Below are 115,343 nucleotides of genomic sequence, written 5' to 3'. Positions count from 1 at the left end.
GCGCGCCTCGCGGATGAGATTCAGCGGCTTGGACAGCTTCGGGACAACCAGATCCTGCAGGCCCGCATTGGCCAGTGGCAGGTGCTGATCCGCGGGGCGGACGGCGTCGACATGCCCGCGGATTGGGGCGAGAAGGCAGACCGGTTCCAGGATCTGTCGGCCCGGGAGCTGGTGATCCGCGCGGAGATCCTCACCGGTGTCCCTTCCCAGGAAGCGGACCAGGCCAGACGGATGGAGATACAGGTTCAGCGCCTCTCCGAAGGACTCGGTGGCGGCAATACCGAAACCCCGGCCGGCGATCAACTGGAATCGCTGATCGCCAGCTGGTGCGTGCAAATCCCCGCCTCGGACCGAAGCGAAGACCTCACCCGGCGGCTGCAAGCAGCCCTGACCGCCAGCATCGACTGACCGCCGGCGTTATTCCCGCTGGTGTTCCAACACATAGCCCCGGGCCTGTACCACCGCGGCCCGGGCCTTCTCCTTCATATCGTCCAGCTCCTGATCCGGCAGATAGAACCGCATGTCAATGGAATGCCGGTAGTAGCGCGTCGGCAGCCGGTTCAACGCCACGCACATCACATCTGCCAGGAAGTCCTGCGAATCATCGGCCTGACAGGTTTCGTCAATGGCTTCGGCCACCAGTCGCTCATAGAAGTTATCGATTGCATCCAGTAACGACATCCTTTTTCCCCTCGCAATAAGCCTTCAACAACCATAGCTGGCCGTCGTAGGCCTGTCATGAGCACTTTCGCCAATCGAAATGGCAGTGCGCGTCATTACCCGCCCCCGGAACGAACGGCTATGGTTACAGGTCACATTAACCTGGACACGAGCAGCCATTGCTGGCTCTGATCGTCCGGAACAACAACACCTCCAATACAACGACACCACCAGAGGAAACACCATGAGCACCGAGGCCTACATCTTCGATGCAGTGCGCACCCCACGAGGTCGGGGCAAGAAAGACGGCGCCCTGCACAGCGTCAAACCCATCTCGCTGATGACCACCGTCCTCAAGGCCTTGCAGGAAAGAAACCGGCTGGATACCGGCCAGGTCGACGACATCGTCATGGGCTGCGTCACCGCCGTCGGTGATCAGGGCGCAGACATTGCCAAGACCGCGGCACTGGCTGCGGATTGGGACGAAGTTGTCGCGGGCGTCACCCTGAACCGGTTCTGTGCCTCCGGCCTGGAAGCGGTCAACCTGGCAGCCATGAAAGTCCGCTCCGGCTGGGAAGACCTGGTGGTTGCCGGCGGTGTCGAAGCCATGTCACGGGTGCCCATGGGCTCCGACGGCGGTGCCTGGGCGATGGACCCGGCCACCAACCTGCATACCGGCTTCATGCCGCAGGGCATTGGCGCCGACCTGATCGCCACCCTTGAGGGCTTCAGCCGGGAGGATGTCGACAATTTCGCGGTCCGCTCCCAGCAAAAAGCCGCCCATGCCTGGGAAAAGGGCTACTTTTCCCGTTCAATCATCCCGGTGACCGACCAGAACGGCGTCACCATCCTGGACCGGGACGAGCACGTCCGCGGTAACACCACCCTCGAATCCCTGGGTCAGCTCAAGCCCTCCTTCCAGATGATGGGTGAAATGGGCTTCGATGGCGTCGCCCGCGAGAAGTACCACTACGTGGAGAAGATCAATCACGTCCACCATGCCGGTAACTCCTCCGGCATCGTCGATGGCGCCACCGCTATGCTGATCGGCAGCGAAGCCAAGGGCAAGGCCCTGGGGCTGACCCCTCGGGCGCGTATTGTGGCCACCGCCGTGACCAGCACCGACCCAACCATCATGCTCACCGGTCCGGCTCCGGCCGCCCGCAAGGCCCTGGACAAGGCCGGCATGAGCGCCGACCAGATCGACCTGTTCGAAGTGAACGAAGCGTTCGCCTCGGTGGTGATGCGGTTCCAGCGGGAGCTGTCGGTGCCTGATGACAAGGTGAACGTCAACGGCGGCTCCATCGCCATGGGACACCCTCTCGGGGCCACCGGCGCCATGATCCTTGGCACCCTGCTCGACGAACTGGAGCGGCGCGACCAGCGCTTTGGACTCGCCACCCTTTGCGTGGGCGGCGGCATGGGTATTGCCACCATCATTGAGCGTTGCTGAGCCGACACCTGATTCTGAGAGGAGAACCGATCATGAGTGCTATTCGTTACGAACTGGGTGCCGACCAGATCCTCACCCTGACCATTGATATGCCGGGACAGTCCGCCAATACCATGAATGCGGCGTTCCGAGATGCGCTGAACGACACCGTTGAAAAAGTAAAGTCCGACCTGGACAACCTCAGCGGTATCATCGTCACTTCCGCCAAGAAGACCTTCTTCGCCGGCGGCGATCTCAATGAACTGCACCAGGTGACCCGGGAGCAGGCCGGGGAGTTCGAGGCCATGGTAAACGGCCTGAAAGCCAGCATGCGGGCCATTGAAACCTGCGGCAAGCCGGTGGTTGCGGCGATCAACGGCAGCGCCCTGGGAGGCGGCCTGGAGATCGCCCTGGCCTGCCACCACCGGGTGGTGCTGGACGACGACAAGATCCAGCTGGGCCTGCCCGAGGTCACCCTGGGCCTGTTGCCCGGCGGTGGCGGCACTCAGCGGCTGCCGCGGATGATTGGCCTGGAGGCCGCCTTCCCCTACCTGATGGAAGGCAAGAAAGTGAACCCTCAAGCGGCCCTGAAGGCCGGCATCGTCGAGGAACTGGCCAGCTCTCCGGACGAGCTGATCAGCAAGGCCAGGGCCTTTATCCAGGCCAACCCGACCAGCCAGCAACCGTGGGACAAGAAAGGCTTCAAGCTGCCCGGCGGTGCCCCCCATCACCCGGCGATGGCCCAGAAGCTGGCCATTGCCCCGGCCATGCTCAAGCAGAAGACCAAGGGCTGCTATCCGGCGCCGGAGCGCATCCTGTCGGCGGCGGTGGAAGGCTGCCAGGTGGACTTCGACAACGGCAGCCTGATCGAAACCCGCTACTTCACCGAGCTGGTGGTGGGCCAGGTGGCCAAGAACATGACCGGCACCTTCTGGTTCCAGCTCAACGCCATCAAGGCCGGCGGCAGCCGTCCCCAGGGCGTGGCCCAGGAAACCTTCAGCAAGGTCGGCGTACTGGGCGCCGGTATGATGGGCGCCGGCATTGCCTATTCCACGGCAACCCGGGGTATCGACGTGGTGCTCAAGGATGTGTCGGTGGAGAATGCCGAGAAAGGCAAGGGCTACTCCGAGAAACTGCTGGCCAAGAAAGTCAGCCGCAGGCGCATGACCGAGGACCAGAAGGCGAGCGTCCTCAACCGCATCAAGGCCACCGACTCCGCCAATGACCTGGAAGGCTGTGACCTGATTATCGAAGCGGTGTTCGAGGACAGCGAGCTGAAGGCAAAGGTGACCCAGGAAGCCGAGCCCAAGCTGGTCGGTAACGGTATCTTTGCCTCCAACACCTCCACCATTCCCATTACCCAGTTGGCGGAAGCCTCCGGTAAGCCGGAGAACTTCATCGGGCTGCATTTCTTCTCGCCGGTGGACAAGATGCAGCTGGTGGAAATCATCGTGGGCCAGAAGACCTCCGATGACACCCTGGCGCGAGCCTTCGACTACGTTTTGCAGATCGGCAAAATCCCCATCGTGGTCAACGACAGCCGCGGCTTCTTTACCTCCCGGGTGTTCGGCACCTTTGTCAACGAAGGCATCGCCATGCTCGCCGAGGGCGTCCACCCCTCCAGCATCGAGAATGCCGGAGTACTGGCCGGCATGCCGGTGGGTCCGTTGGCCATCTCTGACGAAGTCAGCCTCACCCTGATGCAGCACATCCGGGCCCAGAGCAAAAAGGACACCGAGGCCGCCGGCGGCACCTGGGTACCGCATCCCGCGGAGGCTGTGATTGACCGGATGGTTGAGGAGCAGGGTCGCAAGGGCAAGGCGGCCGGTGCCGGCTTCTACGAGTATCCCGACCAGGGCAGGAAGTACCTGTGGCCGGAACTGGAAAAGCTGTTCGTCGATCCGGACAAGGCCCGCCAGGTGAACCTCCAGGACCTGAAGGACCGGATTCTGTTCATCCAGGCCATCGAGACGGTACGCTGCCTCGAGGAGGACGTGCTGCGCTCGATCGAAGACGCCAACATCGGCAGCATCTTCGGCATCGGCTACGCCCCCTGGACCGGCGGCGCCGTCCAGTTCATCAACCAGTACGGCGTCCGCGCGTTTACCGAGCGGGCGAAGGAGCTGGCGCAGCAGTATGGCGATCGCTTCGCGCCACCGGCCCTGCTGCTGGAGAAGGCCGAAGCCAACACACCGTTCTGCTGAGCGGCGTCCAACCTGCGCGGTGCCAGGCACCACGCGGATCAAGGCGGGAGCGACCGGGTCGCTCCCGCCTTGCCCTTCCCCTTGTGATCCGGGCCCCACGCCCCCATTGACAATTACAGGCTTGCCCATATCACACGGCTGCACCTGCCCGGATGATGGACATATTGTCACACAGCGATACCGGCGGACTATGGCAACCGATCAGGCGCTTGCCTACAATGAATGGCAAGGAGTCGCCGAACAGCTCCTCAAGAATCACTGATCTGGCCCTGGCACACCTCCGCGCAGGCAGCCCCGTGCTCCGGTTTTGCAGAAGAGCCCAAGAATCTGACAGGATCTCCGGTACGCATTGACCAGCCAACAGGTCTGCCGGAATCGAAACGAAGAATCAGGTACCAAAGATGACTAAGATGGCGGAACGCTTCAAACTCCGTGGGGATCACTCAAGCCAGGGACGCCTCGGCCAGCTCGGCCGCGCATTGACCGTTGCCTTGCTGATGGCGCCCGTGGCGCTGCCAGCCAGCATTGACCGGGAGGCCGCATACGAGCCAGTGAGCCCAACGGTGGACCAGGCCCGGGCCAATATCCTGATCGCACGTCAGCTGCAGTTCACCCATTTCCGCGATCAGTCCATCGACGACATGCTCTCCAGCGAGGTCTTCGACGCCTACCTGGAGTATCTGGATGGCCAGCGCATCTACCTGACCCAGGAAGACCTGCAGTTCTTCGAACCGGTCCGCTACCGCCTCGGTGCCGCCCTGAAAACCGGCCAGCTGCAACCGGGCTTCGACATCTACAATCTGGTTCAGCAACGCATCATCGAACGGCTGGAATTCGCCCTGTCGGTGGTGGAGTCAGGCATCGACAAGCTGAGTTTCGACACCGACGATTCGCTGCTGCTGGATCGCTCGGAGGCCGACTGGGTGGCCAACCGGTCCGAGCTCGACCGGCTCTGGATCAAACGCATCAAGAATTCGATTCTGGCCCAGCGTCTCAGCGGCAAGGACGATGAGCAAATTGCCGAATCCCTTCAGCGCCGTTATGAGAGCCAACTGAACCGCACCAGCCAGGTCCGCAGCGAGGATGCCTTCCAGGCCTACATGAACGCCTTTACCGGCCTGTGGGACCCGCACACCTCCTACTTCTCTCCCCGCACCTCGGAGAACTTCAACATCAACATGAGCCTGTCCCTGGAAGGTATCGGGGCCGTGTTGCAGTCCGACAATGAATACACCAAGGTGGTAAGGCTGGTGCCCGGCGGCCCGGCGTCCAAACAGGGCCAGCTGCAGCCGGCGGACCGCATCGTCTCGGTGACCCAGGAAGACGAAGACACCCCGGTGAACGTGATCGGCTGGCGCCTCGACGAGGTGGTGGACCTGATCCGCGGCCCCCGGGAGTCGGTGGTCACGCTGGAAGTCATCCCTGCCAATGCCTCTGACGAGACCATGACCCGTTCCATTTCCATCAAGCGGGACAAGGTGAAGCTGGAGGAACAGAGTGCCAGCAGCGAGGTCATCGACCTGCAAAGGGATTCCGGCAACTACCGGATTGGGGTGATTACCATCCCGACCTTCTATGCCGACTTCCGTGCCATGCAGCAGGGCGACCCCAACTACAAGAGCACCACCCGGGATGTCCGTGCCCTGATTGAGTCGCTCGAAGATCAGGATATCGACGGCCTGGTCATTGACCTGCGCAACAATGGCGGCGGCGCCCTGCACGAGGCCAATGACTTGGTCGGCCTGTTCATCGACGAAGGCCCCACCGTGCAGATTCGCAACTCCAACAACGACGTCCAGGTGCTGACCGACCAGGATCCCTCCGTCGCCTACGACGGTCCGCTGGTGGTGATGGTCAACCGCATGAGCGCCTCCGCCTCGGAAATTTTTGCCGGCGCCATCCAGGACTACGGCCGGGGCCTGGTGGTGGGCTCCCAAACCTTTGGCAAAGGTACCGTGCAGGCGGTGCGACCGCTGAACCACGGCCAACTCAAGATCACCCAGTCCAAGTTCTACCGGGTGTCCGGTGGCTCTACCCAGCACAAGGGGGTGATGCCCGATATCGCCATTCCCTCCCGGGTGGACACCACCCGGATTGGCGAGGACGCCCTGGACCACGCCCTGCCCTGGGACCAGATCGAGGCGGTGCCCCATACCCGCTATTTCGATTTCAGCGGCATCATCGACCAGCTTCGAGCCAATCATGCCCAGCGGTTTGCGTCACACCCGGAGTTTCAGCTGCTGCAGCGGGAGATTGACTTCCTGGAGGAGCAGCGCGCCCAGGATTCGGTCAGCCTGAATGCCGAGTTGCGCGCCGTGCAACAGAGTGAAATCGAGCAAACCCGCCTGGCCATTGCCAACGCCCGTCGCAAGATTCGTGGCGAGGAGGCCTTCGCTTCCCTGGAAGAGCTGGAGGACTGGCAGGAACAACAGGCGGCGAACCCGGATCGCCAGGACGAGGAGCTGGACTTCATCGTCCGCGAAGGCGGCCATATCATGGCCGACATGCTGGAGCTGGACCAGCGACTGGCCTCTATTGATTCGTTAAGCACCATGGCCGCCAAGGCAAACTGATAGCCTCATCCCGGAAGGGCCAGAACAGACTCGTAGACAGGGTGTATGTCCAAAGACGACGACAAGCAACGAGCCCGCGCCCTGGAAGGGCTTCTGATGGACGCCATGCACGCCATGGCGTCCATGGAACAGGTAGAACATCTCACCGAGGACCTGAGCGGGGAGCAGAAGGCCTCCGGCAGTAAACGGCGCGAATCCCCCCCACCCAAGGCATCCGCACGGGAGGACGACTCCCTGATGGAGCGGCTCGCCGGTATCACCGGTTCCGCCCTGCGCTTCGCCTCCCGGTCCACCGATACCTCCCTCAAGGTGGGCAAGGCACTGATCAAGTCCCAGGACCAGCTGCGCATGATGCTCGCCGCCGGACAGTCCCTCAGCGACATTCGCCAGGTACTGGGCCTGACCCTCAGTGAGATGAGCGAGGCCCTCAACCTCAAGGACAAGTCCATCCTGGAGGCCATTGAAAATGGCACCGCCACCCTGTCCTTCGAGCTGATCCTGCGACTGGCGGCACTGGTCGCCCGCAACGACCCCATTCCCTTTGTCCTGCGGACCGCCCGCACCTACAACCCGGAGGCCTGGCAGGTCCTCAATGACTGGGGCGTGGGGCGTCTGCCGCTGCAGTTTGAGCGGGAACGGCAGTTCATCAATATCTTCCGCAGCCACGACGACGCCCGCCACCTGTCCGATGAGGGCTTCAAGAAGGTGCTGGAGTTCACCCGCCGCAGCTTCGAGATGTCACTGCACTTTGTGGAAGAGCAGGAGCAACAGGCGGCGGCGCTGAAGGCCCGGTTGGAGGCGGAGTTCCAGCAGAAGACCGAGGCCAGCGCCAGCGACAAGCACAGCCGCCGGTCCAAACGCAACGCCTGAGATCCGCTACCCAAACAAACGCGCCATGCCCTCGCAGTCGGGCCGTTCAATCACCCCACGCTCGGTCACAATGGCATCGATCAGGGTCGCCGGGGTGACGTCGAACACCGGATTGAACACCGCCACCCCCTCCGGCGCCAGGGCTTCACTGCGCACCTGACGCACCTCGGTACCCTCCCGCTCTTCAATGGGGATGGCCTGCCCGCTGTCCAGTGACATATCCACGGTGCTCGAAGGTGCCACCACCATGAAACCTATCCCGTGGTGCCTTGCCAGCACCGCCAGACTGTAGGTACCGATCTTGTTGGCCACATCGCCATTGGCGGTGATCCGGTCGGCCCCCACAATGACCCATTTCACATCGCCCCGAGCCATGATCCAGGCTGCAGCACCGTCGGCGTTCAGCGTGACCGGAATGCCATCCCGCTCCAGCTCCCAGGCCGTCAATCGGCTTCCCTGCAGCCAGGGCCGGGTCTCGTCGGCGTACACCCGATGCAGGCGACCGGTTTCGTGCAATCGGCGAATGACCCCCAGCGCAGTGCCATAGCCTCCGGTGGCCAGCGCCCCGGTGTTGCAGTGGGTTAAGACCGAGAAGGGTGCTTCCTCCGTCATCACGGACAGGGCATGGTCGGCCATCGCCAGGTTGGCCGCCAGGTCTTCCGCATGGATCTGCTCTGCCGCCGTGGCCAGCTGCTGCCGCGCCTGGTCAACGCTGGCGCAACGATCGAGCACCTGTTCCATGCGATTGAGGGCCCAAAACAGATTCACCGCCGTTGGCCGGGAACCCGCCAGCACAGCCATGGCCTCGGCGATGTCCTCGCGCCAGCGATCGATCCCGGCCTGCCGAGCCGCCAGGACCACGCCATAGGCGGCGCTGATGCCGATCGCCGGCGCACCGCGGACCACCATATCCCGGATACTGTCTGCCACCGCTGCGGCACTGTCGAGGGCCAGCCAACGCTCCTCTCCGGGCAGCAGGCGCTGATCCAGCAGCTCCAGGCAATGCCCCTGCCATCGGATCGCGACCGTTCCCAGGGCGCGGTTCGGCTCGGCGGGGCTGGTGGCTTGGGAACTGTCCGGCATGTTGCTACTCCAGATTTGGTTAGAAATACGGGTCGACTGGCAAGGGCGCCAGTATAACCGGTTTTCGCAGCCGGGCAGGTCTCAATTGTCACCAGGCTGGTGACGCCCGGGCGCGGTGGTTATACTTTCTGGCCAGAATTTTACTTTAGCGTGCGCCATTCAGGCCATGGATGGGGGAGCGGAGAGCATGAGGACAAAGGCAACAGAATGATGGCAGAGACGATCGTGGCAGCAGATATTCGCATCAATGCACGCTGGGTCATCCCCATTGAACCGGCAGGCGTGGTGCTGGAACAGCAGGCGCTGATGATTCAGGGCGACCGCATCGCCGCAGTGATCGACCAGGCCGAGGCCGATCAGCGGTACCGGGCCAAGGAAACCATCAACCTGGGTCAGCACGTGCTGCTCCCGGGGCTGATCAACCTGCACGGTCATGCCGCCATGTCCCTGTTCCGGGGACTGGCCGACGACCTGCCGCTGATGACCTGGCTGAACGATCATATCTGGCCGGCGGAAGGCCGTTTCGTGGACGAAGCCTTCATCCGGGACGGCACCCGACTGGCCATCGCCGAAATGCTGCGCACCGGTACCACCAGCTTCTCGGACATGTACTTCTTCCCGGAAGTGGCCGCCGAGGTTGCCCATGACGCTGGCGTCCGCGCGCAACTGTGTTTTCCGTTGCTGGATTTCCCCACCATGTGGGGCTCCGGCCCGGAAGACTACCTGCGCAAGGGGGCGGCACTCATTGAACGGTGGCAAGGGGATGCCTTCATCATGCCCGGCATTGGTCCCCACGCCCCCTACACGGTCTCCGACGGCCCGCTGCGGGAAACCCTGGAGCTGGCGATGTCGCAGCAAGTGCCCATCCAGATCCACCTGCATGAGACCGCCTTCGAGGTGAGCGAGGCCCTGGAGAAAACGGGCCGGCGCCCGACCCAGCGGCTGGCGGAACTGGGGCTGCTGACCCCCAACACCCAATGCGTCCACATGACCCAGATTGACGATGCCGATGTCCGGTTGTTGCAGTCCTCCGGCGCCCACGTTGTGCACTGCCCCGAATCCAACCTCAAGCTGGCCAGCGGCCAGTGCCCGGTGGGCCGGCTGCAGCGGGCCGGGGTCAATGTGGCCATTGGCACCGACGGCGCCGCCAGCAACAATGACCTGGACCTGTTCGGCGAGGTGAAATCCGCCGCCCTGCTGGCCAAGGTCGTCGCCGGTGACGCCGCGACCCTGTCCGCCCACGAGGCCCTGGCCATGGCCACCATTAACGGCGCCCGGGCGCTGGGTCGGGCCGAGGAACTGGGCACCCTGGAAGCCGGCAAACTGGCGGACGTGATCGCGGTGGACCTGAGCGATCCGTTCCTGCAGCCGGTCTATGATCCGGCCTCTCACCTCGTATACAGTAGCCACAGTCGGCAGGTGAGCCACAGCTGGATCAATGGGGTTCCCCAGGTCCAGGACGGTCGGCTGACCCGAATTGACGTACCGGACCTGATGCTGCGAGTGCAGGCCTGGTCCGACCGAATCCGAAACCAACCGGCCGGGTAACGGTGACAGACGCATCCGCAAGCCCGACCGACTGACGCCAAACTGGAAGCAACCATGAGCAACCAAAACGTCGACCGTAACGAAGTGGCCAAGTTCGAAGCCCTGGCCAGCCGCTGGTGGGACCCCACCAGCGAGTTCCGGCCGTTGCACGAAATCAATCCCCTGCGCCTGAACTATATCGACGAACGGGCCTCCCTGGCGGGCAAGACAGTGCTCGATGTCGGCTGCGGCGGCGGCCTGCTGTCGGAAGGCATGGCCCAGCGCGGTGCCCACGTGACCGGCATCGACATGGGCGAGGCGCCGCTGAACGTTGCCAAGCTGCACGGCCTGGAGTCGGGCGTCAAGGTGGACTACCGGCAGACCACGGTAGAGGAGTTGGCCGCAGACCCGGAACAAGCCGGTCGGTACGATGTGGTCACCTGCCTGGAAATGCTGGAGCACGTGCCGGACCCCGCTTCGGTGGTCAACGCCTGTGCCCGGATGCTGAAGCCCGGTGGTCACCTGTTCGTCTCCACCATCAACCGGAATCCCAAGTCGTTCCTGTTCGCCATCGTTGGTGCGGAATACGTGTTGGGGATGCTGCCCAAGGGCACCCACGAATGGCGCAAGTTCATTCGCCCATCGGAAATGTCCAACTACCTCCGTCAAGCCAGGCTCGACATCCGCGATCTCACCGGCATGACCTACAACCCCATCACCAAGGCCTACCGCCTGGGCCGGGATGTGGACGTGAACTACCTGATGCACGCGGTGGACAGCCGCAAGGATGAGAGCGCCTCGTGAGCCCCGCACCGTCCGCCGTGCTGTTCGACCTGGATGGCACGCTGATTGATACTGCCCCGGATTTCATCCGCTGTCTCAATAAGCTTCGAGTGCAACGGGGGCTGGGCGCCCTGCCCCCCGAGCACATCCGTCCTTCCGTCTCGAACGGTGCCCGGGCGATGATCGAGGTGGGGTTCGGGCTGGTGCCGGAAGATCCGGATTACCAGGAATACCACACCGCGTTCCTCGATCTGTACGAAGCCGGGGTCGCCGAGGAAACCCAGCTGTTTCCCGGCATGGCGGAACTGCTGGACTGGCTGGAGGAGACGGCGATTCCCTGGGGCATCGTCACCAACAAGCCAGAGCGCTTCACCACCCCCCTGCTCCACGCCCTGCAACTGGACGAGCGCTGTGCCGCGGTGATCTGCCCGGACCACGTGGCCCAGCGCAAGCCCCACCCGGAGTCGTTGATGCTGGCGTGCAAGCAAATCGGGGTGGACGCGGCTAGCGGTATCTACGTAGGCGATCACCGTCGTGACATCGAAGCCGGCCGCAACGCCGGCATGACCACCATTGCCGTGCGGTACGGCTATATCGAGCATCCCGAGGAGGTCGATTCCTGGCAGGCCGACCTGGTGGCCGACACGGTCAGCGACCTGACAAAGCTGATACAATACCGCTAGTTTATCCGCCCAACCCAGATTGCCGTATCGGAGAGCCACTATGCAGGATTACCAAGCACCGGCCGATTTGCTGAAGGATCGCATCATCCTGGTCACCGGAGCCGGTAGCGGTATCGGTCGCGTTGCCGCCAAGACTTACGCGGCCCACGGTGCCACCGTGATTTTGCTGGGCCGCACCACCTCGAAGCTGGAAGAGGTCTACGATGAGATTGAGGCGGCGGGGCACCCGCAGCCAGCCATCGTGCCCCTGAACCTGGAGGGCGCAGCCGTCAAGGAATACGAAGAGATGGCGATGACCATCGAGGAAACCTTCGGCCGCCTCGATGGCGTACTGCACAATGCCGGTATTCTGGGCACCCGCAGCCCGGTGGAACTGTACGACCCGGAAACCTGGAACAAGGTCATGCAGGTCAATGCCACGGCGCCGTTCCTGCTGACCCGGGCGGTCATTCCGCTGTTACGCCAATCCGACAGCGCCTCAGTGATCTTCACGTCCTCCGGCGTCGGCCGTCGCGCCAAGGCCTACTGGGGCGCCTATGCGGTCTCCAAGTTCGCGCTGGAAGGCCTGAGCCAGCTATTGTCGGAGGAGCTGGACGACGACCGCCACAACATCCGGGTCAACAGCCTCAACCCCGGGGCCACCCGCACCAACATGCGGGCCCACGCCTACCCGGCGGAAAACCCGCAGCAGAACCCCGCCCCCGAGGAGATCATGCCCATTTACCTGTACCTGATGGGCCGTGACAGCGACGGGGTCAACGGTCAGCAGTTGGACGCCCAGCCCAAGTAACCGGACAGCCCGACCTATGGAATTGATCTTCTACACCACCGCCCAGTGCCACCTGTGCGAACTGGCCGAAAACCTGCTGATCAATACCCCGCTTTCCCAGCCGATTCCGGTGGAAGCGGTGGATATTGCCCAGTCGGAAGCACTGGTGGCCACCTACGGCACCCGAATTCCGGTACTGCGCCGCAACGATACCGGCGCCGAGCTGGACTGGCCGTTTGACCGCGATCAATTGCTGGACTTCCTGCGCCCCGGAGCCTGACACCAGCCCAAGTCATCGAATACTTAGAGGATGCGCCCATGCTGATGGTGATTTCACCGGCCAAGACCCTGGACTATGAAAGCCCCCTGGCCACGGAGGCCTACACCCAGCCCGAGTTCCTGGACGACGCCTGTGAACTGGTGGACCAGCTCAAGGCACTGGCCCCGGACCAGATCAGCAATCTGATGAAGATCAGTGACAAGCTCGGCCAGCTCAACGCCGAGCGCTTCCAGGCATGGCAACTGCCGTTTACCCCGGACAACGCCCGCCAGGCCGTGCTGGCCTTCAAGGGCGACGTCTACACCGGCCTGGACGCCGGCAGCTTCGACGAAGGCGACCTCGAGTTCGCCCAGCAGCACCTGCGTATGCTGTCCGGCCTGTACGGTATCCTCAAGCCCCTGGACCTGATGCAGCCCTATCGGCTGGAAATGGGCACCCGATTTGAAAACTCCCGCGGCAAGGACCTCTACGCCTTCTGGGGCAACCGGATCACCGAGGCCCTGAACCGTCTGCTGGCGGAGGATGACGGGGTACTGGTCAACCTGGCGTCCAACGAATACTTCAAGAGCGTGCGCAAGAAAGCACTGAATGCCCGCCTGATCACCCCCCAGTTCAAGGACTGGAAGAACGGCCAGTACAAGATGATCAGTTTCTACGCCAAGAAGGCCCGCGGCCTGATGTGCCGGTACGCCATCCAGAACCGCATCACCCAGGCGGACGACCTCAAGGGGTTCGACCTGGAGGGTTACCGGTTCAGTGACGAGCAGTCCGACCGCGACAACTGGGTGTTCCTGCGTAAAGAATCCTAACCTCCGGAGCAAGCAATGAACGAAGCAGTCTTTTCCCAACTCGCCCTGGCGGTGCTGTTGACCGCCCTCATCGGCTGGATGGGCTTTATCGTCTGGGACCTGGCCAAGAAATCCCAGGCGGGCCGGTTCGGCACCATCGCCCTGTTCACCGTGCTCGGTGCCGGGGTACTCGGCTTTATCATCAAGACCGTACTGGTCGAAATCATGCAGATCTAACGCTTTACGGCCACCCAGGGTGGCCGTATCATCCCGCGCCCTTTTCCGACCACACAATAACGAGGATCCAATCATCATGTGGTTTCGCAACGCCCGTGTATTCCGATTCACCAAGCCCTTCGACATCACCGCCGAGGCGCTCGAAGAGAAACTGCAGGAAGACGCCTTCAAGCCGTGCGGCCCCCAGGAAACCTCACGTCAGGGTTGGGTCCCGCCCCTGGGCAAGCATGGCGAACAACTGGTGCACAGCGCCGGCGGCTACCACCTGATTACCCTGCGCAAGGAGGAAAAGATCCTGCCGGGGCCGGTGGTGAAAGAACTGGTGGAAGAAAAAGTGGAGGCCATCGAAGCCGAGCAGCATCGCAAGGTTCGCCGCAAGGAGAAGGACGAGCTCAAGGAGCAGGTGATGTTGGAGATGCTGCCCAAGGCGTTTTCCAAGAACCGCCGCTGCTACGCCTACCTGGCACCCAAGGACGGTTTCCTGGTGGTCGACGCCGGTTCCGCCAAGCAGGCCGAGGAACTCGCCTCCACCCTGCGCAAGAGCCTGGGATCGTTGCCGGTACGGCCGCCCGCGGTGGAGCAGGCGCCAGCCTTTACCCTCACCGGCTGGCTCAACGAAACCGTCGACCTGCCCGCCACCCTGACCCTGGGCACCGAGTGCGAACTCAAGGACCCATCCGAGGACGGCGGCGTGGTGCGGTGCAAGGGCCTGGACCTTCAGGGGGACGAGATCCGCAACCATCTGGAGGCCGGCATGCAGGCCACCCGGCTGTCGCTGACCTGGGAGGACACCCTGTCCTTCGTGCTGGATGAGGAACTGGGCATCCGCCGCCTCAAGTTCGGCGACACCCTGCAGGAAAAGCTGGATGACGTGGACGCAGACGATGCCGCCGCCCGCTTTGACGCCGCCTTTTCCCTGATGACCCTGGAACTGGCCCGCCTGATTCCGGGGCTACTGGAAGCCCTGGGGGGCGAGGACCGCTCTGCCATCGTGGAAGCCGCCTGATCCCCCTACCCGGTCAGTGGGACGCCGCCCCCAGGCGTTCCCGCTGCCATTCTTTCTCCGGCTCGTTGAGCACCAAACGCAGGTCCATGACCTCTTCCTCCCGGTTGTAGGTCACCTCAAACCCCAGGTGCTCGGCCAGTTGGAGCATCGGACGGTTGTCCGGCAGGACATTGCCCACCATTTCCACGGTGCCGCGGGCACGGCAATAATCGATCATCTTCTGCATCAGGGCGGCCCCCAGCCCCTCCCCCTTCATCTTGTCGTCGACCATCACGGCAAATTCGCAGCGCAGGTTGTCGGCGTCGGTCCAAACCCGCACCGTGCCCAGGGTTTCCTCGCCCTCGCCATCCTCCCGAGGGGCATTGGCAATGAACACCATCTCCCGGTCGTAGTCGATCTGGACCATCTGGGCCACGTCCTCGCGGGAGAAGTGCTTGCGGAACTGGAAGAAACGATAGCGGATGGACTCCGGCGACTGTTTCTGATGGAACACCCGGTGCGCGGGTTCGTCCTCCGCCAGCACCGGCCGGATGATGACCCGGCGCCCGGACTTGGGCAGCATGATCCATTCCTCCAGTTCCCGTGGATAGGGCTGGATAATCGGCCGCCCCGGTTGCTCGGACAGATCGATGGCAACATCGACGGCCACCGTGCCCTGCTCATTGAACAACAGGGGAGAGATCTCCAGCCCCTTGATCTCGGGAATGTCGATCACAATCTGGGACAGGGTCACCAGGGTTTCCGACACCGCCCGGATGTCCTCCTCCGGGCGGAAGCTGTACTCCTGCAGCAGCTTGAACATGTAGGTACGCCGCAACAGCTCCCGCGCCAGCACCATGTTCAGCGGCGGCAACGCAATCTGGCGGTCTGTCGCCACGTTGATCTGGGCACCGGCGGCGCCACAGACCACCAAGGGGCCAAAGTTGGCATCCCGGGTAATGCCCACACTGAAGGCGATGCCGCCAACATGCTGGTAGGCGTGCTGCACCGCAAAGCCGATAAACCCGCTCTCCGGAAAGTGCCGCCGGTACTCCTCCATCAGTGACCGGCAGGCGTCCATGATCGCCGCTTCGCTGTTCAGGTCATGGTCGGTCGCCTTGTACCGGCCCCGGCCAGTCCGCTGCTCCAGGAAAGGGTGACAGGACGCCTCGTGGATCAGGGTGACGTTCACCGGGCGCCGCTCCACCGAAAACACCTCGATCACCTCTTCCATGTCGTCGCAGTAGTGGGTGTCGATGGTGGCCACGCCGTAGTCCCGCAACACCTCCCGGGCCTCGCGGTTGGACAGATGCCGGCGGCCGGCCTTCAGGGCCCGCAGTATCAGTTTGCGGGTTCGGGAATGGTCGGCAAAGTGGTCGGTAAAGGACTCCGGGGTCTCGGTGAGCAGGCGTTGCACCCGCTGGTGATTGATATGCTGCATGAAGGCCTTAACCGCTTTCTCCGGCGCAAAGAACGAGGGGATCCCCGCCCGGTAGAATTCGTCGCGGGCGTCCATCACCGTGCTCTGCCCCAGCCAGCAGGTGAAGACGTTGAGCCGGGTCCCCTTCACCGCTTCCACCACGGCATCGGCAATCTGCAAACTGTCCTCGGTCAGGCTTGGGGCATACATCACCAGCACATTGGAGACTTCCGGGTCCCTGGCCAGGATCTTGATGGCCCTGGCATAAAGCTCCGGGGACGCATCGTAGTTGAGATCGATGGGGTTTCGGCGGGTCCAGTACTGCGGCAGCAACTGCGCCAGTTCCTCGATGGTATCCTGCGACAGGCTGGCGAGCTGACCGCCGGAATGGGCCAGCCGGTCCACCGCCAGGACCCCCGGCCCGACCCCGTTGGCCATTATTGCCAGCGACTCCCGCCGCAAGGGCCGCATCCGGGTAAGGGTTTCGAGGGCGTCGAACATCTGCCCCAAGCCATCCACCCGCAGGACACCGGCCCGCTGCAACACCGCATCAAAAATCGGGTCGGTCCGGTACAACCCCGCAGGCAACTCATAGGGCAGCCATTCGGACTCCGGCACCCGGCCGCTTTTGACGGCAATCACCGGCTTGGTGCGCGAGGCCACCCGCACCGCCGACATGAAGCGCCGGGCATTGGGAATGTGTTCGATGTGCAGCAGGATCGCCCGGGTCTTGCTATCCTGGGCCAGGTAATCGATCAGGTCATCGAGATCGATGTCCATACCATCGCCGAGCGTCAGGAAGTAGGAAAAGCCCACCCCCCGGGCAAAGGCCCAGTCGATCACCGAACTGGCAATGGTGCCGGACTGGCCAATAAACGCCACCTTGCCGGGGATCGCCCCCATATGGGCATACGTGGCGTTGAGGCTGCGGGCGGGCACCATCAGGCCAATGGTGTTGGGCCCCAGAACCCGGATACCCGTTTCCCTGGCCGCCTCCCGCACTGAAAACATCAGTGGCTGACCGGTCTTGCTGTGCTCCCGCGACATGCCCCCGGTCATCACGATGGCGGTGCGTACACCGGCTTCTCCCAACCGCCGGATCATTTTCGGTACCGTGTCCGGTGGCGTACAGACAATTGCCAGGTCGGGAGTAAATGGCATCCGCGACACCTTCTTCACACAGGGCACCCCGTGCACATCGTCGTAGTCGTTCTGGTTTACCACCAGCAGCCGGCCAGGGTAGCCGCCGCCCATCAGGTTGCGCAGCACCATGCCGCCCAGGCTGTCGGCGCGTTCCGAGGCCCCCAGCACAACGATTGAAGTCGGGTTGAACAGGCTTTCCAGATAGCGGGTACCCAAGGTTGGGGCTCCTTGCGAAGGGATCGATCCGGAGCGTATGAGGAGCTCCTTGTTCTCCCTTATCTTAGGCGTTCATTGGTTGATGTAAACCGGGGTATCCCCCTACCTCACGGCCACAGGCGCGGGCATCCCTACGACCAAAGAAAGTCGGCATGCTCCGGACATCCCTGATACCATGAAAAAAAACAGGACCGATCCGGCCCGTCTCGGATAAAGGCCGTCTGCAGAGTCTCGAACCAATCATGACAACAGCGTTTTTCTCACACGACGATTGCGCCAAGCACAACATGGGCCGGGAACACCCGGAATCACCGGAACGGCTGTCCGCCATCATCAGCTACCTGGCCGACACCGAGCTGGCGCAGCGGCTGGACTGGATCAAGCCAGACGAAATCACCCGCGACCAGCTGCTCTCGGTCCATCCAGAGCGGTACCTGCATCAACTCGACGTGATGCAGCCCACCCAGGGCCGCGTCTTTACCGATCCCGACACGGCGCTGATGCCCGGTTCCCTGCGGGCCGCCCGATTGGCGGCCGGAGCGAACCTGCAGGCTGTGGACATGGTACTGAGTAGCCAGGTCACCAACGCCTTTGTCTGCGCCCGTCCGCCGGGACATCATGCCGAACGCGCCAAGTCGATGGGCTTCTGCTTCTACAACAACATTGCCCTGGCGGCCATGCGCGCCCTCAACTTCCACCGGCTCGAGCGTATTGCCATCGTGGATTTCGATGTGCACCAGGGCAATGGCACGGTGGATGTGGTGCAGGGGGATGAGCGCATCCTGATGTGCTCCAGCTTCCAGCACCCCTTCTATCCCCACTCCCACAGCCACAGCATGGCGGACAACATCGTCAACACCCCCATTGCGGCGGGCACCTCCGCGGCGGAATACCGCAAGCGGGTGGAGACCGATTGGCTGCACCGGTTACAGGACTTCAGGCCCCAACTGGTTCTGGTTTCGGCGGGGTTTGATGGCCACCGGCTGGACCCGATGGCAGAGCTGAATCTGGAAGCGGACGACTACCGCTGGCTCACCGACATGCTCACCAGCGTCGCCCACGACCACGCCAATGACCGCCTGGTATCAACGCTGGAGGGCGGCTACCACCTGACCGCACTGGCCCAGAGTGTCACCGCCCATCTGGCGGGGCTGGCCCGCGTCGGCTGACCAGTACCGTACTAGCCGTTGCGGGGCTCACCGCCGTAGCCATTGGCCTGCTGCAGCTCCGGGCGGTCGCCCTGGCGCTGCAGCCGAATGGTGGTGCGGCGGTTGTCCGCCGGTCGGGACGAGGCCGGGTATCGCTCCCCATGCGCCCGCACGGTGAGCATGTCCTCGGGCACCCCCCGCGCCTTCAGATAATCGGCCACCACATTGGCCCGCTCCTCGGACAGCGCCCGGTTGCGGATGCGACTGCCAAGCCGGTCCGAGTGACCATCCACGAACACCCGCTCCACGGTGCTGTCGGCCTGGATGTAGAGTGCGATGTCGTCCAGCAGGGACCGGTCCGCCTCGGACAGGCGGGCACTGTCAACGGCAAAGGGAATCCGCGAACGCTGGATCTGGTCATAATTCACCGGTAACAGGCCGCCCACGCATTGCTGGTAGGCGCTGTATTGGGCCGCGAAGTTAATGTTGGACACCCGCACCCGAACCGGCTCGCTGCCATACCAGGCCGCCCGGGTTACGGTCGGCACCATGCCCTCGAGCAGGCCCCGCACCAGCTGGTGGGTCTGCCTGGGGGGGATGGCAACCGGCCGGCTGCCATCCGCCACGGCCACCGTTCCCACCGGACGGGGTGCCAATCCCGGTCGCCAGGCCGGGGCCTCAATCACCAACTGCCCCCGTCCCGGCTTCATCAGGGGAAGGGACGGCTCCAGGAAGAACCGCAGCGATTCGCCGGCCCGGTGTTGAAAGACGGCCTTGCCGTAGCCGGGGACATCGTGACTCAGGGTGCAGTCGAACACCGACTCCGACAGGTACCACTGGCTGTTTTCGATACCCGCGCCGTAGACGCCGGCCAGGGCAGGCACCGAAACCAGGGACAGGGTTGTAGCGATCGCAAAGTTCTTGAACATGGGCACAGGCCTGAAGCTACCGGGTTACCAACCGGTTAACGGCCTGAACCCGTCAACCTTTAGGGCGCCGCTGACGAAATCCGCCGGTCACCGGCACAGTGCAACCAATCAAATCCCGCATCTGGTATACTCTCGCCGTTCGCGAACCACCTGCAGGAAGGCTCCCATGACCGATACCCTGACCATTACTCGCCCCGACGACTGGCATCTGCACGTCCGTGACGGCGCCATCCTCAAGGATGTCGTGCCGGCGACCGCCCGGTGCTTCGGCAGGGCCATCATCATGCCAAACCTGGTGCCACCGGTGGTGAATACCGAGCAGGCCCTGGCTTATCGGGAGCGCATTCAGGCCGCCATTCCCGAGGGTAACGCCTTTACCCCGCTGGTCACCCTGTACCTGACCGAGGCGACCACCGCGGAGGACATCCGGGAAGCCAAGGCCGCCGGCATTGTGGCGGCCAAGCTGTACCCGGCTGGTGCCACCACCAACTCTGCCTCCGGCGTGACCGACATCCGTCGTATCGACCCGGTACTCGAGGCCATGGCCAAGTGCGGCATGCTGCTCCTGGTTCACGGTGAGGTGACCGACCAGGACATCGATATCTTCGACCGGGAAAAAGTCTTCCTGGAGCGGGTCCTGGCACCAACCCTGGAACGCTTCCCCAACCTGAAGGTGGTGCTGGAACACATCACCACCGCGGATTCCGCGCAGTTCGTCCAGCAACACAACGGCGACAACCTGGCTGCCACCCTCACCCCGCAACACCTGATGTACAATCGCAATCACATGCTGGTGGGGGGCATCCGTCCGCACCTGTACTGTCTGCCCATCCTCAAGCGCAATCGCCACCAGCAGGCGCTGCAGGATGCGGTGGTCAGTGGCAACCCACGCTTCTTCCTGGGCACCGACTCGGCACCCCACGCCCGCGACCGCAAGGAAACTGCCTGTGGCTGTGCCGGCTGCTACTCGGCATACGGTGCCATTGAACTGTATGCGGAAATCTTCGAAGACCTGGGCATTCTCGACAAGCTGGAAGCCTTTGCCAGCTTCAATGGCGCCGATTTCTACGGTCTGCCCCGTCACCAGGACACCATTACGCTGGTCCGCGAAGCCTGGACCATGCCCGACAAGTTGCCACTGGCCGATGGAGAAATCGTGCCGCTGCGTGCCGGCGAACCCCTGCGTTGGCGCCTGGCCTGACCGGCCACCCCGCCCTGTAGGCACATCAAAATCTAGGAGTTTAAGTGACTGACGAAACCCAAGCCCCCCACCCCATGGCAACCCGTTTCCGGGGCTTTCTGCCGGTGGTGGTGGATGTGGAGACCGCTGGCTTCAATCCACGAACCGATGCGTTGCTGGAGGTTGCCGCGGTACTGCTGACCATGGACGAGGATGGCACGCTGCGTCGCACCGAAACACACGTCCAGCACATCGATCCGTTTGAAGGCGCCAACCTGGAGCAATCGGCTCTGGATTTTACCGGCATCGACCCCTGGGACCCGGAGCGGGAAGCCGTGCCGGAACGGGAGGGACTGAGTGAAATTTTCAGCCCGATCCGCAAGGCGGTGAAGGCCCAGGACTGCAAACGGGCGATCCTGGTGGGCCACAACGCCACCTTCGACCATACCTTCCTGTTTGCGGCGGCGGCACGGGCGGACATCAAGCGGAATCCGTTCCACCCCTTCTCCACCTTTGACACCGCCACCCTGGCCGGACTGGCCTATGGCCACACGGTGCTGGCCCAGGCCTGCAAACTGGCCGGCATTCCGTTCAACAACAAGGAAGCCCACTCGGCGGCCTACGATGCCGAGAAAACGGCAGACCTGTTCTGTGGCATCGTGAATCGGTGGCAGGAACTGGGTGGCTATCCGCCCCCGCAGCTGGCTGAGCCGGATTCCGAATCCTGACCGACCGTGCTCCGGCACTTCAGCATAACCCGCCTCATTGACTGAACCGTCCCTGGGTTCCAGACACTAAAAAACCCCGCCGAGGCGGGGTTCTTCAGATCTGAGATCAACGCCTGGCTTACAGGGCTTCGGCGTTCTCGCTCAGGTACTTGGCAACCCCTTCCGGAGAAGCATCCATCCCCTTGTCGCCCTTGTTCCAGCCGGCCGGGCACACTTCGCCGTGCTCTTCGTGGAACTGCAGCGCGTCCACCACACGAACCAGCTCGTCGATGTTGCGGCCCAGCGGCAGGTCGTTCACGATCTGGGAACGGACCACGCCATTCTTGTCGATGACGAAGGCGCCACGGAACGCCATGCCACCCTCGGACTCAACGTCGTACGCCCGGCAGATGTCGTGGTTCATGTCAGCGGCCATGGTGTAGCCCACTTTGCCGATACCACCCTCGTTTTCCGGGGTGTTACGCCACGCGTTGTGGGTGAAGTGAGAGTCGATGGACACACTGATCACTTCCACGCCACGGTCGCGGAACGCGTCCATGCGACGGTTCAGGGCGATCAGCTCAGACGGACATACGAAGGTGAAGTCCAGTGGGTAGAAGAAGATGATGGCCGGCTTGCCCTTGATGGCATCCGCCAGGTTGAAGTCGTCGACGATGGAGCCATCGCCCAGGACGGCGGGAACGGTAAAGTCAGGAGCAGGTTTGCCTACGAGTACGCCCATTGTTCGATCTCCGTTGGGTGTTGGATTGAGGTTAAGGCCCGGCCAGGCGCCGGGCTGAAGAAAACTGGGTATCGGTTGATGTGTGGCTGAATTCGCCTATTTCAACCCGACACCGGGCACTATACACAGCCAGCGATGTCAGCTCCATGTCCGCTTGAGTGAAATTGGCCATTGGTAGCATTGGCCGCAGTATCCCAATAAAAAAGCCTCGCCGGAGAACCGGTGAGGCTTGGAGAAACGGATGGCCCAACAGCGAACTGTCGGGGTCAATGCTTACCAGTAGATGCCGCGCATAATGGCCGCAAAGGCTACCTGTTCGGTGGACACTTTCGGCTTCTCACCGGACCTGGACCCAGCGGCGGCCGCGGAATCCGGGAACATCCGGTAGCCGGTGTTCATCACGATCTCACCCATCTTGGGGGCCAGGGCATGGAGCACCTGGGCAAAGATACCCAGCCGGGTGGCAATGCGCTTGGGACGGTAGACAATGGCATCCGCCACCATCTGGGCCGCCTCGTCCGGGGTCAGCGTGGGTACCGAATCGTAGATCTTGGTGGGGGCGATCATCGGCGTCTTCACCAGCGGCATGTTGATGGTGGTGAAGGTCACGTTACGATCGGACCACTCCGCCGCCGCACAGCGGCTGAAGGCATCCAGTGCCGACTTGGAAGCGACGTAGGACGAGAACCGCGGCGCATTGGTGAGCACCCCGATGGACGAGATATTGACCACATGGCCGCGACGCTGTTCCAGCATGCTTGGGGCGAAGCCCATGATCAGGCGAACCGCACCGAAGTAGTTGAGCTGCATGGTGCGCTCGAAATCGTGGAAACGGTCAAACGACAGGGCCAGTGACCGACGGATGGAGCGGCCGGCGTTGTTCACCAGTACGTCGACGTGGCCATGGTTATCCAGCACGGTCTTCACGAACCGGTCGCAATCCTCCATGTCGGAGAAATCGCACTGGTAAGCATGAATGTTGCCACCCCGCTCTTCCAGCTCGGCGGCCACCTCGTCCAGCTTCTCCTTGGTGCGGGCGCCGATGACCAGAATGGCACCGGCGTCCGCCAGTTTCTGGGCCGTGGCCAGGCCGATGCCGGAGGTCGCCCCGGTCACCACGCACACCTTGCCTTCCACCGTGCCCTTGAGGGTGCGGTCCTTGAACAGGTCCGGGTCCAGGTTGCGTTCCCAGTAGTCCCAGATCACCGGGGCATAATCTTCCAGACGCGGCACCTCGATGCCGGACCCCTTCAACACACGTTCGGTCTCCCGGGCGTCGAAGCGGGTCGGGTAATTCAGGAAGGACATCACCGACGGCGGGATGCCCAGGTCGTCCAGTACCGCGTTGGTCAGCCGCTGCACGGGCGGCAGGTTCTTCAGACTCTGACGCACGAACGGCGGAATGAAACCAAACATGCGGGAGTCGATGCGCATGGCCATACGGGGGGCGTGGCCAGCGTCGGAGAAGATGTTCAGCACCTCGCCAACTTTGTGGGCGTCCGGGTCCACCAGGTGGAAACAGTTACCATCTTCCCCTTTGGTATGGGCGATGTGATCCATGGCATCGACCACGTAATCCACCGGCACAATGTTCAGGCGTCCACCCTCGATGCCGATCGTCGGCACCCACTGGGGCAAGGCGTGACGGATCTTCTGGATCATCTTGAAGAAATAATAAGGGCCATCAACCTTGTCCATTTCCCCGGTCTTGGAATGGCCGATCACCATGCCCGGACGGTAGATACGGAACGGCACCTTGCAGCTTTCCCGTACCACCTTCTCGGACTCGTGCTTGGTAAGCAGATAGGGGTGATCCAGCTTTTCCGCTTCCTCGAACATGTCCTCACGGAACGTGCCCCGGAACAGGCCGGCGGCGGCAATGGACGATACATGATGGAAACAGCCGGCCTGCAGGTCCGAGGCCGCCTTCAGGGCATTGCGGGTACCCTCGATGTTGGCCACTTGCTGGGCCTCCTCGTCGGCGCCCATGTCATAGACCGCGGCCAGGTGAAAAAAGTGATCGATGTTGCCCTTGAGATCCGTGAGCGTGGAACTGTCGATGCCCAGACCGGGTGCGGACAGATCGCCGATGACCGCAACAACACGCTCGTTGTTAGCCCCCCAGCGCTCCCGCAGCCGGTCCAGTTTCTCCTGGGACTGCTCGCGCACCAGCACATATACCGTGCCGCCTCTTGCCAGCAGCTTCTCAACCAGGAAACGTCCTATGAATCCAGTTCCACCCGTCAGAAAGTAGTTCATGTGTTCATCCATCCTGCATTAGTGCTCTGATTATTGTTCCGCGACGTTTCAGGACTGCGCTCAATCGGTACAGCCTGAGGAGTCGCCTCTCCAAAAACGCTTCGCATTGTACTTAATTGCAGCACTCAAGTACCGAACTTTTTTAGAGCTTTTGCTCTTTAACTTATTGTTTTCACTAGAGTAATAACTCTAACCTCCACCTCCAGACCGGACTGTGAGCTGCGTCCGGATTGTTAACACACCCTCTGAGACTAGCACAGCGCGGGCACCCTGCCGGCCGAGACAGGATGGCGCCGAAGTCCCGGACTGACTCCCTTACAATCTCGACATGATTCCACCGGGCAGCAATGACATAATCCGGTAGAATCGCATTCATTCCCGTACCCATTACCGACTATCCGGACTCAATCCCATGGCAAAACAAGATCCCAACGCAGAACGTTACATCTCCATCGCCCGCGCCTGTCTCAAGGCCATCAATGACACCGCGGCCGACTCGGCATCCCGGGAGGAAAAGATCCAGGCGGTATACCAGGCCATCGACGAGGCCTTCCAGGCCGAGTTCACCGACTTTCGCCAGTCCGTGGCCGTGATGGCGTCGGTGCTCGAACGCATCGGCTCCGGCCAGCTCGACGCCAGCGCCGCCGCCGACCTGGCCCGCAAGACCCTGGCCCAGCAACCGGAAAGCACCCGAGACGCCATCATCCACTGAATCATTGAGAACTGTACCCTAATATGCCTCGCGACCCGATTTCTGCGGCCGTTGTCGCCGCTCTCGTCACACTGCTGGCCCTGCTGCCCGCGCTCGGACACGCCGACACTGCCCCTGAGCCAGTCAAGAGCGCCAATGACCACCATGAGTATCGCTTTCTGACCCTGGACAACAACCTGAGGGTGTTGCTGGTGTCGGCGCCGGAATCGGAGAAAGCGGCTGCCTCCCTCAATGTGACTGTTGGCAGCGGCGACGACCCCCGCGGGCGTGAGGGCCTGGCGCACTTTCTGGAACACATGCTGTTCCTGGGCACGGAAAAATACCCCGAGCCAGGCGAGTACCAGCAGTTCATCAAGAGTCACGGCGGCAGCCACAACGCCTTCACCGCCTTTCAGGACACCAACTACTTTTTCGATATCCAGGCCCAGCACCTGGAGCCGGCTTTGGACCGGTTCGCCCAGCAGTTCTCGGCACCGCTGTTTACCGCGGACCTGGTGGAGCGGGAGCGGCGCGCGGTACATTCGGAGTTCTCCTCCAAGATCCAGGAAGATGGCCGCCGCTTCTACGACGCCAAGAAGGCCGCCTTCAACCCGGAGCACCCCTACACCCAATTTGCCGTGGGCAACCTGACCACGCTGGAAGACACCGAGGCCACCCCCCTGCGCCCGGACCTGGTACAGTTCTGGCAGGAACACTACTCGGCCAACCGGATGACCCTGGTGGTGTACGGCCCACAGTCCCTCGACCGTTTGGCCGCCATGGTGCGCCCAAGGTTCTCCGCCATTGACAACCGCGATCTGGCTGACGAACCCATCGCCACCCCGCTGATGACTGACGGACAGTTGCCGCGCCAGATCGAGGTGGCGGCGCTGAGGGACATTCGCAGCCTGAACCTGATGTTCCCCATTCCCTCCCAGCAGCCGCAGTATCGCACCAAGCCTGCCAATTACGTCTCCAACCTGCTGGGTCACGAGGGGCCCGGCAGCCTCTTCGACGTGCTCAAGACGCAAGGCTGGGTGGAGGTACTGTCAGCAGGCACCAATACCGATACCGGTCAGGAGGCGATCCTGGAGATCGCCATGGAACTGACACCCGAGGGCCTGGCCAACCGGGAGCGGATCATCAGGCTGACCTTCGCCTACATCGACAAAATTCGTAACGAGGGCATCAGTCGTGAGCGCTTCCAGGAGATGCGACAGCTGGCCGAGATCGGGTTCCGCTTCCAGGAACAACAGCAGCCGGTGCACAAAGTCATGCGCCTGGCCATGCAAATGTCGCGCGTGGCGCCCGAGGATGTGCTGCGCGCGCCCTGGATGATGGAGGCCTATGATCCCCAGGGATACCGGGCGGTGCTGGACCGGCTCACCCCGGACAACGTCGTGATCGCGGAATTGAGCCAACGCCTGTCGGGCGAAGGCCACCCACGCCGACCTTGGTACGACACCTCCTACCGCATCACCCAGCTGTCCCCCGAGCAGCTCGCAATGGCACCGGAGGCAGCCTTGGCCGGCCAGCTGGCTCTGCCGTCCGCCAACCCCTTTATTCCCGAACAGCTGGAGCTGGTCTCCGGGCCGACCATGGCGAAGCCGGTGCCCCTGGGCACCCAGAATGGGCTGGCCACCTGGTACGCCAGGGACACCCGCTTCGACACCCCCAAGGCCAATATCTACCTGAGCCTGAGATCCCCGGTGGCCCGGGCTACCGCCCGCAATCAGGTGCTGGCCAGCCTGCTGGTGGATACCCTCAAAACCAACGTAAATGCTTATGCCTATCCAGCGCGGCTGGCCGGCCTGAATTACAAGATCTATCCCCACCTGCGCGGCATCACCATTCGCGTGGGCGGCTACAGCGACAAACTCCATGTCCTGTTGACCCGCATCCTGTCCCAGTTCGCCCGGCCAACCCTGACTGAGCAACGGTTCGAGATTGCCCGCAACAATCTGCTCGACAGGCTGCGGAACAAGGCACAGGCCAGACCCGTTGAACAGACCGGTGAGTTTGTCCAGACCACCCTGCTCGAAGGCGCCTGGAGTACCGACGCCAAGATCCAGGCGGCCGAGTCGGTGCAGTTTGAGGATCTACAGCGGTTCGCCAGGGAGTTCCGCGCCCAGCTGGACCCGGTCATGCTCAGTCACGGCAACCTGACGGAAGCCTCGACCCTGAACATTGCCCAGCAGCTCAATGCCTATCTGCTGGACCAGAGCCAGCACGTCTCTGTGCCCCGCAGCGGGGTTCGGGAACTGCCGGCCGGCGAAACCCGGGTACGCCTGGAGGTCCACCACCCGGACACCGGTTACACCCTCTACCTTCAGGGCCGTAATACCGGCTTCGCCGAACGGGCCCGCTACCGGCTGTTGGCGCAACTGATCGGGGCTCCCTTCTACGAGGAGATCCGCACCCGCCGCCAGATGGGTTACATTGTCTACGCCACCTCCTTTGAAATGCTGGAAACCCCCGCCATTGGCCTGGTTGTGCAGTCCCCGGAACAGGGCGGCAGTGACATCGATGCGGCGGTACAGGACTTTGCCGCCGACATGGCCGGGCGACTGGCGGAGTTGAGCGCGACCGAGCTGGAGCGGGAAAAACAGGCGGTGATCAGCCACCTGCTGGAGCAAGACCGGCAACTGAGCGACGCCAGCGAACGCTACTGGCGGGAAATCGACCGCAACAACCCACGGTTTGATTCCCGCGAACGGCTCGCCGACGCGGTTGCCCGGGTCACCCGGGAAAACCTGCTGGACGTGTTTCAGCGGGCTCTGGTGGACCGCTCGCAGGCGTTGCGAGTCACCACCTCGGCAGAGCCCCAGGACAACGAACGGATCGTCAACACACTGAGCGAGCGTCAAGTGGTGCCCAACAGCTGATCAAGCGCCCACGTCCGGAAACTGGCGGAGAAAGCGCTGCCAGTCTTCCGGCTCATCCACGTCCCAGCGGGTTTCCAGCAGGCAACAGCTGACGCCCAACGCCTCAGCACGGCGTCGAGTCTGGGCCAGAACGGCACCACTGCCCCAGGCGATGTCGGCAAGTTGCCCCGGCACCAGTCGCCGGGCGCCCAGCAGCACGTACCCCCCATCGTCTGAAGGCCCCAGGACCAGGTCTGCCCCTTCCAGTACCTGCTGCGCCAGGTGGACGTAGCCCGCATCCACCGAGGGGCAGTCACTGCCAACAATGATCACCTGGGTGTATTCCTCGAGGCCGGCGCTTATCGCGGCCTCCATGCGGGCCCCCAGGTCCCGCCCAGTCTGGTAGCGCTGCTCAACGCCGGCCGCCTCCAGATCCGCCAGAATGGGACCGGCGGCTGGCGGCGGCACCGACATTTCCCGGTCCCAGTAGAACTGCATCGGCAGGCCAGTGGCGGTCAGGTGGGACAACACCCTTCGGGTCAGCAGGATATGCGCCTGCAAGGCCCCCGCCTCCGCCAACAACGGCGACAGCCGGGTCTTCACCCGCCCCAGCTCCGGCCACTTGGCGAACTGGACCAGCAACGTGGAGGGATCACTCTTGGCGTCGGACATCGGCACGGTACTCTCGGGCGAGGGATTCCGGCGATTCGCCGCGCCAGTAACGCCAGCGCAATCGCCACATTAACCAGATGGTGCGCCAGGGGCCGAACTGCTCCCAGCGGCGGCTGTCGGTCACCACCGGGTCTGCCACACAATAGGGCGGGGAAACCGTTTTCAGGCGTTTCGACAGTTCCACATCCTCCATCAACGGGATCGGCCGGTAGCCCTTCAGGGCTTCGAACACCGGGCGACGAACGAACAGGGCCTGATCACCGGTAGCGATGCCCGTCAGGCGGGAGCGCCGGTTCATGAACCAGGCAATTACGCGAAACATGGGGCGCCGGCCGCTCAGCCGAACATCGAAGCGCCCCCACGCCCGCTTGCTGGCCAGGAACGCTCGCAGGTGGTCCATGGCCGCGACCGGCAATCGGGTATCCGCGTGCAGGAACAGCAGGACTTCGCCCCGGGCCACGGCTGCCGCGGCATTCATCTGCACCGCCCGTCCCCGTCCACAGACCAGTACCCGATCGCACCAGGGGGCCGCCAGCCGTGCGGTCGCGTCGTCGCTGCCGCCATCAGCCACCAGCACCTCGCCACCGGCCTGTCGCAGGGGCGCCAGATGTTGCAGGGTCGATTCGATGGTCGCCGCTTCCCGCCACACGGGAACTACGACAGTGACCGGGCAGGAATTGGTCATCGCAGGGAACACACCCGGACCGAAGTCCATAAGCCATTGTTTCGCTGTATTTTAGGGAGAGGGGCACAGCCACGCAAACCCATCGCGGGAAATCGTGGCAGGGGAGCCGGCAAACAGGCTGCGGGTAGAGTCAGGGACGGGAGCCCCCGGGGATGGCCAGAGCGTGGGACTGGTGCGCCGGTAACCGATCATAAAACACATCCGGCACGGTGGTACTCAGGCCAACCCGAGTGGTCACAAGGCACGATGTCCGTTAATCAACAACCTTGTGCAGAAGGAACAACAACCCTGGGCGTCAATCGGCTCAGGCCACTGCCGACACCTGACCGACAACACTCGTGAACAGTTGTTCTTCAATATCCCGCTTCAGGGTATCGACATCGACAGTCCAGGTTTGCTCGTCGGCATGACCGAACAGACGCGCCAGGCTGCGGGACTGACTCTCGGTGCGAACAAATTGCAGCGTCGGGACAAACTGCTCCCGGACTCCGCCAAGCCACCAGGTAACGACCGGGGCGCGAACAGACTGCCCGTCGGGCGCCTTCTGTACCTGCTCAGCACACTCCATCTGCCAGCCGATATGCAGCTCATCAACGCCGGTACGACGGTTCATGTCCTTTTCTTCACTCAAACCAATCAAACGGATGGTAGAAATGCTCATAACAATCTCCTGTATTGTTGGGGAAAGAGCGGAGTACCTCCGACTCTTGTGAACAACTGTACACACACTTTTTGAGAGACTGCTATAGCAGGTTTCCGAAATGTCCCCTAATGACAAGCAAGAGGGTTGATTGTTGCGCCCGCACCAGCCCCTTGCCCACCCCGCCCTCCGGACTGCAGCCCACGAATACGGCGATTAGGCCTGAAAAACCGCCTCAAATGGTGCGGAATCTGGCATAGTACTGAACCCTGGAAAGCATTGAGCCCAATCAGCGTACGTATGCCAAACAAGGACCAAGAAAAAGTCATCCAGATCAATATCCCGGTACTCAAAGAGCGAACCGGCAACGTGATCCGTGGTGTTGGCAACTTCACCACCATGACCATTCGCATCCCCCAGGCCTTCTGGCCCGTCGCCAGGTTGTTGGCCAATAATGAGCACATTACCCGCGAACAGCTGGGGCAGTCGCTGGATCAGCTGTTCGCCTCGCTCTACGAGCATCCGCTCAACGAACAGTCCCGCGCCCTCACCCGGGTGCTGCGCAAGTACAGGCTGATACCCAATGAGGACACCACGGAGAACCTGATCCGGTTCGTGGTGGGCCAGGTGGTCACCCGCAGCCCCATCGAAGTGCCCGAGAGCATCGTCAACGAGTTCTGGGGGTTCTTCCACGAGCTGCTGTCAGCCCCGGAGCTCAAGGGGCTGATCGAGATGAACCTGGAGATCGTCCGGCTGGTGTTGCGGACTTACGAGCCGCTGATTGTCGAGCTGGTGAACCGGCTCAAGGACATCCGCCAGGCCAACCAGGAAGGGCTCAGCGACATGGCCCGCAAGGTCAGCGTCCTGCGTCGGGACCTGGTCATCCTGCGCCGGCAGATCAAGGCCATCCGTTACATCAAGCCGTTCCTGCAGACCGATCCGAAGGATTTCCCCGCCCAGGCCCAGATCGTGGCCAAGATGGTTCGGGAATTCGGCCCCCTGTTCATCAAGATGGCCCAGGTCGCGGCGGCCAATGCCGACTTCCTGCCGGAAGAAATCGCCCGGGAGCTGGAGGTCTTCCAGGAGGACGTCGATCCGATGACGCCGGAGGAGGTCAACGACGCTTTCCTGGACTGCTTCGGCAAGCTGCCCACGGACATTTACTTCCAGTTCAACGTTGAGAAGCCGCTGAAATCCGGCTCCATCGGGTCTGTGTACCTGACCAAGAAAGCGGTGATGGACGAAAATGGCCTGGAGCGTCTGCAACCGGTCATCGTCAAAGTGGCGCGGCACAACCTGGAGCGGGAGTTCCAGATGGGCAACCTGGCCATCGAGCTGATGCTGGTGAGCAGCCAGTTCTGGGCGCCCCACTCCAAGCTGCTGCCGTTCCTCCACGCGCTGTCCGACCAGGTCAAGGAGTTCACCCGTGGCTTCGAGCAGGAGCTGAACTTCGAAGACGAGGCAGCCATCCAGAACCGCTTCGCCCGGCGCGCCGACCAGGCCAAGGTGTGGCATGTGCCGGATGTGTACCTGGCCACCAGCCGTATCCTGGAAATGGAATACGTGGACGACGCCATCTCCATCAAGAAGGCCATCGGCGGCCTGCGGGGCCGCGAACGTCGCCGCTTCCAGCGCACCCTCGGTGAAAACTTCCTGTACACCCTGCTGGAACACATCTTTGTCTACAACGAACTCCACGGCGACCTGCATCCCGGCAACATCATGGTGTCCCCGGACGCCGAGCTGTACCTGATCGACTGGGGCAACGCGGTCAACATGCAGGGCAAGTGGGGGCTGGTGCGGGACTACCTGGTCAGCGTGCTGGTAGCAGACACCGACCGCCTGGCGGACATGCTCATCGCCATGAGCACGCAGCCGGAGCAAAACCGGGAGCGCCGCGAGCTGATTGTGGAACGGCTGCAGGAGACTCTGAAGCGCCGGGAGGTGGCGCCGCTGACCAACGACGTGGTCCAGACCCTGTGGCGGGAGGGCCTCCCCGGCCTGCACCGGCGCATGCAGACCAGCATGCAGCTGATGTCCAACACCTACCAGCTGGGCATTGTCATCCGCAGCGATTACCTGCATCTGTCGCGGTCGTTCGTCGCCATGGCCGGCGCCTACATGAACATCTACGACGGCCTGCCGACCACCATGATGCTGCGTGACACCCTCAAGAGCGTGCTGCTGTTCCCCCTCAACCTGGGCCTGAACCGCCTGGGCAACGGCCTGGACCGGCTGCGCGGCCGCGACCTGGAGTACCTGACCTGAGCCAATCCGGCACCCGGCGTTCCGCCGCCCGGCCCGAGGCAACTTGAGTCTGGCGGTGTCGCTGGCTATCATACCCCGCCATTGCCCCCGTAGCTCATCTGGATAGAGCGATCCCCTCCTAAGGGATAGGTAGCAGGTTCGAGTCCTGCCGGGGGTACCATTTCCTGTGCCCTGCTTGCGCCGCGCCCTCGATGCCGGTACTTTCACGGCGATACCCAGTCGATCAGCCATATCAGCCGTTGCTTCCCGGCCCCGGTCAGTGGTGTCCGTGAAGCCCAGCAAGAGTTCAGCCAAACCATGAAATACCGCCTTATCCCCGTCACCCCCTTCCAGCAAAACTGCACCCTGCTGTGGTGCGAAGACACCAAAAAGGCCGCGGTGGTGGACCCCGGCGGGGACCTGGATCGGATTCGGGCGGCCATTGCCGAGGCAGGGGTGACAGTGGAGAAGATTCTGCTGACCCACGCCCACATCGACCATGCCGGCGGCACCGCGGAGCTGGCCAAGGCGCTGTCCGTACCCATTGAGGGGCCACACCGGGAGGACGATTTCTGGATCCAGGGTTTGCCGATGCAGAGCCAGATGTTTGGCTTCCCGGCGCCGGAGGTCTTCACGCCCGACCGCTGGCTGGACGACGGCGACACCGTGGCGGTCGGCAACCTCAGCTTCCAGGTGATCCATTGTCCCGGCCATACCCCGGGCCATGTGGTGTTCTATCAGCCGGAGGCGGAACTGGCGCTGGTCGGCGACGTGCTGTTCCACGGCTCCATCGGCCGCACCGATTTCCCCAAGGGGGACCACGCCACCCTGATCCGCTCCATTACGGAGAAGCTGTTTCCCCTGGGCGATCAGGTGAAGTTCATTCCCGGCCACGGCCCCATGTCCGACTTCGGCACCGAACGCCAGACCAACCCCTTCGTCGCGGACCGCTGGGGCTGATCCCCTCCTCGCCCCCTCCCAGCGGACAAACGTTTCGGAAAAAAAAAGCCCCAACCGCGGGACGGTGGGGCTTTCGGTCTCACTACGAAATCAGGCTGCGTCAGAGGCCTCGACATCCTGAGCGTGGCGCTCGGCCACCTCAGCGGCAAAGTCCCGGTACTTTGCCATCAGCTCTTCCCGGCGATCCGGATCCCAGTTGATCCGGCTGAGATCGCCCTTGTAGTGCTCAATCACCCGCTTGTCCATCATCTCGAACCACCGGTTCGGCAGGTAGGCCGGCAACAGCATGGACGCATAGCCGGAAGGCAGCTGCGGGGCCTCCTCGAAATGGCGCAGCGCCTGGAAGCTGCGGGTGGGATGGGCATGGTGATCGGAATGGCGCTGGAGCTGGTACAGGAACAGGTTGGTCACGATGTGGTTGCTGTTCCAGCTGTGCTCGGGCTGGGTCCGCTCGTACTTGCCGTTCTCGTCCTGCCGGCGCTTGAGACCGTAGTGCTCCAGGTAGTTGATCACCTCCAGCAGGCTGGCCCCATAGGCCGCCTGGGCCGCCAGAAAGGTCAGGCCGCGGGTTCCGGTGGCCAGGGTGGTGGCCCCGAAGAAGCCGGCGGTCATCGCCCAGCCCTGCAACAGCTCATTGTGCGGCGACCAGAAGCCTTTGCCGCGACGGGCCAGACGGGCTTTCTCAATTTCGATGGCGGACTTGATACTGCCAACGACGGTGCGGGGCAGGAACTTCCAGAAACTCTCGCCCATGCGACTGCTGGCCGGATCTTCCGGCGTCGCCACGTTCTTGTGGTGACCGTAGTTGTGCTCGACCACAAAGTGGGTGTAGCCGGTAGGCGCCAGGGCCGCCATCGCAAACAGCTTGTTCAGCTTGCCGCTCTTGTGGCCCAGTTCATGGGCGGTGTTAATGCCAATGCCGTTAACGGCACCGACCGTCAACGCCAGCCCGATCCGGTCACTCATGGGGGTTTTCTTGCGGCTGGCCAACCAGGCTCCCAGAAAGGTCATGGCGTACTGGGTCGGAATAAACGCCTTAACGATCCGGCTGTAGTACTTGTCGTCCTCCAGCGCCTTGACCGCCGACTCCGGCGGGTTGCTGGCATCGTCACCAATCAATTCGTCCAGCGCAGGGATGATGCCATGAACCAGCGCCGGGCCGGTCCAGGCCAGCGCCCGCAGTTTTTTGGGGGCGATGGCATAGCCTGTCAGCGCCGCCAGACCGATGACCGGCAGTCCCGGCCCCAACAGCCACAGGTAGCGCTTGGGATCTTTCCAGGTGGAGCCAGCCTTGCTGGCTTCCGCCTGCTGTTCAACCGCCTGGCCGGCCAATTCATCAGAAACTTTCACATTCATTGCTTCCTGCCTCCCATGTGAGATGAACCCTCTTGATTATTGTAGGACAATATTACATTACAACAGATGGGCAATGGAGGTACAGGTGATCTTGGGACAATGTCTTGCCCGAGCCGCCGTCGTTGCCGCGATTCCTAAAATCAGGGACCATAACTCGCTGGCCAAACAGCCTTTTCCTCATCGTTTACGAGCACCCAGACCGCAATGATCGATTCCGCCCCTGGCTCACACGCCCCCCGGACCAGCCCCCTTGGCCCGACCTTGATGGCCCTGTCGGCTCTCTATCTAGCCCAGGGCCTGCCCTCTGGGCTGTTTGCCCATGCCTTGCCGGTGTTCTGGCGGGAGGCAGGAGTGGCCCTGGGCTGGATAGGGGCATTGAAACTGCTCGCTCTGCCCTGGGTGCTGAAAGCGCTCTGGGCGCCGAAGATTGACCAAAGCCTCCAGGCCGGCACCGCACCCGGGCGGTGGATCGGCCGGCTGCAGGTGTCCGCCACCTTCCTGTTGCTGGCTCTGGCGCTGATCGGGCTGGTGCCAGCAGGCCTTGGGGTGCTGCTGGTGGTAGGGCTGGTGCTGGCAATCAACCTGCTGATGGCTACCCAGGACATCGTGACCGACGGGCTGACGGTACGTTGGGTTCCCGCCCGCTGGCGGGGCCACGCCAACACCCTCCAGGTGGCGGGTTACAAGGTGGGGATGCTGGTGGGGGGCGCGCTGCTGCTGATGGTGGCCCAGCATCTCCCGTTGCAACTGGCGCTGACCATCCCCGCCGTGCTGCTCCTCGCGCTGTACCTGCTGGTTCGACGCTATCGGCCGATGCTGCAACCACTGGCCGAGGACTCGATCGACGAAGCACATCAACGGGCACACTTTGAGGCGAGCCACAGCCCCTTCAGGGAAGGTCTCGCGGGATTCCTGCGGCAGCCGGGCATAGGCTTCTGGCTGGGCCTACTCGCCTGCTACAAGGTTGCCGACGCCATGGGCTCTGGCATGATCCGTCCGATGTTGACCGACGGCGGCTGGACGTCCGGGGATATCGGCACTTTCACCCTGATTACCACCCTCGCCGGCCTCGTTGGCGCGGCCCTGGGGGGCTGGCTCTACCAGCGGTTGGGCGGCCGACGCAGCCTGATCCTGGCGGGGCTGGCCCAGGCCGTCACCATGGCCGCCTGGGCACTGGTGGCGATCCATGGCGCGGAAGGTCCACGGGTTTATGCCATCGGACTGCTGGAGCAGTTGGCCGACGGCAGTTCCACGGTCGCGCTGTTCGCGGTGATGATGAATCTGTGTCGCAAGGACTGGGCCGGCACCGATTTCACCCTGCAGGCGTCGATCCAGGTCGTCTTCGCCGGGCTGTTTGGGCTTGCCGGAGGTCTGGTGGCCCAGGCCACCGGTTATGCAATCTTACTGGTTGTGGCAGGCGTGCTTGGGGTACTGGTGGTCATCACACTGGCCCTGAAGTCTCGCAAGGGCCATCGACCAATCAGCCGCTGACTGGGCACGCTCCTTGCTTTATCCGGGATGAACGTCGCAAATACGTCGACACCGGAGGAAATTTGCCGTGTCCCTACTCACATCCCTGGCCCGCATGAGCGCCAGCCTGCAACAGGCCACCAGCCAGCAGACACAACCCCAGGCGGCCCCTGCGTCCAACGCCGCCAGCACGGAGGGTCAGGCGAAGGGCGGTCAGGACGACGTGACCCTGTCCGGCGGCAGCCTGCCCAAGGCCGCTTCCCGGTTGGCCATTGGTGAGTACAAATCCCGGGTCGGCCAGGACAGCGCTTTTGTGAAAGAAACCCTGCGGCATAAAATTGCCGAGTATGGCGTCCACCCCGGCACCCGGATGTCCGTGACCAAGGCGGACGACGGCTCGCTGCATCTGCAGGCCGCCATTCCCACCCAGAAGCGCGAGCAAATCGAACAGGACCTGAACCACAACACCGCCTTCCGGGAGGCCTTCAACCGGCTGAGCAACCAGGAACCGACACTGGCGTTCGTGGACACCGCCTTGAAGCTGAACAAGGCCTATGGCACCAGCAATTCGCTGCTGGATTCCCTGGTCAGTGAGAACGAGCAATTCAACGGGTTGAACGACCTGGTGCACCGCTACGACAGCATCCGCCGCACCATCGGTGCAGAACAGGTTGAGGCTGCCGGGACCCAGCGGTCCTACGCCTTCAGCCTCAACGCGCGGGCCTGACCTGGTGGCCGGCTACGGCTGGAATGGCTCAGGATCGCCCTTGCCCACCCGGGTCACTTCCGGCACATCCCCCAACATGTTGACCACGGTGGTGGCCTCCAAGCCACAGAAGCCACCATCGATGATCAGGTCCAGATCGTGCTCCAGGGTCTCGCGGATGTCGTAGGGATCGGTCATGGGCTCCGTTTCCCCCGGCAGGATCAGGGTGCTGCTCATGATTGGCTCCCCAAGTTCGCTGAGCAGCGCCTGGACAATGGCGTTGTCCGGTACCCGCAGGCCGATGGACCGCCGCTTGGGATGCTGCAGTCGTCGCGGCACCTCGCTGGTGGCATCGAGGATAAAGGTGTAGGGGCCCGGGGTGTAAGTCTTCAGCAGGCGGTACTGGGTGTTGTCGACCTTGGCATAGGTGCCGATGTCGGACAGGTCGCTGCACACCAGCGTGAAGTTGTGCTTGTCGTCCAACCGGCGAATGCGCTTGATCCGGTCCGCCGCCTGCTTGTCTCCCAGGTGGCAGCCGATGGCATAGGCCGAATCGGTGGGGTATACGATCACCCCACCCTTGCGCAGGATCTCCACGGCCTGGTTGATCAGGCGTTTCTGGGGCGTCTCCGGATGGACCTGGAAAAACTGACTCATATGAAAGTCCTTATTCCTTGACCGCGGGGTCGTGTTTGGAGCCCCCCATGCAGTTGGGCGAGGCCGGAGTCTCCTGTCCTTGGGCCTGCCATTCGGCGGGGGTGTACAGATGCAACGCCAGGGCGTGAACACCGGCCGCCAGTTCCTCCGACAGCGCCTGGTAGATGGCCTGGTGACGCTTGACCTTACCCTGCCCCTCGAAGGCACCGGAGACCAGGGTCACCTTGAAATGGGTTTCGGAGTTGGGCGGCACACTGTGCATGTGGCTTTCGTTTTCCACAGCCAGATACTCCACGGCGAACCCGTCTGTGAGTTTCTGTTCGATGGTCTGTTGAACCGACATAGACCGTTTTGCTCCTGATTCACGGAATGGATAGTCCCATACAGTCTACTATACGGCGGCCCTGCCGGCTTGACAGTTTGCCGGCAAACCGCCATCTTCCCACTCCCCCGACACCCAGCAGATTTGTCCGCTTGCCATGCGTCTATTCATTGCCGAAAAACCCAGCCTGGGCCGCGCCATTGCCGAGGCCCTGCCCGGCCCCGTGCAAAAGGGCCCGGGCTGGCTCAAGGTCGGCGCCGGCGAGCAAACGGTCTATGTGAGCTGGTGCATCGGCCACCTGCTGGAGCCGGCAGAGCCGGTCCGTTACCATCCGCGCTGGCAGAAGTGGCGCCTGGACGACCTGCCCCTCTTCCCCGATCAATGGCAGCTCACCCCCAAGGAGAGTGTCCGCAAGCAGCTGCAGGCGCTGGAGTCGCTGATTCGCAAGGCGGACGTGGTGGTTCACGCCGGCGACCCCGACCGCGAGGGCCAACTGCTGGTGGACGAGGTGTTGCGTTATTTCCAGGCGAGCTGTCCGGTGGAACGGGTGCTGATCAATGACCTGACACCGTCCGCCGTCGCCAGGGCCATCGCCGCGCCCCGGGATAACCGGGAGTTCCGGCGGCTGTCACACTCGGCCCTGGCGCGGCAGCGGGCCGACTGGCTCTATGGCTTGAACCTGACCCGCCTGTACACCCTAAGCTACCGCCAGCAGGGGGAGCAGGGGGTGTATTCTGTGGGCCGAGTCCAAACCCCAGTGCTGGGCCTGGTAGTGGAACGGGACAGGACCATTGCCGAGTTCGAGCCCAAGCCCTATTTCCGGCTGTTGGCCCACACCCGAGGCCTGGACACCGAGCCAGGCAGCACCACCTTCGCCGCACGCTGGCTGCCGGACGAGGCGTACCGGGATCACCTCGATGAAGAAGACCGGCTGCTGAACCGGGAAGTGGCTCAACAGATCGCCTCGGACGTCGAGGGACGCCCGGGGCGCATCACCGAGTCCCGGTTTCGGGACCGCAAGGAAGCGCCGCCCCTGCCACTGTCGCTGTCCGCCCTACAGATCGAGGCGGGCCGGCTGTTCCGGATGGGCGCCAAGGACGTGCTGGATACGGCTCAGACCCTGTACGAGCGTCACCAATTGATCACCTATCCCCGTTCCGATTGCCGTTACCTGCCGGAGGAGCATTACGGTCAGCGCAAGGCAGTGCTGCAGGCGATTGCCCGAACCGCCAGCGACCTGGCCCCGGCGGTGGAACAGGCGGACCCGGCGCGACGTACGGCGGCCTGGAACGACGACCGGGTGGACGCCCACCACGCCATCATCCCCACCAGCCGGGTCGCCAATCCGTCCCGGCTGTCCGCGACAGAGCTCAATGTGTACCAGTTGATCAGCCGGTACTACCTGATGCAGTTCTATCCGGACGCCATCCATCAGGAAGGCCGGCTGACCCTGGCCATCGGCGACCACCGTTTCCGCGCCACCGAGACCGCCGTGGCCAGCCCGGGCTGGAAGACACTGGAAATACGCCAACGGGAAGCGGCCACCGACAAGCCCACAAAACCGCTGCCTCGCATGCAGCAGGGCGACGACGTAATGTGTGACCAGGCGGAAATCAAGGAGCGCAAGACCCAGCCGCCGCAACACTTTACCGATGCCACCCTGCTGTCGGCGATGACCAACATCGCCCGCTTTGTCAGCGACGCTGAGCTGCGCAAGACCCTCCGGGAGACCGATGGCCTGGGCACCGAAGCGACCCGGGCCTCGATCATCGAGACCCTGTTCCGCCGCGACTACCTGTACCGGGACAAGCGGTTCATCAAGGCCACCGACAAAGGGTGCGGCCTCATTGCCGCCCTGCCCGATGCGATCACCCAACCGGACATGACCGCGGTCTGGGAGGCCAGCCTGGAGGAGATCCGGCGTGGCGAGGGAGACCCCCGGGCGTTCCTGGAAGCCCTGAAAACCCAGATCCGCGGGTACATCGAGACGCCGCTGTCGCCGGCGTCGGAGGAAACCCAGGAGGAGAGCTCGCAGGCGCACTGCCCCAAGTGCCGGGCACCGATGCGCATCCGCGAAGGCAAGTTCGGCCGTTTCCACGCCTGCACCCGCTTCCCCCGATGCAAGGGCACCCGCCCCATCGAGGAGGTCGCCCCACAGGACGGCACGGGGCAGAAACCGGTACCCTGTCCCCACTGCTACTCGCCCTTGGTGCGACGCAAAGGACCCAAAGGCTGGTTCTGGGGCTGCAGTAATTTCCCGGCCTGCCGACAAACGGTTAACGACGTGGATGGCCGGCCCGGACTCTAGAAGCTCGCTTGGTCAAAAAATCCTCGGCAAAGACCGTTGAGCCTGGCCCCGTTTACGCAAATCTACACTTTGACACTGACCGCGACACCCCGTTTTGGCAGAATAGACCGCAGCCCGGCGCACTGGTGCCGCCGACACCGAACCTACTGCGTGTCGTTTGGATTTTGAACAGGAGAATCTGGATGCGAATTGCTCTGCTGGAAGACGAGCAGGAACAGGCCCAGCACATCAAGGCCGTGCTGACTGAACGGGGCTATCACTGCGACGACTACCCCGACGGCCAGTCGTTCCTGAGCTCGGTACTGCATCGCAGCTACGACCTGCTGATTCTCGACTGGCAGATACCCGACATGACGGGTATTGATGTGCTGAAGAATGTCCGGTCCCAGATGAACTGGCGAATTCCAGTGCTGTTCCTGACCCAGCGGGACAGCGAGCAGGACATCGTTAGCGCCCTGGACGCCGGGGCCGATGACTATCTGTCCAAACCCGCAAGGCCGGCCGAGCTGGTGGCCCGTATCAAGGCGCTGGCCCGCCGTAGCGCCCCGGAAGCGGACAAGGAAATCCTCGAGTTTGGTCCGTTTGTGGTCAATACCCAGTTGCGGACCATCTCCCTGCATGGCGAGCAGCTGACCCTGACCGACAAGGATTTTGACCTCACCCTGTTTCTGTTCCAGAACCAGGGCCGCCTGCTGACCCGGGAAATGCTGCTGGAACGGGTCTGGGGCCTGACCCGTGACATCAATACCCGGACCGTGGACACCCACATGAGCCGCCTGCGCCGCCGACTGGGGCTCAACCCGGACAACGGTTTCAGAATCAAGACCATCTACCAGCGCGGCTACCGCCTGGAGACCATCAACGCTGGCGCACCGGATGAACAGCCGGACCCGGTAGGGCACGCCTGACATGCGGAAACGGGCAAGGCCTCCCAGGATTATGGCGATATTTCGCATCAGCCTTCTCAGTGCCGCCCTGGTAACACTGTGCAGCTCGGCAAGCGCCGAACTGCCGGTGACCCACGGCTCCCAGCCCAGTGCCGCCCCCCAGTCCGCGAACGCCGCGTCCCCCTACTGGCTGTACACCCTGCAAGCCAACGAGTCCGTGGAGACCGTGGCCCGCGAGCTGTTGTCCGGCCAGCACACAGCGGCCCACCTGCTGGCTTTCAACCAACACAACCCCGCCTCCTCTTTCCAGGCCGGCGACTCGCTTCGCCTGCCCCTGGCGTGGCTGAAACGTCAACCGGAGCCGGCCAAGGCCACCTCGGTGTCGGGACAAGTGCGGCTGATTTCCGGAGCTGATGGTCGTCAGCGCCCGCTGACCGATCACACCCTGATTCGCGTCGGCGATGAGATTGTCAGCCGCGGCGGCAATGCCACCATTGAACTGGCCGACGGCTCCATCATCCGGGTTGGTCCGGACTCCCGGCTGGTCTTCAACAAGCTCACCCAATACGGCAAATCCGGCATGACCGACACACGGATTCGGCTGACTCATGGGGAACTCGAAACCCGGGTGATGCCGTTGATGGATGGCGGGGCCCGATTTGAAGTGGAGACGCCCTCGGCCGTTGCTGCAGTGCGGGGGACAACCTTCGCCCTGCAAGCCCGTCCCGGTACCACCACGCTCCAGGTTACCGAGGGCCTGGTCAGTTTTGGCCCGAGGGGGCGTAGCCGCAACATCCCGGCGGGCTACAGCGCATCGGTCGACAACCGTACACCCAATCCGGTCACCATCTACAAGCTGCCGCCCGCTCCGGAGCCCCTGCCTCTGCCCTCCGCGCTCCAGCGTCTGCCGGCTACCCTGGATTGGGTTCCCGATGGCGCCAGCGGCCACCAAGTGGACATCTTCGAAGCCGATAGCGGACGCTGGGTAAAGAGCGAGACCGTCAGCGGTCAGGGTTACCAGCTTGATTACCTGGACAATGGCCGTTACGACATCCGGCTCGCCACCCTCAACGCCCGGGGCATTGCCGGCATGCCGGCGACCGTGTCGGTTGATGTGGAGTTGCAGGCGCAGCCGGCAAAGCTGGATGTTCCAGCAGCCGATGCCAGCGTCAACGATGATATGCCGGAGTTCCGCTGGCAGTACCAGGGAGAGAACGAAGTGGCACGGGTGGAAATTGCCGCCACCGACCAGTTCAGCGACTTGATCGCAACCAGCGAATGGGCACCGGATAACAGCGCCCTTCCCAATCGACCCCTGAGTCCTGGCCAGTATTACTGGCGCGTGGTGACCGAGGCGGGCGGCAATTCCGTCGCCACCAGCGAAACCCGCTCGCTGGTGGTGAACGGAACACTGCCCCCGGTGCAAATCATCAGCATCAATTACATTGATAACCAGGTTCGGGTATTCTGGGAAGCCACCGACACCGCCACCGGCTACCTGATGCAGCTTGCAGAAGAGCCCAAGTTTCAGAACGTTATAAAGGAAGCGACGGTAAAAGATACCACGGCAGCCTTGCGCCTTATTCCCGGAAGACGGTATTTTGTGCGCCTGAAAGCTCTATCTGATGGCCCACTGGCTAGCCGTTGGGGACCCGGGAGGGAGCTATTTATTGAGTAAGCGGATAAAATAAACGAAAAGATCATATCCTTCATGAGTCGAGACAGGTTTCTGACTACCAATGCTTTCTGGACCCTTGGCCTGTCTCTCATTGCGATACTCCTGGTCGCCCAGTTTAGCGGTATCCCCCAAAGGGCCAACCTCTGGCTCTATGATTCCCTGATCACCTCCGTCCCGGCCCCGCTCAGTGACGACGTGGCGGTGATTGCCATCGACGAATACAGCCTGGATCAATTGGGGCAATGGCCCTGGCCGCGGTCGACCCACGCCGAACTGATCCGTCGACTGGACGAGGCGGGGGTCAAAACCATTGTCTTCGATGTACTGTTTCCGGAGCCTTCCGACGACGACCGGGAACTGGCAATGGCCATGCGAGACCATGGTCAGGTCGTGTTGCCGGTGCACCTGTCCGTGCCGTCCACCGACCAACCCATGACCGAGCAACTACCCGCACCGCCCCTGCGACAAGCCGCCGCCGGCTTTGGCCACGCCCACGTGGAGCTGGACAGCGATGGCCTGGCCCGGGGCATGTACCTGTTTAACGGCCTGGCAACCCGGCTATGGCCAAGCCTTGCCAAGGCGGCCGCCGATCCGGATACGCCCCCCGTCCAGGATGTTGTCGAGGGCGCACCGGCAGCCTATGTGAACGTGCGCCGGGACTATGTCGCGGTGCCGCTGGCCGGACGCCCGGGAACGCTCCCCACGGTATCCTATGCCCAGGCCCTGCAATCGGCGGCGTCATTGAACCAGCTTGCCGGCAAAACCGTCTTCATTGGCGCGACCGCGGTTGGCTTCGGCGATATCCTGCCCACACCGTTCTCCAGCCTGGCTTGGCCCATGTCCGGTGTGGAATTCCACGCCAACGCCTATTCCGCGCTGGTTTCCGAACGGCTGATCAAACCGGCGGCACCGGGCCTGTCCCTGCTGCTGACCGCCCTGGTGCTGCTCTTGATCGCCGATGCCCTGCCCCGCCTCAGGCCCAATGAAACGCTGGTGCTGTGCAGCGGCGTACTGGGCCTGTTACTGGCCCTGTTCACCACCCTCCTGCTGGCCTACCGGGTCTGGTTGCCGGTGACCCTGCCGCTGCTCATCCCCATCGCCGCCTACCCGTTATGGAGCGCTCATCGCCTGGCGATGACCAACCGCTTCCTCAACCGGCAGTTGGACGAACTGGGCAAAGGCCAGCAACTGACACTGCCCGACCCGGTGGAGCGGCAGCCCGCCCAGCTGCTGGACCACCTGATTGCCCTGTTCAAGCCCACCGGCTGGTACCTGTCGGTGGATGGTGCCCCAATCCACCAGCAGAACCTGGACGCCGACCAACGCCCCAAACTCACGGCACCGGGGCTGTGGGCACATCGGGATAACCAGAGCTGGATTCAGCTCAAGCGGGGAGAACGGGTGTTCGAACTCGGCCTGGCCTTCCCCTCAACCCTTAGCCGGGACGCCAATCAGCGCTACCTGAGACGCCTTGTGCTGGACCCCTACCAGAAACCGGATCAGCGTGACGGGCCACGGGAGCATGTCTCGGCTCGCATCGAGCGGGTCCGACAGGCCACCGAACGGCTGAACCAGATGCAATTGTTCATCCGCAAAAGCTTCGAACACATGCCCGATGGCATCATCGTTACCGATGAACTGGGCGTGATTCAGTTTGCCAATGGCCACATCGAAGAGTGGTTTGGCGAACCCCGCCCCAGCCTGGCGGGCACCCCGCTCACCCGGTTACTGCAGGGCCATGATCCGCGGGATAATCCCCCCTGGCAGGAAACCGTGTCCGAGACCCTGACGCTCAACCAGAGCCGAACAGTGGACCTGCGCATCCGGGACATGGACTTCCTCATCCATTTTGCCCCCTTCAAGCTGTCCGACGGTCCGCCCAACAGCATTATTGCCAATATCTCCAACATCTCGGAGCTGCGGGCGCAACAGCGCCAGCACCGTGAGGCCATCGACTTCATCTCCCACGACGTCCGCTCGCCGCTGGTTTCACAGTTGGCGTTGATCGAACAACTGAAACGCAATCCCAGCGACATCGAGCCGGAACAGCTGGAACAGCTTGGCCGCCTCGCTCGCCGAAGCTACCAGTTGGCCGAGGAATTTGTGCAACTGGCGCGCGCCGAGCAGCTCACTGAAACGCGCTTCTACGACTGTGAGCTGCTGGCCATCGTCGAGAACGCCCGGGACAGCGTGGTTGAGCAGGCGGTGGAGAAGAACATCCAGTTGATGCTGCAAGGCAGCGAAGACTTGTGGCTGCAGGGCAATGCAGAGCTTCTGGAGCGGGCCATCATCAATCTGCTGACCAATGCCGTGCAGTACAGTGACAATGGTTCGACGGTAACCATTCAGGTCTTCCAGGCGGGTCACGAGGCGTGCCTGACGGTTAGTGACGAAGGCAGCGGGATTGCACCGGAGGAAATCCCTTTCCTGTTTGACCGGTACCGGCGACAGCGAAGCAGTGAGCTGTCTGGAAATCGAGGCGCCGGGCTGGGCCTGTCATTCGTGAATGTGGTGGTTCAGAAACACCGGGGCGACATCAGCGTCAATTCGGTACTCGGGGAAGGCTCCTCCTTCACCATCAAACTGCCCATCGCCGATCCCCTGCCCTAGGCTTCAGATGGTCTTGCTGACCACCTGGGACGGCGCACTCACCAGACCGTTCACATCCACCACCTGGATGGTGAAGTACCAGTCACCCTGGGACAGACCGCCAACGGTGTAGTCCATGACATCGGCGTTGGTGATCTCAACCCGCCGGGACAGGTTATTCGCATCCTGACCATAATTGATCAGGTACCCCTGCAGCTCCCCCATGGCCAGGCCATCGCCGTTCTCCCGGGTTGCCGGAGCGCTCCAGCTCAAGGTTGCGGAACGCTGCGGATCAAACACCTGGGAACCGTTACCCTGGGCGGAGACCAAATCGCCACCATCGGAAGAGCCGCCACCCCCGACGCAACCGACCAACACCGCGCTCAACAAAGCGGCCGCGAGACACTTAGAAGACATTCTAATGACGCGAATAGACATAATTTCAGCCCAATTAATCGTCGAATTTGTGAAATTGTATAAAACGTGGCCGATTATCAATGCGGATCGCGTCGTTCTTCCAGTTAACAAAATGTCAATTTTTCGACAGGATTTGGTAAGAAAAGGAAGCAGGCTATTGATTTTTTTGATCAAAAAACGAACTTAAAGATTGTTTTTTAGACAATCCGGGAGTTAAAAAAGCGAGACTGGCCCATTCAGACAAGACAGATTTGTGATCGACTCGGTGTCTTTTTGCGGCTTAACGGATTCGCCCTGGAAAAGGTACGTAGCCGGCAGGGAGATGTTGCGTCAAAGAATCGTAGTTGTTGGGAGGCTGTTGCGGCTGCCGGCTCGACAGACTATCGGGTATCGAAGCGTGGCAGGGATGGAGCAGAAAGAGGCTGGCTCAAGAGCCCCCGTAGAAAACAAGAAGGCCAGTCAATTGACTGGCCTTCTTCAACGGTGGTAGCGGGGAGCAGAAGCGACCAGCTTCTGCGGCAGCAACCTTGCCGCGCGCAGCGCCTATAAAAGGCGCTGACTAAAAAGCCCCCGGTTAAAACAAGAAAAGCCGGTCAGAGACCGGCTTTTCTTAATATGGTAGCGGGGGCTGGATTCGAACCAACGACCTTCGGGTTATGAGCCCGACGAGCTACCAGACTGCTCCACCCCGCATCAAAACTGTGTTGTCGTCTGCTTACTTTATGAGCCCGCCGATGGGTCGGCCTCATTACCCGAAGGTCGACGACTCCCTTCGGCTATTCTGAGGATGGGGAGCCCGACGAGCTACCAGACTGCTCCACCCCGCATCAAACTGTCTGCCGGGTACTGCATTCCCCAGCGAGGCTGCGCATAATACGGCGCGCAGCCTCACAAGTCAAAGGGGAACCGCAGTTTTTTTGGCTTAGCGCTCCAGGATCGCGGTGACGCCCTGGCCGCCGGCGGCGCAGATGGAGATCAGGCCGCGGCCAGTGCCCTTTTGCTCCAGCAGTTTGGCCAGGGTGGCCACGATCCGACCGCCGGTCGCCGCGAAGGGGTGGCCTGTCGCGAGGCTGCTACCCTTGACGTTCATCTTGCTGCGGTCGATGCTGCCCAGCGGCTTGTCCAGGCCCAGACGCTCCTTGCAGAATGCGGGGTCTTCCCACGCCTTGAGGGTGGACAGTACCTGGGCAGCAAAGGCTTCGTGGATTTCATAAAAATCGAAGTCCTGCAGGGTCAGGCCAGCCTTCTCCAGCATGCGCGGAACGGCATAGGCCGGCGCCATCAGCAACCCTTCCTTCTTCTCGACAAAATCAACGGCGGCCACTTCGGAGAAGGTCAGGTAGGCCTGAACCTCGTAGCCGTTTTCCTTGGCCCACTCCTCGCTCGCCAGCAGCACACAGGAGGCGCCATCGGTCAGGGCGGTACTGTTGGCCGCGGTCATGGTACCGTTTTCACGGTCGAAGCAGGGCTTCAGGGTGGCCAGTTTCTCCAGGGTGGTGTCCGGACGCAGGATATTGTCTACTTCCAGGCCCGCTAGCGGGGTCACCAGGTCCTCGAAGAAGCCTTCCCCGTAGGCGGCCGCCAGCTTCTGGTGGCTCTCGTAGGCCAGTTGATCCTGCTCATCGCGGGGGATGGCCCACTCGTGGGCGGTCACCTGGCAGTGATCCCCCATGGACATACCGGTACGGGGCTCGCCGTTCTCCGGAATGGTGGGCACCAGGTGGCTGGGACGGAAGCGACCCAGAATCTTCAGGCGCTCGCCGTTGGTCTTGGCCCGGTTGAGGTCCAGCAGGATTTCCCGCAAGCCTTCGCCCACGCCAATCGGAGCGTCGGAGGTGGTGTCGGTGCCACCGGCGATGCCGCACTCGATCTGACCCAGGGCAATCTTGTTGGCCACCAGAATGGCGGCTTCAAGCCCGGTGCCACACGCCTGCTGGATGTCGTAGGCAGACGTTTCCGGCGCCAGGCCGCAACTCAGCACTGACTCACGGGTCAGGTTGAAATCCCGGGAATGCTTGATCACAGCACCGGCCACCACTTCACCCATCTGCTTGCCCTGCAGGTCAAAGCGGTCTACCAGGCCACGCAGGGCAGCGGTGAGCAGCTCCTGATTACTCAATTTGCTGTAGGCCGTGTTGGAGCGGGCGAACGGTACCCGGTTACCGCCGATGATGGCTACCCGGCGAATCTGGCCAGCCTTGCTGGTGTTCTTGCTTTTTGCCTGAGTGGTGCCTTTACTCTGTGCCATATTACTTTCCTAGTGTCAGTGTGGTTCTGCAACCCAGTGTCTGTGTGGTTAGTCATCGCTGTGTTGCTTCGCAGTCTAACGCCAAGCCCCTACGGCTCATTGGCAGGCCTGACAACCGGCTATTTGCGTTGAGTCAATTCAAATACTTGCTGATTCCTTAACCTTAGGGGCCTCAAAGAAGCATTATCGCATCATTTCGAAACACGAGACCGGCGTCAATCGCGCCGACCAAGAGGAACGTCCCATGTCAGACCTTTACCTGAGATTCGTCAACACACCGGTCGGCAAATCCGCCGCCCAATCCCTGGGCTTGCCCGCCCCGGTGCCCCTCAAGCGCTGGCAGCGTGCCGATCAGCCCTTCATCGAGGGCGACGTTCTGGTGGGGGCAGCCAAGGGCGGCAAGGCCATTGCTGGCGTTGGCAGCATCCTCAGCGCCAGCCCGGCCAATGTGTTCCACGCCAGCGGCGCAGACACCATCGCCGATTCCGCCAAAGCCGGCGACAAGACCACGGCGCTGGATCTGGGTGGCGACATCGAGCAGAAGTTTTCCGCACTGGTATTCGATGCTACCGGCCTGACCGGCCCCAGCGAACTGCGGGCCCTGTACGACTTCTTCCACCCAATCATTCGCAAGCTGGCCAGCAACGGCCGGGTACTGATCATCGGTCAGGACCCCACCCACAGCCGAAAGCCGGCACAAGCCGCCGCCCAGCGGGCGCTGGAAGGCTTCACCCGCAGCATCGGTAAAGAGGTGGGCAAGAAGGGGGCGACAGCCAACCTGCTGCTGATCGCTTCCGGCGCTGAGAAGCAGATTGAATCCAGTGTCCGCTTCTTCCTGTCGCCGCGGTCGGCCTATGTGTCCGGTCAGGTCGCCCGTATTGCCAAATCTGCCCAGGCCGCCACCGCCACCAACCCGGTTGCGCCGCTGTCCGGCAAGGTCGCGCTAGTCACCGGCGCCTCGCGTGGTATCGGTGAATCCATTGCGGAAACCCTGGCCCGCGACGGCGCGACTGTGATCGGCCTGGACATTCCCCCGGCCATGGACGATCTGCAAAAGGTGACCGATCGCATCAAGGGCAAGGCCCTGGCCTGCGACATCACCGACAGCCAGGCCCCCAAACAGATTGCTGATTTCGTGAAGGAACACTTCGATGGCATCGATCTGGTGGTCCACAACGCCGGCATCACCCGGGACAAGACGCTGGGCAACATGCCGGAGCACTTCTGGGACATGGCCATTGCCGTCAACCTGACTGCCGAAGAGCTGATCGATGAAGAACTGCTGAGCCAGGAACTGCTGCGGGAGAACGGCCGCATCGTGTGCGTCTCGTCCATCAGCGGCATCGCCGGCAACTTCGGCCAGACCAACTACTCCTGCGCCAAATCCGGCGTGATCGGTTACGTCGAAGCGATGGCCAAGCAGCTGAAGAATGGCATTACCATCAATGCCGTCGCGCCCGGCTTTATCGAGACCCAGATGACCGCGGCCATGCCCCTGACCATCCGCGAGGCGGGCCGTCGTATGAACAGTCTGTCCCAGGGCGGTCAGCCGGTGGACGTGGCAGAAGCCATTGCCTGGTACTGCAACCCGGCCTCCGTCGGCGTCAACGGCAACGTGGTTCGGGTTTGCGGTCAGTCACTGATCGGCAAGTAAACCGCACCACCACTTAGGGGCAGGCCCCAGGTCTGCCCCTGACGCTCCCGAAAGCTTGCCTCGCACTCCCTACAGCCAGCCGCTCCCCGCACAATCTTGCTTAGAAAAACACCAAGCCCGCACGCGGAGACGATTTACAGGCACGCAAAAAACCACCCGTCCGGCTTGATGGCCAGAAGATGATTGCATTGCGACGAAATACAGACGGACAAAAAAGGGAATGGTGGGTGGTACTGGGATCGAACCAGTGACCCTCGCCTTGTAAGGGCGATGCTCTCCCAGCTGAGCTAACCACCCAGGGAAAGAAATGGCGGAGCGGACGGGACTCGAACCCGCGACCCCCGGCGTGACAGGCCGGTATTCTAACCAGCTGAACTACCGCTCCGCATTGACTCGCGAACCTCATTCGATTCGGAATCGATGACCGGATGGGGTGATCCGGTCAAGCTGAAAAATGGTGGGTGGTACTGGGATCGAACCAGTGACCCTCGCCTTGTAAGGGCGATGCTCTCCCAGCTGAGCTAACCACCCACTTTCCAGCACTGGCCAAGTCAGCGTTGCTGTCTCAACCAATTGAGACGCGCATTTTAAGGATTTCCCCGACGCTGTCAAACCTTTTCCGGCAATTTTCTTAAAAATTTTCAAACTGCCCAAAAACGAACAAAATTCAATCACTTTCGCGCCAGAACCCATCCGCGAGCCTAGCCCCGGGGCGCCGAATGGCGGGATGCCCGAACCACCTTCATTGCCTTGCGCTTCTGACTGGCCACGGCCGCCTTTTTCTCCAGAAGCAGGTTCCTGACCCGCTCCCGCCGGGACTCCGGCAACGCTTTGCTGGCGAGCGAACAGTTGATCTCGTCAATACGCTCCCTGAGCCGCTCAACCCGCTCATCCAATGCCGCCTTGACACCGGGCACGACGTCCTCAGACATGTGCCGCACCTTCGACAGGACCGCTTCCTTTAGTGACATACTCCTTTTCCTCGACAATGAATTGCACCCTCAGTCTAGTTACGAAGTCGAGGGTTAACAATTGCAGCTCGAGCGAAGGCCAGCGTTATTTTGGCCAAACTTTCCGTGACAAACCTCACAAACCTGAGACTCAGAAGATCCACCAGCCATCGCCGGCCTGCTCGTCGGCCCGATCACGCTCCCGCTGCAACAGGGCATAGGCATTTTCCCGTTCGCGGATTTTCCGGTCCGATTCCAGGGGAACGGAGGGACCACCACCAAAAGGCCAGTACCAGGCGGGCTCCCTGTAGCGACCCTGTTCCCTCAGCGAGGCGATTTCCTCTTCCCTCTCCTGCGCCAGTATCGCCATGTCCCGCTCGTAGGCGGCATCTTCGTTGTCCCGGACGATAGACGTTGCGGCATGGTTGGGCGCCAGCAGGTCGCTGTTGAGGAATTGCGTCGAAACGAGTTCGTCCGCCTTCATGGCCTCGTCCCGCGTGACAAGCCTGAGATCACTGGTGGCCAGGGGGTGCTCCGGATCCAGGGAGGGGTGAACCGTTTCCGGCGCAGTGAGTTCGTTGTAGCGCAGGTAGTAGATCCTGCCCGGCTCCACCGTCAAGGCGGCGTCCACGATCAGGCTCAGGCTGAAGCCCCCCATGCCCTCCAATCCCAACAGCGGGCGCCGCATGGCGATGTGACGCTCACCCGGGCTCACCTCCAGCCAGGTAAAGCTGTTGTTGCGGATATTGAAGTAGTGCTTGTCGTCCACATAGACGCTGGGCGCCTCGATTTCATCGGCCGCCCACTGGGAATCGGTCCGGTAAAAGTAGATCAGGGCATGTCGCTGATCCCATTCATCATTGCCGATATGAACGAAATCGTGCCCCGAGACAGGGTGCAGGAAGGCCCCCGTGCTCTTGCCAATAGACTGGTAGACATGGCAGCCGGACAAGAGTGCCAGGGTAAGGGCCAGGGCGGCCCCGCTCAGCAATGGCTTAGTCATTGTTATCGATCTCTTGGGCCAGTATGGGACCATGATCTTAGCAACTACCGCCCAACCGAACTGAGAGCTGCCTCAAGAGATCGCTACAAAACGTTACCATCGACCACTAGCGAGCCATCATCTGTTGCCGCAGGTCGGCTATCTCGTCCGACAACCTCACCAAACGGGCCGTGAACTGGGAACGGGAAGAGTCGATCGAGTTAACCGTCTGCTCCAGTTCCCGCAGGCGTTCTTGCGCCTGCGCCAGCTCGCTGGCCGTGGCCTGGCGCCCTGTCTGGCGCTCGAGCGCCTGCAAGCGCGTACGGATTTCCTGATCCGCCAGGCTGCGCTCCTGAGCAAACCGCTGCAGGCGCCGCTCGACCACATCGTCCACACCCCCGACCTGCTCGGCCAGCTCGTCGAGCCTGGTCGAAATCCGGCCACCCTGTTCGTCCACACGCTCCCCCATCGCTGCCAAATCAGCGTTGAACCGCTCACCCAAAGCTGCTACCTCGGATTGCAGGGCCGTCAGGGTGTCCCGTTGGCCGGCGATTGCCGTTTCCAGTTCCTCAATCCGGGACTTCTGCTCGTCCAACTGATGTCGATTTCGCTCGTTGGCCAGCGCCCACAGTTTGCGAACTTCCTCATCGACCGAGTCCAGACGTCCGGCCTGAGCTTCCAGCCGTTCTTCCATGGACGCGCCGGTCTGCTCCAGGCTTTCACCGGTTTCGCTCAGCGCCCCCTCGAACCGCGCCAGCGCCAGCTTGCTTTGCCTCGCCCAGTAGTCGGCCTCTTCCAGTTGCGACTCCAGCACCTCGATGCGCTGGCGCTGCTCATACCCGCCATACCCTACGAGGGCAACCCCCGCCAGTAGCAGCAGCCCCAACAGCCAGACCGCCACCCCGGATTTGGCGCCATCGCCGACCTTTGGTTTACCGCGCCCGGTTTCAGCGCGGGGCGGCTTGGGTTTGCCGGCTCGCTTTTGCGGGGTCTTGGGGGAAAGCTTGTCTCGCAACTCATCGTCATCAGGACGAATCGGTTCCATACTGGCCTCAGTTCACTATCAGACAGTTGTAAAATAAGGCCCTGATAATACCGTCCCGTGGGCGCCCGACCAAATAACGCCTTGGTGCCGTGCCATTTGCATGCGCTCGCGGCAGTACATACAATGGCCGGCTTTCTTGACAATCTTCGGGACTGCTATTTATGCAACCGCTGGTAGGACTCATCATGGGTTCCAAGTCGGATTGGCCGACCATGGAACACGCCGCTGAAATGTTGGATAAACTGGGCGTACCCTACGAAACCCGCGTGGTTTCGGCACACCGGACGCCGGACCTGCTGTTCGACTATGCCAAGACGGCGGCCGAACGCGGACTCAAGGTCATTATTGCCGGCGCCGGCGGCGCGGCCCACCTGCCGGGCATGGTGGCCTCGCAGACATCCCTGCCGGTGCTGGGAGTTCCCGTGCAGTCCAAGGCATTGAACGGCCTCGATTCGTTGCTGTCAATTGTCCAGATGCCTGGAGGAATTGCCGTCGGCACACTCGCCATTGGCAAGGCAGGCGCCACCAATGCCGGCCTGATGGCAGCCCAGATCATCGGTACCTTTGACGACCAGGTGCGACAGGCGGTGGATAGTTTCCGGGCCAGCCAGACCCAGACCGTTCTGGACAACCCGGATCCACGCGCGTCCTGAGCCTCTGCGGGCACGACCGTTACCAACTGACTGTTGCTACCTATTGAATTTCGGGAGATCCCCATGCGAATTGGTGTTCTAGGCGCCGGACAACTGGGCAGGATGCTGGCACTGGCCGGTTTCCCACTGGCAAAAAAATTCGTTTTCTACGACATGTCCGGCAGCCCCAGTGTCGGACTCGGCGAAGTGATTGTCGACCGCGACGGACAGTACCTGGACGACTTCCTGAACCGGGTCGACCGGGTCACCTACGAGTTTGAACACCTCCCGGTTCAGATTGCCGAGCGTATCGCTGCCGAAAAACCGGTGTATCCTTCACCACGGGCCCTCCAGGTGTGCCAGAACCGGGAAGCGGAAAAGACCCTGTTTGGCGAACTGGGCATCCCGACCCCCCAGTGGCGCATCGCCGACAGCGCCGAGAGCCTAAAGCAGGCGGCCGAAGCCCTGGGTTGCCCGGTGGTGGCCAAATCCAACACCGAGGGGTACGACGGCAAAGGCCAGGCGGTACTGAGGTCCCCGGAAGAGGCAGAAGCCGCCTGGCAGAGTATTGGTCATCCACGCCTGATCGTGGAAAAGTTTGTCGAGTTCAGCCGCGAGGTCTCCGTCATCGCTGCCCGCGCCGAAGATGGTGACATTGCGTTCTACCCGATGGCTGAAAACACGCACCACGAAGGCATCCTGCGCTACTCCATCGCGCCAGCGCCGAAGCTGTCTGAAGACACGCGAATGGAAGCGGAACGCTACATCCGCGCCCTGTTGAGCGAACTCAAGTACGTGGGCGTGTTAACCCTTGAGCTGTTTGAAACCCCCAATGGCCTGGTTGCCAACGAGATGGCCCCCAGGGTTCATAATTCCGGTCACTGGACCATTGAAGGCGCCGTGACCAGCCAGTTCGAAAACCACATCCGTGCGATCAGCGGGCACCCTCTGGGTGACACCGCGCCCCGGGGGGTCAGTTGCATGATCAACATCATCGGCGAACACGGCGACATCGACAGCATCCTCAAACTTCCGTACGCCCACGTCCATCTTTACGACAAAGGCGAGCGTCCCGGGCGCAAGCTGGGGCACATAAACATACTGGCCGACAGTTATGAGGAGCTGGTCTGGCGAGTGCGCAACTGCGTGGAGTTCTTGCCGGGCGCACCGGACTTTGCCTGCTCATTAACCGCCAAAGGCTGAGCGCCCCCGCCATTGCACACAGCTCGCTGTCCAGAGCCCGCAAAGGGTTGAAACTGCCGATGCTGGCCCCGATAGTAATGAGTTGCATGGCCTTCGCTGCAAAGGGGAAGGCCATCAGACAGCCGCCGGCTGTAGATCTTGCGAACTAGGATACACTTCAATGGGCAACCCCGCCCATTGCAACACTGAGAGAAACCAGGGAGAACGACCTCATGGCATTTGAACTTCCCGCACTGCCCTATGAAAAGAACGCACTGGAACCGCACATTTCCGAAGAAACTCTCGAGTACCATTACGGCAAGCACCACGCGACCTACGTCACCAAGCTGAACGGCCTGGTAGAGGGTACCGACGATGCCAACAAGTCGCTGGAAGACATTATCAAGAGCGCCAGCGGCCCGCTGTTCAACAACGCCGCCCAAGTCTGGAACCACACGTTCTACTGGAACTGCCTGAGCCCCAACGGTGGCGGCGCTCCGACCGGTGCTGCTGCGGAAGCCATCAACCAGGCGTTCGGTTCTTTCGAAAACTTCCAGAAAGAGTTCAACGACAAGGCCGCCAACAACTTCGGTTCTGGCTGGACCTGGCTGGTTAAGAAGGCTGACGGCAGCGTTGCCATCGTCAACACCAGCAATGCCGAGACGCCGCTGACCACCGCCGACAAGCCGGTGCTGACCTGCGACGTCTGGGAGCACGCCTACTACATCGATTACCGCAACTCTCGTCCGAACTATCTGGAAGCCTTCTGGAAGCTGGTGAACTGGGACTTCGTCAACGAAAACCTGGCGTAAGCTGCCGTTTTCGCCAAGGCAGCCCGCGCTGCCAGCAGAAAAACGCCCGCAATTGCGGGCGTTTTTTTTAATTTCTTACAATTCAGCGTGGGTTTCGGGTCCATAATTGATAAGAATAGGGGGTCTGGATTGTCCTGGCAGTCGACTGTGACCCATACTGCACTTTAAGACCTGGAAACAGTGGCAGGCGAAGATTGGCAAACATCATGACGGCACACAGACCAGAGCCAACCATAACAACAATGCACGGTCTTTGATGAAAACATCATTCAAGATAGAACATCGCCTGGGTTACCGTATCCTGCGCTGGGTCCTGTCCATCGCCCTGGTGTCCGGGGTGGTGCTCAGTGCCAGCCAGATTGTGATCGACGCCCAGCGGGTGTCCAAGGACCTTGACCGCCAGGCCCAGCAGACCATGGCATTGGTGCGGGATGCCGCCACCCAGGCGGTTTTCAGCATTGATGAAGAACTGGCCCAGCAGGTTGTGGACGGCCTGTTCGAACAGCAATCCGTCCGCCAGGCCCGCATCAGCCACCCCGATGGTCAACCACTGGGGGAGCGCGAGCGACCGCTTCGCCAGGCCGCCTACCGTCCACTGACCGACTCCATCTTTCAGGCGCAACGGGTCTACCGCATTGACCTGTCGCGACAACAAGAGCCGCAAATGGTCTACGGCTACCTGGAAGTGCACTACGACACCGGCCCCACGGCCGAAAGCTGGCTGGAGCGTGCCACACTCACCTTCGGCTCGGGCCTGGCCCGGGCGGTCATCCTGGCCCTGGTGCTGTTCATGGTCTACCACCTGCTGCTCACCAAACCGTTGCTGAAGATCATCGCTTCCCTGACCAAAGTGGACCCGGACCACCCCGACACCCGCCTGATTACCCCCGTCAGAGGGCACACCCGGGATGAACTGGGTCTTTGGGTCAATGCCACCAACAACCTGCTGGTCGCCATTTCCGACAGTCAGAAGAAGCACCAGGAAGCGGAGGAGCGTGTAACCCGCTTGTCCCGAATCGACAAACTGACCGGATTACCCAACCGTGAGTATCTGCTCGGGCAGCTGAAAACCGCGATGGAAGAAACCCGCAGCCAGAAAAAGGTGCTGGCCGTATTCTGCTGCGGCATCGACGATTTCAAGAGCATCAACGAACAGTTCGGCTATGAGAACGGTGACCTGATCCTGCAGAACATTGCGGATCGGCTCGACTCCGAGCTCAGGGACAGCGATTTTCTAAAGGCGCGGCTGGGCAGCGATCAGTTTGTCGTGGTGGAAAAGCAGTTAAGCGATGGCTACCAGGCAGCCACCACCGCGGAGAAGCTGCTGCAGCTGTTCAGCCAGCCGGTGCCGGCCCACGATCGCACCATTGCCCTGACCTCGACCATTGGCGTGGCGCTGTTCCCGGATGACGCCGACCAGCTCGACAGGCTGCTTCAGTACGCCGAGCAGACCATGACCCTGGCCAAGGGTAGCGGACGCAACAGCTATCAGTTCTATGTCGCCAGCGTCGACCAGGAAATGCGGGACCGAAAGCGGCTTGAGAAGGACCTGTCCCGGGCACTGGCCGACAACCAGTTTCACCTGGTCTACCAGCCCCAGGTCAGCCTCGACACAGGGCGGATTATCGGTGCCGAAGCCCTGCTTCGCTGGCAGCACCCGGAACGAGGGTTGATTCCACCGGACCACTTCATTCCCCTGGCGGAGCTGAACGGTCAGATCGTCGACATTGGCGCCTGGGTGCTCGACCAGGCCTGTCGGCAGGCCGCGCAGTGGGCGGCGCAGAATCTGCCGCTGCGCATTGCGGTGAACCTGTCCGCCGTCCAGCTTCGGCATGACACCATCCTGGACACCATCCTGGACACCCTGAAGCGACACCGCATTCCTCCCGGCCGCCTGGAACTCGAGGTCACCGAAACCAGCGTGATGACCAATCTCGAGGATGCCATCGACAAACTCCAGGCCCTGAAACGCGAGGGGATACAGCTTGCCGTGGACGACTTCGGCACCGGCTATTCCTCGCTGACCTACCTCAAGCGCATGCCGGTCCAGCACCTGAAAATCGACAAACAATTTGTACGGGATCTGCTGATCAACGAAGACGACACCCGAATCGCCAATACCATTATCGACCTGGGCAAGAGCCTGAACCTGTCGGTCATTGCCGAAGGCGTCGAGACCGCCGAGCAGGAATACTACCTGCGGCAACGGGGTTGCCAGCTCGCCCAGGGCTACTACTTCTCCAAGCCCTTGCCACCACAGGAGTTTGAGTCGTTTGTCGTGGAATTTCACGGTAAGATGGCCGAAAATAACGCCTAGTGTCACGAGCAAGGAGCTTCCATGACCACGACCCTGATTGGACTCGGCGTCATCGCCGTTGTCGTCTTTTATCTGGCCTTTATCTACAACCGCCTGGTATCGCTGCGCAACCAGTTCAAGAATGGCTTTGCCCAGATTGATGTCCAACTGCAACGCCGCCACGACCTGATCCCCAACCTGGTGGAATCCGCCAAGGCCTATCTGAGCCATGAGAAATCCACCCTGACCCAGGTCATGGAAGCCCGTAACGGTGCCGTTGCCGCCCAGAAGAACGCCGCCCGGGACCCTGCCGACAGCAAGAGCATTCAACAGCTGGGCTCGGCGGAGAACCTGCTGACCAAGGCACTTGCCAACTTCTACGCGGTGGCGGAAAACTACCCGGAGTTGAAGGCCAACGAGACCATTCAGCAGTTGATGGAAGAACTCTCCAGCACCGAGAACCGGGTATCATTTGCCCGCCAGGCCTACAACGACGGCGTCATGACCTACAACATATTCCGCGAGCAGTTCCCCAACAACATCATTGCCGGTATGTTCGCCTTCAAGCCGACCGCCCAGCTGGAGCTGGAGTCCCCTGAAGCCCGACAAGCCCCCAAAGTCGCCTTCTGACTCAGACCACCATGCCCAGTCCCGGATTCTTCCAGCGCCAGGCCAACGCCCGGCGCAACACCGCCTTGCTGGTCGTTCTGTTCCTGCTGGCGGTCCTCATCATCAGTTTGGCTGTTTGCCTGGTGGGTTACCTGGTGACCCGCAGCGACACCACCTCGCTCCGGTTCGTTGACTGGCTGCTCAGCAGCCACGGTCTGATCACCGCCGGCGCCGTGATCACGCTGATCCTGCTGGGCTCGCTCGTGCGCTGGATCGACCTGGCCGGCGGCGGTGAACGGGTTGCCCGCATGGTTGGCGCCAGGCTGGTGGATCCATCCACCCGGGACCCTGACGAGCGAAAGTTCCGCAATATTGTCGAAGAAATGTCCATCGCCAGTGGCGTCCCAGTGCCCGAGCTTTACGTGATGGACCGGGAAACCGGCATCAATGCGTTTGTCGCTGGTTACACGCCCGGCGAAGCCGTGATGGTAGTCACCCACGGCGCCCTCACCCAGCTCAACCGGGATGAACTTCAGGGCGTGGTGGGACATGAGTTTAGCCATATCCTCAACGGTGATATGCGGCTCAATGTAAGACTGATCGCGGTATTGGCGGGCATCCTGATGATCGGCCAGGTTGGCGGTTTCCTGTTACACAGCTCCAGCCCCAGGCGCTACTCCTCCCGGCGCAGCAAGGACCAGGGTGCCGTGGTCCTCCTCGGGCTGGCGCTGATGATCATTGGCTATGTCGGCGTGTTCTTCGGCCGGCTGATACAGTCGGCGGTGTCGCGGCAACGGGAAATGCTGGCCGATGCCTCATCGGTTCAATTCACCCGCAATCCCGAGGGCATCGCTTCGGCACTGTTCAAGATCGGCAACCTGGGCGGCTACCTGGAGTCCACCAGCCATGCCTCAGACATGAATCACATGTGTTTTGGTGAAAGCGCCCGAATGAAACTCGCCGGTTTGTTGGCCTCACACCCCCCCATAGACGAGCGCATCAACGCCATTCAGCCCGGCCTGCTAACCCGTCTGCAAAGCCGGCTACGGGATACCCGGCCGGCCACACAGATACGCGGGGGCCAGAGCACGGCTGTCGAGGCATCCACCGGATTTGCCAGCACGGCAAGCGGAACGGTGGAAGCATCCCCCCGTGAGCTGCCCCCGCTCGAGTATTCCCCCGCCAAAGGGTTTTCCAGTTCGGTTGGCCAGGTTGACCGGGGCAACGAACGGTACGCCGCCGATCTCCTGGCGCAGTTGCCCGCCACCTTCCGGGAACTGCTCTACACCCGGTCCGGCGCGGTTCAGCTTTGTTACGCACTACTCACGGACCAGCTCGAGCCGGACCGGGCAGAGCAGGTACTGTCACTGCTGGAACACCACCCACTACTCAGCCCGCAGCCGGCCCTGATCGGGAAGCTGCGGCCCACCCTGAAAACGCTGGGACCACGGTGCCGGTTCCCTGCCCTGGAACTTGCCATGCCGGCCCTGCGCAAGCTCGATCCGGACGAGCGCCACCAACTGATCAACCGCGCCAACCGGCTGATCAGGGCCGATGGCCGAATCTCACTGTTTGAATTTGCCCTGGTCAGCTTCCTGCAACGCCACCTCACTCACGATGCAAGCCGGGTGGTGAAAACGAAATACCGAAGTTATGGTGCCGTTCAGGACGCCCTCCATCGGCTGTTCAGCCTGATGGCCAGAGCAGGTAGCCATTCGGCCAATGACGCCCGCCAGCTGTATGATGAAGCCATGGCCGGGTTTGCCGCCAAAGACGGCGCCCGGCCAATCGCTGAGCGGGTTACCATCCAGGAGCTGCGCCAAGCGCTGGTACAGTTAAATGGCCTGTCCCCGCTGCTCAAGCCGGCGATTATCGACGCCTGCGGACACTGCGTGAGTCACGACGGCAAGGTGACCGTGACCGAATACGAAATCCTGCGGCTGGTGGCGGATCAGCTGGACTGCCCCATGCCGCCTGTCGCCATCAACTCCTGAGCCGCCCCCGCAGCACGGCTGTGGGTAAAGCAAGCCACCTCCCCCCGCGTCTCACCGGCTGATGAGGCTGGGCCAGGATCACCCGGGTTCAACGATAATTCTTGCCTGGGCGTGACCGGATAGCCAATAAAAAACCGCGCCGAAAGGACGCGGTTTTTTTGTGCGGCCCAGCCTCAGGGCCGCAATGCCGGATCAAACAGCGCCTCGACAGCGGGGCGCTCAGCGGGGTCAGCCGGCCGAGGCATGCCCAGTTTCTCACGAATTCCCAGATCCACCTCCCACAGGCTGTTGAACTTGTCGTCGGTGATGGCGATGGCTTCTTCCTTGTCGAGCATGATGGTCGGCCGCAGGAACACCAGCAGGTTGCGCTTGACCCGACGTTCGGACTGGGATGAGAACAGGCGTCCGAGATACGGGATATCCCCCAGGAAAGGCACCTTACTTTCATTGACCATGTAGTCGTCCCGGATCAGGCCGCCCAGCACCACCGTCTCGCCGTCATCGGCCAATACCGTGGTCTTGATCTCCCGCTTGTTGGTGACGATGTCCGAAGCGTCTTCGATGCTGTCGGCGATGTTCTCGGTGGTCTGTTCAACCACCAGCCGCACCAGACCACCGCTGCTGATGGTGGGCGTAACCTTGAGGGTCAGGCCGACATCGCGCCGCTCAATGGTGGTAAACGGGTTGGTGGTGCCATCACCGGTGACCGTGGATTCGCCGGTCCGGAAAGGCACGTTCTGACCCACGATGATTTCGGACTCCTGGTTATCCAGGGTGATGATGCTGGGCGTCGACAGCAGGTTGGCCGCGGCCGAGGTGGACAGGGCCTGCAGCAGCACGCCCCAGGTGATGCCGTTCTCATCGCGCTGGCCACCCCCGATGGTGATGCCGCCCGGTGCCGGCCCAATCACCGTATCGCTGACAATGGCGCCAAGGACGTCGGTCAGGCTGCGGCCCACGTTATTGAAGTTGGTGCCGGCCACCGGCGTCGACTCGCCGGATTCGTCACCGACGGCAAACTGCAGGCCGAGATCCTCACCCAGTTCGTCGCTGATCTCGACAATGGCGGCCTCGATCAGCACCTGAGCACGACGCACATCCAGCTGTGAAATGATCAGCTCCGCTTCCTGCATCAGGGAGGGTTCACCACGGATCACCAGGGCGTTGAGGCCTTCGTCTGCGAAAATGGAGAAGTTGGTCTTGGGACTCCCGCCGGAACCACCACCGGATGCGGACGCCCCGGGCGCTTCGCTGGCCAGGTTGCCCATCACCCCCTTGAGGATTTCCACCAGGCTCTTGGCATCGGCGTGGTTCAGCCGGATAACCTTGGTGGTTCCACCAGTGGCCGAGGGCTGATCCAGTTGCTGGATCAGACCGCGAATCTTGTCCCGAAAGGCCTCATCGCCCCTTAGGATCAGACGGTTGCTGCGTTCGTCAGCGGTGACACTGTACTTGCGGGCGGCATCCTGTGCGCCTGCCGATCCCAGCTCCTGGGGCGCCAGTTCCTGCAGCAGGGTTACCATGTCGCCCACCCAGGCCTCCTGCAGCTGAATCACCTCCACCTCGTACTTGGAGGGGCTGTCCAGCTCTCTCACGATCTGCTGGATGCGGGCAATGTTGGCTTGGTGGTCGCTGACGATCAGGGCATTGGCGGCCGCTACGGCGGCAAGGTGGCCATATTTGGCAACCAGCGGCCGGAGGATGGGAACCAACTCCAGCGCGTTGGCGTTATCCACCTGGATCACCTGGGTCACCAGCTGTTCTGAGGGGATCTCCTCGAACCCTTCCAGGTTTTCCGCCAGTTGTTTGGCGTCGACCTGTTGCACAACCTTGATGACCTCATCCCCCGGGATCGCGGTAAAGCCGTGGACATGCAGCACGGCCAGGAAGAGGTCGTAGATCTCGTTCTTGTTCATCGGCGCGCTGGAGAGCACCGTGACCTTGCCCTTGACCCTGGGGTCGACCACGAAACTGTAGCCGGTAATATCGGCCACCTGGGTCACAAAGGCCCGGATATCCGCATCTTTGAGGTTGAGACGCCAGGTGCCTTCCTGACCGTGGGCCACGGACATCAAAGGGACCAGCACAATCAACGCAAGAGCCCGGAAGATGGAGGTTTTGTGGTTATTCATGCAACGATCGCATCCTGTATCGATGAAACCCGTTCGCCGGGTAGTTTGGTTCTGGCGTGAGCGGGGCTATTGTAGCCACTCTTCCGGCAGTGCATAACTCACGGAAAAGCGGGCACCATTACGCTCGATTTCAATGTCGATCTGGGACTGGGAACGCCAGGATTCCAGCAGGGCCCGATCCTGTTCAATATCGCCCAGAGATTGGCCATTGATCGCGGTAATCACGTCACCGGCCTTCAGGTTAACCGCTCGCAACATCGCGTTGGAGCCGTCATAGACATAGCCGGAGGCGCTCCCATCCTGTACCGGCCTCAAACCAAATGCAACCAGTGCCTCGGCGCCCTGGGCTTCGAGCCTGGCCTGCACATCGTCAACGAATCCCTGCGGCGATGTCATATCAACAGGCTCAGCCTCCGCCACGAGGTCTTCCGAGGGGCCGTCTTCGAACGTCAGTGTCTCGTACAGCCCGTTGCGCAGGATCAGGATCCGGCCGGGTTCGACTTCAACCAGCTCGGCGTTGCCGGGCAAGGTATCGCCTACCCGGTAGTGCTCGGTGGTGCCGTCCGTTCCTGCAACTATAGCACCGGACTCCTCGGGCCGCTCAGCCACCAGCACCCCTTCCAGCCGCAGTCGAAGCCGGGTTTCCGGTGCCGACCTGCGCACCGATTCCGCCACCTGGGTGGTTGTGGATTCCGTTCGCCCAAACAGATCGAAGGCCGCCAGCGGCTGGTTCAACAGGCGCCGTGCCGCTTGGTCGCCGGACGGTGTTGCGGTGGCCGTCCGAGCAGCGGGCTCATCCTGCCACAGCACCATCCAGGTCACCCGGGCCAGGGTGATGCCCAGGTAAACCACCAGCACCACCAGTAACAGATTGGCACCAAGCCGCCCCATTCGGTCCCAACGCCCCATCGCCTGTGTCGACATCAGAACCGTCCCCCGGGTAACAGGGGCTGACGTACCCGGAACACCACATCCCCGGGACTGGCCGATCCCGACCAGGGCTGACCGGCCAGGTCGATCAGGCGTTTGTAGACACGGACTTCCAGCATGCCGTCACGCAGGATGTCCGCCTCGGCCGCCGGCGCCTGTTGGCCCTGTTCGGATATGGCCAGGGTCACGCCTCCACTCGACTGCGCCAGATCGGCCGACATCGCTGGAAAACGGGCACTTTGCATTCGGTCCCCCACCGGCCAGGTGACATTACCACCGGGCCAATGACCGTTTCCCCTGGCGTCGGCCAGCCGGTTATCGGCCCAGCGCAACTGGAGATGGTCGATCATCACGTCTCCCTCCAGCAGAGCGCCGTTACTTTGCCGTATCAGGTCTTCAAACTCGGGCACATGAATCCGTCCCGTGGCCAGAAGGGCCGCTTCCCCGGGCCAGGCCAGAGAAAGATCGCCGTCGAGTCGTGAAGCGGCCGTTTGCAGACTCAGGGCTACAGGCAGCCGCAATTCCGTCAGGGAGGGCCAGCCCAATGCCCAGTCCACGCTCAGGTCCCGGTTATGGACGCGCAACCCGGCAGCCCCATCCCACAGGGAGCCACTCACCTGTTGAATCTCCACCTGGGGCGGCAGGCGCACCTGCCCTGACAGCTGCTGCCAAAGCCAGCCCGCGGGGATCAGCCAGGCCAGGGCACACAGGTAGACGATCAACCCTGCGATCACGAGCAGAACGAGTTTGCCTGGGCGGAGGAAGACGGAGCTAGTGGGTTCGGTCATACCGGTTTATCTGGTTAAACCTGATGGGACACCAGGCCTTTCAATGGTCCCCGAGTCTAACAAAGACTGTGGGTAAGTCCATGGCGAAACAAACAAAAAAACCCCGCTAAAAGCGGGGTTTTTGAGCGGGGTGTCGAGCCCGCCACGAGGCCGGGCTCGGCAGGCGCTGATTTACATCATGCCGCCCATGCCACCCATGCCGCCCATGCCGCCCATGTCCGGCATGCCGCCACCGGCTTTCTCCTCTTCCGGCTCGTCAGTCACCATCGCTTCGGTGGTGATCATCAGACCGGCAACGGAAGCGGCTGCCTGCAGCGCGGAACGGGTGACCTTGGCCGGGTCCAGGATACCCATCTCCAGCATGTCGCCGTAGGTTTCCTTGGCGGCGTTGAAGCCGTAGGAACCCTCGCCCTCGCGGATCTTGGCCACAACCACGGAGGCTTCGCCACCGGCGTTGGTTACGATCTGGCGCAGCGGAGCTTCCATGGCGCGACGCAGGATGTTGACGCCGGCCTTCTGCTCTTCGTTTTCCACGTCCAGGTCTTCCAGAGCGGCCAGGGCGCGAACCAGGGTCACGCCGCCACCGGCCACGATGCCTTCTTCAACGGCGGCGCGGGTGGAGTGCAGCGCGTCCTCGACACGGGCCTTCTTCTCTTTCATTTCCACTTCGGAACCGGCGCCAACCTTGATGACGGCCACACCGCCGGCCAGCTTGGCAACACGCTCCTGCAGCTTCTCCTTGTCGTAGTCGGAGGAGCTTTCTTCGATCTGCTTGCGGATCTGCTCGACGCGGGCCTCGATGTCGCTCTCAGCACCGGCACCATCGATGATGGTGGTGTTTTCCTTGGTGATGTTGACCCGCTTGGCGGTGCCCAGATCGTCCAGGGTGGTGTTTTCCAGGGTCAGACCCACTTCTTCGGAAATCACGGTACCGCCGGTCAGGATGGCGATATCCTGCAGCATTTCCTTACGACGGTCGCCGAAGCCCGGCGCTTTCACGGCGGCAACCTTGACGATGCCACGCATGTTGTTGACCACCAGAGTGGCCAGTGCTTCGCCTTCGATGTCCTCGGCGATGATCATCAGCGGCTTGCCGGCCTTGGCAACGGCTTCCAGGGTCGGCAGCAGCTCGCGAATGTTGGAGATCTTCTTGTCAACCAGCAGGATGAACGGGTCTTCCAGCTCGGCAGACATGTTGTCCTGGTTGTTGATGAAGTACGGGGACAGGTAGCCACGGTCAAACTGCATACCTTCGACCACGTCCAGCTCGTCTTCCAGGCCGCGGCCTTCCTCGACGGTGATGACGCCTTCCTTGCCAACACGCTCCATGGCGTCGGCGATGATCTTGCCGATGCTCTCGTCACCGTTGGCGGAGATGGTACCAACCTGGGCGATGTTGCGGCTGTCGTCGCAGGGCTTGGACATGTCACGGATGGCCTGGACAGCGGCGTGAGTCGCCTTGTCGATGCCACGCTTCAGATCCATCGGGTTCATACCGGCAGTGACGGCCTTGATACCTTCGTTGACGATGGACTGAGCGAGAACGGTTGCGGTGGTGGTACCGTCACCAGCGGTGTCGTTGGTCTGGGAAGCGACCTCTTTCACCATCTGTGCGCCCATGTTCTCGAACTTGTCTTTCAGCTCGATTTCCTTGGCGACGGACACACCGTCCTTGGTGACGGTGGGTGCACCGAAGGACTTGTCCAGTACCACGTTGCGGCCTTTCGGGCCCAGTGTCACTTTGACGGCGTCAGCCAGGATGTTGACACCAGCTACCATGCGCTTGCGAGCGCTATCACCGAATTTAACGTCTTTAGCTGCCATAGTTCTTTGTTCCTGTTCGTTAAACCCAATTCTTTGGTTCAGGCCAGCTTAATCAGCCGGCCGTTCGAATAGTCGCTCCGATCACTCGAGAACGCCGAAAATATCGCTTTCGCTCATGATCAGCAGGTCTTCACCGTCGATCTTCACGGTATTACCGGCATACTGACCGAATACCACGGTGTCCCCCACCTTGACGGCCAGCGCTCGGGTTTCGCCATTATCGAGAAGACGACCATCGCCCACGGCAATTACTTCACCCTGGGAAGGCTTCTCTTTTGCGTTACCCGGCAGCACGATGCCACCCGCAGTTTTCTCTTCTTCTTCCTTACGGCGCACGACGACACGATCGTGTAGCGGACGAATTTTCATTGCTCGGTATCTCCAATAGTCAGGTTGTCTTTGGCAATGACATTTGCGTGTAAAGCCGGAGTGATTAACCAACTGTTTTTACAGCGGGATTAATCACCCTCAGCGAACTTGTGCACTTTATCTGGGGGCCTGGAGACGGTTTTCAATACCCCGGAGTAAAAAAAATTTACTGTTTATCGAGGCGGTCATGGTCCCGCTCGGTTTCATCGGTGTACTCCCCTTCGATGACGTCGTCATCCCGACCAGGACGACGACCAGAACGATACGGGTCGCCGCTTCGCATGGTGAACTCAAAGCCCTGGCTCCGACTGCTCACCACCAGCTTCTTCAGGGCCTGGGCGGCCAACCAGTGGCGAGAGCCCGGTAGCAGGCAGAGGAAACCCACTGCGTCGGTCACGAAACCGGGCGTCAGCAACAATGCGCCGCCCACGGCCAGTATCAGCCCTTCTGCCACCTCTTTGGCGGGCAGTTCCCCGCTGTTCAACCGTTCGTTTGCCCGGAGCAACGTGGCAAACCCCTGCTGCCTGAGCAGGGCTGCGCCGATAACTGCCGTCAGCAGCACCAGCCCGATCGTGTTCAGGGCGCCAATCACGGTGCCCACCTTGATCAGGATTGCCATCTCGACAATCGGCAGGATGATAAAAAGTAGCAGGAACATGCCCATTCAGTGGCCTTTGATCTGGTCGTGGGGGGATGGGGCTCGGTATACTCGCCCAACCATGGAAATCGTTGCAGAGTATGCGGGTCTTCCACAAAGCCCTGCGCTTGGGTCAGCCTGGATACTCCCTCACTTCATCAGTTAGGGCTAATTATGAAACTTCAAGATTCCGTGATCGCAATTACCGGTGGCGGCCAGGGGCTTGGCCGGGCCATGGCCGAATTCTTTGCCGCCAAGGGTGCCAGGCTGGCACTGATCGACCTGATGCCGGAGAAACTGGAAGAAGCCGTCGCCGCCTGCAAACAAGCCGGTGGTGACGCCCGGTCCTACGTCTGCAATGTGGCCAAGGAAGAAGAGGTTGAGCGGACCTTTGCCGCCATCCACGCCGATTTCGGCCAGCTCAACGGGTTGATCAACAACGCCGGCATTCTCCGGGATGGCCTGATGGTAAAGGTGAAAGACGGCGAAATCGTCAAGCGCATGAGCCTGGCCGAGTGGCAGGCGGTGATCGACGTCAACCTGACCGGCGTGTTCCTGTGCGGCCGTGAAGCCGCCACCCAGATGATCAAGAACGGCGACCAGGGTGCCATCATCAACATTTCCTCCATCTCCCGCGCCGGCAACATGGGTCAGAGCAACTATTCTTCCGCCAAGGCGGGTGTCGCGGCGCTGGTTCCGGTATGGGCGAAAGAGCTGGCCCGCTATAACATCCGGGTGATGGGCATTGCCCCCGGTTTCATCGAGACGGAGATGACTGCCTCCATGAAACCGGAAGCCCTGGAAAAGATGACCGCCGGCATCCCGCTCAAGCGGATGGGCAAACCGGAGGACATCGCCTCCGCCGCTGCCTTCATCTTCGAGAACGAGTATGTGTCCGGGCGGATGATCGAGGTGGATGGCGGGCTTCGCCTCTAACGCCCTCTCCCCCTGTGGGGACAGATTTCCAATCTGTCCCCAGCCACGGATCGGTGACCAACCTTGAACGACACCCCCGCCCCCTCACGTGAACAACGCATCTGGCAAGTGGTGAGCGCCATCCCGCCAGGCAAGGTGGTGAGCTACGGCCAGGTGGCCGAAATGGCTGGACTTGGTCGGCAGGCCCGGTTCGTAGGCCGGGCCCTGGGCAGACTGCCGGCCGGCCACAATCTGCCCTGGTTCCGGGTGATTCGCAGCAACGGCCAGATTGCCTTTCCGCAAGACTCGGAGGCGTTCCGCCGCCAGGTGGCCTTGCTCGCCAGGGAGGGCATTGAGGTGGTCAACGGCAGAGTCTCCATGGCTCGCTTCCGCTGGAACCCATAGCGCGCCTGCTCCACAGGTTTAGCCCGCGCCCGGCGAGGCGGCCTCCTCCCGTTTGGGCACGCCATTGTGCTCACTGTGATTCTTCGGTGCCAAGGCATCCAGGGTGGCGCCATGGCGAATCATGTACACCGCCAGCACAATGGCCGGTACGCCCATCAGCCCGGCCACCAGGAAGAACTCGGCGTAGCCAAACCCTGCCACCACCATGCCGGAGAAGCCGCCGATGAACTTGCCCGGCAGGGTCATCAGAGAACTGAACAGGGCATATTGCGTGGCGGTGAACGAGGCATTGGTCATGCTGGACAACCAGGCGATCAGGGCCACGTTGGCAATGCCACCGCTGAGATTGTCCGCGCTGACCACCACCGCCAGGGTATAGATGTTGGGCGGGTACTGAGCCAGCAGCACAAACAGCAGGTTGGTGGCCGCGGTCATCACCGCTCCCAGCAGCAGAATCCTTCGCACCCCATGGCGCACCACCATCACGCCGCCGATCATGGAACCGGCAATGGTCATGAAAAAACCAAAGATTTTGGTCACGTCCGCCACCTGGGTCTTGGAGAAGCCCATGAAGTCCAGGTAGAAGGGATTGGCCATCACCCCCATGGCGATGTCAGAGATGCGATAAACCGCCACGGTGATCAGGATGAACAGGGCAAACTGCCGGTAACGGCGGAAGAAATCCAGGAAAGGTCCCGCCACGGCGGCGGAGGACCAGCCCGCAAGCCGGGCCAGACGTGGTCCCAGGTGAGCACGCTTATGCGCCTCCCGGGCGACGCGATCGGCAATGTCCTGGGCGGCGGCAAAATGGTTCACCTTCGGCTCGCGAACACACAGGACCGTCACCACACCCACGCCCACCAGCAGGGCCATCACCTCGTAGGACACCTGCCAGGACCAGTATTCCGCCAGGTAGAGGGCACCGGCACCCGCCACCAGCAGGGCCAGCCGATAACCGAAGATGTAGGTGGCGGCCAGTGCCGCCTGTAACCGCTCGTCAGCAATTTCGATCCGGTAGGCATCGATAGCCACGTCCTGGGTGGCGGAGGAAAAGGCGACCAGCAGACCGCACAGCGCCATCACCTCCGGTGCCGACACGGCGTTGACCTGAGCCATCAGGTACAGGCCCGCCGCAATGCCCGCCTGGGCCAGCAGCATCCAGCTCCGGCGCTTACCGAGCAGCCGATCCAGCAGGGGCAAACGCAGACGGTCCACCACCGGCGCCCAGAACACCTTGATGGAGTAAGTAATGCCAAGCCAACTGAAGAAGCCGATGGTGGCGGTTTCCACCCCAACGTCCGCCAGCCGGGCGTTGAGGGTTGAGAACACCAGCAGGAAGGGCAAGCCCGCGGAAAACCCCAGGAACAGCAGCGCAATCACCTGCCATCGGGTATAGATTCGAATCAGGGCCAGCAACGCCGGCCCGCGGGCCTGTGAACGGATGGCGGGATCCCCCAATCAGTCGCGGAAGTTGTTGAACTGAAGCGGCAGCTCCAGCTCGGCCTCCTTCAGCAGGGCGATGGCCGACTGCAGGTCGTCCCGTTTCTTCCCGGTGACCCGCACTTTGTCGCCCTGAATGCTGGACTGCACCTTGAGCTTGGCATCCTTGATCATCTTGACGATTTTCTTGGCCATGTCGGTCTCGATGCCCTGCTTCAGGGTGAAATGCTTCTTGACCAGCTTGCCGGCCTTGCTGTCGCCGTCTTCGGCCAGGGCGCGGCTGTCGATGTTGCGCTTGGCGAAGGTCATGCGCAGGATGTCCTGCAGCTGCTCGAGCTGGAAATCCTGCTCCGCGCTCAGGGTGATGCCCTTGTCGTCCTGTTCGATGTCGGCCTCAACATTCTTGAAGTCCCATCGGTTACCCAGCTCGCGCTTGGCCTGGTCGACGGCGTTGGTCACTTCGTGCAGATCAACTTCGGAAACAATGTCAAAAGATGGCATGATGAAAACTCCCAAATTGCGGAGGCCGTCACGTCAGGAGAAATCAGTGGCCGTCGAGTCCGCATGTTTAACAATTTCAAGGCGTTTGGCCAGCGCCCTATGGCTATAATGGCCTCTCCTGCAACTTCCGCCGGGTATCGTCGGAAGGCCTGCGTTCCAAGGTGCCAAAGAATAACAAGTCAGGGCCCACACCGCATCTGACAATGGACGGGCGAGTAGTAGAGAATGCCAAACCTAGACCTTTCGATTCTGGTGGTGGATGACGCCAAATTCAGCAGTATGGTAGTCAGCCGCGCCCTACGCAACGCCGGCTACCGGGATGTCCGCGTGGCCAATGACGCACCCGCCGCACTGCAGCTGATGGAAGAGCGCCCTGTCAGCATATTGATTGCCGACTGGCTGATGCCGGAAATGGACGGTCTCGAGCTCACCGATCGGGTTCGCCAACAGGATGAACAGAACAACCACTACACCTATACCATCCTGCTGACCGCCAAGGAAAGCGTCGAGGCCCTCGCCGAGGCCTTTGACCGGGGTGTGGATGACTTTGTCTACAAATCCGACATGAGCAAGCAACTCATCCCCCGGGTGTTCGCCGCCGACCGCATCGCCGACCGGCAAAATGCCCTGCTGCGAGCCAACTCCCTGCTCATGGAAAACAACCGGGAACTGGAAGCCAGCAACATCATCGACCTGGAGACCGGTCTGTGCAACAACCGCTATGCCCGCGAACGCCTGGGCAAGTGTCTGTGCCAGACCGAATCCCGCGGCGGTGCCAGCGCCTACCTGTTGTGCGGCATCCGCAACTGGCAGGATCTGAAACGGCAGCATACCCGAGCCATCATGGGTGAACTGGCGGTGGGTATCGCACGCCGCCTCAGCCACCTTATTCGCCCCATGGACGCCCTGTGCCGGGTGGGCGACAACCAGTACGCCATCATTGCCCACTTCCCCAACGGCGACCAGTGCACCACCGCCGCCTATCGGCGCATCTTCGACGGCATCAACCACAAGGCCCTGAAAACCACGGCCGGCTACATTTCGGTTGAGGCAGGCATGGTACTGTGCAAATCCGACGCCCAGCTGGGTACCCCATCGGTCCAGGAGATCGAACGGGCAGCGGTCCAGGGGCTGATGGACGCCTACGACACCCGACGATTCACCGAGACCCGGCCGGAAATCGCAGAGTCCGCCTGAGACCGACGCAAACACACTCTGTAACACCACGACACACTTCATGCACAGACAGGACAGCGGCCAAACCGTATTCTGACACCGTGGATTTAAGCAGTATCCCCCATGGCGAAGGAGTTAAGTCGTCTCGTTTCGGAGTCAAGCATTACCGTTACGAAGTTAAGCAGTCCCTTCGCCGGTTTATGGGCCTTCCACAGAACACAGGTTTTTCAGGCACTACTGTTCTTTCCTTTTCAAAGGCCAGCCATTGCGCTGGCCTTCTTGTTTCCAGCGCCGCTGCAGACATCGACCACGCCCTTGCACACCCGCTTGCCCCCCCCTTCTCTTCCCCAAGGGGACTCTGCGCAGCTTAAACCAAAAAACGGGGACCGCCGTCATGGCGGTCCCCGTTTTTTGGTTCAGCGTGGCCAGGCGGAGCCCGGCGCCCCGCAATGACTCAGAGCTTGCGGCCCTTACCGGCGGCAATCCGCAACCGCAGGGCGTTCAGCTTGATAAAGCCTTCCGCATCCTTCTGGTCGTAAGCACCCTGATCTTCCTCGAAAGTGGCGATCTTCTCGTCGAACAGCGAATCGTCGGACTTGCGGCCGACCACCTCGACATTGCCCTTGTACAGCTTCAGGCGAACGGTGCCGTTGACGTAGCCCTGGGTCTGGTCAATCAGCGCCTGCAACGCCTCACGTTCCGGTGACCACCAATAGCCGTTGTAGATCACTTCGGCGTAGCGCGGCATGATGCTGTCCTTCAGGTGCGCCACCTCCCGGTCCAGGGTGATGGACTCGATGGCCCGGTGTGCGCGCAGCATGATGGTGCCACCCGGAGTTTCGTAGCAACCGCGGGACTTCATGCCCACGTAGCGGTTCTCAACGATGTCGATACGGCCGATGCCGTTCTCGCCACCGACCTTGTTCAGGTGCGCCAGCACTTCGTGGGCTTTCATCGCCTGACCGTCGATGGCCACGATGTCACCCTTCTCATAGGTCAGCTCGATGTAGGTTGGCTGGTCCGGTGCTTTCTCCGGCGACACGCTCCAGCGCCACATGTCTTCTTCCGCCTCGGCCCACGGATCCTCCAGCACCATGCCCTCGTAGGAGATGTGCAGCAGGTTGGCGTCCATGGAGTACGGCGACTTGCCCTTCTTCTTCTCGACCGGGATGTTGCGCTCGTCGCAGTAGGCCAGCAGTTTCTCACGGGAGTTCAGGTCCCATTCCCGCCAGGGGGCAATCACGTGAACCCCCGGCTTCAGCGCGTACGCGCCCAGCTCGAAGCGCACCTGGTCGTTACCCTTGCCGGTGGCGCCGTGGGAGATGGCATCGGCGCCGGTTTCGTTGGCAATTTCCACCAGGCGCTTGGCAATCAGCGGGCGGGCGATGGAGGTACCCAACAGGTATTCGCCTTCATAGATGGTGTTTGCGCGGAACATCGGGAACACGTAGTCACGGACGAACTCTTCCCGCAGGTCCTCGATGTAGATTTCCTTCACACCCAGCGCTTCGGCCTTGGCACGGGCGGGCTCGACTTCCTCGCCCTGCCCCAGGTCGGCCGTAAAGGTGACCACTTCGCAGTTGTAGGTGTCCTGTAACCAGCGAACGATCACTGAGGTATCCAGGCCACCGGAATAGGCCAACACCACCTTTTTAATATCAGACATGCCCTTGCTCCAGACTGAACAGGATGGATTCGGGAGCCTCTGGATAACACCTGGGGCCCACGGCGAGGCCGAAAACGGGTCAGGGGTTTTTCAGAGGCTCCTGCAAATAAGGGGCGTTATTGTACGGCAGTCAACGGCCGGGGGCCAGATGGACGAAAGGAGGGAAGAAAAAGATACGGCCGGAAAGTCGGACAATCGGCGATTGGCGGGCAAAAACGCGAAGGGGACAGAATTCAGTTCTGTCCCCTATCCTCCAGTAACTGAAGGGTTAAACCGCCTGCTGGTGCTGCACCACTTCCTCGCGGATGCCGTCCCAGCCTTCCTTGACCTGGCGCAGTAGGTTGGCCACTTCGTCCAGTTTTTCGGCGTCGTTCTTGGCGCTGGCTTCGAAGAGGGTGCGCTCCATGTAATCGTAAAGCGCTTCGAGTCGCTCGGCCAGCTCGCCACCCTGCTCAAGGTCCAGAAAGCTCTTCAGGCCGCCAATGATTTCGATCGCCTTGTTGATCAACTGCCCCTTCCCGGCATAGTCTTTCGCCTGCATCCGCGACTGAGCCATGTTGATGCGCTCCAGAGCCCCATTGTAAAGAAGCTGGATCAGCTTGTGGGGATCGGCATCGGTGATGCTGGTCTGGGTGTTGATGCGTTGATATTGTTGTAAACCGTTCATGAGTTACCCCCCTTTAAAACCTTTCACGAACCCTGGCTGGGTTGCGGAGCCAATGCGGCCAGTTGCTGAGCGACAAAGTTTTGTGTGCTTTGTAATTGCGCAATTAACGCATCAGCCGCGGAGAATTGGGACACCAATCGCTCCCTCAGCGATTCCATGCGAAGATCCAGAGCTTCACGGTCGTCCTGGATTCGATCCAATGTCTCGTTAAGCCCGTCCGTGCGAGTGGAAATAATGCCATCACTTTCAAGGAAGCCGGCCACCAGATCCACCGCTTGGTCGGCGACGCCCGCAACCCCGTCCTGTTCGGCAAACAGCGCGGCAACCTCATCCGGTACTTCCTGAAGCTTGTCTTTGAACGTGGCGCTGTCGAACTCCAGTTTCCCTGAGGTTGGATCGGTGGTAATGCCCACATCCGCCAGAATCCGAACCGACGCATTTTCAAGCCCCGGCACCACCGAGGTCAGCAAGCCCCTCAGGTCATTCTGAATATTGCGGATGGTGGAGTCGCCGCTGAGGATGGCCCCTTGGCCGGATTCCGCGTTGAAGCCCGAAACGCTCTTCACCACGTCCTGCAGGGCATTGAACTTGTCCACGAACTCCTGCACCCGGCCAGCCACCGCGTCCGCGTCCTCGCCGATCGTCACGTTGGTGGAACCGACCGAGGAAAGCTCGAAGGTGACGCCTGCCACCACATCTTCAACGGTGTTCGTGGAACGGGAGACCGAGATACCGTTTATGTCCAGCAAGGCATCCTTGGCCTGCACCGTTTCCTCCAGGTTGGAGGTGGTACCGTCAAAGGCGAACTGGGACAACCCAGACGTATCTGTGTTGTTGCCGTCGTCATCGGTTACCGTGATCTGTGCCGCATTGGCGGTGCCAGACTCGTCCGAGGAAATCACCAGCCGAAACCCGGAGCCGGTATCAACAATGCCCGCGGACACGCCGGCATCCGAGCTGTTGATGGCATCGGCCACACCCTGCAAGGTGTTGTTACTGCTATCGATGGTTATGTCCGTAGCGACCCCGTCCACCGAGATGGACAAGGTGCCGGTACCAACGGTTGTCGTGTCTTTGTCCGCAAAGGCTGCTGTGGCCAGGGATTGCGCCTGCGCAAGCTGGGTGACCTCAACGCTGTAGTTACCCGCACTGGCCAGGGTATCGTCCACGCTAACGGCCACATTTTCATTGGAAGCCGTGGCGGTAAAAGCTTTCAGGCCCTCACTGGAACTCAGCTGTTCCAACGGCTCGTTCAGGGCCTCCAGTGCACTGCGGAGTTTGCCATAGGCCGAAATCATCGTCTCAGTACGAGACCGCTCGAGGCTGAGGCGCTCAAGGGCTGGCTGCCGTTCGGCATTCACCAGCTGATCTACCAGATCAGCGCTGAACAACCCCGATCCCGCGCCTAATGATGATATGGATGCCATGACTACCCCCTGATAGTCTCTCTTGGTTCTGATTCAGTTATCGGCGGGAGGCGGCAAAACTTTGCCCCCACAGTGGCCAATTTTGTTACCGACTGTATCTTTCACCACCCATTGAAACACAGCCCGCGACGCAAAACACCGCCGGACCCCAAGGGGTGCGGCGGTGCTGAAAGGCCGTTATTCAACGAGAATGGCGCAACGACGCCACTAAACTTCGATATTGAACAACGTCAGCGGTTCGTCCTGCTGCAACTTTTCTGCCAACCTCACCGCAACTTCATCCGGAATCTGTCGAATAACTTCCTGGGTTTCCTGGTCCACCACTTTCACGATGGTTTCACCCAACTCATTATCAACTTCAAACTGAAGATCTCGCTGGACGTTCTGAACAAAGTCATTCAGCTTGGACACCGCATTATCCAGGCTCTCCTTATCAGAGTCTGAAACCGCCTCTGCGGCCTCACCTCTGTTTGCATCAAGGATACCTGCACTTTGTGCCCGATTTGGACCAGCGACCATTGCGGTCTGATCGGAGGCGTTCCTGCCTTCGGCCTGAGGTGACGCAGTGTCCCGACCCGGAGCCGGCTTGCTGGCACTAACCAGCTTGAGCCCCGGATTATTCAGGTTTACGTCAGTCATAGCTCACCTCGCTATCCTCTCACGGCGAAAGCCGGCCTCAACGTGAGGCCGGCCAACCCGTCATCGTCCCTGTTACTGAAGGAGAGACAGAACCTGCTGCGGCCGTGCGTTGGCCTGGGCCAGTACCGAGATGCCAGCCTGCTGCAGCACCTGAGCCTTGGACAGCTTGGCGGTTTCTGCCGCGAAGTCCGCATCAAGAATCCGGCTCTGGGACGCACTCTGGTTCTCGATGTTGGTCTGCAGGTTGGCAATGGTGCTTTCAAAACGGTTCTGGATCGCACCCAGATCAGACCGGAAGGAGTTCACAGAACTCAGGGCACCGTCGATGGCACTGATGGCTGCCGTGGCAGCAGACGCGGCACTGACACTGATGGAAGAAACGTTCAGGCCAGCGGCACCGGCGGTCATGGTGTTGTCAAACGCAACATCGATGGTCTGACCGGCGTTGGCGCCCACCTGGAAGGAAACCGCAGAGCCCAGGGTGCCATCGAGCACCGCCTGACCGTTGAACTCGGTTTGGGTACCAATGCGAGTCACCTCGGCGATGCGCTGGTCAACTTCCGCCTGAAGCAGCAGACGGTCTTCATCGGAGTTGGAACCGTTAGCCGCCTGAACCGCCAACTCGCGGATACGCTGCAGGTTGTTAACCGTCTCGTTCAGGCCACCTTCCGCGGTCTGAACCATGGAGATACCGTCGTTGGCATTACGAGATGCGACTTGCAGACCACGAATCTGGGTATCAAAGCGTGTAGAAATTGCCAGCCCGGCGGCATCATCCTTGGCAGAGTTAATGCGCAGACCAGAGGACAGGCGCTCCAGGGCCTGGTTGGAAACGTCCTGGGACTTGTTCAGTTGGTTCTGGGCCATGATTGAGGCAACGTTGGTGTTGATACCGAGAGCCATACTACTTCTCCTACAAATCGTTTGCTTTATTTGAAAGAGGTCTGGCGCCCGTTCTCAATTTTTTGTGGGTGCGCCGCCCCGCTGTAATGCTTAACGGCGCTAACCAGAAATCCTTTAGAAAAATTCTCACCAACTTTGTTATGAATTGTAAACCCTTTGTAGCCAAGGCGTTACATAGCACTAAATACGCTAAAGGGTGGGTTCATCATCGGTCAGGCGTGCCCGCAGCCAGGGATCGGTATCCACAGCCCGGGCCTGCATCGCCACACGCTCGAAATGATCCGGCAAGCGGTCGAGAAACTTCCCAAACGCCTGCTTCCAGTGCTCCATGAACCCGTCCAGCTCTGACTCCTCACAGGCCAGGCCGTGGCAAAGACCCACCTGAAGGAAGTGGTAGACTGTTCCCTTGAGCAACTGCCAACACATCATTTGCACCGACACGTCCGTGCGCCGTCCGCTGAATACCCCGACACGGTTGAGGGAATCGCGAACCCCATTGGCAATAGCCACCAGGTCCCGGCGGGAGCGATGCGAGGTCAAATCCAGTGCCTTGCGGCAAGCGACCACGGTATCGGACATTTCCATTTGGAGGTTGGCCAGTTTCTTATCCAGCTCCTCCGCGGGAAGCGGGCAACGTTCATGGCCCAGCAGTGCCCGGGCCTCTTTCCGGCCCTGACTGTCGTAACCAGCTACGGCCTCCAGGAATGCCGACCGGGATAACCAGTCGGCCTCCTCAATGACCGCGCCGTCGGAACAGTTATAAGCCTGGAACGTTTCATCCATTACCTTGAGATCGTGTATAAACCGCTCTGCGGCCCTTTTGGCTGTGTAGTAATCCGTCCGGGTCAGTACCTCACCACCGTCCACCCCGGCAACCGGGAAGCTCCGCTGATCTTCGTTCAAGCCCTTGCGCTCGGCCCGGAATGACTTGGAAAAGTCCGTTTCCGCCTGGGCCCCGTAAACGGAATAGGCGGAATGGTGGCTGGACGTATCCTTGTAGCCGTAATCGGTGCCGAACATGAAAATGCTGCGGAACCCCAAGGCATAGCCCACCGATAACGCCGCGTTGGTGCAGGTCGGGCTGCATTGGTCCAGCGCGTCCCTGCCCACGCCCAGCCAGCCGGGAATCGCATTACGGCTCTTGAAGAAGAAGGTTACCTCGTCGAAAAGGTCCGTCACCAAGGGGTTGACGTCGATTGCCGCGAGCAGGGGAATGGCACGCAAGGCTTTCGGATCAAGATCGGAAAGGATTTCATGGATGGCGTAATCGGCATCCAGTTCCAAATGAAAGTCCGGCTGAATGCCATTGGCGAGCAACCCCCGCAGCCCGGTACCGGCACTGACGATGGCCACCTTGTCGCGGATCTTGCGGATGTCCTCGAACCGGCCATCGATGGATGGACCGCTGCCAATGACCAACAACGGTCGCTGCGAGTGGGCCGTCGGATCCGGCTTCAAATAGCGCCCGCCGGAACGGAGATTATGGAGGATATTGTTGAAGGCCCGGATCTCGAAATCGTAGCTGCCCCAGTTGGCTGCCAGAATCGGAATGTCCTTCTCCAGGTCCTTGGCGATCCGGAACAGTTCGACGTTGGCAAGATGGTTGTAGTACGTGGTGAAGTAAGGATACAGGGGCACCATTTCAGCCAGCTTGCCCCCCAGAACCCGACGGATGTTCTCTTCGCTGTCGGTTACAGCGATGCAGAACGACAACGAACAGCCCCGCTTGCGGAAACGGACACTGATGGCTTCCCAGTCGACGGTGAACAGGCTCAGGGCGAATCGCTCTGCATCCGGCTCGAATATCACCGCATCAATAATGTCGGCCTGTTCAGACATTTTCTCAATGTGGTAGCCCAACCCACAGCCCAGAAAAACCACCGATGGAAAGAAATCGCCGCGCCTATAGCCCTGAAATTGCTCCGGCGTTACTGGCGAAGCATCCAGGGCTTCCTTAACCAGCCTCATGCCGAAACGGGGAGTGGCGAAAGAGCCTGCCCAGGGGGGCGCCAGGGTCAGCGACCGCTGCTCAGGCGGATTTTCTTCCAGAAAACGGTCCACCTCCGAGTAGGAATAAGCCCGGGCATGGTGTCGATAAACAGACCGTCCCCGGTCGACCAGATCCACATCCGGGTTTCCCGGCGTCACCACCAACTCGCAGTGATCGAGCTGGAGGGAGCCAAAATACTGGTGCAACTCCGGGCGATACTTCTTGAAGTACGCCAGATTCTTTTCCTTGCGCTCCAGATACTGAAGCGCAACATCCTGATCTGATTCAGACATAGGCACTGCGTTCCGCCGTGATAATTGTGTAATACAGTTAGCGCTCTTGCATCAGGCTCTGACAAATGGTGAGGTCCAGCGCTTCATCCACATCAACCGAGCGCTCTCTGGGCATGATGCTCGCCAGTATCCGGTCAGTAAACAGCGAACCCGACGCCACGAACCCCGCGACGTCCACCACGTATACCGCTCCGTTGAGCCGGTAGTCTGGTTCGTAGTCCTGGGAGCGCTGCGCCGACTGAAGATCAATACCTAGCAAGGCGCCGTTGGCATCAACTTTACCGCACCAGGCCAGGGGGTGCTCGACGGGCGATACGGAGACCACACTTTCTCCGCCCCCCTGACAAAACTGATTGAGCGCGTTGGCAATGTCCTCCCCAATCCGCAGGGGCGACGTTGGCTGCAACAACACCAGGGTGTCGGGTGCACGCCCAGCCTTCGTTTCTTCGGTAACGGCATGCCTCAGGACATCCGCCGTGGTGGCCTGGTCGGTCGCCAGTTCGGCTGGCCGCTGCAGACTCCGCACCCCCTCCCAGGTCTCGGCAATCGCCAGTACCTCGGGATCGTCACTGGTCACCAGTATACGCCCCGCCAAGCCAGCATCCAGTGCGGCCCTGATGGACCAGGACACCATCGGTTGCCCCCCGAGGCTGGCGGTGTTTTTGCGGGGTAGCCGCTTGCTACCCGCCCTGGCCGGGATAACAGCCAGTATGCGGCCAGGCTCGGTCACGAAACCTCTCCCGCGTACTCATCCTGAGCCCTCTGGAAGTCGTTCATGCGTCCTACATCCAACCAGTACTCGTGCACCGGAAACATGGTGACCTTGTCGCCCCGGGCCATCGCGTTCTCAAGGAGGGTGGGCATGTCCACGCGCTGGTGTTCCTTCACCGAAGCCGCAAGTTCCGGCGAGACCACATAGATGCCGGCATTGATAAAATATTTCTGGATGGGCTTCTCCGTCATCCCTTCGACAAAATCCCCCTTGCACTGCACCACCCCATACGGCACCTGGTACTCGAACTCCCGCACGCACATGGTCGCGACACTGGGATTCTGATCATGAAAATCCAGCAGGCTTCGGTAATCCAGAGTGGTCAAAAGGTCACCGTTCATCATGACAATTGGAAGATCCAGCTCCGATTTCGGCAGCAGCCCCAAGGCACCGCCAGTTCCCAGCGGCTCGTCCTCATGGACGTACTGGATGGACACCCCCCAGCGTTGGCCATCGCCGAAGTAATCACGAATCTGGTCCGGCAGGTAGTGGGTCGAGATAAAAAACCGGTGGAAGCCCGACGCGACAAAGCTTTCGAGGATCAGTTCGAGGATCGGCTTTTCCCCCACCTTCAGCATGGGTTTCGGACATTCGTAGGTCAGCGGTCTCAGTCGGGTTCCGAAGCCTCCGGCCATGAGAAACACCGGATTATTGATGGTGTTCCGTTCCAACAGGCCATGCAGGGTTTCCAGACCGACCAGGCAGCCATTTTCGTCCACCACCGGTAGCTGGAGCAGCTCGGAGCGCTCCATCACCGACAGGATTCGGTCCCTTGTCCATTCACTCCTCGCCACCTGGGGCTGGTCACACATCACCTCCGCAACGGGCTTGTCCAGGGAGGCCTTCGCCATCAAGGCCCGACGCACATCGCCATCGGTGAGGGTACCCAGGAGTTTGTTCTGCTTGTCCACCACCAGCACGATTCTCAACGCCCCCTTGTCCAGGGTCGCTATCGCCTCGTTCAGGGACGTATTGGGGGATACGAGTACGGAATGCCAATCTTTCATCACGAACCTCGAGTGACCGTTTCGCCTACGGGGCGCCGCTGTCCCGAATGGTGGACCCGCCCTCCCGCAACATCTTTAAGAACCACTGAGCCGGCGCCAATAACCGCGCCGGCACCAATCCTGACACCTTGAATAACGGTGGCCCCGGCACCTACGAAGGCCCCCTCCTTCACCGTCACTTCGCCGCACAGGGTGACTCCTGGCGCGACATGGCAATGGGCCCCGACCTGGCAATCGTGATCGACCGACGCGGACGTGTTCACAATCGTGTTGCGGCCAATCACCGCACAGGTCTGCACCACGCTCCCCCTCATTACCTGGGCGCCGGGCGATATCCGGGCACCGTCGGATACCGAAGCCGCGGGGTGAATTAACGCCGGAAACTCATAGCCTTGATCGGTCAGGGTTTGGAACAGCCGTTGCCGGAGATCGGCACCCGGCATCATGCCAATCCCGTTCGCCAAGTAAACCTCGTCGGGTGAGACCGAGCACAGCGCGCTGTCATCCCCCAGTACATCGATGCCCATCCACCACTCTGCCGACTGCGCTGCCAGTGCCGGATCGCAAACACCGTTCACCGTGGCTCCCAGGCACTGAAGAAGCTCCAGCACCACCCGGGCGTGACCGCCACCGCCAAGCATGACGAACGGCCGATCAAACACCGCTGGGCCCTCCAGCCACCGTGATGACATCGCCCGGCTTGTAGTTGCTGTCCGCACTCAGCCCCACCAGGTCCCAGAGATGCATTGGCGAAAGCCCCTGCCCTGCCCGGGCGGTGGTCAGGTCCTCCCGTGACAGCCGTTGCCCTTGCCGAATGGCGCGTGCAGCGACAATCTGCTGACGAGCCGCCTGCCGGGTATTCCATTCCGTCGGCTGCACCCGCTTCAGGCCGGAGCCCAACGCAGCCTCCACGGTACGGATCTGACGCACCATGTCCGCCAGCTCTTCGGGCTCCAGGGAGGCGCGATGGTCCGGGCCCGGCAGTGAACGATCGAGGGTGAAATGCTTTTCGATAACCCTGGCTCCCCTGGCAACCGCCGCCACCGGCACGGCGGTCCCGAGGGTATGGTCGGAGTATCCCACTGGAAGACCGAAGGCATGGGCCAGGGTATCCATCGCGGCCAGATTCACCTCTTCGAGGGCGGCTGGATACTGAGACGTGCAATGCAACAGGGTCACCTTCCCCTGCAACATGTCCGCTGTGGAGGGCCGGCTCCAATGCTGCCAGATGTCCGCCGCGGATTTGGGCTCACTCTCATTCTCATATCCGTGTGCGATGACCGCCAGCGCCTGCTCGACCTCGCCGAGGGAAGCCATCCCCGTCGACACGATCAGCGGCACCCCGCTGTTGGCGAATGCCCACAGTAACGGTGCATTGGTCAGCTCGCCCGAGGGCACCTTGTAAACCGGCAGGTCCAGGGTCCGGAGAAACTGGAAACTGGGCAGGTCAAAGGCGGTGGACAGGAATTCTATCCCCTTGCTCCTGGCGTAGCGCTGTAACTCAACGTGCCAGCTCTCCGGCAGTTCCAGCCTGGCCAGCATCTCCTGCTGGCTCTCCCCTTGCGCTCCGTTTGACTGCTGATAGTCCGCCTTGGGCGCACCGCCGGCCAGGCGCTGGGCACTGAACGTCTGGAACTTAACGGCTGAAGCACCACTGGCGGCAGCGACATCCACCAGGGCAAACGCGGCATCACGGTCGCCGTTGTGGTTGACCCCCGCCTCGGCAATGATCTGTACCTTATTATTGTCGTTCATGAACTCTTCACCCTGTCATCCTGCCATGCGCTCAGGTCACGGCGGGTAAATCGTAAAACGTCTTCGGCCCACCTGGGATCCCCTCGATCAGCCGCTTCACAATCCTGTCACTGGTATAGCCATCACCATAGGGATTGACCATCCCCTCCAAGGTATGACGAAACTCCGGTGTGAGGGCCTTCCGGATCGCAGCCAGGATACCGTCCCGGCTTGGATCGCAATGAAGCACGGAAGCCGCCGCGAGCCTTCCTTTCTGGCGCCGCCCAATATTGACCGTAGGCACCCCCAGGGAGGGGATTTCAATAATGCCGCTGGAGGAGTTGCCCAACACGGCCTGAGCGCCGGCAGCAACCGATAGGTAACGCGGCATCCCCAGGGACTTGACGGCCAGACAGCGATTACGGGTCTCGGCGGTGAACCTGTCGATCAGCCGGATCACCTTGCGCCCCCCCTCATCGGCATTGGGGTAGGTGAATACAATGCCGTGTTCCGGGTACTCCCGTAGCGCCGAGAGTATGGCGTTGAAGCTGGCCTCCGCCGGTTCATCGCCCTGCGTCACTGGGTGGTAGGTAACCAGAAAGTAGGGGTGGCTGAAGTCAAATCCCAGGTCGTCGGTCAACGATCGGGCTGACAGTCGCGGTGAGCGTCGAATGTTTTCCAGTCCCAAGGCACCCACGTTGATGACTCTCGACGGGATTTCACCGAGTTGGATCACCCGCAATCGGCTCTCCTCTGTGGCAACAAAATGCAGGTGGGCCATCTTGGTGATCGCGTGGCGAATGGGGTCGTCATAGGCCCCTTCGGTGATCTCGCCACCATGCAGATGCAATAACGGTATCCGGTGCAGCAGGGCGGCCTGACTGAACGCCAGCGCTTCATAGCGGTCGCCCAGTACCACAGCCGCATCCGGAGCGAGACGTTGCAGCGCCTCCGCAAATCCCATCAGACCAACGCCCATGGACTTGATGACGCCGACCGGCGTGTCCGACGACAGCAACATCTCCACTTCCGCGTCGATCTCAAACCCTTCGGCCTTGATCTCATCCACCGTGTGACCAAATTCCGGCGAAAGGTGCGAGCCGCTGACGATCAGCTGCAGCGACAGTGGCGGCGTTGACTGGATCGCCTTCAGCAGCCAGTACAGCAGGCCGTACTCAGCCCGGGTTCCGGTAAAAACGGCAATCTTCGTCATGGGGCTGGCAACCTGACACTGCTGGGCAAGTTCACCAGTCGGTCGACAACATCTCTCGCCACCGTCAGGTCATCTCGCAGACAGTCGGCGTAAATTCTGAGATCGCACATCAGCCGCCAGGCAGGACGCGTCATCACCCCCTCATCGTTGGTGCTCGCCAACAGCTCATCGCGGGCCCTCCGGGAAGGACAGAGCACAGCGTTAAGCCAATAATTGCTGCGGCAGCCTTCCGGCTCGGCTACAAAGGTCAGTTCGGTATCGGACAAGAGCGCCTGGTATTCCGATGCGAGTTGCCGTTTTTCAGCGATAAAGGCTTCAAGCTGTTCCATCTGGGCAACCCCCAGGGCGGCGTTGAGGTTCGGCATCCGGTAGTTGAAGCCGACTTCATCGTGAACGTACTCGTAGGGATGGGCCACCTTTGCCGTGGTGGTCAGGTGCCTGGCCCGGTCAGCAAAATCGGAATCTGCCAGGATCATCCCGCCGCCTCCGGTTGTGATGATCTTGTTGCCGTTAAAACTCAGAGCGCCCAGTAAACCGAAAGTTCCGGTATGACGGCCACGGTAGAAGCTTCCGAGGGATTCGGCGGCATCTTCCACCATCGCCAGGTTCCACCGTTCACTGACCTGAGCCAGGCCGTCAAGGTCGGCGGGATGGCCAAAGGTGTGCATGGGCACGCAGGCCGCCACACGCCGCCCGCTCTCCGAATGACGAATCACGCCGGCCTGGTCTGTGTGGCAGTGGCACTCCAGCCAACGCTCTACCGCGGCTGGGGAGAGCCCCAGGTTACCGGCATCAATATCAACGAACACCGGGTCTGCACCGCAATAGTGGATGGCGTTACAGGTTGCGACAAACGTCATTGGCTGGGTAATCACCAAGTCACCAGAACCAACACCGGCCATGACCAGGGCCACCTGCAGGGCAGCGGTGCCATTTACCGTGGCGACGGCTCCGGGACTGCCGGTATAGTCGGCCACCCTATCCTCGAAGTCGCTAACAAAATGGCCAACACTCGAAACAAACGTGGAGTCGATGGTTTCGGACACATACTGCTTTTCCCTGCCAGCGAACACCGGTGCGTGCAGCGGAATAAACTCATCCGTTCGGTAATGGTCCCGAACAAAGCCGATCAATCGCCTGCTTGAAGCACCAGACCTCGACGAGTTAGACATTGTACAGCCCGGTCTTGTACTGCTTCAGGTTCTGCGGATCGGAAAACCAGGCGATGGTTTTTTGCAGCCCCTCCTCAATGGAGTGTCCCGGCGTGTAGCCTGTCAATTTCCGGAGTTTCTGGTTATCGCCCCATAACCTGAAGACCTCGGAGCCCGCCGGCCGCAGCCGCTGCTCATCGGTGATGAACTCGACATCCGATGCCATGAGTTTGCGAATCAACGCCAGGGTATCGGCGATGGAGATCTCATAATTGGAGGCAATATTGACTGTTTCTCCTACAGCCGCGTCCGCCTTGGCGAGGGCCAGGAACCCCTGGCAAGTATCCTCCACGTAGTTGAAATCCCGGGTGGGTGATGTGTCTCCCAGTTTTATGGAAGTCTCGCCGGCGGCAATCTGGCCGATGATGGTGGGTATGACCGCCCTCGCGGACTGTCTTGGACCATAGGTATTAAACGGGCGGGCAATGGTCACCGGCAGTTCGAAGGCGTTGTAGAAACTCATCGCCATGGCGTCGGCGGCAATTTTTGAAGCGCTGTAGGGGGACTGAGGCTGCAGGGGGTGCGCCTCATCAATAGGCACATACTCGGCGGTGCCATACACTTCGCTGGTGGAGGTGTGGATGAAGCGCGAAACACCATTCTCCAACGCCGCCTGGCACATGTTCAGGGTCCCGCGAACGTTGGTATCAACGTAGGAATCCGGGGCTGTGTAGGAATAGGGAATCGCGATCAAGGCGGCCAGGTGAAACACCTGATCAACGGACTGGGTAATATGCTTGCAATAGTGAGGGTCGCGAACGTCCCCGGTCACCACCTCTATCTGGTCCAGGCAGTCGACCGATTCCAGCCATCCCCAGTTGTTAAAGGAGTTGTATTGGCTCAGCGCCCGGACCTGGAACCCCGCCTTGACCAGCTGCTCAACCAGGTGGGAGCCGATGAAACCATCCGCTCCCGTGACCAGCACCCGTTCTGGTGTTTTCATTGTTACCGAGCCTGCCTTTGAAAAAAGTGTTACAGCGTATGGAGAGTCTAGCGCAACTCTCCGTTTTTTCTCGTTAAATCCTGTTTCCAATCTAACAGGCTGCGACGATCCGGGAAATAGGCCCGCCCGGAAATATGGCAGAGCGGAGTTCCCATTCCCAGGCGGCAATTATCCGCCGCACCTTCGCACAACGTTCCCATCCCAGCCAGGAACCACCATATATTTTACTGTCATTTCAGCAAGTTAAGAAAAACCACGGATTCTGGCACAGCTTTCGCTTGACTCCCTGCAATTGACTTGAACCAGAAACAGTTTGCCGCCACGGCGTCCTCATTCGACCAGGAATGGGGTTACCGGCATCTCTGAACGGGGAGAAATGATATGCCTCAGATCATCAATACCAACATCGCATCACTGAATGCCCAACGTAACCTCAATGCCACTCAGCGGGATGCCGATACTGCACTGCAACGCCTGTCTTCGGGCCTGCGGATCAACTCCGCCAAGGATGATGCGGCCGGTCTTGCAATCTCGGAGCGTTTCCAGTCCCAGATCACCGGCCTGAACATGGCACAGCGCAATGCCAACGACGGCATCTCTCTGGCCCAAACCACGGAGGGCGCCCTGGACGAGATCACCGCCAACCTGCAACGAATTCGGGAACTGGCCGTTCAGGCTGCCAATGCCTCAAACAGTCCCTCCGACCGACAGGCCCTGAATGCCGAGGTTCAGCAACGGATCGCGGAAGTGAACCGCATCGCCGGCCAGACCTCCTTCAACGGCTTGCAGGTACTCGACGGAAGTCTGCCGACGCAAACCTTCCAGGTCGGCGCGAACACCGGTGAAACCATCAGCGTCGACGGACTGGACGCCCGCGGCAGCCAACTCGGCTCGGTCATTGGTCAAACCACCGACCTGCTCCAGGAAACCGATGGCACCGATACACTAGAGACCATCTTCAATAGCGGCGGTACCGCAGACTTCACCATTGACCTCACTGGTCCGGATGGCACCGTCACCACCGTGAACGTCACCGATGCCTCCTCGCTTCAGGACATCCTCGGCCAGGTCAATGCCCAAACGCCCACCACCAGCATCGCCGTTAACCTGAATCGCACCAATGACGAGCTGATCTTCTCCTCACAGTTCGGCAACGACTATTCGGTTGATGTCACCGTGGACGGCGGGACCACCCAAACCGTTGACCCGGACCCGGCAACGGACACCGTAACGGTCAACGACACCGACATTTCGACCCAGGACGGGGCGGATCTGGCGATGATCTCCATCGATTACGCCATCGAGTCGATCAACGGGCTGCGCGCCGAACTCGGGGCAGTCCAGAATCGCTTCGAATCCACCATAGCCAACCTGGCCACAACCTCTGAAAACCTGTCCGCCTCCAACAGCCGGATCAGGGACGCGGACTTCGCTGCCGAATCCGCCGAACTGGCCCGCACACAGGTTCTTCAGAGCGCGGGCCTGTCCGTTCTGTCACAGGCCAATGCCCGGCCCCAGCAGGTGCTGCAGCTTCTTCAGGGCTAGGTTCTGGATCCGGGAGAGCCGCCCGGGCAGTCAGCGCTCACCGAAGCCAGCGGGGTCCCCCAGCTGGCTTTTCTTTTTTCTGCACCCCCCAATCAACCGAGCGTGCCTTTGAGCTCGGCGCGGTAATGATTAACCAGCTCGGTATCGCCAGTGAGCGATTCCACCACGGACAGGTAATTTTCTTCCAGCACCTCTTCGAAGCCGCCATCCAGGGAAAAACCGCGGAAATCCGGTGGTACCGGTGCAAACTGCGCCCATTCCGAGATTTGAGCCAGCTCCTCGTCGCCGGCGTGTTCGACAAATCGGCGGTGGAGCCAGCCCGCGTAACCGGGACCGACGTCGACCAGTCTTTCCTGCTCCGGTCCGGTGTAGGTTTGACTCTTCTCCAGCACGCTACACATATGGCTGCTCAAACCATTCAGGCAGGACAGAAGATACAGGCGTTGGCTGGAGAGAGAGGGATTCATTGTGAGCGCATCGCCATCCGGAACGGGCATATCGAACATGTCGGAGAGTGATGCCCAAAACTCCGGCGCCCCTTTTACCAGATACTCATAGGGCACCACACGCACGTTGTTAAAATAGCGGCGATAACACGACACCAGATGCCCCAGGTCCAGGCATTGGAGCAGGAACTCGGAACGGGCTTCCACGAAGGCCGTGGCGCTGCCGCTGCCTCCCTCGTTCAGAAACTGCGCGTGCATCGACCGAATCCAGGGACGCGGGCTGCGTACCGTGATCAGAATGTTCTGCGTATGCGCAGCCAGGTTCCCCACCATCCGACTGGCATTGTCCTGATAGGCGCGAAGCCAATCCGGCGTGCCACCTCCCAACTGTCCGCAGGATAGCCCCTCATTGGAGAGAATCAGGTACTGCCCGGCCCTAAATGGCTGGTCCAAATCGATGTCGAGGTTCCTGTGCACATCGAACTCACCGCTGGCGGTCGAATCCCGGATGTACTGAACCACCGGATCAAGCCCCCGGCTCGACAACGCTATGCGGTCATCCTGTTGCCAAACGCCCTGCATGTAGGTGGTTGCTGTTTTCATTAGACCAACGTGAATAAAACCGATGTCCATGCGCCCTCCTCTAAGACAATCAACACGTTATAGGAAAAACGCGAGATCCCGGCAACACCCTCCCACAAAGTTGTGCGTAACGCTGGCTCCCGGCGAAAGCTGGCACAGCTTTCGCTAATTAGGGAATAACACAGGAAAACAACCGGAAAACTGCAGACCCTTGCCGCTCCCCATTGCCGCGGTCCCAAACACGAGGTGTAGACATGCACGCACAGCATCATTCCCAGACATCGGCCATCAACCAGGCAGACATCGCCAGGAACCTGCTGCAGGCCAACGAAGCCTACCGGGAGTCCAACAGCCCCAACCGGTCACACCGGGACCGGCTGGCTGCCCGCCAGGAATGCCGCCAGATGCTGGAGTCGATCCTGCGGGTGGCACCGGAGCAAGCGGTCGCCATCGGTCTTCTGGGCCGCCTGGCGATGGATGATGGCGATCTGGAGCGGGCTCATACCCTGTTCTGGCAAAGCCTGGACATCGACGACCAGCAGCCGCAGCAGTACACCAACCTGGGTTACTGGGCGCTGGCCACCGAGCGACCGGTCTTGGCGGAGCAGTATTTTCTCGAGGCCCTGGAACTGGACCGGCAATCCGCCGCCGCTTTCTGTGGCGTTGCCCATGCCAAGCGGGGACAGGGCAAGTTCGACAGCGCCTACCTGCATTATCGCAAGCTGCTGCAGCTGGGCCTGAACTGGCCTTCGGTGTTCAGCGGCATGCTGGCCTGCGCCGAAAACCTGGCCGTGGACAAGGCCAATCATGAGCTGGCCGTGGATGCCATTGCCCTGCTGAATCGGGACGAGCTGCCCCACCAGCAGATCGGACGCTTTGTCGGCGCCATCGTGCATGCCCAGTACGATCTCGACAACCCTCAGGCAGAGGTCTTTCTCGATGCCGCCTGCGAAGACGAGCTCCTGCTGCTGGCGCTGGAGAAAACGCTGATGCCCCATGCCGCGGTGGAGGAACTGGTGACCCTGCTTCGTCGAGGCATCCTCGCGGAAGTTGCGCAGACCTCACAACTGCGGGACGAACTGCATCGGCTCACCCTGGCAATTGCCCGTTACAGCGACCGGACCGGCTATGCCCTCACCGCCGGAGACGACGAAGAACGCCTGATCACCGCCATCAACGACAGCATCAGCGCCCAGCTGACGATGAATGAGCCGCTGGACGACCTACTCGGCTCGCTGATGGTCAGCGCCATGTACGGTGCCCTCTTCCACCAGCGTTTCGCGTTCCAGTTGGGCCAATGGAGCCTGGTGGACTGGCCTATGGCCATCCAACCCCTGATGGCGGCCAGCTACTACGACCGTGCCACCGAGGAGGCCATCAAGCAGAACTTCGACGAGAAAGCCGAGGAGCTGTGTCTGGACAAGGCCGACGTCCCCCAGGCCTGGCCCAGTTGGTCGAAGCTCGCCTACCGCGCCCAGAGCAGCCTGAAAACCCTGATGGCCGCCGAGCTTGGACTGGACACCAGCGACCTGCCGGAAACCCTGCGCATCCTGATCTGCGGTGCGGAGTCCGGCCAGCGGGCCCTGGAGCTGGCGCACTACCTGGACGACGTGGAAGTGATTGCGGTGGACGAATCCTTGCCCAACATCGCCAAGGCGACCCGCCGGGCGGAAGAGCTCGGCCTGGGCAATATCGTATTCTGGCCCTGGTCAGTGGCGCAGCGGTTTGTGGCCGACAACCAGACCGTGCACTGGATCGAGGTTGGCCGGCTCCCCTCCGCCGCCATGACCCAGGTTTCCCTGGCCGCCCTGATCAATTCGGCGACCGCCAACGGCAGCGTGGTTCACATGCATACCCACAACGAGGACCAGACCCGGGGTGACCGCCAGATCCGCAAGTTGATCGATGAACACAATCTGCTCCCCACCCGCGGCAATCTGCGGCGGCTCCGGCGAATGGTGCTGAACAACCCGCAGGACCCGATGTGGCGGGAGCTGCTGGGCTCAGAGGATTTCTATGGACTCGGTGGCTGCCAGGACCGCTGGTTCCGGCCACAGGATCCCCGGCAGCTCAAGTCATTAATGGGACTGGTCAGCAACGAAGTAGACTGGAAACTGCTCAAGGCCCGGGACACCGACGGCCACACCCTGGCCACCGCCCCGGTGCAGCGGCAATTGCAGGCGGAGGCCCTGGGCAATGAAGTACTGAGTCTGATGGGGCAGGCGCTGAGCCTGTACTTCGTTAAACGGCGTTGATGTCCGTTGGCGGCGGAAAGCCCAGGAAGGGGGACTGGCTTAAGTCTGTTCCCCTTCCATAACATCAGTAGTACGGAATCAACGACTCGCCATACAGGTGCAGCTCCTCCAGCACATGCTGCTTGGCCGGCGTCAGATTCGGGTCCGCCGCCAACTGCTGCAAGGTCTGGAAGTAACTCTCCATGGACCGCCAGCCCGCCTTGGGCTGCATCAGCCGCTGTTGCCGGAACGCCTCCCAGCGCTCCTGTTCCTCGGCAATCAGCGTGTCCGGATAGTTGCGGGCACGGTAGCGGAACAGCAGCTCTGAAAGACGGTCATCCTCAAAACGAACGTCCAGCTCTCCCAGGCTCTCCACCGGCTGCTGCAACACCCAGTTCAGATTCTCCCGGTCGATCTTGCTGATAAAGCCACCGGCATAGAGCTGTTCATCCGGGTCAGTCAGGTCGGACTCGTGGGGCTGGTCGAAGGCCGCGGCAATCCGGGCCGGCAGGTCGCCGGCCTGGCGCAGCTTGGCCAGGTTGGCCCGTAGCGTATCCCCCTCCAGTTCCAGCGCCGCCAGGCGTTCCGGGGACAGGGTCTTGAGCATGGTGGCCGGCGCCAGTACCGGGCACTTGTTCAACTGAATCCCCTTGAGGGGAAAGCGCGACCGGTTCTCCCCCAGCTCGGCCTGGGAGGTGAACACCCGCTCCCGGATTTCCTCCGCTGAGGCGTTAATCAGCTCACTCGGGTCCTCCCGCAGGTCGTAGGCGATCACCAGGTTCTTGTTACTGGGGTGCTCCGCCACCGGCGCCACCATCGCGCAGCACCCGCGGCTGGCGGGGTACTTGGAAGAGATGTGGAACACCGGCTTCATGGCCTGGGTATCCAACAGCGCCCGCGCCGAGTGTTTGTCCTTGTTGTTGAGCACGAAGTCGAACAGCTTGGGCTGTTTGTCCTTGATCAGCTTGGCCACGGCAATGGTGGCCTCCACATCGGACATGGCGTCGTGGGCACTTTCATGGCTGATGCCATTGGCCACGGTCAGTTCCTCCAGCCGGAAGCTGGGACTGCCGTCCTCCTTGCGGGGCCATTCGATGCCCTCCGGGCGGAGGGCGTAGGTCAGGCGCACCATGTCGATGATGTCCCAGCGGGAATTGCCGTTCTGCCACTCCCGGGCGTAAGGGTCCCGCAGGTTACGGTAGAGGGTATGGCGGGTCACCTCGTCGTCAAACCGCAGGCTGTTGTACCCCACCACACAGGTACCCGGCTGGCTGAACGCCTCGTTGATCTGGGCGATAAACTCCGCCTCGGGATAGCCCTCGGCCATCGCCTTCTGCGGGGTGATGCCGGTAATCAGGCACGCTTCCGGCGACGGCAGGTAATCGTCGGTGGGCTTGCAGTAGATGACCAGGGGATCTTCGACGATATTCAGGTTTTCATCGGTGCGGACTCCGGCAAACTGGGCCGGGTGGTCGTGAACCGGGTCCACGCCAAACGTCTCATAGTCGTGCCAGTAAAACGAGCGGATCACTGTTAGCTCCTGCGCCTGCCCATGGAAGGTGGAATCGGCGCAGTCTAGCAGAAAGGAAAAACGGGCGCTGTCGGGGCGAGATCAAAACACCCCGAGTCCGCGGTCGATGTATTCGGTACGCGCCCTGGGGATGCCATCCTGCAGGGTCTGCAGGTCGAGAGTCATCGAGGTGGGCAGGTTCATGTGAACCCCCGGCGCCGCATTGATGACCTGGCTGCCATCGAGATTCTGCCAGTCCACGGCCTGCTCCTGGAACGCCAGGAAGAAATCCTCGGCATAACCCACGGTACCGTCCCCATTATCCACCCCAACATCCAGCGTCTTCAGGTTGGTGAGCGGCACGCACTGAACCCCGCCGGCGCAATCCGTGGCGGCATCCGCCAGCCCGATGTGGGTGGCCCGGTAGTTGGTGGCATTGGTACTGGCATCGTACAGCGTGGCGGCCGACACATTGCCGCTGCCATCGTCCAGCCTCAGCCCCAGATTGCCGGAGAAACTGGTAATGTCCCCCGACAGGGTACCCCGGGCCTGGCCGAAGCCCAGCCGAAAGCCCACCACCTCACCATCGACTTCCGCCAGTTCGAAGTAGGGATTGGCCGCCTCAAAGGGCACAATCTCATCCACCGCGTAGGTCTGCCCGTCGAGCTGTACCCGGGTGTCGTCCTGAGAGATATGGCCGAGGGACAACTGATCCACCGCCAGGTCCGAACCCGAGGCCGTTTCACCCAGGGCCACCGCATTCACGTTGGTCTGGACCTCGACGTCCATCCCCATGGTAACGCGGGTGAACCGCTGACCGGCACCCACCAACTGATCTACCGCAATCATCGCCTGCCCCTGAACCTCGCCCAGCTCCCGATCGGAAATGGGTTGCAGTTCGGCCCGGACATCCTGTGTTCCAGCCAGGCACAAGGTGACAAGGACCGCGCTTCCTATCGCATTCCTGGTCATGGTGTTGATGTGTCTCTGATCGATTCGGTTTTACCAGTGCGCCGAACATCCGTCCCCGCTACGCGGGCTGTTCGCAAACACCGATGTCTCTGATGGCCGGCTGCAGACTCGCCTGGTCTGCGTTATGGATTTTTGGGTTAACCGGCGGCGGCAGTTTGTGATGTTTCACTTTGTAATCTTTTGTTGCCGCAGTGGCACTATACCCAGATCGCTGCGACCCATAGAGTGAGTCGTGTCACATCGGGCCATTACCAAAGTGTTAAGGCGGGCCGTTTATGATGCAGGTCTCATTCCGTTTGTGAACAGGGCAGAAACGCCCGGCTCGCGGTACGACTGCTATACTCCTACCCGGAACCACCCGAACCCTGGGTTTACCAGGGCAGCAATTTTGAGTGAGTGCCCGACGCTATGACCCTCCGAGTCCTGATCTGTGATGACTCCGCCATGGCCAGGAAACAGATGGCCCGCGCCCTGCCTGATAACTGGACACCCCGTCTTGCCTTTGCCGAACATGGCCGGCAGGCGGTGGAAATGCTCCGAAACGGCGCCTGGGACCTACTGTTCCTGGATCTCAACATGCCGGAGCTGGATGGCTATGGGGTGCTTGAGGTCATTACCCGCGAGGACCTGCCGGTGATGACCGTTGTAGTCTCCGGTGACATCCAACCCCGGGCCAGGGAGCGGGTGCTGAGGCTGGGGGCGCTGGGGTTTATCCGAAAACCCATCCAGCCGGACGAGGTGGCCACCCTGTTGCGGGAGTACGGCATCTGGGCCGACGAAAGCGAAGACGTCGCAGGTGCGGACGCGGCGTCCTCCGAGGTGCCGCCAGCGGGCCAGGTGGATCTGCAGGGATTCCTGCAGGAAATTGCCAACGTGGCCATGGGCCAGGCATCGGATCTGATGGCCCGCTTGCTGAACGCCTTTATCAAGCTGCCCGTGCCCCGGGTGGCCAGGCTGGCACGGTCGGAACTCTATATGGCGATTTCCGCCGCCGACAACCGGGACACCTACTCCGCGGTCTGCCAGGGTTTTACCGGAGCCGGCGTGGCCGGAGAGGCCCTGCTGCTGTTCACCGACGCCCAGGCCCGGGATATGGCCACCTTGCTGGGGTATGGCGACGAGGGCTCCGGTGACGCCGCGGTGGAAACATTGATGGAGCTGTCGAGCATACTGTTTGGCGCCTTCATCAAGAGCCTGGGCGATCAGCTGAACCTGAGGCTGTCCCTGAGCCACCCCTCCATCCTCGGGCAGCATCAGCCGGTTTCGGCCCTACTGGAACACCATGGTGATCGGCAGGCGGAGCTGCAGTGCATCGAGATCCGTTATGAGATCGAAGAACATCAGACCCAGTGTGACCTGCTGGTGGTGCTGACGGAGGACTCACTCCCCTACCTCGAACAGCAGCGCCAGTATCTTGTGGAGTAGGCCCATGAGCTCAAAAGACACAGACTTTCAGGCCTTCCACTGGCTGGCGGACATGGTGGAATCGGTGGAGGTGGGGTTGGTGGTGCTGGATCTCGACTTCCGGGTTCAGGCCTGGAATGGCTTCATGGAAAACCACAGCGGGCTGACCGCCAGCCGGGTACACCATCGCAACCTGTTCGAGCTGTTCCCGGAAATCCCCAGGCACTGGTTAACCCGCAAGATCAACACGGTGGTCACCCTGAAGACCCGCACCTTCACCTCCTGGGAGCAACGGCCCTGGGTGTTCCGCTTCCGCAATACCCGGCCGGTCACCGGCGTCGAAGAGTTCATGTTCCAGAACCTCACCATCAGTCCGCTGACCGCGGTCGACGGCTCGGTGGAGAAGGTCTGCCTCACCGTATACGACGTCACCGACATGGCCACCAGCAAACGGGCCCTGGAAAAGGCCAACGACGAACTCCAGCGGTTGAGTGTCATGGACCGGGCCACCGGGCTGTTCAATCGCATCGCCTGGGAAAACCTGCTGGACGCCGAATACGAGCGCCATTTCCGTTACGGCCACGACGCCGCCGTTGCCCTGCTGGATATCGATCACTTCAAGTCCATCAACGACAGCCATGGCCACTTGTATGGTGATGAGGTGATACGGCAAACCGCCCAGATCATCCGGGAAAACCTCCGCCAGGCGGACCGTCCCGGGCGATTCGGTGGTGACGAGTTTGGCATCCTCCTCCCGGAGACCGATGCCGAAGGCGCCCGCTGCATCTGTAACCGCATTCGGGACAGCCTGGCCCAGTGCCCGGTGGCCTCGGCCAACGGGCCCATTCGCTTTACCGTCAGCATCGGTGTGGCGTCGCTCAGTGAAAGCCCGCAAAACAGCCAGCAGTGGCTCAAACAGGCGGATGCGGCACTGTACCAGGCCAAGGAGGCCGGCCGGAACCAGGTGGTCGTGCTGAGCTGAACGCACAAAGGTCAACAGCCGCCCGGACATAATAGCGAATGTTATGTTATAACAGTCCCTGTCGACACTTTCTGGACAGGTCAAACTTCGTGAAGCAGCCCATCCCCACCAACCTCATTCTCGGTTTCCTCGGCGTCGGCAAGACCACCGCCATCCTCCACCTGCTCAAGCACAAGCCCGCCGACGAAACCTGGGCGGTGCTGGTCAATGAGTTTGGCGAAGTCGGCATTGACGGCACCTTGCTGGCCGATCAGGGCGCGGTGGTCCGGGAGGTGCCCGGCGGCTGTATGTGCTGTGTCGCCGGGCTGCCCATGCAGATCGGGCTCAACCGGCTGATCCACCAGGCCCAACCGGATCGCCTGCTGATCGAACCCACCGGGCTGGGTCATCCCACCCAGATCATCGAAACCCTGACCCACGAACACTATCGTGAGGTGCTGGCCCTGGGCCCGGTGATTGGCCTGGTGGATCCCCGCCGTCTCACCGACCCACGGGTGCTGGAGAACGAACAGTTCCAGGACCAGGCCGCCGCGGCCGATGTGCTGGTGGCCAACAAGACCGACCTGTGTTCGGCTGAGGAACTCGAGCGCTTTACCGCCTGGGCCCAAGCCTTCTCCCCCGCCAAGACGGCAATCCATCGCACTCGGCACGGGCAACTGGCGCCGGACTGGCTGCAGGGCCAGCCTGCCAGCACCCTGCCCTCCGCACCCCAGAGCCACCGCCATGACCATCATCATGACGATCCGCCCGAGTCTCCCGCGTCCATCGAGGAACAACCCTGGCAACGGGTCAACAACCAGGGCCTGGATCATTTCAGCCTGGGCTGGCGGCTCCATCCGAGTTTTCGCTTCCCGGAAAGAGAGCTGATGGCGCTGGTCCAGGGTGCGGGGTTTCTCCGCGTCAAGGGAGTCGTCCATACCCAGGCGGGCTGGCGTGCCATCAACCTGTCAGACGGGGTCCTGTCGGTCACCCCGGTCGAGGACCGGGATGCCTCACGCCTTGAGATCATCAGCCCGGAACCGTTAGCCGCGGACACGCTGGATCAGCAGCTGCGACAGTTGGCGCACTGGCCGGACTAAGCCAACAGCGCCTCCAACAAGCGACGATAGTGCCCCTCAAGCCGGGATAACCGCCAGGCTTCCGGTATAGCGGGAGACTCGTTGCCGATCAGCAACTCCTTCAGGGTTGCGGCCGCACCTTCAGCCTCTCGCTCGACATCGTCCTCAACGCTGGCATACCGCTGTGTTCCCGGTATGTATTCGGGATAGGCCAAACGGTCCGGGGCCAGCGCCAGGCAGCCGGCGGCCATGGCCTCCAGCATCGACAGGCCCTGGAAGTCATGGGCGGCGGTGGAGACCACCACATCCGCCCGCCGCAACAGGTCGTCGTAGCCATCACGGCTGCGCAGAAATCCCCAGTGCTCGATGTGATCCGCATACTCCGCACGGATGGTGTCAAACTCCGGCGGCCGCTGACGGAACTGCTCCCCCACCACACTGAGCCGGAACGGCTGGCGCATCACCCGCAGTTGCCGGAGCAGGGCCAGCAGCCGCTCCGGGCCCTTGTCGTATTCCCAGCGGTGGTTCCACAGCAGATGCGGCTCGGTTCGGTTCAGTAAACGCCGTCGGGGCAGGAACAGGCGGTCCTCAATGGGCACTGGCACCACCGAGGACTTGGCCTGCAGTGTCTCCACCACACCCGGAGGCACCGCATCCGGCAGTTTCTTCAACAGGGCCGCAACCGCCTGCAGAAAGCTCCGCCGGTTCCAGTCGCTGTTGAAGGCCAGGTGATCCGCGGCGATGGCGCTGTACAGGTTGACCAACTGCGGATCGATGCTGTCGTGCTGCCGGCCGGATTTCGGGTAGGCAAACTGGTTTTCATGCATGTACAGCAGGGTCGGCACCGCCGCCAGCCGTGGCTGACAGCCCTTGAGCGTCGACAGGTCCACCATCGAGGTGGCCACCAGCAGGTCCCAGTGCTGCTGTAGCTCCGGAGCATTCAGCCAGCTCAGGGCATTGCCACGGATGCGCCAACGGAAGTAGCGTGGCGGCAGGCTCAACACCTGCCAGTCGAACTGGGGCTGGCTGGCCACCAACTGTTCCCGCCAGCGCCGGTGACTGCCAACGTCGTAGGCGGAGAGGATCAGGATACGGGGACGGCGGTTGGCTTGAGAGGAAGCGCTCATGGAGCGCTATCCTCCATCATTCCCTATTGGAAAGCCAGACGCTCTGATAGGGCTTCAGGGTCAGTTCCCCGGCTAGGTCCTCGATACGCTCGCCGGAAATCAGGTCGATCCACTGATCGGTCCCGATCAGGTTGATGTCGCTGAGCGCCACCTGCTTCAGTTCGTCGCTGATGTTGTAGATGCAGAAAATGGACTGGTCCCGCCGCATGCTCTGACGCCAGAACCCGAACACCTGCAGCCCCAGGTGCAGGGTAAACTGGGTGGCATTGGGGTGAAACGCCGCCTGCCGACGCCGGAGGGCAATCAGTCGCTTCAGCTCGCGGAACACCTGGCAGTGGTGGGTCAGCGGATCGGCCAGCAGGGCATCCAGTCGGTCCACATCCCACTGGGCCCGGTTGATGGATCGCAGACGGCCCGTGTGCTCCATCCGTTCCCGGTCATTCTCAGTGCCCAGCAAACTGTGAATGTAGAACGCCGGAATACCTTCCAGGGCCAGCATGATGGCGTGTGCGCAGATGAAGCGTTGGAGCTGCCACTGGTCCGGACCACGATCCGTGGTGCCCTTCAGGGCATCGTATAGGGCAATGTTGATTTCGTAGGGCTGCTGTTCCCCCGTGGGGGTCTGCCGGTAGGACACCCGGCCGCCGAAGGCTTCCATGGTCCGGATCAGCTGCTGCTTTTCCTCGTCGGTGAGCAGGCCATCGGTGGGACGCATGCCCACGCCGTCATGGGAGGCGACGAAGTTCAGGTAGGTGGTGCCCACCTGCGCCGGAGGCATGCTCATCAGCCAGGTTTTGAGGTGACGGCAGTTACCGGTGACCAGGGTGTGGAGCAGCAGCGGCGGTAGGGAGAAGTTGTAGATGACATGGGCTTCGTTGGCGTTGCCGAAATAGGTCAGGTTCTCCCGATTGGGCACGTTGGTCTCGGTGATAACAACCGCCTCCGGCGTGTGATGCTCAATCAGCATCCGCAGGATCTTGATCAGCTCGTGGGTCTGTTGCAGGTGGATGCAGGGAGTACCGGCCTCCTTCCACAGAAAGGCCACCGCGTCCAGACGGAACCACAGCACCCCGCGTTCCAGGTAGTAGCGAATAATGCGCACAAACTCCAGCAGCACCGTGGGGTTGCGGAAGTTGAGGTCCACCTGGTCCTCACCGAAAGTGCACCAGACATATCGCTCACCGTCGTCGGTCTGCACCGCATTGACCAACGGCGAAGTCCGCGGCCGCACCACCTGACTCAGGTTCGCCTGCGGGTCCACCTCCACGAAGTAGTTCCTGCCCGGGTCCTTGCGACGGCGGAAATTCTCAAACCAGCGGCTGCGGGCGGACATATGGTTGATCACCAGGTCCGCCATCAACCGGAACTCCCGCCCGATGGCCTCCACATCGGCCCAGCCACCGTGGGACTCGTTGACCGACAGGTAATCCATCACCGCGAAGCCGTCGTCGGAACTGTAGGGAAAGAACGGCAGGATATGCACCGCCGGGACTGTATCGGCCAGCTTTTCGTGCAGGAACCGCCGCAGGGTGACCAGAGGTTTCTCCCCGGTGGCCTGAACCGAATCGGCGTAGGTGATCAACAGGATGTCGGACTCGCTCCAGTTGTTGTGATGGGCGGGCGGTGCCGGGGCTTCGGCCTCCAGCCCCATGGCCTCCATCAGTTCGCCCGCCAGGTAGTCACAGTCCAGATCCGGATACACCACTTCCAACATGGCGGCCAGTCGGGATTGCAGCGCATTTGCCATTGGCGTCTCTCCCAAGTTGGGAACGGGGGTTAATCCGAGGATGCCCCGCGGTATTCCTGGTTGTCCTGCTCGATGGCCTCCGCCATCTCCGTCATGATGGTGGGCAGCGCACTGGTTACCCGGCTCCAGCTGGGAATGAAGGGGGTGTCCATGGGGTTCTCCAGGAAGTAGGCGCCGGCCTTGACGATGTTCTGGGCAAACAGCTCCACCGCCTTCTCTTCCTTGTGCCGGTCCAGGGTCAGGCCATTGATGACGGCGTCGTTCTGATAGGTTTCGATGAAGTCCAGGGCGATGCGGTAATAGGTGGCCTTGATGGTGCGGAACTTCTCCTGGGAAAAGATCTCGCCGTTGGTGGCCAGCTTGCGGAACACCGCCTTGCTGATGTCGGTACTCATCTTGGACAGCCCGCGGCTGGAATCGTGTTCCGACAGGTCCTGGTGCTTGTGGTCGTAGACATCGGCAATGTCCACCTGGCACAGGCGGTTGGTGGAATAATTGCGTTTCATCTCCGACAGCACCCCCACTTCCAGGCCCCAGTCGCTGGGGATGCGCAGGTCGTTGATGACGTCCGTGCGCAGGGAGAACTCCCCGGCCAGTGGGTACCGGTAACTGTCGAGGTAATCCAGGAAGTCGCTCGGGCCACAAACTTTTTTCAGGGCACGGATCAGCGGCGTCACCAGCAGACGGCTGACCCGACCGTTCATCTTGCCGTCCGCCACCCGGGCGTAATAGCCCTTGCAGAACATGTAGTTGAAGTTGGGATTGGCCACCGGATAGATGAGCCGGGCCACCAGATCCCGGGAATAGGTCAGGATGTCGCAGTCGTGCAGCGCCACCGACTGCGCCCTGTTGGACGCCAACACGTAGCCAAAGCAGTACCAGACATTGCGCCCCTTTCCCATCTCCGTGGGCGCCAGCCCCTGCTCCCGCAGCTTCAGGTCGATCTGGCGCAGACGGGGGCCGTCGTTCCACAGCACCTGGAAGTGCTGGGGCAGCTCCGAGAAGTACTCCAGGGCGTATCGATACTGCGCCTCCGTGGCGCGGTCCAGGCCGATGACGATCTGCGCCAGGTACGGCACCTTGGTCAGCTCCTGGACGATGTTCTTCAGCGCCGGCCCCTCCAGTTCCGAATACAGGCACGGCAACACCAGGGCCATCGGCCGGGCCTTGCTGTACGTGAGCAGCTCCCGCTCCAGCTCGTCTACCGGCCGGCGGCACAGGTTGTGGAGCGTCGTGACGATACCGTTCTGGTAGAAATCACCCATTTATCACCTCCTTTAACGGACACAGCGAAGCAAGGCTCCTCAGTAACCAAACTCCATCAACAGGTTCAGCATGCATTCGTTCCAGCCCGCCGGCCCTTCTTTCAGGGATCGCATCACATGTCGGTCCGACGGCAGGCTCAGCGAGTCCGAGCGTGGCCCCCGGATGATCACCGGCACATCCACCGCCTCCAGCATGGCCTGGTCGTTGGGACTGTCTCCCAGCGCCACGGTGACCACCCGCTCGCCGGGATACTGGCTGCGGAAAGCCCGGGCGATGTAGCGCACCCCGTCCGCCTTGTCGAACCGACCCATCACATGGAGAAAGCGCCCACCCGCCAACAGGCGCAGGTTGCAATCCATCAGTGCCTCTTCAAACTCTTCCAGCGCCGCGTCCGAACCCTGCCAAAGCAACGGCTCGGTGCCCGCCCGCTGTTTGGCCCGCACCGCCGCGTCCGGGTCCAGGCCGGTCAACTCCGTCAGCTCCGCCGTGGTCATGTCCTGAAAACTGCGAAACCGGAAACCGCGCTGGCGCAAGCCCGCCAACACCCTGAGGATCCGGGGATGGTCGGCGCCGAAGAGCTCGACCTGTTCCGGGGCAGCCATGAAATAATCCCTGGGGATCACCAGGGCCGCGCCGTTCTCGGCGATAAAGGGGGCGCTGTTGGACAGCTCCTCCCGGATAGCGCGAATCTCGGGAATGGTCTTGCTGGAGTTCAACACCACGGGGATTCCCGCGCCGGACAGCCTCTCCAGCGCCGGTGTGGCCGCGGACCAGCTGTAGGTAGTGTGGTCCAGCAAGGTGCCGTCCAGGTCAGAAATCACGATTAGCCGCATTCGGCTCACAGCAGGCCCTCCCCGTCAGTCAGATTCAATTCATGGTGCTCGTTGACCGCGATGACCAGATCGGCACGCTGCGGCATTTCAGCCAGGCAGCCACGGGTGATGCGTTCGTAATGCATGATGAAACGGGCGACCTCGGCATCGCTCATGATGCGCAGTGGCTGGCTCCTTTCCGCCAACAAACCGCCCTCATCGGGTGCATCCGCACTGCGATGGGCAAGCTTATGCTCCTGCAGGGTGCGCCAGCGCAGCACGCATTCCATGGATGGCGCTCTTAGCATGATCAGCCTGTCCAACTGCCTGAAAAACCGGGCGTAATCCGTTTCAAGCCGGTGATTGACGTAGGTCCGCCAAACGCCGCCCGGGTCTTCGAGACGTTCCAGTTCGTTCAGTGGCGAGCTCAGGTGAGGGCCTTCTGGCTCGGGCCGCGCACCAAGACACCACCCCTCTAGCAGGATGATCTCGGCCCGTCCCTGGAACTTGGGCCATTGCGACTCCGGCGCACGGTCGTCCCGGGCCTTATCGAAGGCGGGAATGGCCACCTGGGTGTCGGCCGGGGCGTGGGCGAGCTGATCGATCACCCGCTGGCCCAGTGTCAGATCATGGGTGCCCGGCACGCCACGGGTCAGCAACAGGGGGTGAACCGCCTCCGCCAGTTGCTGCCGCTCGGCCCGGGTGAGGTAGATGTCGTCCATTGAGAAGCGGGCGCAGGGACAGTCAAGGTGGTCATTGAGCAGGGTCTGCAGGAACAGCGTGAGCGTGGATTTGCCAGTCCCCTGGGCGCCGTTGATGCCCACCACCAGCGTCCGCCCGGCCTCGCGTTGTAAGCCCTGGAGCCTGGCCGCGAGCGGCTGGATGATGGCTGTTACGGTGTCACGATACCTCTCGGGCAGCTGCTCCTGGGCGAGCAGGCGGTCGATGATGGCGGCGAGTTCCCGCTGCGGCACGTCAATCTCTCCTGATTCGGGGGGCCGTAAGAGTCATTACAGCAGATTCCGTACCACTTTGAAGAAGCGGCGATGAAAAAGGCGTCTGCAGAATTTGTGCCGCCTCAACGCGTTTGAGAAACTGGGAACTCACCCACTCTCCGCATCGCCGGTGCCAAGGTCTTACTTACCTTCTATGCCACACGATTCCGTCCGTATTGAACATCGTTACCTGGAGTTGCCGGACAGCTTCTATACCAGAGTAAACCCCACCCCCTTACGCGACGGCAAGCTGGTCTGCTTCAATCACGACCTGGCCCGGACCATGGGGTTTCACACCGACACCCCGGAAGACTGGACGGCTGTTGGCGAAGGCCGGGAACTTCTGGAGGGCATGGACCCGGTGGCCATGAAATACACCGGTCATCAATTCGGGGTCTATAACCCGGATCTGGGAGACGGCCGCGGCCTGTTACTCTGGGAGACCATAGGTCCGGACGGCCAACGCTGGGACTGGCACCTGAAAGGCGCCGGCACCACACCCTATTCCCGCTTTGGCGACGGCCGGGCGGTGCTGCGCTCCACCATCCGCGAGTACCTGTGCAGCGAGGCCATGCACGCGCTGGGGATTCCCACCACCCGGGCCCTGTTCATGATCAGTGCCAAGGACCCGGTGCTGCGGGAAACCATTGAAACCGCCGCCACCCTGGTTCGCGTCGCCCAGACCCACATCCGCTTTGGCCACTTCGAGTTCGCAGCCTACCACGAGGGCGAAGACGCCCTGCGAACCCTGATTGACCACACTATCACCCTGCACTTCCCGGAGCTGCTTTCCACCCCGGAGGAGGACCGTTACCGGCTGTGGCTCGAAGAGGTGGTGGCCCGCACCGCCCGGCTGATTGCCCAGTGGCAGGCCGTCGGGTTCTGTCACGGGGTGATGAACAGCGACAACATGTCGATCATCGGCGACACCTTCGATTACGGCCCCTACGCCTTCCTGGACGATTTCGACGCCGGCTTCATCTGCAACCACACCGACCAGGGCGGCCGCTACGCCTACAACCAGCAACCCCAGATTGGCTTCATCAACTGCCAGTACCTGGCCCGGGCCCTGGCACCGGTGATGGATGAGGACGATTTGCGCCGGGCCCTGCGGCGCTACGAGACCGTCTACAACGAGAGTTTCCTGGCCCTTATGCGTGCCAAGCTGGGTCTGGCCCAGGCAGAGGAGAACGACATCGACCTGATCATGGAGACCTTCAACCTGCTCCATGAATTCCGCATCGACTTCACCCGCTTCTTCCGCGGCCTGTCCACCCTGCCCTCCAGGGGGCCGGCAGCGGTACGGGACCTGTTTGTCGACCGCGACATCGCCGACGCCTGGCTGGCCCGCTACCAGACCCGCCTGGACCGGGAAACCCGACCAGACACGGAACGAGAAGCAGCGATGTCCCGGGTGAACCCGAAGTACGTTTTACGCAATTACCTTGCGCAACAGGTGATCCAGGAGGCGCAGAACGGCGACTATGAGCCGATGAAGGAACTGCTGGACGTGCTGAAGCGGCCGTTCGATGAGCAGCCGGAGAATGAGGAATACGCGGCGTTACCGCCGGATTGGGGAAAGCATCTGAATATCAGTTGTTCGTCATAACAAAAAGGGGTCAGAACTGAAGTTCTGACCCCTTTTTGTTATTGGGGACAGATTTGAAATCTGTCCCCGCAGCATGCATGAGCCTTAAACCGCCTTGGCAGCGATGATCTTCTCCTGCCATTCCTGCGGACCGGTCTGGTGCACGGAGGAACCGTTGGAGTCCACCGCGACGGTCACCGGCATGTCTTCCACCTCGAACTCGTAGATGGCTTCCATCCCCAGTTCCGGGAAGGCGACCACTTCGGCGTTCTTGATGGCCTTGGACACCAAATAGGCGGAACCGCCCACGGCCATCAGGTAGACCGCGCCGAATTCCCTGATGGCGTCGATGGCCACCTGGCCGCGCTCGGCCTTGCCGATCATGCCGGTGAGGCCGGTTTTTTCCAGCATGGTGTGGGTGAACTTGTCCATGCGGGTCGCGGTGGTGGGGCCAGCCGGGCCTACCACTTCCTCGCGCACCGGGTCCACCGGGCCCACGTAGTAGATGAAGCGGCCCTTCAGGTCCACCGGCAGCTCTTCGCCGTTGGCGATCATGTCCACCATCTTCTTGTGGGCGGCGTCGCGGCCGGTGAGCATCTTGCCGGACAGCAGCACGGTTTCCCCCGGCTGCCACTCTTTGACGTCTTCCGGAGTGACCGTGTCCAGGTTGACGCGACGGACGTTGTCACCCACTTCCCAGGTGATTTCCGGCCAGTCTTCCAGGCTCGGCGGGGTTTGCAGGGACGGGCCGGAGCCGTCCAGCACGAAGTGCGCGTGACGGGTGGCGGCACAGTTCGGGATGATGGCCACCGGCTTGTTGGCGGCGTGGGTGGGATAGTCCTTCACCTTCACGTCCAGCACCGTGGTCAGGCCACCCAGGCCCTGGGCACCGATACCCAGGTCATTGACCTTGTCGAACAGCTCCAGGCGCAGCTCTTCGGCGCGGTTGGACGCACCACGTTCCTTCAGGACCTGGATGTCGATCGGGTCCAGCAGGGCTTCCTTCGCCAGCTCCATCGCCTTCTCGGCGGTGCCGCCGATACCAATGCCCAGCATACCCGGCGGACACCAGCCGGCGCCCATCTGCGGCACCATCTTCAGCACCCAGTCGACGATGGAGTCGGACGGGTTCAGCATGGCGAACTTGGACTTGGCCTCGGAACCACCACCCTTGGCGGCCACGTGAACCTCCACCTTGTCACCCGGTACCAGCTTGTAGTGGATGATGGCCGGAGTGTTGTCCTTGGTGTTCGCACGGGCACCGTCCGGGTCCGCCAGCACGGAGGCCCGCAGTACGTTGTCCGGATGGGTGTAGGCACGACGGACGCCTTCGTTGATCACGTCGTCCAGCGGCATGTCGCATTCCCACTGCACGTCCATGCCCACATTCACGAATACGGTGACAATACCGGTGTCCTGGCAGATCGGACGGTGGCCCATGGCACACATGCGGGAGTTGATCAGGATCTGCGCCATGGCATCCTTGGCCGCCTGGGACTCTTCCTTCTTGTAGGCCTCGTGAACGGCCTCAATAAAATCTTTAGGATGGTAGTAAGAGATGTATTGCAGCGCGTCCGCTACGCTCTCAATCAAGTCGTCCTGGCGGATTACGGTCGTCATAGGCGTCTCATCAGATTGCATGATTAGAGTAGGAGAAGAGAGGACTCGCGCCATCTTTGGCGCCGGTCCGGGAAAATCGGGCAACAAGTTTACCAGCCAGCCGCTGCTTTATACAGATGTACGAATGGCGAAGGACGGAATAGCGATTAGCCAGCTATCAATTTTGCATTCAAACGCCCGATTGAGGTTAAATCCGGGAGAATTATTCAGAGGCCCCGGCCTCACCTTCAGCAGGAGAACCACCCGTGACCGACCTCGTGCTCACCGAACAACAAGACCAGGTGCTGGTCGTACGCATCAACCGACTGGACCGCAAGAATGCCCTCACCCACGACATGTACACCGCCCTGGGTGACGCGCTGACCACCGCCGAGCAGGACAAAACCGTCCGCTGCGTGCTGTTCACCGGCAGCAGCGACTGCTTCACCGCCGGCAATGACCTCAGCGATTTTGCCAAGGGCCTGCCCGGGGCTTTCGAGCACACACCGGTGGGCCGCTTCCTGCTAATGCTCGCCACTGCCACCAAACCGGTGGTAGCCGCGGTCAACGGGCCGGCCGTGGGCATCGGCACCACCATGCTGCTGCACTGCGATTTCGTGTTCGCCGGCAGCAATGCCCGCTTCCAGATGCCCTTCGTCAATCTGGGCCTGTGCCCGGAGGGGGGCTCCAGCCTGCTGCTGCCCAGCTGGGTCGGTCGCGCCCGGGCGGCGGAGCTGCTGATGCTGGGTGGCGCCTTCAGCGCCGAGGACGCCGACCGGCTGGGGCTGATCAACCGTATCTGCGATCCGGAGCAGACCGAGCCCACCGCCCTGGACACCTGCCACCGCCTCGCCGCCCAGGCCCCGGCGGCCGTCCGGGCCACCAAGCAACTGCTGAACCGCCCGGTTCAGGACACCCTGATCGATACCCTCAAAACCGAGGGGGCACTGTTCAGCGAGCGGCTGAAATCCCCGGAAGCCGCGGAAGCGTTCAAGGCGTTCATGGAAAAGCGGCAACCCGATTTCTCCGGTTTCGACTGAGCCGGTTGCAATCAATTGTCATGACCAGCCTGCAAGTCATACCTGCAGGCTCGACAAACCCCCGCCCGCCAACTATTTTTTCCTGAACACGAGGGAGTGATTGACGGCTTCCTCAATCCGCTCCGCGGATCTGACAGAATCACACTTTAGAGCGATCAACAGTATCCGCCCACTTTCGATATAGTCAGGCTGAACGAAAGTGGCAGGAAGTGCCCGATAATCAGACAAAACCGACAGCTGGCACTGGGCTTACCGGTTCTCACCGGCCCCGCCAGTTGCCGACTATAACGACACAACAACAGGAAAAGGTTCCACCCATGTTCAAGAAAACCCTTCTAAGTCTTGCCGTGGCCTCTACCGTTGGGCTGACCGGCTGTTTCGGCGATGCCAAATCCGGGGCCAATGCGGACCCGGACTACAAGATCAACAACCCAGCCATCGACGGCAAGACCTGGCCGATCTTCAACCCGATCACCAGTAAACTGCCGATTCCGAATGACCTGATCTTTGACTCTGAACAGGGTGACGGAACCTTTGGTGTGCGTGACAGTTCACCGCCTGTAACCACCGCCCTCAACGAACTCAGTGGCGCCTCCACCGTGGCACCGGCGGTGATCCAGTTTAATGGCCAGGTGGATCCGGCCACCGTTGTTGCCGGCGAAACCGTCTTCCTGTTGGAGCTGGACTACGCCAGCGGGGACCCTGTGCAGGGCCTGGCCAATGGCGAGCCCCCCACTGTTGGCGGCTTGCCTTCCGTGCGTGCCGACGTGGAAACCCTGGATGGCACCTCAGCCATTCGCCTGCTGCCGCTGGAGCCACTGAACCCGCGTAAACGTTACATTGTCGTGGTCACCACCGACGTTACCGACATCAACGGCGAGGCGATCATCCAGTCCCCAACCTACGCAGGCCTGACTGATGAAGAGCAGCCCCTGGCCAGCTCTGCGCTTGCGCCGGTTCGCACTATCATCAACGACTTGTGGGAAGCCGTCGCTGGTGCGGCCCTCGGCCTGACCGACGACAAGATTGCCATCAGCTACAGCTTCACAACCTCTAATGATGAGAAGGTGTTGCAGTATATTGCCGAGCCCGCGGCTTGGTTCCAGGATCAGCTTGAGACTTTCGTCAAGGTTTCAGCAGCCGCGCAGGCAGTCGAAGATGGCGCCGCCACCTTCGATGCGGTTAATACCGTCGTGACTGGGGCCTTTAACGCTTTCCCGGCGATTCCCATTGATGATGAAGGGACTCTGGGCACCGAAGCCCTGGCAAGCCTCTATGGTTCAGGCGCCCCCTGTGAGGGGCTGAACGGCACGTCCACCCCAACAGCCTATCAGTGTGGCGGCGTTGCCCTGGCAACCAGCTTTGACGCCCTGCTGCCAAACCAGACCGACCGCGACGAGACTGACATTACGCTGGACCCGGCTTCTGTGGTCCCGGTTCCGCTCGTATCCGCTCCGACCAGCCAGGTCCTGGATGCAGTTGGTGCGGGCTCATCTGACGTGTTAGCGGCCCAGGGAACCATCACCCTGCCGTATTACCTTGGCAACAGCTCCAGCAATCTGCTCACAGACTCGTGGGAGGCGGACGACGGTCTGGCGACAGCCCTGAACGCTGCTTTTGCAGGGGCGGGACTCTCCATCCCGCAAGCTGATCCGAGCGTTTCCACCGCAGTGAACTATGTCTTCCCCTTTCCGAAGGAGCAATCTCAGGAAACGGTACCACTGCTGGCTCTGTACCCAGCTTCGGGAACCATTAATGGCGTAGTGATCTACCAACACGGTATCACCACTGACCGCAGTGCCATGCTGACATTCGGTACCGCGCTCGCTGCCAACGGTTATGCCGTTTTCGGTATCGACCTGACCCTGCACGGCGTCGCCGCCTTTACCGATGAAGAGCAGGCCGCTCTCGCCGATCAGTTGCTCGCTGCAGCGGAACTGGAAGTGAATGACACCAATCGAGCTGCACTGATTGGTGGCCAGCTGTCTCTGGGTTTCCTTCAGCAATTGATCGACGCAGGCTGTGCGGGTCTTGACGCCGACCCGGAAGTGGCAATCCAGCAAGTGTTGGGCGGAGCATGCGACGGCACCCTGGCCACCGCTTCCGAAGACATGGCCGGTCTTGTCTCCATCGAGAACACTGTCGCCAATGCAGGCAGCACCGTGCCCGGTCTCGCGCCGCAGGTTGATAATGAACGCCACTTTGGCTTCTACGCCCCGGTCTCTGGAACTGTCGCCCCGATCGATTACGACGCCGGCGAAGGCGATTCCGGCAGCCTGTTCATTAACCTGACCAGCTTCCTCACTTCCCGGGACAACTTCCGCCAGAGCTCTGTGGACCTGATGAACCTCCGAGCGAGCCTGCCCAATCTGGCCCTCACCGCCCCCGGTGGTGGCGCTCTGGTGACCATTGACCCGTCTGATCCGGTCTACTTCGTAGGACACTCTTTCGGGACCATTACAGGCACTCCATTCCTCTCAGCGGTTAATGCTAACCAGATACCTGGAGCGATTGATCCGACTGTTACGGACAATGACATCAACGCAGCCAGCCTGCTGACCCCGGGCGGCAATATTGCCGGCATGGCCCAGAATTCGCCGGCCTTCGCACCGGCCATCTTCCTCGGCCTGCAGCAGGCGGCCGGCCTGGAACAGGGCGATGCGGCCCTGGAGACCTACTTCAACGTGTTCCAGGCAGCGCTGGATACTGGCGACCCCATTAACTTCGTGGACAACCTGAGCGGCCAGAGCGATCAGATCCTGCTTTCCCAGATCAACGGAGATGCTGTGCTGCCCAACGCAGCCGACCAGGATACCTGGGGCACACCGGCGCTGTCTGGCGTCTTCAACGCCGAAGTTGGAGGCCAGGTAGTCCCGGTTTCCATCGACAGCTTCAATGCACCGTTGGCAGGTACACAACCGCTGACCCTGGGTCTGACCAACATCACTGAGTACGCCGACGGCGACCATGGCACACCGGTGTCGGCCGATCCGGCGGCGACCTTCGGTCAGATGGTGACCGAGACAGTTACGCTGTTTATGACTAACCCCTAAGGCTCCCGAAACCACAAAAAACCCCGGCCTGGCCGGGGTTTTTTGTTGGGAGCTTGGGACTACAGAACGCTACTCACCCAATACCTCCTTGTTATCGGCTCCCAACGTCCGCCCAATAAAGCCACTCTCACAAGCCGTCTTCTCAAACTTGATCGGAAAGCCAATCTGCCGCTGGGTCCGCCCATCCGGCTTAGCCACCTCGATGACCATGTCCCGCGCCTTCAGCTGCGGGTGTTCCGCCGCTTCGGAAATGGTGAGCACCGGTTCCACACAGGCATCCTGCTCCGCAAAAATGGCTTGCCATTCTTCCAAGGGCTTCTGGCCAATCGCCTCTCGCAACGCGGTCTTCAGGGCCTGCTGGTGCTCCGGGTTCTGGCTCAGGCCGTAGCTCTTCAGCTCCGGTCGCTCGATCACGTCACACAGCCGGGCCAGGAACTGGGGCTCCAGGCTGCCCACCGAGAGCCAACGGCCATCCTGGGTCTGGTAGTAATCGTAGAAGCTGCCGCCATTGAGCAGCGCACCCTCGGGCTTCTGCTCCACGCCACCGGCCAGGCAGGCGGCGCCGGCCATGGCGTTGAGGGCGAAGGCGGCGTCGGTCATGCTGATGTCGACAAACTGCCCTTCCCCGGTCTGCTGGCGATGGATCACCGCTGCCAGGATGCCCATCACCGCATGGTGGGAGCCGCCAGCCACGTCGGCCACCTGGATACCCAAGGGCGGAGGCCCGCTGTCCTGTCGGCCACAATGACTGCTGACACCGGCCAGGGACAGGTAGTTGATGTCGTGGCCGGCCCGGTCCCTGTAGGGGCCGGTCTGGCCATAGCCGGTGATGGCGCAGTAGATCAAACGGGGGTTGATGGCCTTCAGGGCTTCATAGCCGATACCCAGCCGGTCCATGACCCCGGGCCGGAACTGCTCGATGACCACGTCGTACTCCGCCACCAGCTCCTTGATGAGTTCGGCGCTGCCTTCTTCCTTCAGGTTCAGGCCTAGGGAGCGCTTGCCCCGGTTTAGATAAGTATGGGCGGTGCTGACGCCGTCGTCGTGGGGCGGCATCACCCGGGTCAGGTCCATGCGATCCGGCGCTTCCACACGCAGGACGTCGGCGCCCATATCCGCCAGCATCATGGTGGCGTAGGGGCCAGGCAGCAGGGTGCTGAAATCGAGGACTTTGAGTGATTGCAGGGGGCCAGGCATAGATTCTCCTCACATGATTCTGGAATGGTCGATCTGCCTCAAGATGCTGCCGGGTTTTCCCTTCCGGGCCAACGGTGGCTTCGGTCATTCCAATTAGCCATTTCTGCCAGTGTGGATGGTTGCATTGTGATGGTGCCGCCTTATGATGAGTTTCGTCACTCACAACGGACCCCGTGATGTCAGAGCTTACCGTATCCCGACACTTCGTCCAGGCTGCCCTGTCCGGTGCCAAACGGGACGGGTACGATACCGACTTTATGCTGCGCAAGGCAGGTATCTCACCGGATCTTTTGCGCATTGAGAAGGCCCGGGTCAACAGCACCCAGTATAGCCGCCTGATGCAGGTGATCTGGAACGACATGGAAGACGAGTTCATGGGCATGGGCCCCCGCCGCTGCCGGCCGGGCACCTTCGCCACCATGTGCGCCCTGGTGATCGACTGCCCCACCCTGGAAGCGGTCTATGAGCGGGCTTTCCAGTTTTCCCGGTTGTTTGAGCCGACCGTGTGCATGCGGCTGGATACGTCCGGAAACCAGGCCCGGCTGGTGGAGGTGATCGAAGGCGAGATTGACGACCCGATGTACTTCCTGCGGGAAAGCCTGCTGGTCATCTGGCATCGGTTGGGCTGCTGGCTGGTTGGACAGCCGGTGGAGCTGGAACAGGCATCGTTCAACTACCCGCGACCAGAGCATGGCGACGAGTACCGGCACATCTTCCACTGCCCGCTGACCTTCGAGGCCGACGAAACCAGCCTGAGCTTCGACAAGCGCTTCCTGTCCGCGCCGGTCATTCGCGACAGGGCGGAGATGGTGCAGTTCCTGAAAACCTCACCGGCCGATCTGTTGTCCCGCCCGGACGAGAGCAACACCTACACCGGAAGGATCCGGACGCTGATTGGCCGGGATTTCTCCAGGCCACTGCCGGATTTCGAGTGGATTGCGGCGGAATTGCATACCAGCCCGCAGACCCTGCGGCGGCGGCTGAAACAGGAGAATACCTCCTTCCAGGAAATCAAGGACCTGCTGCGCCGGGACCTGGCAATTTACCTGCTCAGCCGCCAGGACCTGCCGATCAACGATATCGCCCACCGGGTCGGTTTTACCGAACCCTCCACCTTTCATCGGGCCTTCAAGAAATGGACCGGGGTAACGCCGGGGGCCTACCGGGAAGGCGACCGGGGTTGAGGAACCGGCGTCCTGCCAGGCCAGCGAGCTGACCTGACGGACCATTACTCCGGATTCTGCAGGGTCTTGATCAGCCGGCCAAATGTGCGGGCCGCATCCCGGGTTTTTCCGCGATTGTGACCTAACTGGAACAGACGGGAGCCGTCCCGGGGATCATAGATCCAGCAAGTCTGCGTGGCGGACTCGCAGTCCCACTGCACCGCCGGATTTACCCCATAGACCGGCATCACCTCGGTCGACACCCGCCTGGGACCACCGGAGGTGGTGATCTGGGCCTGCTGGATTCGGACCTCACCATTACCGGCACTCACCTTGTATTGAATGTCCGGCGGTGTGCCATCCAGTACCGCCCCGCGATCCTTCCGCCAGCCATTCAACTCCAGCAGGCTGTTCATATGGATGGTCAGCGCGCCGGCATCCGAGTCCGCCAGGTACAGGCGCCTCAGGCTCTGGACCGATTCGTCGCCAGCGGGCTCGATCACCGCCACCGGTTCACCGCTGGCCGATGCATCGGTGCCGTTGGCAACCGCACGCTGGGCCTTCTCCACTTCGGTAATCAACCGCAGGGCCGAATCGTAGTGACGGCCTTCCCGGCCACCGGCCGCAATGTACTGCTCGAGGGCGGAGCGGGCTTCGTTGTAGTGACCGGCTTCCTGCATCACCCGCCCCCGGTAATAGAGGTAGTCCGCCGGCTTCTCGGCTTCCAGGGCCTGAAGGCGGTTCAGGTATTCCCCGGCTTCGCCCCATCGGGACTCCGCCACGGCGGCTTCGGTGGCCAGCATCAGCCGCCGTACCTCGTGCTCGGGCGGCAGCGCCGACACGCTGGAAGCCAAAAGCACGGAAGCCAGTACCGATCCCTGGAAGAATGTCCGGGCTGTCAATTTTGTCACCGACATACTGCTTCCCCCACTGAGATGTTCGGATTATTTCTCTTCGACGGCTTCAGGCTGCGAGGTTGTCTGTTCCAGCCCCTCCGGACCAAATTCGTCCTGCCGGGGCTCATGGTCATCCCCGGCGTCCACCTCCGCCTGGTCAAGAATGGACTTCGGTAATTCTTTTTTAACACGAACCCCCAACTCCACAAAGCGATTGGCCTGGGACACCAGGTTGCCACGGCCACGGGTAAGGGTGTTCATGGCGCCGTCGTAAGTTCCCTGCACGGTGTGCAGCTGACTGCCCAACTTCTCCATTGCCTCCACGAAGACCCGCAGCTTGTCGTACACCGCCCCGGCCCGCTCGGCAATTCGACGGGCATTCTGGCTCTGGCGCTCGTAACGCCAGATGTTTTCGATGGTGCGCAGCGTCGCCAACAAGGTGGTGGGGGTAACCACAATAATCTTTCGCTCAAAGGCTTCTGCGAACAGGTTCTCGTCCTGCTGGAATGCCGCCACAAACGCGGGTTCAATCGGCATGAACAGCAGCACGAAATCCGGTGAGTGCAGGCCATTGAGCTGGCTGTAGTCCTTCTCGCTCAAGGCGCGAATGTGGGACCGTACCGCCTCGACATGGGCCTTGAGCGCCTCTGACCGGGCACTCTCCTCCTCTTCGGTCACCCACTGCTGGTAGGCCACCAGCGACACCTTGGAGTCGACGATCAGGTTGCGACTGTCTGGCAGGTGAACGATGACATCCGGGCGCAGCAGGTTGCCGTCGTTGTCCCGGTAGCTGCCCTGGGTCTCGTACTCCACGCCCTTGCGCAATCCGGAACGTTCGAGCACGCGCTCCAGGATCAGCTCGCCCCAGTTACCCTGAATCTTCTTGTCCCCCTTGAGGGCCTTGGTCAGGTTGGCGGCCTCCTCGGTAATCTGCCGGTTCAATTCCTGCAACGACTTGATTTCGGAGCGTAAGGCCTGCCGGTCCTTGGTTTCGGTGGTGTAGACATCCTCCACCCGCTTGCGGAAATCCTGGAGCTGGTCCCGGAACGGATTCAGCAGAGTATCCAGGCTGGAACGGGTTTGTTGGCTGAATCGCTCATTCTTCTGCTCGAAAATCTTGTTGGCGAGATTTTCAAACTCCTGTTTCAGGGCATCGCGATTCCGCTCCAGCAATTCCAGCTTTTCATTGGCCGCCCGCTGCTCCTTTTCCAGCACTACCTGATTTTCCCGCAACTGGCCGCGGACCTCGTGCAAGTCCTCGCCAAGCTGATCCACCTTGCGCTGCAGCTCGGCACGCTCTGTCTCCAGGTGCTGGATCCGCTCTGACCGGGCCCGCCCCTCGGCCTCCAGCGCCGCATTGCGATTCTCCAGACCGCCAAGTTGATCCAGGATGCCCCCGCGCTCCCGCTCCATCTCCGTCAGCCGGGCCTTGAGCTCATCGCGCTCGCGGGCAACCTGCTCGGCCTGTTGGTCCCTCAATGCCAGCTCATAGTCCTGGCTGCGCAGCGCATCGTGGTTCTCGGCCAGTTCCGGCTCCAACCGCGCGATCTTCCGGCCACGCTGCCAACAGAGAATGGCCAGCAGAATCAAGCCAACCGAGAGAATAACAAACACCGCCACCACCAGGGTGGGGTCGGACACAAGCCGTTGAATCACATCAGGCACTCAGCACTCCTCAAAACCTGGGTGGGGATCATCCATGGGCCACAGTCTAACGTATCTTGCCAGCACGGGGGACAGTGGAATCCGGTGACCATTCGGTCCGTCACCCCCAAGGCGACGCCCAATTGCGACTGGACTCACCTGTTCGTATGGGCTAGAAAGTGAATAATGTTCGGCCACCTGGCCCAGTGAGCCCTAGACAGGCGCGCGGCCAGGGACAGGCTATCGGAAACGACAGGACATCGAGATGCTGAAAGAACTCTGGCGGAAAACCGTGGGCCACGCCGGTCAAACCGCCCGAAACGAAGCGCAGAATCGTCAGATTCGTTTGCTTCCCCACATCACACACACTGGCGAGTACCATCTCGACCGCCTGACCCGACTGTTGACCAATCGCTACGGCATGGCCCTTGAAGCCAACGGCGATGATGCCATTCTCCAATTGATCCGCAATGCCGCCCGGGTTCAGGATAAGGACGTACAACGGGAGTTGCTGCTGTTCTATCTGAATTGCTCGCCAATCATCCAGGACTATCTCCGCTCAGGGGAGGTTGTTGGCGATGACCATTTCCTGAGCCGGCGTTAACCCCGCAAAATTGCCGGGAAGCTCACTTCCTTAACCTTCCGTAAAGCATCCCCCAGGCCGAGTGTTGTATAATCCGGCGCATTATTGTGCGCGCCAGGGAACCGCCTCGCAAAACAGGTGCCTGCA

Annotated in this window: 96 protein-coding genes and 5 tRNA genes (1 of these 101 only partly in view); 47 read left to right on the top strand and 54 right to left on the bottom strand. The window is 61.5% G+C overall.

From position 1 onward, the window contains the following. Positions 1–408, top strand: the 3' end of a protein-coding gene (locus R3175_RS01770; RefSeq protein ID WP_318941903.1) for a DUF349 domain-containing protein. The gene continues 2,019 nt to the left of window position 1, outside the view; 408 of the gene's 2,427 nt are visible here — the last part of the coding sequence; the start codon falls outside the window, past its left edge; it ends in the stop codon at positions 406–408. A gap of 9 nt (positions 409–417) precedes the next feature. Here R3175_RS01770 and R3175_RS01765 read toward each other — a convergent pair whose 3' ends face one another. After that, the gene (locus R3175_RS01765) at positions 418–681 is read right to left on the bottom strand and encodes a late competence development ComFB family protein (protein WP_318941901.1); all 264 of its coding nucleotides are present in this window, start codon (positions 679–681) and stop codon (positions 418–420) included. A 223-nt stretch (positions 682–904) separates the two neighbouring features. On the opposite strand from R3175_RS01765, the gene R3175_RS01760 reads away from it, so the two are divergent. The 4 genes from R3175_RS01760 (at position 905) to R3175_RS01745 (ending at position 7,739) form a co-directional block, all read left to right on the top strand. Beyond that, positions 905–2,113, top strand: a complete 1,209-nt coding sequence (locus R3175_RS01760; RefSeq protein WP_318941900.1) for an acetyl-CoA C-acetyltransferase — start codon at positions 905–907, stop codon at positions 2,111–2,113. A 32-nt stretch (positions 2,114–2,145) separates the two neighbouring features. Next, positions 2,146–4,296 (top strand): 3-hydroxyacyl-CoA dehydrogenase NAD-binding domain-containing protein, encoded by a 2,151-nt coding sequence (locus tag R3175_RS01755; RefSeq protein WP_318941898.1) that lies wholly within the window; start codon positions 2,146–2,148, stop codon positions 4,294–4,296. Between the two features lie 401 nt (positions 4,297–4,697). Further along, the gene (locus tag R3175_RS01750; RefSeq protein WP_413231701.1) at positions 4,698–6,869 is read left to right on the top strand and encodes a carboxy terminal-processing peptidase; all 2,172 of its coding nucleotides are present in this window, start codon (positions 4,698–4,700) and stop codon (positions 6,867–6,869) included. A gap of 45 nt (positions 6,870–6,914) precedes the next feature. Beyond that, entirely contained in the window at positions 6,915–7,739 is an 825-nt protein-coding gene (locus R3175_RS01745; protein WP_318941897.1) for an XRE family transcriptional regulator, read from the top strand. Between the two features lie 6 nt (positions 7,740–7,745). On the opposite strand, the gene mtnA is transcribed toward R3175_RS01745, so the two are convergent. Then, positions 7,746–8,822 (bottom strand): S-methyl-5-thioribose-1-phosphate isomerase, encoded by a 1,077-nt coding sequence (gene mtnA, locus R3175_RS01740; RefSeq protein WP_318941895.1) that lies wholly within the window; start codon positions 8,820–8,822, stop codon positions 7,746–7,748. A gap of 207 nt (positions 8,823–9,029) precedes the next feature. Between mtnA and R3175_RS01735 the strand changes: the two genes are divergently transcribed. The 8 genes from R3175_RS01735 to rdgC all read left to right on the top strand — a co-directional run bounded on the left by R3175_RS01735 (position 9,030) and on the right by rdgC (position 14,895). Continuing rightward, positions 9,030–10,370 carry a TRZ/ATZ family hydrolase gene (locus tag R3175_RS01735; RefSeq protein WP_318941894.1) on the top strand — a complete coding sequence of 447 codons (1,341 nt, stop codon included), beginning with the start codon at positions 9,030–9,032 and terminating at the stop codon, positions 10,368–10,370. Between the two features lie 54 nt (positions 10,371–10,424). Continuing rightward, positions 10,425–11,153, top strand: a complete 729-nt coding sequence (gene ubiG, locus R3175_RS01730) for a bifunctional 2-polyprenyl-6-hydroxyphenol methylase/3-demethylubiquinol 3-O-methyltransferase UbiG (RefSeq protein ID WP_318941892.1) — start codon at positions 10,425–10,427, stop codon at positions 11,151–11,153. Next, positions 11,150–11,815, top strand: a complete 666-nt coding sequence (gene gph, locus R3175_RS01725; protein ID WP_318941891.1) for a phosphoglycolate phosphatase — start codon at positions 11,150–11,152, stop codon at positions 11,813–11,815. The genes ubiG and gph overlap by 4 nt, the downstream gene beginning before the upstream one ends. A gap of 40 nt (positions 11,816–11,855) precedes the next feature. Beyond that, complete coding sequence (locus R3175_RS01720) at positions 11,856–12,605, top strand: YciK family oxidoreductase (protein ID WP_318941889.1); 750 nt, start codon at positions 11,856–11,858, stop codon at positions 12,603–12,605. Positions 12,606–12,621: 16 nt separating this feature from the next. Beyond that, complete coding sequence (locus R3175_RS01715) at positions 12,622–12,864, top strand: glutaredoxin family protein (protein WP_318941887.1); 243 nt, start codon at positions 12,622–12,624, stop codon at positions 12,862–12,864. 38 nt (positions 12,865–12,902) lie between these two features. Further along, positions 12,903–13,673, top strand: coding sequence for a peroxide stress protein YaaA (yaaA, locus tag R3175_RS01710; protein WP_318941885.1), 771 nt, complete (start codon positions 12,903–12,905; stop codon positions 13,671–13,673). A 15-nt stretch (positions 13,674–13,688) separates the two neighbouring features. Continuing rightward, entirely contained in the window at positions 13,689–13,889 is a 201-nt protein-coding gene (locus R3175_RS01705) for a DUF2788 domain-containing protein (RefSeq protein ID WP_318941884.1), read from the top strand. Positions 13,890–13,965: 76 nt separating this feature from the next. After that, positions 13,966–14,895, top strand: a complete 930-nt coding sequence (gene rdgC, locus R3175_RS01700; RefSeq protein ID WP_318941882.1) for a recombination-associated protein RdgC — start codon at positions 13,966–13,968, stop codon at positions 14,893–14,895. 13 nt (positions 14,896–14,908) lie between these two features. Here the strand turns inward: rdgC and R3175_RS01695 are convergent, their stop codons facing one another. Further along, complete coding sequence (locus R3175_RS01695; protein ID WP_318941880.1) at positions 14,909–17,653, bottom strand: GNAT family N-acetyltransferase; 2,745 nt, start codon at positions 17,651–17,653, stop codon at positions 14,909–14,911. 242 nt (positions 17,654–17,895) lie between these two features. Here R3175_RS01695 and R3175_RS01690 point away from each other — a divergent pair, with 242 nt between their 5' ends. Continuing rightward, entirely contained in the window at positions 17,896–18,822 is a 927-nt protein-coding gene (locus R3175_RS01690; RefSeq protein WP_318941878.1) for a histone deacetylase family protein, read from the top strand. Positions 18,823–18,833: 11 nt separating this feature from the next. On the opposite strand, the gene R3175_RS01685 is transcribed toward R3175_RS01690, so the two are convergent. Then, on the bottom strand, positions 18,834–19,730 hold the full coding sequence (locus R3175_RS01685; protein ID WP_318941876.1) for a flagellar protein MotY: 897 nt from the start codon (positions 19,728–19,730) through the stop codon (positions 18,834–18,836). Positions 19,731–19,896: 166 nt separating this feature from the next. On the opposite strand from R3175_RS01685, the gene pyrC reads away from it, so the two are divergent. Both pyrC and rnt read left to right on the top strand, forming a co-directional pair. Further along, positions 19,897–20,931, top strand: coding sequence for a dihydroorotase (pyrC, locus tag R3175_RS01680; protein WP_318941873.1), 1,035 nt, complete (start codon positions 19,897–19,899; stop codon positions 20,929–20,931). 74 nt (positions 20,932–21,005) lie between these two features. After that, positions 21,006–21,638 carry a ribonuclease T gene (rnt, locus tag R3175_RS01675; protein ID WP_413231707.1) on the top strand — a complete coding sequence of 211 codons (633 nt, stop codon included), beginning with the start codon at positions 21,006–21,008 and terminating at the stop codon, positions 21,636–21,638. 118 nt (positions 21,639–21,756) lie between these two features. Here the strand turns inward: rnt and R3175_RS01670 are convergent, their stop codons facing one another. Continuing rightward, positions 21,757–22,359 carry a peroxiredoxin gene (locus tag R3175_RS01670; RefSeq protein WP_318941869.1) on the bottom strand — a complete coding sequence of 201 codons (603 nt, stop codon included), beginning with the start codon at positions 22,357–22,359 and terminating at the stop codon, positions 21,757–21,759. 273 nt (positions 22,360–22,632) lie between these two features. Further along, positions 22,633–24,618, bottom strand: coding sequence for an SDR family oxidoreductase (locus tag R3175_RS01665; protein WP_318941868.1), 1,986 nt, complete (start codon positions 24,616–24,618; stop codon positions 22,633–22,635). A gap of 412 nt (positions 24,619–25,030) precedes the next feature. Between R3175_RS01665 and R3175_RS01660 the strand changes: the two genes are divergently transcribed. Further along, positions 25,031–25,330: a hypothetical protein gene (locus tag R3175_RS01660; protein WP_318941866.1), complete on the top strand. Its 300-nt coding sequence runs from the start codon at positions 25,031–25,033 to the stop codon at positions 25,328–25,330. Positions 25,331–25,353: 23 nt separating this feature from the next. Beyond that, on the top strand, positions 25,354–28,194 hold the full coding sequence (locus R3175_RS01655) for an insulinase family protein (RefSeq protein ID WP_318941864.1): 2,841 nt from the start codon (positions 25,354–25,356) through the stop codon (positions 28,192–28,194). On the opposite strand, the gene R3175_RS01650 is transcribed toward R3175_RS01655, so the two are convergent. The 3 genes from R3175_RS01650 to R3175_RS01640 form a co-directional block, all read right to left on the bottom strand. Continuing rightward, a complete protein-coding gene (locus tag R3175_RS01650; RefSeq protein ID WP_318941862.1) occupies positions 28,195–28,845 on the bottom strand; it encodes a TIGR04282 family arsenosugar biosynthesis glycosyltransferase in 651 nt (216 codons plus the stop codon). It abuts the gene before it with no gap. After that, complete coding sequence (locus tag R3175_RS01645; RefSeq protein WP_318941860.1) at positions 28,826–29,530, bottom strand: TIGR04283 family arsenosugar biosynthesis glycosyltransferase; 705 nt, start codon at positions 29,528–29,530, stop codon at positions 28,826–28,828. The genes R3175_RS01650 and R3175_RS01645 overlap by 20 nt, the downstream gene beginning before the upstream one ends. 304 nt (positions 29,531–29,834) lie before the next feature. Next, positions 29,835–30,191, bottom strand: a complete 357-nt coding sequence (locus tag R3175_RS01640) for a hypothetical protein (protein WP_318941858.1) — start codon at positions 30,189–30,191, stop codon at positions 29,835–29,837. A 279-nt stretch (positions 30,192–30,470) separates the two neighbouring features. Here R3175_RS01640 and R3175_RS01635 point away from each other — a divergent pair, with 279 nt between their 5' ends. From R3175_RS01635 to R3175_RS01625, 3 genes are all read left to right on the top strand, one after another. Then, positions 30,471–32,438, top strand: a complete 1,968-nt coding sequence (locus tag R3175_RS01635; protein WP_318941857.1) for an AarF/UbiB family protein — start codon at positions 30,471–30,473, stop codon at positions 32,436–32,438. Between the two features lie 83 nt (positions 32,439–32,521). Further along, positions 32,522–32,598, top strand: a tRNA-Arg gene (locus R3175_RS01630). 137 nt (positions 32,599–32,735) lie between these two features. Then, positions 32,736–33,377, top strand: coding sequence for an MBL fold metallo-hydrolase (locus tag R3175_RS01625; protein ID WP_318941855.1), 642 nt, complete (start codon positions 32,736–32,738; stop codon positions 33,375–33,377). 90 nt (positions 33,378–33,467) lie between these two features. Here R3175_RS01625 and R3175_RS01620 read toward each other — a convergent pair whose 3' ends face one another. Further along, on the bottom strand, positions 33,468–34,733 hold the full coding sequence (locus tag R3175_RS01620) for an alkane 1-monooxygenase (RefSeq protein ID WP_413231700.1): 1,266 nt from the start codon (positions 34,731–34,733) through the stop codon (positions 33,468–33,470). A gap of 264 nt (positions 34,734–34,997) precedes the next feature. On the opposite strand from R3175_RS01620, the gene R3175_RS01615 reads away from it, so the two are divergent. Then, entirely contained in the window at positions 34,998–36,224 is a 1,227-nt protein-coding gene (locus R3175_RS01615; RefSeq protein WP_318941852.1) for an MFS transporter, read from the top strand. Positions 36,225–36,291: 67 nt separating this feature from the next. Then, positions 36,292–36,930, top strand: coding sequence for a hypothetical protein (locus tag R3175_RS01610; RefSeq protein WP_318941850.1), 639 nt, complete (start codon positions 36,292–36,294; stop codon positions 36,928–36,930). 12 nt (positions 36,931–36,942) lie between these two features. Here R3175_RS01610 and R3175_RS01605 read toward each other — a convergent pair whose 3' ends face one another. Together R3175_RS01605 and R3175_RS01600 are read right to left on the bottom strand one after the other, a co-directional pair. Next, positions 36,943–37,566: an L-threonylcarbamoyladenylate synthase gene (locus tag R3175_RS01605; RefSeq protein ID WP_318941848.1), complete on the bottom strand. Its 624-nt coding sequence runs from the start codon at positions 37,564–37,566 to the stop codon at positions 36,943–36,945. A 10-nt stretch (positions 37,567–37,576) separates the two neighbouring features. After that, complete coding sequence (locus R3175_RS01600; protein WP_318941846.1) at positions 37,577–37,909, bottom strand: BolA family protein; 333 nt, start codon at positions 37,907–37,909, stop codon at positions 37,577–37,579. A gap of 136 nt (positions 37,910–38,045) precedes the next feature. On the opposite strand from R3175_RS01600, the gene R3175_RS01595 reads away from it, so the two are divergent. The 4 genes from R3175_RS01595 (at position 38,046) to R3175_RS01580 (ending at position 45,371) form a co-directional block, all read left to right on the top strand. Then, positions 38,046–40,196 (top strand): DNA topoisomerase III, encoded by a 2,151-nt coding sequence (locus R3175_RS01595; RefSeq protein ID WP_318941844.1) that lies wholly within the window; start codon positions 38,046–38,048, stop codon positions 40,194–40,196. Positions 40,197–40,378: 182 nt separating this feature from the next. Next, positions 40,379–41,104, top strand: coding sequence for a response regulator transcription factor (locus tag R3175_RS01590; RefSeq protein ID WP_318941842.1), 726 nt, complete (start codon positions 40,379–40,381; stop codon positions 41,102–41,104). Positions 41,105–41,135: 31 nt separating this feature from the next. Then, positions 41,136–42,761: a FecR family protein gene (locus R3175_RS01585; protein WP_318941840.1), complete on the top strand. Its 1,626-nt coding sequence runs from the start codon at positions 41,136–41,138 to the stop codon at positions 42,759–42,761. 33 nt (positions 42,762–42,794) lie between these two features. Next, positions 42,795–45,371: a CHASE2 domain-containing protein gene (locus R3175_RS01580; RefSeq protein ID WP_318941839.1), complete on the top strand. Its 2,577-nt coding sequence runs from the start codon at positions 42,795–42,797 to the stop codon at positions 45,369–45,371. 3 nt (positions 45,372–45,374) lie between these two features. On the opposite strand, the gene R3175_RS01575 is transcribed toward R3175_RS01580, so the two are convergent. From R3175_RS01575 to R3175_RS01565, 3 genes are all read right to left on the bottom strand, one after another. Beyond that, positions 45,375–45,767, bottom strand: a complete 393-nt coding sequence (locus tag R3175_RS01575; protein ID WP_318941837.1) for a fibronectin type III domain-containing protein — start codon at positions 45,765–45,767, stop codon at positions 45,375–45,377. Between the two features lie 616 nt (positions 45,768–46,383). Next, positions 46,384–46,460: transfer RNA gene (locus R3175_RS01570), tRNA-Met, on the bottom strand. Positions 46,461–46,689: 229 nt separating this feature from the next. Next, on the bottom strand, positions 46,690–48,015 hold the full coding sequence (locus tag R3175_RS01565; protein WP_318941834.1) for an acetyl-CoA C-acetyltransferase: 1,326 nt from the start codon (positions 48,013–48,015) through the stop codon (positions 46,690–46,692). 244 nt (positions 48,016–48,259) lie between these two features. On the opposite strand from R3175_RS01565, the gene R3175_RS01560 reads away from it, so the two are divergent. Then, complete coding sequence (locus tag R3175_RS01560) at positions 48,260–49,669, top strand: 3-oxoacyl-ACP reductase (RefSeq protein ID WP_318941832.1); 1,410 nt, start codon at positions 48,260–48,262, stop codon at positions 49,667–49,669. Positions 49,670–49,890: 221 nt separating this feature from the next. On the opposite strand, the gene R3175_RS01555 is transcribed toward R3175_RS01560, so the two are convergent. The 6 genes from R3175_RS01555 to R3175_RS01530 all read right to left on the bottom strand — a co-directional run bounded on the left by R3175_RS01555 (position 49,891) and on the right by R3175_RS01530 (position 52,646). Beyond that, a tRNA-Val gene (locus R3175_RS01555) sits at positions 49,891–49,966 on the bottom strand. An 11-nt stretch (positions 49,967–49,977) separates the two neighbouring features. Further along, a tRNA-Asp gene (locus R3175_RS01550) sits at positions 49,978–50,054 on the bottom strand. 70 nt (positions 50,055–50,124) lie between these two features. Beyond that, a tRNA-Val gene (locus tag R3175_RS01545) sits at positions 50,125–50,200 on the bottom strand. 170 nt (positions 50,201–50,370) lie between these two features. Continuing rightward, positions 50,371–50,640 carry a hypothetical protein gene (locus R3175_RS01540; RefSeq protein ID WP_318941830.1) on the bottom strand — a complete coding sequence of 90 codons (270 nt, stop codon included), beginning with the start codon at positions 50,638–50,640 and terminating at the stop codon, positions 50,371–50,373. Positions 50,641–50,770: 130 nt separating this feature from the next. Further along, the gene (locus R3175_RS01535) at positions 50,771–51,622 is read right to left on the bottom strand and encodes a DUF2846 domain-containing protein (RefSeq protein WP_318941829.1); all 852 of its coding nucleotides are present in this window, start codon (positions 51,620–51,622) and stop codon (positions 50,771–50,773) included. Positions 51,623–51,728: 106 nt separating this feature from the next. Continuing rightward, positions 51,729–52,646: a hypothetical protein gene (locus tag R3175_RS01530; protein WP_318941827.1), complete on the bottom strand. Its 918-nt coding sequence runs from the start codon at positions 52,644–52,646 to the stop codon at positions 51,729–51,731. A gap of 161 nt (positions 52,647–52,807) precedes the next feature. Here R3175_RS01530 and purE point away from each other — a divergent pair, with 161 nt between their 5' ends. The 6 genes from purE (at position 52,808) to R3175_RS01500 (ending at position 60,171) form a co-directional block, all read left to right on the top strand. Further along, the gene (gene purE, locus R3175_RS01525; RefSeq protein WP_318941826.1) at positions 52,808–53,299 is read left to right on the top strand and encodes a 5-(carboxyamino)imidazole ribonucleotide mutase; all 492 of its coding nucleotides are present in this window, start codon (positions 52,808–52,810) and stop codon (positions 53,297–53,299) included. Between the two features lie 63 nt (positions 53,300–53,362). Beyond that, on the top strand, positions 53,363–54,481 hold the full coding sequence (locus R3175_RS01520) for a 5-(carboxyamino)imidazole ribonucleotide synthase (protein ID WP_318941825.1): 1,119 nt from the start codon (positions 53,363–53,365) through the stop codon (positions 54,479–54,481). 212 nt (positions 54,482–54,693) lie between these two features. Beyond that, entirely contained in the window at positions 54,694–55,272 is a 579-nt protein-coding gene (locus R3175_RS01515) for a Fe-Mn family superoxide dismutase (protein WP_318941824.1), read from the top strand. 256 nt (positions 55,273–55,528) lie between these two features. Then, positions 55,529–57,589 (top strand): putative bifunctional diguanylate cyclase/phosphodiesterase, encoded by a 2,061-nt coding sequence (locus tag R3175_RS01510; RefSeq protein WP_318941823.1) that lies wholly within the window; start codon positions 55,529–55,531, stop codon positions 57,587–57,589. 21 nt (positions 57,590–57,610) lie between these two features. Further along, a complete protein-coding gene (locus R3175_RS01505; protein ID WP_318941822.1) occupies positions 57,611–58,198 on the top strand; it encodes a LemA family protein in 588 nt (195 codons plus the stop codon). Positions 58,199–58,209: 11 nt separating this feature from the next. Next, complete coding sequence (locus tag R3175_RS01500) at positions 58,210–60,171, top strand: M48 family metallopeptidase (protein ID WP_318941821.1); 1,962 nt, start codon at positions 58,210–58,212, stop codon at positions 60,169–60,171. A gap of 173 nt (positions 60,172–60,344) precedes the next feature. On the opposite strand, the gene gspD is transcribed toward R3175_RS01500, so the two are convergent. The 6 genes from gspD to R3175_RS01470 form a co-directional block, all read right to left on the bottom strand. Further along, positions 60,345–62,303 (bottom strand): type II secretion system secretin GspD, encoded by a 1,959-nt coding sequence (gene gspD / locus R3175_RS01495; RefSeq protein ID WP_318941820.1) that lies wholly within the window; start codon positions 62,301–62,303, stop codon positions 60,345–60,347. Positions 62,304–62,369: 66 nt separating this feature from the next. Continuing rightward, positions 62,370–63,227 (bottom strand): type II secretion system protein N, encoded by an 858-nt coding sequence (locus R3175_RS01490; protein ID WP_318941819.1) that lies wholly within the window; start codon positions 63,225–63,227, stop codon positions 62,370–62,372. Then, positions 63,227–64,021 carry a type II secretion system protein N gene (gene gspN / locus R3175_RS01485; protein WP_318941818.1) on the bottom strand — a complete coding sequence of 265 codons (795 nt, stop codon included), beginning with the start codon at positions 64,019–64,021 and terminating at the stop codon, positions 63,227–63,229. Before gspN ends, R3175_RS01490 begins: the two co-directional genes overlap by 1 nt. Positions 64,022–64,192: 171 nt before the next feature. Next, positions 64,193–65,845, bottom strand: a complete 1,653-nt coding sequence (gene groL / locus R3175_RS01480) for a chaperonin GroEL (protein ID WP_318941816.1) — start codon at positions 65,843–65,845, stop codon at positions 64,193–64,195. Positions 65,846–65,926: 81 nt separating this feature from the next. Next, entirely contained in the window at positions 65,927–66,214 is a 288-nt protein-coding gene (gene groES / locus R3175_RS01475; protein WP_318941814.1) for a co-chaperone GroES, read from the bottom strand. A gap of 166 nt (positions 66,215–66,380) precedes the next feature. Then, complete coding sequence (locus tag R3175_RS01470; RefSeq protein WP_318941812.1) at positions 66,381–66,878, bottom strand: FxsA family protein; 498 nt, start codon at positions 66,876–66,878, stop codon at positions 66,381–66,383. Between the two features lie 147 nt (positions 66,879–67,025). Here R3175_RS01470 and R3175_RS01465 point away from each other — a divergent pair, with 147 nt between their 5' ends. Beyond that, the gene (locus R3175_RS01465) at positions 67,026–67,787 is read left to right on the top strand and encodes an SDR family oxidoreductase (protein ID WP_318941810.1); all 762 of its coding nucleotides are present in this window, start codon (positions 67,026–67,028) and stop codon (positions 67,785–67,787) included. 63 nt (positions 67,788–67,850) lie between these two features. Then, positions 67,851–68,171 (top strand): MGMT family protein, encoded by a 321-nt coding sequence (locus R3175_RS01460; protein WP_318941808.1) that lies wholly within the window; start codon positions 67,851–67,853, stop codon positions 68,169–68,171. An 18-nt stretch (positions 68,172–68,189) separates the two neighbouring features. Here the strand turns inward: R3175_RS01460 and R3175_RS01455 are convergent, their stop codons facing one another. After that, positions 68,190–69,629, bottom strand: a complete 1,440-nt coding sequence (locus R3175_RS01455) for an AmpG family muropeptide MFS transporter (RefSeq protein ID WP_413231699.1) — start codon at positions 69,627–69,629, stop codon at positions 68,190–68,192. Continuing rightward, complete coding sequence (locus tag R3175_RS01450) at positions 69,630–70,112, bottom strand: YajQ family cyclic di-GMP-binding protein (RefSeq protein WP_318941807.1); 483 nt, start codon at positions 70,110–70,112, stop codon at positions 69,630–69,632. A 225-nt stretch (positions 70,113–70,337) separates the two neighbouring features. On the opposite strand from R3175_RS01450, the gene R3175_RS01445 reads away from it, so the two are divergent. After that, positions 70,338–71,309 (top strand): response regulator, encoded by a 972-nt coding sequence (locus R3175_RS01445; RefSeq protein ID WP_318941806.1) that lies wholly within the window; start codon positions 70,338–70,340, stop codon positions 71,307–71,309. A 433-nt stretch (positions 71,310–71,742) separates the two neighbouring features. On the opposite strand, the gene R3175_RS01440 is transcribed toward R3175_RS01445, so the two are convergent. The 13 genes from R3175_RS01440 to R3175_RS01380 all read right to left on the bottom strand — a co-directional run bounded on the left by R3175_RS01440 (position 71,743) and on the right by R3175_RS01380 (position 85,753). Continuing rightward, entirely contained in the window at positions 71,743–72,954 is a 1,212-nt protein-coding gene (locus tag R3175_RS01440) for an argininosuccinate synthase (protein ID WP_318941805.1), read from the bottom strand. 268 nt (positions 72,955–73,222) lie between these two features. Beyond that, complete coding sequence (gene fliS / locus R3175_RS01435; RefSeq protein WP_318941804.1) at positions 73,223–73,621, bottom strand: flagellar export chaperone FliS; 399 nt, start codon at positions 73,619–73,621, stop codon at positions 73,223–73,225. Between the two features lie 23 nt (positions 73,622–73,644). Next, positions 73,645–75,048 carry a flagellar filament capping protein FliD gene (gene fliD, locus R3175_RS01430; protein WP_318941803.1) on the bottom strand — a complete coding sequence of 468 codons (1,404 nt, stop codon included), beginning with the start codon at positions 75,046–75,048 and terminating at the stop codon, positions 73,645–73,647. A gap of 207 nt (positions 75,049–75,255) precedes the next feature. Then, on the bottom strand, positions 75,256–75,687 hold the full coding sequence (locus tag R3175_RS01425; RefSeq protein ID WP_318941801.1) for a flagellar protein FlaG: 432 nt from the start codon (positions 75,685–75,687) through the stop codon (positions 75,256–75,258). 72 nt (positions 75,688–75,759) lie between these two features. Then, positions 75,760–76,590 carry a flagellin domain-containing protein gene (locus tag R3175_RS01420; protein WP_318941799.1) on the bottom strand — a complete coding sequence of 277 codons (831 nt, stop codon included), beginning with the start codon at positions 76,588–76,590 and terminating at the stop codon, positions 75,760–75,762. A gap of 189 nt (positions 76,591–76,779) precedes the next feature. Then, positions 76,780–78,873, bottom strand: coding sequence for a motility associated factor glycosyltransferase family protein (locus R3175_RS01415; RefSeq protein ID WP_318941797.1), 2,094 nt, complete (start codon positions 78,871–78,873; stop codon positions 76,780–76,782). A 37-nt stretch (positions 78,874–78,910) separates the two neighbouring features. Next, positions 78,911–79,603, bottom strand: a complete 693-nt coding sequence (locus R3175_RS01410) for an acylneuraminate cytidylyltransferase family protein (RefSeq protein ID WP_318941795.1) — start codon at positions 79,601–79,603, stop codon at positions 78,911–78,913. Then, on the bottom strand, positions 79,600–80,652 hold the full coding sequence (locus R3175_RS01405) for a nucleotidyltransferase family protein (RefSeq protein ID WP_318941793.1): 1,053 nt from the start codon (positions 80,650–80,652) through the stop codon (positions 79,600–79,602). Before R3175_RS01405 ends, R3175_RS01410 begins: the two co-directional genes overlap by 4 nt. Continuing rightward, on the bottom strand, positions 80,652–81,314 hold the full coding sequence (locus R3175_RS01400; protein ID WP_318941791.1) for an acetyltransferase: 663 nt from the start codon (positions 81,312–81,314) through the stop codon (positions 80,652–80,654). Before R3175_RS01400 ends, R3175_RS01405 begins: the two co-directional genes overlap by 1 nt. Then, entirely contained in the window at positions 81,307–82,407 is a 1,101-nt protein-coding gene (neuB, locus tag R3175_RS01395; protein WP_318941789.1) for an N-acetylneuraminate synthase, read from the bottom strand. Before neuB ends, R3175_RS01400 begins: the two co-directional genes overlap by 8 nt. Before the next feature lie 31 nt (positions 82,408–82,438). Continuing rightward, the gene (gene neuC / locus R3175_RS01390) at positions 82,439–83,599 is read right to left on the bottom strand and encodes a UDP-N-acetylglucosamine 2-epimerase (protein ID WP_318941786.1); all 1,161 of its coding nucleotides are present in this window, start codon (positions 83,597–83,599) and stop codon (positions 82,439–82,441) included. Beyond that, positions 83,596–84,732, bottom strand: a complete 1,137-nt coding sequence (locus tag R3175_RS01385; protein WP_318941785.1) for a LegC family aminotransferase — start codon at positions 84,730–84,732, stop codon at positions 83,596–83,598. Before R3175_RS01385 ends, neuC begins: the two co-directional genes overlap by 4 nt. Positions 84,733–84,763: 31 nt before the next feature. Then, on the bottom strand, positions 84,764–85,753 hold the full coding sequence (locus tag R3175_RS01380) for an NAD-dependent 4,6-dehydratase LegB (RefSeq protein ID WP_318941783.1): 990 nt from the start codon (positions 85,751–85,753) through the stop codon (positions 84,764–84,766). Between the two features lie 381 nt (positions 85,754–86,134). Here R3175_RS01380 and R3175_RS01375 point away from each other — a divergent pair, with 381 nt between their 5' ends. After that, positions 86,135–87,298 carry a flagellin gene (locus R3175_RS01375; RefSeq protein ID WP_318941781.1) on the top strand — a complete coding sequence of 388 codons (1,164 nt, stop codon included), beginning with the start codon at positions 86,135–86,137 and terminating at the stop codon, positions 87,296–87,298. Positions 87,299–87,390: 92 nt separating this feature from the next. Here the strand turns inward: R3175_RS01375 and R3175_RS01370 are convergent, their stop codons facing one another. Next, entirely contained in the window at positions 87,391–88,347 is a 957-nt protein-coding gene (locus R3175_RS01370) for a hypothetical protein (RefSeq protein WP_318941780.1), read from the bottom strand. A 233-nt stretch (positions 88,348–88,580) separates the two neighbouring features. On the opposite strand from R3175_RS01370, the gene R3175_RS01365 reads away from it, so the two are divergent. Beyond that, positions 88,581–90,581: a hypothetical protein gene (locus tag R3175_RS01365; protein ID WP_318941778.1), complete on the top strand. Its 2,001-nt coding sequence runs from the start codon at positions 88,581–88,583 to the stop codon at positions 90,579–90,581. Positions 90,582–90,645: 64 nt separating this feature from the next. Here R3175_RS01365 and sbcB read toward each other — a convergent pair whose 3' ends face one another. Continuing rightward, positions 90,646–92,091 (bottom strand): exodeoxyribonuclease I, encoded by a 1,446-nt coding sequence (sbcB, locus tag R3175_RS01360; protein ID WP_318941776.1) that lies wholly within the window; start codon positions 92,089–92,091, stop codon positions 90,646–90,648. Positions 92,092–92,172: 81 nt separating this feature from the next. Further along, positions 92,173–93,042, bottom strand: coding sequence for a hypothetical protein (locus tag R3175_RS01355; RefSeq protein WP_318941774.1), 870 nt, complete (start codon positions 93,040–93,042; stop codon positions 92,173–92,175). A 408-nt stretch (positions 93,043–93,450) separates the two neighbouring features. On the opposite strand from R3175_RS01355, the gene R3175_RS01350 reads away from it, so the two are divergent. From R3175_RS01350 to R3175_RS01340, 3 genes are all read left to right on the top strand, one after another. After that, positions 93,451–94,467, top strand: coding sequence for a response regulator (locus R3175_RS01350; protein WP_318941773.1), 1,017 nt, complete (start codon positions 93,451–93,453; stop codon positions 94,465–94,467). A 4-nt stretch (positions 94,468–94,471) separates the two neighbouring features. Next, positions 94,472–95,428 (top strand): diguanylate cyclase, encoded by a 957-nt coding sequence (locus R3175_RS01345; RefSeq protein ID WP_318941772.1) that lies wholly within the window; start codon positions 94,472–94,474, stop codon positions 95,426–95,428. An 89-nt stretch (positions 95,429–95,517) separates the two neighbouring features. After that, a complete protein-coding gene (locus R3175_RS01340; protein ID WP_318941770.1) occupies positions 95,518–96,507 on the top strand; it encodes a GTP-binding protein in 990 nt (329 codons plus the stop codon). Here the strand turns inward: R3175_RS01340 and R3175_RS01335 are convergent. From R3175_RS01335 to R3175_RS01315, 5 genes are read right to left on the bottom strand one after another with little or no spacing between them, the layout of a single operon-like run. Next, positions 96,504–97,613, bottom strand: coding sequence for a DUF3524 domain-containing protein (locus R3175_RS01335; RefSeq protein WP_318941768.1), 1,110 nt, complete (start codon positions 97,611–97,613; stop codon positions 96,504–96,506). The two genes, R3175_RS01340 and R3175_RS01335, sit on opposite strands and share 4 nt — an antisense overlap. A 16-nt stretch (positions 97,614–97,629) precedes the next feature. Then, entirely contained in the window at positions 97,630–99,360 is a 1,731-nt protein-coding gene (locus R3175_RS01330; RefSeq protein WP_318941766.1) for an alpha-amylase family glycosyl hydrolase, read from the bottom strand. A gap of 29 nt (positions 99,361–99,389) precedes the next feature. Beyond that, positions 99,390–100,625, bottom strand: coding sequence for a glycosyl transferase (locus R3175_RS01325; RefSeq protein WP_318941765.1), 1,236 nt, complete (start codon positions 100,623–100,625; stop codon positions 99,390–99,392). 39 nt (positions 100,626–100,664) lie between these two features. Further along, entirely contained in the window at positions 100,665–101,459 is a 795-nt protein-coding gene (locus R3175_RS01320) for an HAD-IIB family hydrolase (protein WP_318941930.1), read from the bottom strand. 5 nt (positions 101,460–101,464) lie between these two features. Beyond that, positions 101,465–102,412, bottom strand: a complete 948-nt coding sequence (locus R3175_RS01315; RefSeq protein ID WP_318941764.1) for a hypothetical protein — start codon at positions 102,410–102,412, stop codon at positions 101,465–101,467. A 175-nt stretch (positions 102,413–102,587) separates the two neighbouring features. On the opposite strand from R3175_RS01315, the gene R3175_RS01310 reads away from it, so the two are divergent. Further along, complete coding sequence (locus R3175_RS01310) at positions 102,588–104,042, top strand: protein adenylyltransferase SelO (protein ID WP_318941763.1); 1,455 nt, start codon at positions 102,588–102,590, stop codon at positions 104,040–104,042. A gap of 84 nt (positions 104,043–104,126) precedes the next feature. Here the strand turns inward: R3175_RS01310 and R3175_RS01305 are convergent, their stop codons facing one another. Further along, the gene (locus tag R3175_RS01305) at positions 104,127–105,641 is read right to left on the bottom strand and encodes a fumarate hydratase (protein ID WP_318941762.1); all 1,515 of its coding nucleotides are present in this window, start codon (positions 105,639–105,641) and stop codon (positions 104,127–104,129) included. Positions 105,642–105,886: 245 nt separating this feature from the next. On the opposite strand from R3175_RS01305, the gene R3175_RS01300 reads away from it, so the two are divergent. Both R3175_RS01300 and R3175_RS01295 read left to right on the top strand, forming a co-directional pair. Continuing rightward, a complete protein-coding gene (locus R3175_RS01300) occupies positions 105,887–106,660 on the top strand; it encodes an enoyl-CoA hydratase (RefSeq protein ID WP_318941760.1) in 774 nt (257 codons plus the stop codon). A gap of 317 nt (positions 106,661–106,977) precedes the next feature. Further along, positions 106,978–109,713: a hypothetical protein gene (locus R3175_RS01295; RefSeq protein ID WP_318941759.1), complete on the top strand. Its 2,736-nt coding sequence runs from the start codon at positions 106,978–106,980 to the stop codon at positions 109,711–109,713. Between the two features lie 69 nt (positions 109,714–109,782). Here R3175_RS01295 and R3175_RS01290 read toward each other — a convergent pair whose 3' ends face one another. Then, positions 109,783–110,910, bottom strand: coding sequence for a CaiB/BaiF CoA-transferase family protein (locus R3175_RS01290; RefSeq protein ID WP_318941758.1), 1,128 nt, complete (start codon positions 110,908–110,910; stop codon positions 109,783–109,785). 176 nt (positions 110,911–111,086) lie between these two features. Here R3175_RS01290 and R3175_RS01285 point away from each other — a divergent pair, with 176 nt between their 5' ends. After that, positions 111,087–112,094 (top strand): AraC family transcriptional regulator, encoded by a 1,008-nt coding sequence (locus R3175_RS01285; protein ID WP_318941756.1) that lies wholly within the window; start codon positions 111,087–111,089, stop codon positions 112,092–112,094. Between the two features lie 44 nt (positions 112,095–112,138). Here R3175_RS01285 and R3175_RS01280 read toward each other — a convergent pair whose 3' ends face one another. Continuing rightward, positions 112,139–112,990 (bottom strand): hypothetical protein, encoded by an 852-nt coding sequence (locus R3175_RS01280; RefSeq protein WP_318941754.1) that lies wholly within the window; start codon positions 112,988–112,990, stop codon positions 112,139–112,141. A gap of 27 nt (positions 112,991–113,017) precedes the next feature. Further along, positions 113,018–114,382: a DNA recombination protein RmuC gene (rmuC, locus tag R3175_RS01275; protein ID WP_318941928.1), complete on the bottom strand. Its 1,365-nt coding sequence runs from the start codon at positions 114,380–114,382 to the stop codon at positions 113,018–113,020. Between the two features lie 496 nt (positions 114,383–114,878). On the opposite strand from rmuC, the gene R3175_RS01270 reads away from it, so the two are divergent. Continuing rightward, positions 114,879–115,217 carry a hypothetical protein gene (locus R3175_RS01270; protein WP_318941753.1) on the top strand — a complete coding sequence of 113 codons (339 nt, stop codon included), beginning with the start codon at positions 114,879–114,881 and terminating at the stop codon, positions 115,215–115,217. Positions 115,218–115,343 lie beyond the last annotated feature (126 nt).

Source organism: Marinobacter sp. (assembly GCF_033722735.1).
GTDB lineage: Bacteria > Pseudomonadota > Gammaproteobacteria > Pseudomonadales > Oleiphilaceae > Marinobacter.
The sequence above is the reverse complement of the archived record's forward strand: the minus strand, read 5'-3'. Positions and strand labels throughout refer to the sequence as shown.

What these genes read in the sequence shown, in the direction of transcription:
- R3175_RS01765 (WP_318941901.1), bottom strand. Translation starts at nt 681, where the DNA reads ATGTCGTTACTGGATGCAATCGATAACTTCTATGAGCGACTGGTGGCC.
- R3175_RS01760 (WP_318941900.1), top strand. Translation starts at nt 905, where the DNA reads ATGAGCACCGAGGCCTACATCTTCGATGCAGTGCGCACCCCACGAGGT.
- R3175_RS01755 (WP_318941898.1), top strand. Translation starts at nt 2,146, where the DNA reads ATGAGTGCTATTCGTTACGAACTGGGTGCCGACCAGATCCTCACCCTG.
- R3175_RS01750 (WP_413231701.1), top strand. Translation starts at nt 4,698, where the DNA reads ATGACTAAGATGGCGGAACGCTTCAAACTCCGTGGGGATCACTCAAGC.
- R3175_RS01745 (WP_318941897.1), top strand. Translation starts at nt 6,915, where the DNA reads ATGTCCAAAGACGACGACAAGCAACGAGCCCGCGCCCTGGAAGGGCTT.
- mtnA (WP_318941895.1), bottom strand. Translation starts at nt 8,822, where the DNA reads ATGCCGGACAGTTCCCAAGCCACCAGCCCCGCCGAGCCGAACCGCGCC.
- R3175_RS01735 (WP_318941894.1), top strand. Translation starts at nt 9,030, where the DNA reads ATGATGGCAGAGACGATCGTGGCAGCAGATATTCGCATCAATGCACGC.
- ubiG (WP_318941892.1), top strand. Translation starts at nt 10,425, where the DNA reads ATGAGCAACCAAAACGTCGACCGTAACGAAGTGGCCAAGTTCGAAGCC.
- R3175_RS01720 (WP_318941889.1), top strand. Translation starts at nt 11,856, where the DNA reads ATGCAGGATTACCAAGCACCGGCCGATTTGCTGAAGGATCGCATCATC.
- R3175_RS01715 (WP_318941887.1), top strand. Translation starts at nt 12,622, where the DNA reads ATGGAATTGATCTTCTACACCACCGCCCAGTGCCACCTGTGCGAACTG.
- yaaA (WP_318941885.1), top strand. Translation starts at nt 12,903, where the DNA reads ATGCTGATGGTGATTTCACCGGCCAAGACCCTGGACTATGAAAGCCCC.
- R3175_RS01705 (WP_318941884.1), top strand. Translation starts at nt 13,689, where the DNA reads ATGAACGAAGCAGTCTTTTCCCAACTCGCCCTGGCGGTGCTGTTGACC.
- rdgC (WP_318941882.1), top strand. Translation starts at nt 13,966, where the DNA reads ATGTGGTTTCGCAACGCCCGTGTATTCCGATTCACCAAGCCCTTCGAC.
- R3175_RS01690 (WP_318941878.1), top strand. Translation starts at nt 17,896, where the DNA reads ATGACAACAGCGTTTTTCTCACACGACGATTGCGCCAAGCACAACATG.
- R3175_RS01685 (WP_318941876.1), bottom strand. Translation starts at nt 19,730, where the DNA reads ATGTTCAAGAACTTTGCGATCGCTACAACCCTGTCCCTGGTTTCGGTG.
- pyrC (WP_318941873.1), top strand. Translation starts at nt 19,897, where the DNA reads ATGACCGATACCCTGACCATTACTCGCCCCGACGACTGGCATCTGCAC.
- rnt (WP_413231707.1), top strand. Translation starts at nt 21,006, where the DNA reads ATGGCAACCCGTTTCCGGGGCTTTCTGCCGGTGGTGGTGGATGTGGAG.
- R3175_RS01670 (WP_318941869.1), bottom strand. Translation starts at nt 22,359, where the DNA reads ATGGGCGTACTCGTAGGCAAACCTGCTCCTGACTTTACCGTTCCCGCC.
- R3175_RS01665 (WP_318941868.1), bottom strand. Translation starts at nt 24,618, where the DNA reads ATGAACTACTTTCTGACGGGTGGAACTGGATTCATAGGACGTTTCCTG.
- R3175_RS01660 (WP_318941866.1), top strand. Translation starts at nt 25,031, where the DNA reads ATGGCAAAACAAGATCCCAACGCAGAACGTTACATCTCCATCGCCCGC.
- R3175_RS01655 (WP_318941864.1), top strand. Translation starts at nt 25,354, where the DNA reads ATGCCTCGCGACCCGATTTCTGCGGCCGTTGTCGCCGCTCTCGTCACA.
- R3175_RS01650 (WP_318941862.1), bottom strand. Translation starts at nt 28,845, where the DNA reads ATGTCCGACGCCAAGAGTGATCCCTCCACGTTGCTGGTCCAGTTCGCC.
- R3175_RS01645 (WP_318941860.1), bottom strand. Translation starts at nt 29,530, where the DNA reads ATGACCAATTCCTGCCCGGTCACTGTCGTAGTTCCCGTGTGGCGGGAA.
- R3175_RS01640 (WP_318941858.1), bottom strand. Translation starts at nt 30,191, where the DNA reads ATGAGCATTTCTACCATCCGTTTGATTGGTTTGAGTGAAGAAAAGGAC.
- R3175_RS01635 (WP_318941857.1), top strand. Translation starts at nt 30,471, where the DNA reads ATGCCAAACAAGGACCAAGAAAAAGTCATCCAGATCAATATCCCGGTA.
- R3175_RS01625 (WP_318941855.1), top strand. Translation starts at nt 32,736, where the DNA reads ATGAAATACCGCCTTATCCCCGTCACCCCCTTCCAGCAAAACTGCACC.
- R3175_RS01620 (WP_413231700.1), bottom strand. Translation starts at nt 34,733, where the DNA reads ATGAATGTGAAAGTTTCTGATGAATTGGCCGGCCAGGCGGTTGAACAG.
- R3175_RS01615 (WP_318941852.1), top strand. Translation starts at nt 34,998, where the DNA reads ATGGCCCTGTCGGCTCTCTATCTAGCCCAGGGCCTGCCCTCTGGGCTG.
- R3175_RS01605 (WP_318941848.1), bottom strand. Translation starts at nt 37,566, where the DNA reads ATGAGTCAGTTTTTCCAGGTCCATCCGGAGACGCCCCAGAAACGCCTG.
- R3175_RS01600 (WP_318941846.1), bottom strand. Translation starts at nt 37,909, where the DNA reads ATGTCGGTTCAACAGACCATCGAACAGAAACTCACAGACGGGTTCGCC.
- R3175_RS01595 (WP_318941844.1), top strand. Translation starts at nt 38,046, where the DNA reads ATGCGTCTATTCATTGCCGAAAAACCCAGCCTGGGCCGCGCCATTGCC.
- R3175_RS01590 (WP_318941842.1), top strand. Translation starts at nt 40,379, where the DNA reads ATGCGAATTGCTCTGCTGGAAGACGAGCAGGAACAGGCCCAGCACATC.
- R3175_RS01585 (WP_318941840.1), top strand. Translation starts at nt 41,136, where the DNA reads ATGGCGATATTTCGCATCAGCCTTCTCAGTGCCGCCCTGGTAACACTG.
- R3175_RS01580 (WP_318941839.1), top strand. Translation starts at nt 42,795, where the DNA reads ATGAGTCGAGACAGGTTTCTGACTACCAATGCTTTCTGGACCCTTGGC.
- R3175_RS01575 (WP_318941837.1), bottom strand. Translation starts at nt 45,767, where the DNA reads ATGTCTTCTAAGTGTCTCGCGGCCGCTTTGTTGAGCGCGGTGTTGGTC.
- R3175_RS01565 (WP_318941834.1), bottom strand. Translation starts at nt 48,015, where the DNA reads ATGGCACAGAGTAAAGGCACCACTCAGGCAAAAAGCAAGAACACCAGC.
- R3175_RS01560 (WP_318941832.1), top strand. Translation starts at nt 48,260, where the DNA reads ATGTCAGACCTTTACCTGAGATTCGTCAACACACCGGTCGGCAAATCC.
- R3175_RS01540 (WP_318941830.1), bottom strand. Translation starts at nt 50,640, where the DNA reads ATGTCACTAAAGGAAGCGGTCCTGTCGAAGGTGCGGCACATGTCTGAG.
- R3175_RS01535 (WP_318941829.1), bottom strand. Translation starts at nt 51,622, where the DNA reads ATGACTAAGCCATTGCTGAGCGGGGCCGCCCTGGCCCTTACCCTGGCA.
- R3175_RS01530 (WP_318941827.1), bottom strand. Translation starts at nt 52,646, where the DNA reads ATGGAACCGATTCGTCCTGATGACGATGAGTTGCGAGACAAGCTTTCC.
- purE (WP_318941826.1), top strand. Translation starts at nt 52,808, where the DNA reads ATGCAACCGCTGGTAGGACTCATCATGGGTTCCAAGTCGGATTGGCCG.
- R3175_RS01520 (WP_318941825.1), top strand. Translation starts at nt 53,363, where the DNA reads ATGCGAATTGGTGTTCTAGGCGCCGGACAACTGGGCAGGATGCTGGCA.
- R3175_RS01515 (WP_318941824.1), top strand. Translation starts at nt 54,694, where the DNA reads ATGGCATTTGAACTTCCCGCACTGCCCTATGAAAAGAACGCACTGGAA.
- R3175_RS01510 (WP_318941823.1), top strand. Translation starts at nt 55,529, where the DNA reads ATGAAAACATCATTCAAGATAGAACATCGCCTGGGTTACCGTATCCTG.
- R3175_RS01505 (WP_318941822.1), top strand. Translation starts at nt 57,611, where the DNA reads ATGACCACGACCCTGATTGGACTCGGCGTCATCGCCGTTGTCGTCTTT.
- R3175_RS01500 (WP_318941821.1), top strand. Translation starts at nt 58,210, where the DNA reads ATGCCCAGTCCCGGATTCTTCCAGCGCCAGGCCAACGCCCGGCGCAAC.
- gspD (WP_318941820.1), bottom strand. Translation starts at nt 62,303, where the DNA reads ATGAATAACCACAAAACCTCCATCTTCCGGGCTCTTGCGTTGATTGTG.
- R3175_RS01490 (WP_318941819.1), bottom strand. Translation starts at nt 63,227, where the DNA reads ATGTCGACACAGGCGATGGGGCGTTGGGACCGAATGGGGCGGCTTGGT.
- gspN (WP_318941818.1), bottom strand. Translation starts at nt 64,021, where the DNA reads ATGACCGAACCCACTAGCTCCGTCTTCCTCCGCCCAGGCAAACTCGTT.
- groL (WP_318941816.1), bottom strand. Translation starts at nt 65,845, where the DNA reads ATGGCAGCTAAAGACGTTAAATTCGGTGATAGCGCTCGCAAGCGCATG.
- groES (WP_318941814.1), bottom strand. Translation starts at nt 66,214, where the DNA reads ATGAAAATTCGTCCGCTACACGATCGTGTCGTCGTGCGCCGTAAGGAA.
- R3175_RS01470 (WP_318941812.1), bottom strand. Translation starts at nt 66,878, where the DNA reads ATGGGCATGTTCCTGCTACTTTTTATCATCCTGCCGATTGTCGAGATG.
- R3175_RS01465 (WP_318941810.1), top strand. Translation starts at nt 67,026, where the DNA reads ATGAAACTTCAAGATTCCGTGATCGCAATTACCGGTGGCGGCCAGGGG.
- R3175_RS01450 (WP_318941807.1), bottom strand. Translation starts at nt 70,112, where the DNA reads ATGCCATCTTTTGACATTGTTTCCGAAGTTGATCTGCACGAAGTGACC.
- R3175_RS01445 (WP_318941806.1), top strand. Translation starts at nt 70,338, where the DNA reads ATGCCAAACCTAGACCTTTCGATTCTGGTGGTGGATGACGCCAAATTC.
- R3175_RS01440 (WP_318941805.1), bottom strand. Translation starts at nt 72,954, where the DNA reads ATGTCTGATATTAAAAAGGTGGTGTTGGCCTATTCCGGTGGCCTGGAT.
- fliS (WP_318941804.1), bottom strand. Translation starts at nt 73,621, where the DNA reads ATGAACGGTTTACAACAATATCAACGCATCAACACCCAGACCAGCATC.
- fliD (WP_318941803.1), bottom strand. Translation starts at nt 75,048, where the DNA reads ATGGCATCCATATCATCATTAGGCGCGGGATCGGGGTTGTTCAGCGCT.
- R3175_RS01425 (WP_318941801.1), bottom strand. Translation starts at nt 75,687, where the DNA reads ATGACTGACGTAAACCTGAATAATCCGGGGCTCAAGCTGGTTAGTGCC.
- R3175_RS01420 (WP_318941799.1), bottom strand. Translation starts at nt 76,590, where the DNA reads ATGGCTCTCGGTATCAACACCAACGTTGCCTCAATCATGGCCCAGAAC.
- R3175_RS01415 (WP_318941797.1), bottom strand. Translation starts at nt 78,873, where the DNA reads ATGTCTGAATCAGATCAGGATGTTGCGCTTCAGTATCTGGAGCGCAAG.
- R3175_RS01405 (WP_318941793.1), bottom strand. Translation starts at nt 80,652, where the DNA reads ATGAAAGATTGGCATTCCGTACTCGTATCCCCCAATACGTCCCTGAAC.
- neuB (WP_318941789.1), bottom strand. Translation starts at nt 82,407, where the DNA reads ATGAACGACAATAATAAGGTACAGATCATTGCCGAGGCGGGGGTCAAC.
- neuC (WP_318941786.1), bottom strand. Translation starts at nt 83,599, where the DNA reads ATGACGAAGATTGCCGTTTTTACCGGAACCCGGGCTGAGTACGGCCTG.
- R3175_RS01380 (WP_318941783.1), bottom strand. Translation starts at nt 85,753, where the DNA reads ATGAAAACACCAGAACGGGTGCTGGTCACGGGAGCGGATGGTTTCATC.
- R3175_RS01375 (WP_318941781.1), top strand. Translation starts at nt 86,135, where the DNA reads ATGCCTCAGATCATCAATACCAACATCGCATCACTGAATGCCCAACGT.
- R3175_RS01370 (WP_318941780.1), bottom strand. Translation starts at nt 88,347, where the DNA reads ATGAAAACAGCAACCACCTACATGCAGGGCGTTTGGCAACAGGATGAC.
- R3175_RS01365 (WP_318941778.1), top strand. Translation starts at nt 88,581, where the DNA reads ATGCACGCACAGCATCATTCCCAGACATCGGCCATCAACCAGGCAGAC.
- R3175_RS01355 (WP_318941774.1), bottom strand. Translation starts at nt 93,042, where the DNA reads ATGACCAGGAATGCGATAGGAAGCGCGGTCCTTGTCACCTTGTGCCTG.
- R3175_RS01350 (WP_318941773.1), top strand. Translation starts at nt 93,451, where the DNA reads ATGACCCTCCGAGTCCTGATCTGTGATGACTCCGCCATGGCCAGGAAA.
- R3175_RS01345 (WP_318941772.1), top strand. Translation starts at nt 94,472, where the DNA reads ATGAGCTCAAAAGACACAGACTTTCAGGCCTTCCACTGGCTGGCGGAC.
- R3175_RS01335 (WP_318941768.1), bottom strand. Translation starts at nt 97,613, where the DNA reads ATGAGCGCTTCCTCTCAAGCCAACCGCCGTCCCCGTATCCTGATCCTC.
- R3175_RS01330 (WP_318941766.1), bottom strand. Translation starts at nt 99,360, where the DNA reads ATGGCAAATGCGCTGCAATCCCGACTGGCCGCCATGTTGGAAGTGGTG.
- R3175_RS01325 (WP_318941765.1), bottom strand. Translation starts at nt 100,625, where the DNA reads ATGGGTGATTTCTACCAGAACGGTATCGTCACGACGCTCCACAACCTG.
- R3175_RS01320 (WP_318941930.1), bottom strand. Translation starts at nt 101,459, where the DNA reads ATGCGGCTAATCGTGATTTCTGACCTGGACGGCACCTTGCTGGACCAC.
- R3175_RS01310 (WP_318941763.1), top strand. Translation starts at nt 102,588, where the DNA reads ATGCCACACGATTCCGTCCGTATTGAACATCGTTACCTGGAGTTGCCG.
- R3175_RS01305 (WP_318941762.1), bottom strand. Translation starts at nt 105,641, where the DNA reads ATGACGACCGTAATCCGCCAGGACGACTTGATTGAGAGCGTAGCGGAC.
- R3175_RS01295 (WP_318941759.1), top strand. Translation starts at nt 106,978, where the DNA reads ATGTTCAAGAAAACCCTTCTAAGTCTTGCCGTGGCCTCTACCGTTGGG.
- R3175_RS01290 (WP_318941758.1), bottom strand. Translation starts at nt 110,910, where the DNA reads ATGCCTGGCCCCCTGCAATCACTCAAAGTCCTCGATTTCAGCACCCTG.
- R3175_RS01285 (WP_318941756.1), top strand. Translation starts at nt 111,087, where the DNA reads ATGTCAGAGCTTACCGTATCCCGACACTTCGTCCAGGCTGCCCTGTCC.
- R3175_RS01280 (WP_318941754.1), bottom strand. Translation starts at nt 112,990, where the DNA reads ATGTCGGTGACAAAATTGACAGCCCGGACATTCTTCCAGGGATCGGTA.
- rmuC (WP_318941928.1), bottom strand. Translation starts at nt 114,382, where the DNA reads ATGGAGCGGGAGCGCGGGGGCATCCTGGATCAACTTGGCGGTCTGGAG.
- R3175_RS01270 (WP_318941753.1), top strand. Translation starts at nt 114,879, where the DNA reads ATGCTGAAAGAACTCTGGCGGAAAACCGTGGGCCACGCCGGTCAAACC.